The organism is Alicyclobacillus acidiphilus NBRC 100859 (genome assembly GCF_001544355.1).
GTDB lineage: Bacteria > Bacillota > Bacilli > Alicyclobacillales > Alicyclobacillaceae > Alicyclobacillus > Alicyclobacillus acidiphilus.
In genome coordinates this window covers 1-94313 of the sequence record NZ_BCQI01000010.1, presented here as the reverse complement: position 1 = coordinate 94313, position 94313 = coordinate 1, and the positions used below count along the sequence as shown (strand labels likewise).

The window sequence follows — 94313 nt, the reverse complement described above, 5'->3', positions numbered from 1 at the left end:
TCACAGACGCTTAAGTGACTGAATCATCGCCATTCTGGGGGAATGGAAGCAAATAAGCGGCCTGAGGCCGCCTATTTGCCAGCCAACCGGGCCATTTCACCGAAATAAGCGGCCCAGGGCCGCCTATTTGCCCCGGTCGGTGACCCTGTCACTCCACGGGTGACCCGGTCACTCCCCGGTCGGTGACCCTGTCACTCCGCGCGCGCCGCCGTAACGGTACTTTTGTCCCTTACGCCGCCCCCATGTTCGCCCGCGGCGGGGATGGAGTCCCGTTTCTCGCCCTCAGAGCCCTTGCTACACATGGTCTTATTCAATCTGCAACGCCTAGGAGGATGCTCATTGGTTCGCAGCCTAATGCAAAATCGCAATTATCTGACACTCATGATTGGACAGCTTGTATCGACATTCGGGAACAACCTGTACGCCATCGCGCTGCCTTGGTTCGTGTATGCGACGACGGGATCGAAGGCCGATCTCGCCATCGTCAGCATGGCCGGCGCTCTGCCGCAAGTGCTCGGCCTCTTCACAGGCGTTTTCGTCGATCGTTGGCCGAAGCTGCGCATCCTCATGTTGGCGGACGTCATCCGCATGATTCTGTGTGGATGCATGGCAGCCATCGCGGCATTTCGGCCGGCGCTCTGGCCCATCGTCATTTTAACATTGCTGCTGCAAGTCGTCGGTACGTTTTTTGGACCGGCCGCAGGCGCCATTGTTCCGAGTATCGTCAGCCAAGACGAAATCTCGCAAGCGGTCGGTTTCGAACAGTCGACCACAGCCACAGTCCAGCTTCTTGGCATGCTCTCCGGCGGTAGCCTGCTGTCCGTCCTTGGCGCGCCGCTGCTGTTCGCGTTCGACGGCATCTCGTTCGCCGTGTCCGCTATCAGCGTGTGGCTGATGCCGTTCCGCCGCACCTCGGAGGCGACCGCTTCGCCGAAGACGTCGCATCCATTCTGGTCGTCCTTTCGCGAAGGTCTCCAGATGTTCGCGCGATCAAAATTTCTCCTGCTGACGCTGATTGCGGCTTCGTTCGTCAATTTCGCGTTTGCGCCGTTCGATCTCGTCCTGACGGCGTGGGTCAAAGGCCCACTGCATGGTTCCGCGTTCGATCTCGGCCTCGTCAACGCTTCCTTTTTTCTCGGGGTCATCGTCGGCGGCGTGACGCTCAACGCGATCATGAAGCGCTGCACGATTCGCTGGATCTTCTTCGTGTCGCTCATCTCGACTGGATTGGCCACGGGTTTGATGGGGATTTGGGTGAGCGCCGTCGTGGACTGCCTAATCGCGCTGTGGATGGGATTTATGATTGGTACGCTGAACGGAGGATTCTCTGCCTTGGCAAGTCGATACATTCCTGCGGAGGCCCGAGGTCGGGCGTTCGGCACCATTGGCGCCTTGTTTTCGATGGCCACACCGCTTGGCATGGCCATCTTTGGACTTGTGATCACGCACAGCCCGCTGCGGGACGCGCTGTTTGCCATGGGATCCCTCGGGACGGCGGGCGGACTGCTGTATCTGCTGCCGATTCGCGAGGATCTGGCCAACGCGTTTTCGCCGCGCGGTGACGACACGCCCATGCTCAACGCCGGAGAGACGCCACAAGCTTCGCCATGACGGAAACTGCGGTGTCGATGTCGGAACGAGAAACGTCCTTGTGTGTCACGAATCGGATTTGCGTGGGTCCGAACGCGCTCGCCAATACGCCGTCCCGCCTCAGCGCGCCGACGAATTCGTCGGCGGTGCGCCCTGTATCCTCCACGTCGCAGATGACAATGTTCGTCTGCACGGTCTCCATATCGACGCGAACGCCAGACATGGCAACCAGTTGTTCAGCCAAGTGACGGGCATTGGCGTGATCGTCCGCGAGGCGTTCGACCATATTGGTCAACGCCCAAAGACCTGGCGCAGCAAGGACACCGGCCTGCCGCATGCCGCCGCCAAGCCGTTTCCGCCAAACCCTCGCTCTATCGATGACCTCCCGCGACCCGACCACCAACGAGCCGACTGGCGCCCCCAGGCCTTTCGACAGGCAAAATTGCACGGTGTCGACGTGCGACGCCCATTCCCGTTCGCCGATGCCTGTCGCAACGACGGCGTTGAACAAACGCGCGCCATCCATGTGCACGGCCGCCCCCGCGGCGTGGGCGATTTCGTGGATCTCTTGCAACGTCGCGATGGGCGTGATGGTTCCGCCAGCTCGATTGTGCGTATTTTCGATACAGACGAGTGCCGTTCGCGGCTGATGGATGTCCTTGTTGCGAATCGCCTGGCGGACGTCCGCCGGACGCAGCACGCCCCTGTCGCCCGGGATTTGCCGCGTTTGCGCACCGGCGATGGCGGAAATGCCAGCCGCTTCGTAGAAAAACACGTGAGATTCGGCTTCGGCGATCACTTCGTCTCCACGTCCGGCAAACGACGCAATCGCCACTTGGTTGCCCTGTGTGCCGCTGGTGACGAACAACGCCGCTTCTTTGCCGAACATGTGAGCGGCGAGTTCCTCCAATCGATTGACTGTCGGGTCTTCGCCGTAGACGTCGTCTCCAACTTCCGCCTTGGCCATCAGGCGGCGCATCTCTTCCGTCGGTTTGGTCACCGTATCGCTTCGCAAGTCAATCCGCTTCGCCATGATTCTCCTCCACTTTTCCTGACCGACTGTCAGCCAGCCGATGCTCTTCCATCATTTGCTGTGTTCCGGAATTTGATAGGCGGACGACGTCTTCCAATCTGAAGGAATCGCCGTCGACGTCCACCCCGATTTCGGCATGAACGGTTCGTGATGCTCGTTGAAATAGGCATCGATCATCTGGCGCGCGATCACGGCCGAGAACTGCGCACCGTAGCCGCCGCCGGGAGCCATCACCGCGACCGCGACAATCGGGTTGTTGAGCGGCGCGTAACAGATGAACACGGAGTTGTCGGTTGGCTTGCCGTGAATGTAAATCTGTGCCGTTCCTGTCTTGCCCGCAGCCTGATAGTGAGCCCCCGCGAAGGCCGAATACGCCGTACCGGAAGGATTGGATGTCACGCCGTACATACCCTGCTTAATCAAAGACCACTGTGCGGCCGTCGCGTGAACCGTACTCTGCACAACCGTCTTCGCTGTCTTGATGGGGCGGCCGCCCGTATTCGGAGTCGTATTTGCGCTGTAGACGCGTTCCAGCAAGTGCGGCTGCAGCCGTTTGCCCTGGTCGGCCAGGGTCATCACGTACTGTCCCAACTCCATCGGCGTAAACATCTGCGACTGACCGATGGCCGCGTCCGCCAGACTGGCTGGAGAGCCATAGTTGACATACCGCCCCGTCTTCTTGATCGATTCTTCACTCGCCTTCAGGTCGTACGGCACCTGCGCGTTCTGTTCCCGCGAGTCCTCAATGTAGAACGAACCAGAACTTTCATAAGGCAAGTCGATCCCGGTCTTCTGCCCGAGGCCGAAGTCGACCTCTCCCTGAAACAGTTGATTGATGCCCTTCGCAAAATCTGTATCCAAATAATTTTGGAACGTCTTGTCACTCGAAGGGAAATAGCCACCGCTCGATGTGCTGCTGCCGAACCACTTGCCGAGCCACAATCCCACCTGATAGAAGAACACGTCACTCGACACCACAATCGCTTCGATTGGGTTCACAGCGCCGAAGACAAAGCCTTCGTCCTCGTTTTTGCGGGAGGTTCCGATGTAGATGTAACCATCGTCCTCGATTAAGGTATTGGGTGTGACCACACCGGCCTTCAACGCGGTCAACATGTTCGCCGGCTTGACGGTCGATCCCGGATAGTTGAACGTGTTGATCACGTTGTTCAACTGCGCGCCCGACGTGCTCAGGTAGTTGGCATGCTGGCCGATGGTGCCGTTGGTGAACCAGTTTGGATCCAGGTACGGATAGCTCACCATCGCAATGACGCCGCCGGTCTTGACGTTCAGCATGACTGCCGCCGCGTTCTCGACGGACGTATTCTGCAGGCTCTCAATCTGCTTCTGCATGATCATCTGCGCCTCTGCCTGTTCATGGCCGTCAAGCGTCAATTGAATGTTGTCTCCGTCGACGGGCGGCACCGAACCCACGCTGCCCACGGCGTTGCCGGCAGAGTTGATGGTCACCAAATCGTATCCCGGTTTCCCTTGCAACTCCTGTTCATATTCAGCTTCAATGCCCGTTTGTCCAACTTGCTGGCTGTACAAATAGTTTTTGAACTGCGGCTGTTTCGCTTGTTCCGCCGTCAACGCCCCGACATAGCCAAGCACTTGGCCAGCGAGATCGCCGTTCGGATACTCGCGTATATAGTCCTGGACCACCTGCACACTCGGCAACTGCGATTGATGCTCGACGACAAACGCCACCTGCTTGTCTGTCACACCCGAGGCAAGTACCACCTGAATCTGCCCAGGGCTTCCTTGCATCGTCGCGTACAGCTTTTTCGGCGTCGTGTTCAACACGGGCGCGAGCGTGTTCGCAACCTGCAGGTACTGAGCCTTGGACAACGTCGTGTATCGGTTCATGACGATATTCATCGTCGGCTTGTCCCACGCCAGAACCTGCCCGTTGGCGTCATAGATCCAACCGCGCTGAGGAAGCACGGGAATCTTCGTAAATTGCGTCGTCAGCTCTTGCTGTCGATACGTTTTGCCTTTCACGATTTGGATGTACGAGGCTCGCAAGATCAAAGAGGTAAATGAGAGAAAGACCATACCATAGACGACATTCGTCCTGAATACCCGTTTGCGCAGCCGTTTTTCTTCATCCGAAAGCTGTTCCTTCTTCTTCATTGCATGACCTCGAATCATATGATTAATGTCATCTTAATACATTGACGAATACATTGACGACCCAATCAGCGTATCTATTTCGTCTATTTCTATACTGTCAAAAGTTTGTCAAAAGAAGATAGGCCTTTGCCATCGCGAAACGTGTGACTCTGTTCAGACTCTCTCAAGTCCGCCGATCATACGCTGGAAAAATCATCATGCCACTGTTCAACCTTGAAATGATGTTGTTCCCGTCGCGAATGTGCCATAGGACTAACTATTTCGGAGCGCAGATTTGTATAATAACGGTGAACCAATCGCGCGGTACCCGCGCGGCGATTTCATCTTTTCGAAAGAAGGCATTCAACATGTCCTGGGTGGAATGGGTGCAATGGCTACCTTGGCGGACGTGGGTGGAATCTGTGCACTGGCAGATTCTCATTCCATGGATCACATTCGCAATCTGGGCTGTGATCTTCATTCGCACGATACCCGATCTCGTGCGGACGCCTCAACTGTCACGAATTGAGCAACCGGCCACTCGCATCGCGCAAGCCGCGAACGCCCGTCGGGCGCAGGACAAGGTCTCCGTGATCGTGGCGGCGCGCGACGAGTCATCGCGGATCCGTCAGACGGTCGAATCGCTGCTCCGGCAAACGTACGGCAATCTCGAACTTATTTTAGTCAATGATCGCTCCACCGACGAGACGGGGCCCGAGATCGATCAACTGGCAGCGCAACACCGTGAAATCAAGGCCATTCACATCCGTGAACTGCCTCCCGGATGGCTTGGCAAAAACCACGCGCTGTACGTGGGCGCGACGGCGGCCTCAGGCCAATGGCTGCTGTTCGCGGATGCGGACGTCTGGTTTTATCCGGATGCCATTGAACGAGCGATGGATTACGTGCACCGCCACAATCTGCACCACCTGACGGTTGCCCCGGCGTTGATCGCCCAAGGCTATTGGCTCCGGCTGTTGACAGCGGCATACATCTTCAATTACGTGCTGTTCAAACGTCCGCAAAGCGCGTACCGGCCACGCGCCAAAGCGCATGCAGGCATCGGCGCGTTCAATCTCGTCGAACGATCCGCCTATCATGCCTGCGGCACGCACCAAGCCATCGCGCTGCGTCCTGACGACGACCTGCACTTGGGCAAGCAGATCAAGCGCAAAGGATTTCGACAACGGTTCGTGATCGCTCGGCAATTCATTGAAATTGAGTGGTATCCCAACCTGAGAGCGATGATCGTCGGCATGGAAAAGGCGCCGCTGCCCGCCTTTCGCTATTCGGCGGGACTCTTGTTTCTCAGCATGATCGTGATGATGGCACTCTACTCGACACCTTTCATCGGCGCCTTGGCCAGCAGTGGCTGGACGCGGCTTATCTACCTGAGTGCCCTGGTGATGATGGGTATTTTGTACGAACTGAACGCCGTGTTTCTCCGGTTTCCGAAACACCAGTTTCTGATTTTACCGCTTGGTATGGCCTTATACGCTTTTTCCTTCAGCCGTTCGGCAGTCATGGCCCTGAAGCGCGGCGGACTCGTATGGCGCGATACCTTCTATACACTGCGAGAACTCCGCCGCGGGATGTAAAACGTAAAACGCTGAAGCGAATTCTTCCCCACAAACACAGAAAGCGGACAGAGCCATTCGGGAAGCTTGAGCAAGTTCCCGAATGGCTCTGTCCACCTGTCTGTTACCGATTACGATTTGATATACCGCCGCGCGCCGATATACTTCGGTCCCCAATAGGAATTGAATACGCTGTCGATGGACACGCCCATATCCTGCGAGTCGACCATTAAACCGTTTCCGATGTAGATGCCCACGTGCGTCGCACCCGGAGCATACGTGCTGAAGAACACGAGATCTCCAGGCTGCAAATCGTTCTCGGATACGGGTACGCCAGCAGCAAACTGCTCTTCCGAAGTACGGCTGATGTACACGCCAAAATGAGCCATCACGTACTGCGTGAAGCCGGAACAGTCGAATCCGCTCGGCGACGTGCCGCCCCAAACGTACGGCGTCCCCATGAACGATTCGGCAAACGCGATGATTGCCGATGGATCCGCAGTTACCAAACCGGCCGCCTGCTGTTGGACATATTGCGTATTGCTCTCTTGCTCTTCCGCCTCTTTCGTAGCCTCTTCAATCGCTTGAATGTCGGACTGTGTCAGTTGAATTTGGCTTTCGAGCATCCCTTGTTGTGCCTGCCCGTTCTGAATGTCGTTTTCGACATTCTCCAAATCACTTTCACGATGTGACTTCAACGTCTCGTCGGTTTGCTCGAGCGCTTCCAACTGCGACTGAACTTGTGCCAGTTGCTGCTCCGACGCCTTCACTTGGTTCTGCTTTTGGATAATGGACTGCTGCAGGGCCTTGACGTTGTTGACAACCTGATTCTGGGTTTTCGATACAACGGACAAGTCGTACAGCCTCGACAGGAAATCGCTGAAACTCGTCGCGTTAAACAGCACCTCGAGGTACGAAACATTGCCATCCTCATATTCACCGCGAACAATTTCAGCGAGCTCGTTTTGCTCCTGAGTCAACTCCGCCTGATTTTTCACCAGGTCCTCATCCAATTGTTGTTGCTGCGCCTTCAGTGCCGTCATCTTGACAGAACTCGATTGAATCTGCGCATCAACCGCGTGAATGGAATTGTTATATGTAGCGATGGCGTTCTTCAACATCAGCGCTTTCGACGCGTCGGTCTGAACCTGCTTTTCGATAGACAATTTTTGACTTTGCAGTTGTGACAATTTCGCTTGTTCATCCGCCAAGGAATCAGCTGAAACGGATACCGGATAGAGTGCGATAGAGACAACGGCAACAGTAGAAAGCCCCATGGTCACTTTGGATTTAATCGACATAGCAGCTCCTCTTACAATTCGATAACGTTCTATCTCTGCGAACGGCTGGTTCACGAATCCCTACCGAAAAAACAACCTGCACCTCTAGACGATGGTTCGCTAAAATTGCTTGTGTTTCTAGCAAATTCGACAAGCTTAAATTCGACACATTGCGCCGATCTCCTCCCTGGCGGCACACTCGAATTTCGCGAATTTTGCGGGATTGCCAATGAAATCACATATTGGAACGATGATCTCCAGCACACGGTCGTTGGCGAATCGTACAAGTTCATGTCTGGCGGTGTACAATGTAAGCGGTTCGTTTGAGGTTTTTTTGAGACAATCTTAAAGAAGGCCATTGGTATCGTGAGCTAGTGCCTGGCTCTTGAAACGCCTCGTTAATCCTTGGGTTTTCAATCGACTTTCAACGATTGACAGGTAGAGTCAGAAAGGAATTACCATGCTCGAATGCTATTCTCAGGGAGAGTGAACGACGATGTTGGATGCGCCAAACTTAGGCCTCGAGCTGCCACAACGAGAAGCGAAACCAAGACAATCCGGGTGGACCATTATTATTGACAATGGTGTTCCACTCCGCGAGTTTGAAGATGTGATGGACAGCGTCGGCACCTACGTTGACGTTGTGAAATTTGGTTGGGGTACCTCGATTGTGACGCCAAAACTCGAAGAAAAGATCCAGTGCCTGAAGAATCACGGCATTGATTATTTTTTTGGCGGCACATTGTTTGAAAAGTACTACATTCAGGGAAAGACCGAACGCTACACGGAATTTTGCCTGCGACACGAATGTCGCTATGTCGAAATTTCCAACGGAACAGTGCCCATGTCGAACGAAGAAAAGTGTGAATGGATTCATCGATACGCACAACACTTTCAGGTGTTGAGCGAGGTCGGTTTCAAGGACGTCAACCAATCGCTGATGCTTCCGCCGAATCGTTGGATTGAGTACATTCGGGCCGATCTCGCTGCGGGAGCCATCCGAGTCATCACGGAAGCCCGCGAATCTGGAACGAGCGGCATTTGCCGAGAAGACGGAGAATTGCGTTTCGGGTTGATTGAGGAAATCCTCGGCGCTGGCATCGATGTGAACTCGCTCATCTTTGAAGCCCCAAACAAGACGCTGCAAGCCTATTTTATTGAAAAGGTCGGACCGAGCGTCAACTTGGCGAACGTTCCGTTTGCACATATCATTCCATTGGAGACACTTCGACTCGGACTTCGCTCCGATACACTGATGCTGTTTGAAGAAGGAGGCCTTCACCATGCGTGACCCGAATAACGTATTTCACTTGGCTATCCCAGCCAAAGACTTGGACGAGACGTTCGAATTCTACGTCACCAAGCTCGGATGCAAACTTGCCCGTCGTTACGCTGACCGAATCACACTCGATTTTTTTGGCGATCAAGTAGTGTGCCACCTGTCTCAAGACTATGATCAACAAGTGAAGATGTATCCCCGTCATTTTGGTGTGACATTTAAGGACAAGCAGGAGTTTGACAATCTGTACAAGCTCGCCAAACAACGCGAGATTCCATTTTTCCAAGACTTATCGAAGCGTTTCCAGGGCAAAATCGAGGAACACGAGATGTTTTTCTTGCAAGATCCTTCGAACAATCTGCTCGAATTTAAGTACTATCCAGATCCCCGCATGATGTACTGATTGACCAGTTCAATATATCGACTGTCGCTCCCCTGCCGTTCACGCGGCAAGAGGGAGCGGCAGTTTTGTTTCACCGCATCCACAAATAACTTCACAAATCAAGCGCTGCCGGGAGCGGACTGCTTGTCGCAGGCCCCGAACAGCGCTTGATTTGCTGAAACGTATACGAAATGGTATCGGCTGTTCCCGTCAATACGCCATCAATAGCCGAAGGGCGTCGTCGAATTGAACGGGTCAAAACCACCGCCGCTGCCACTGCCTGATCCGAACGGCGTCTGGAAGCCGCCGCCGTCGGAGTTGTTGCTCGCGCTATTATTGTCACCGCCGCCCGCAGCCGTTGTGTTGGGCGATTCCTGCGATCCCAATGGAACATTCAGCGTCAGCTTCGTTTGTCCGCGATACACGGTAACCTTGACTACCTGCCCCGGCTTCATGGCGAACAGGTCGGTCCGCAAATCTGCCATGGTTTGCACAGTCTTTCCGTTGATCGCGATGATCACGTCCCCGGCCTTCAGACCTGCCTTTTTCGCTGCTGAAGATGTTACGGACTGCACGTAAAAACCGTAATCAACCGGGATATTCGACGGAATATACTGCGACGGTACCGTGGACAAGTCGATGCCTTCAACCCCGAGCGCCGGATGAACAGCGTGACCCGTCTGCATGATCTGATCTGCCACATTCAGCACTTCGTTCGACGGAATGGCGAAGCCCATGCCTTCGAAATCCTGCTCGACGATTTTACTGCTGTTGATGCCAATGACTTGGCCGCTGGCATTCAACAATGGACCGCCGCTGTTTCCTGGATTGATGGCTGCATCCGTTTGAATGACCGATTGATAATCCAAGGTGCTGTCGCTATCGGGTTCTTCAACAGGCATCATGCGCTGATTGCCGCTGACGATACCGGCGGTAACCGTATCCGCGAAGTCCAAGCCCATCGGCGTCCCGATCGCGATGGCGGGTTCCCCAACCTGAATGTCATCGGAGTTCGCGAACTGTGCGGGTTGCACATGCGCGAATGTGGAAATCGGCACTTTCAGCACGGCCAAATCGGTGAACGGGTCAGTTCCGACGACCGTGGCAGGTACCTGCTTATTGGTACTGAGAACGATTTCCACTTTTGAGCCGCCTTGCACCACGTGATTGTTGGTCACGATATAAGCATTTTTTCCGTCGTTATGGAAATAGACTCCCGAGCCGATGTCCGACTCCTGCGTCTGTGACTGCTGCGTAAAGAAATCGTCGGTGGTCGTGTAATTGACCACGGCAACCACGTCGGGCTCCACTTTCTTAAACACCTGTGTAATATCGTCATTCACGTTGACGTTGACAGACATCGGCGCACTCGAATTGGTTGTCGATTGTGAAAGCGAAGTCGTCGGTGTTGCGGTTGGCGAGTTGACGTTCTTGATGATCGGTGTGACCGCTAGCGTTGCGCCGGCCCCAACCAACGCTGACACAACGACTGTCGCTACCCATTTCAGGGAATTGGCAGACTCGCGGAATACGCCGTTGTCTCTCCTTGAACGATAGTATCCCATCGGATATTCCACACCTTTCGTCGACAAGTGACTCAACCGATGTCTGTAGTATGCACCGTGAATATTGAAACAGGCTCGAAATCAGTTTCGTTCCGCAGTTTCCGCGATTTCCACAAGTTGCGCCGCGGTTCGCCCACTCCGCACCGCGCCTTCCAAACTCGCGGGCCAGCCGGTGTTGGTCCAGTCGCCCGCCGCGTAGAGGCCAGCGATGGGCGTCTTTGCGTCCAGACGCGAAGTCCACGTGTTCGGCGCCGCCAAAAAGGTGGCATGGGGCTGCCACACGACCGAGGCGTGGCGGAGTTTGGCAGAACGCGCTCGGGGACACGCCCCGGCGATGGCGCGGGTGACCCGCGTGACGATCTCGGCGTGATCGAGCGACCGAAACGCGCCCGCGGCGGACACGGACACTGATAGCCAGCGCCCATCCCGACGCGATTCTGGCAATAATCTGCCGCGATTGAACACAAACATGCCGCCCATCTCGGTTGAAGCGAACACCTCGTGATCCGTCACTGGTTCCTCGTATTCGAGGAAGACATTCAGGATCGGACTCCACCGCAGTCCTTGTACCGCGGAGAACGGTTCGCGCAGGCGCCAATCCTCTGGGAGCAGATTGATGAACGCGTCCTGCGGGACCGTCGAAATGACGCGCGAGGTGGGCACGTTCGATCCGTCGCGCAGGCGCAAGCCAACGATCCGTCCATCTCGAACGTCGAGCCTTGCGACCGACGACGAGTAGTGAACGCGAACGCCTCGTGCCTGGAGACGGGCGATGGCTTCGGCGGCGAGATCGCCGAGCGGCCGAGTGAAAAGACCGAGACGCGCCCGCTTCCAGCCCGCCACGACGCCGATGCGGAACGATTCAGCCGCCAAGCCTGCGCTGATCTCATCGACATGCCCGTTCAGGACAGCCGTCCCAACCAAGTCCCACAATAATCCGATGGTGTCTTCCGACTGCCCCATTTGGCGCAGCCAGTCACCGAAGCTCTGCGCATCGAGGGCCATCGCGTCCGGATGCAGAAAACCAGGCGCGGCCCGCATGGCCCGAATGCGTTCGCGAAACGGAAGGTGACCATAGCGAAGCAGTCCTGGCAACAGGTGTAGCGGCCCGCTCAGGCGGCGACTCGACACATGCTGCAACTTCCCGCCATGATAGATCGGAATGTCCAGCAGCGGCTGAAACCGGAATCCCCCGCGCACGTCGAGCCGATCCAGAAGACCCACGTATTCGTCGCAACAGCCCAACAGCACGTGTTGGCCATTGTCCAGATCGAGACCCGATTTGCGGTCGACAAAGGAAAACGCGCGCCCTCCTGGATAAGGCGTGCGTTCGATCACGGTGATGGCATCTCCTCGGACACCACGTTCCAGCAAGGCCTCGACGGCTGCAATGCCAGCCCAGCCTGCTCCGATTACGGCTATACCGTCGCTGACGCGTTCCATAGTGCACCCCAGACTAACCTTAATTTACGAGACGATGACAAGCTCACTTTCTGGTCAAACACGTCGAAACCACGCTGCTGAATTTTTTCGAGCAGTTCGTGGTACATCAAAAACAGGACGCGAAGACACCGTAACGAATCGCGATCGATCAACGGAAACAACCGCTTTGCGTTTTGATAATAGGATTCTGCACGGGCAACCTGATCCTTCATCAGTTGATAAAACGCGGGCGTGCGGCGGCGGCTGACGAGATCGTCAACCGAATAGCCGTGTCGTCCGAGCTCCTCCTCTGGCAGATAGATGCGGCCGCGGTTAAGATCTTCCTTTAAATCGCGAAGAATGTTGGTCAACTGCAGGGCCCTCCCCATGTCCCGAGCAAGGGTGAGCGCGAGGGGATCGCGGAAACCAAACACGTGCACGCTGAGCACGCCAATCGTTCCAGCCACGCAATCGCAATACTCTTCCAATTCTTCGCTGCAGTGAAACTGGACCTGCTGCATGTCCATTCGCATGCCCCGAACGAGGCCGTCGAACGGTTCTTTCGGCAAGGAGAATTTGCGAATCGAATCGCCTAAGGCGACCACGATCGGCTCCTCGCTCGTCAGGTAATCTGGACCAAACGCCTCCTGGTACATCCGCTCGGCTTTCGCCAGTTGCCGTTCTGCCTCTTCACCTTGATAGTCGTCCACGGCGTCGTCGCACATGCGGCTCCACGCATAAATGGCGTACATCGCAAACCGTTTCGGAGAAGGCAGCAACCGCATACCGTAAAAGAACGAGCTCCCGGCTTGACGTGTAGCCTTAGCGCAGTAGGCATACGCCTGTTCTACATTCATCCGACGTCATCTCCTTGGTTGGCCGCCCCGATGAGTGTCCGGAAGGCAATCCACAACTTTTGCCTGTTTGAAACCACGGGCCGTCGAATGAACGGATCGTAGTTTTGCGCCCGCAACGCGTCCAGTATCGCTTGGCCGCCCAATCGGTAAAGACGGAGCTGCATGCTTAGTCGTCGAGGTACCATATGTTCCAGTTTGGCACCTTTGGCAAACCATTGTGCAGTCCGATCCACTTCGAACTGGATACAAGCCCGCAATCCGTCTGTCATTCGGCCATTCCAGATGTCGTCCAGCGAAGATCCGAAACGCAGCAGATCGGCTTCGGGCACGTAAATGCGGCCAGCCTTCGCATCGCGGTGGATATCTTGCAGATGGTTCGCAATCTGTAAAGCTGTGCAGGTGTAGTCAGAGAGAGCATAGCGTTCTTCGTCGCGATACCCAAACAACCCCAACACCAATCTGCCGACGGGATCGGCGGAATAGCGGCAGTAGTCTCTCAGGTCTTCCCACGTCGCGTAGGTCTTTTGCGTTTGATCCCGTCGATTGACTTGGATGAGCCGCAAAAACGGCTCATCCGGAAGTTCAAATTGCGAAATGGTAAACTGAAGCGCGCGAAAGGCTGGCGTTTCCGGTTGGCCGTCGTAACAACGGCGGAGTTCCTGCTCAAACGCGTCCAATGCAGCAAGACGATCCCCATCCAGTTCATCTCCGAGATCGTCCACGCCGCGGCAAAAAGCATAAATAGAACAAAAGTGCGGTCGAATTGCGCGTGGAACGAATCCGGATACGACGGAAAAGTTCTCGTAATGCGACATCGTGAGTCTCTTGCACACCTCGAAATCTGGCTTCAGGCGTTCGGGAATCTCACGCATGCGACGACTACCCCTTCAGCGCGTTGAGGGCATCGCGATACCGCCCCAAAGCGAGTACTGGGAATATTTGACGATAGAGTGTATAGCCCAGATAGAAGTCTTTCGGAAAACCCGTTCCCGTGAAGACCTCTTCGTCCCAACTGCCGTCAGGGCGCTGCGTCTCCGTCAAATACGCCACACCTTTGGTAACAGCCTCTGATTCGACACGCCCGCCAGCAATCAACGCCATCAATGCCCACGCGGTCTGCGATGGTGTACTGATACCGACTCCGGCAAAGCGCTCGTCGTCGTACGAACGGCAATCCTCGCCCCAGCCGCCGTCCTCGTTCTGGTGTTCCACAAGCCAGTCGAGCGATTTTTGAACGAACGGCTCTTTCATATCGACGCCAACGGCCTTGAGAGCCGGCACAACAGCGCCGATACCATAGATATAATTGACGCCCCAGCGTCCGAACCAGGAACCGTCCGGTTTTTGCGCTTGCTTGAGGTAGGTGACGCCTCTTGCAACCACTTTCCACGCCTCGTCGTAGCCGAAGCTGCCGAAGCATTCGAGCACGTGCGCGGTGACGTCCTCCGAGGGCGGATCGATCACCTCGCCGAAGTCGCAGAACGGGATTCGGTTTGGCAAGGTCTTGTTGTTGTCAACATCATAGGCGCCCCAACCGCCGTTCGAACTTTGCATGGCCGTCAACCAGCGGAATCCCGAAGTCATCGCGTCGCGGCGGCGGGCTTCGTTCGGCAGCTTCAATCCATTGAGCGCCCACACCACAATCGCCGTGTCGTCGATGTCGGGATAGTGATCGTTATCAAACTGGAACGCCCAGCCGCCTGGTTTCGTCTTCTTCCGACGGACAGACCAGTCGCCTGGCGTCCGGATTTGCCTGTCCAGCAGCCACTCGCCGGCTTTAACCAACGCCGGATGGTCTGGTGCAAGGCCGCCTGCACGCAAGGCCAGAATACTAAGCCCCGTGTCCCAAACAGGCGAAATGGACGCTTGGAACATCCAGCCGCCATACGGCGTTTCCAGCCCGTACGTGTCGAGGCCTTCCCAGCCTTTGATGAACGCCGGATGGTTGGTCATGTTCAGCACTTTGAGCGCCAACAGCGCGTAGAACCACGGCGGCTGAATCCCGCCCCACGATCCGTCGCCGGCCTGGTGCTCCAAGATCCAGCGAAGCGCATTCTCTTCCGCAGCCTTGCGGAATGGATGGACGGACCAGGATTGATAATGTTTCAAAACCTTGTCCAACATCAAGAAGAATTTCGAATTGCCGCCTTTGGCCGAAGGCGGTGACGGTGGAACGTCCGTCTCAAACAGTTCCGGCACCTGAGCATACTCTGGCAGGCGGAAGACCGGACGATGACTCATGACGATGGTCAACGTGACGATGGTCGGCCGCGCCCACGACGCGAAATCGTAGATATTCAACGGTTGGTTCTTGCCCAAGAGCATGATTTCAGGCGGTACAATCGGAAGCTTGTTCCAATCGTATTGCCCGACGACGGCGAGCCAGAGCCTGGTGAAGACGCGGGTGGACTCCACACCGCCCTTGCTTTGGATGAATGCCCGCGCCCGCTTCATCCGTTCCTCGTCGGGAGAGACCCCCAGCAGCTTCAAAGCGGTGTAGGCCTCGACCGTCGCATTCAAATCCTGCGGACCGTTCGGGTAAATCGACCAGGTGCCGTCTTCCCGTTGTTCGTGAAGCAGGTATGTCTTGACCTTTTCCATCCGTGCCTGGTCCACCTTATCCAAGCAGTGACAGAGCAGGACGTATTCCGCTTCCATCGTGACATTCGTCAACAGCGGCGCCCACCAATAGCCTTCGTCGCGCTGTTGGCTCAATAGAAACTCGACGCCCGCGTCGAGTGTCGTCAAATAAGCCGGTACATCCAAAAGCTGCTTCGACACGCGATTCACACCCTTCCCTATCGTTTCATCGTGATCGGGCAGGCTCCACCGCATTTGCGCGGAACCATTCCACAGCGCGCCGCAACGCGTCCTCGACCGGCGATTGAGGCATTCCAAGTTCCCGAACGGCTTTGGCCGCATCAAAATACATCGGTGTCTTGGCCAGTTGTACGCCTGCGACGGGCGCCCGAGGCGGACGCCGCAAGATAGGCGAAAGCATCCAATCGTCGATCACGGCTACCGACATCGCGAACCAGAATGGCAATTTCACCGTCGGTGGTTTTCTCCCCGCCAGCCGTGCCACAGTCGCGACGAGATCGCCAAAATGCATATTTTGATTGCCGAGAATGTAGCGTTCTCCGCGAACACCGCGCTCGAACGCAAGCAGATGGCCGAGCGCGACATCCTCGACAGCGACGAGATTGAGCCCCGTCTCGACGTACGCCGGCATTTTTCCCAACATGGTATCGAGCACGATTCTCCCCGTCGGCGTGGGTTTGACGTCGAACGGTCCGACCGGCGTCGACGGATTGACGATCACGACATCCACGCCGTCCTTCGCGGCGTCCATCGCCAACCGTTCGGCCAGCACCTTGGTCCGTTTGTAGGTGCTGTGGACGCGATCCGGATCGTTGAAACCGTCCGTCTCGGCGGAAGGACGGCCATCGTCGCGCAGTTTCACAGCCGCGGTGGAACTGGTGTAGACGAGCCGCACGTTTCCCGCCCGGCGAACGGCGTCGATGATCCGGCGCGTGCCTTCGACATTGGCCGCGTACATCAACGCGTCGTCGCGGCGATCGAGCGAATAGTGCGCCGCGACGTGAAAGACGGCGTCACAGCCTCGGACAGCGTCGTCGAGGCCGGTTCCGTCGGCGAGATCGCCATACAGGATCTCGGCGCCCAAATCCGCCAAACGACCCGCCGACTGTTCGTTTCGCACCATCGCCCGAACGGCATGTCCTTTCTGCAACAAGACGGACACCACGTGATATCCGACGAACCCGGAGCCACCTGTCACCAACGCGCGCACGCGAGTTCCCTCCCAATGTGGCTGAGAATGCGGCGCGTCTTGACCGCATTCCACGGAAGTGTCAACGCTGGCAGCCACGTGCCCGGCCGTTTCCAGGAAGGCAATTCGTCTGTCTGCCTATCGAGAACGACGCGGACAGCGTAGAACGGGATGTCGCGGCGCTCGGCGCACTTCGCCCAACTGTACGTCTCCTGGTCCACCCACGACGCCTCGTATTCGGCGTGCAGTGAAGCTTTGACCTCTGGAGTGGCCGCGACGGTTGCGACCGAGAGCATGCGCCCGCCTTGGATCACCGCCGCCTTCGCACGGTCTGGTTTCCCTGTGGCTTCGCCCAGGCGCCTTTGCAGCGCCTGAACGAATTCGACCGGCCACTGCTGCAACACGATGGCATCGCGCGTTTGCCCGTCCACGACCTCGCGCGGCAGCACGACATCGGTTTGCCGCGCGCTCGGCGCAAGCCCGCCGCACAGCCCAATGCCAATCAGCCTGCGCGGCCGCACAACGTCGATCCATTCTTCTGCACGCCGCTCTGCGTTCGCCGGCCCGACGCCGGTTCGAGCAACTTGCCACCCTGGCAAGTTCGCGAGCGTGCCAACCGCACTTGCTTCAAATCGAAGTGCCGCAAAAACTAGGCAATCTGTCGCCATCCCTTATGAAGCAAAGAACCAACGAACAAGTTTCCACGTATCGGCCGGCGTCATCGCGCCCACCGCCGAAGCCTCGTAGCCGCTGTGCATCATGCAACTCGCGCAGCGCGGATTCTCACCGTAGCCAAACTCATCCCAGTTGGTCTTGGTCATCATGTCTTCGAACGTGTCATAGTGTTCATCCGTCAGCAAATAGCAAGGACCCTTCCAGCCTTTCGGGTTCCGGTTCGGCATCGCCCAGGGCGTGCACTTCAAGTCCCGCTTGCCGAGAAGGAAATCGAAATAGATAGGCGTGTCGTAGAAGCGAATCTTGTTGCCCGCGTATTTCAAGATATCGGCAACGAGTTCATTGACTTCCTTGCGATGCAAGAAGATGTTGCTGTTTGCCGAGTCGACTTCTTCATATGTGAAAGCGGGAGATACAATGCAGTTGTCGACGCCGAGATCCATCAGTTCGCGCAACAGTTCTCCCGTATCCTTGGCGGACGCGCCTTTGTACAGCGTCGTGTTGGTCGCGACGCGGAAGCCGCGCTCTTTGGCCGCTTTGATGCCTTTAATGACGATATCGAACACGCCTGCGCGTTCGACCATGCGATCGTGATGTTCACGTTTGCCGTCCAAATGAAATACAAATGTGAAGTTCGGATTGGGCTCCAACTTGTCCAATACCCGATGGAGCAAGATGCCGTTGGTGCACAGCATCACCAGCTTTTTCCGTTCCAGCATTCCCTTGACGATCTCGACGATTTGCGGATGCACCAAGGGTTCTCCGCCTGCAATCGACACGGCCGGAGCCCCGCATTCTTCAATCGCCGCGAAGCAGTCTTCCGCTGTCAGACGCATCTTGAGCACTTCTTCGCTTTGCCGAATCTTCCCGCATCCGGTGCACGTCAGATTGCACAATTCCGTTGGCTCGAGCATCAAAACCATTGGGTAGCGCTTGACGCCCTTGAGCTTTTGTGTGGAGATATACTTCGCCATTCCAAGTGCTGAAGCCAGTGATTGTCTTGCCATCGTGTTCCCCTCCTATACTTTCTCGATGATATCTGTGTTTCAAAACGAGAAGTAAGTATGAAAGATTGCCTGAAGGAACAATATCCCTTTTTCTATGACAAGTGCAACTTTTGTCGGTTACTTCGAACGATTGGCCAACGCGTCGAGAAACGACTGCTTTCCGCGAGCCTCAAGCCACGCGCGGAGCCGGCCCGTGACCACGGCAGGCCGCTTTCGAAGATCCGCCCAAGATTTGGAGCCCGTCAACACCAGCATCATATGCATATCCGCGTGCAAGGCTTCAATGTAACTTGACACCGCGTCTTCCCCGTTCGGCTCGTGCAACAAGCGAAGAATCGGTCCCGCGATCCCGACCGCCGACGCGCCCAACGCCATCGACTTGACGATGTCCTCCGCCGTCCGAATACCGCCAGAAGCAATCACGTCGACCCGATTGCCCACTTCCGACACGACCTCGGCCAGCGTGGCAGCCGTCGACATCCCCCAACTCTGCCAGTTCTCAGCCAACTGGATACCTTTTCGCCAGGCTTCGACGGCGATAAAATTCGTACCGCCCCGGCCGCCGACGTCGATGGCCCGCACACCGCAGTCCGCGAAGACGCGCGCCTGTTCCGCGGCGATCCCCTGGCCGACCTCTTTCGCGATCACAGGAACGCCCATGCTCGCCACGACTTCGCGCAGTCTGTCCAGCGCGCCGCGAAAGTCTCGATCTCCCTCTCGCATAAACATCTCTTGCGCCACGTTCCAATGGACCTGAAGCAGTTGCGCGCCGACCAAATCCAAAGCCGCTTTCGCAGTCGCCGCGTCCGTACCCATGCCGACGTTGGCGATCACGAGTCCGTCCGGGTTCTCCTCGCGTACAATCGCGTAGGTATACGCGACCTCCGGTGTACGTACGCCAGCCGTACCGCTGCCAAGCGCCATGGCCAATCCGTGTTTCTTGGCGATCCTCGCCAATTTCCGATTGATGTCATAGGCTATCTCGGCACCTCCGGTCATCGCGTTGATGATGATAGGAGAAGTCAAGCGGTAACCGCACAACGTTGTGGACATGGACACTTCGGCCACTGCCAATTCGGGCGCACAGCACGGGACGAGATCGACATCTTCCAACCAGTTCGTAGCGACGATGTTGTCGCCCAGTTCGCGAACAGCGGCAATATGTTCAGCTTTGCGCTGTTGGCGAAGGTCCCCTACTATGTTCTGCATCTCAAGTCCCTACTTTGTCCAAGATCTGTGTGCCATCCGCCTCAAGACCAAGCAGACGCAGCACGTCATCGACAATGCCTTCGGCGTCCAATCCCAAGGCATGGAGCACCTCGGAACGCGAGCCGTGTTCGACGAACTTGTCGGCGATTCCCTTCCGGCGCAGCGGCACAGAAATTCCCGCATCTGTCAGACATTCAAGAATGGCCGAGCCAACGCCACCAGCCAACGCAGTCTCCTCGACGGTAAGAATCGGAACGCCAGTTTGCGCGATCGACAAGATGGTCTCTTCGTCCAACGGTTTGACAAACCTCAGGTTGACCACCGTCGCATCGATCTGGTGTTTCTCCGCAAGGATCTCTGCCGCTTTCATCGATTCGGCGACCATCGTACCAAACGCGAGAATCGAAACGTGTTTCCCCGTGCGCAAAACTTCCGCCTTGCCCCACGGAAGCGTCTGCAACGGTTCGCTCAACGGCACACCCAGGCCGTCTGCCCGCGGATACCGCACCGCGACTGGACCGTCGTGAAGGCTGGCTGTGTACAGCATGTGGCGCAGTTCGTTTTCATCTTTTGGCATCATCAGTGTCATATTCGGAATGGATCTCAGATATGCCACATCAAACACGCCCTGGTGGGTTTCACCATCAGGCCCGACGATGCCCGCGCGATCCACCGCCAGCAAAACTGGCAGATTCTGAATGCAAATATCGTGAATGGTTTGGTCGTACGCTCGTTGCAAAAACGTCGAATACACCGCAAACACCGGTCTCTTTCCATCCGCCGCCAAACCTGCGCAGAAAGTCGCCGCATGCTGCTCCGCGATACCGACATCGAACGTGCGAGTCGGAAACTCCTTTTGAAAACCGATCAATCCACTGCCCGACAGCATCGCCGGCGTTACGACGACGATCCGCTCGTCGCGTCGAGCCAACTCTGCCAACGTTTCGGCAAACACATTGGTGTAGGAAGGCTTTGGCGTCCCTTTGACCGCCGAAGGCCACGCATGCCATTTGTCTGCGGAATTCTCCGCTTGAGGGTAACCTTTTCCTTTTTCAGTAAGCGTATGAATAAGAACTGGACCACGAATCTCTTTGACACGTTCAAATACAGTAATCAACTGCTGCAAATCGTGGCCATCGACCGGGCCGATATACTTGAATCCAAACCCCTCAAACGGCGTGATCGGCAGGATCATGTGCCGTGCGGCACCTTTAGCCCTGTCCAACATGCGTGTGACCTTCGCGCCGACACCATTCAGTTGCCGCAAAATGTAGTCGATATCCGACTTGGCGCGGGCATAATTCGGATCTGTGCGCAGCCGCGTCAAATACTTCGATACAGCGCCCACATTGGTCGAGATGGACATTTCGTTATCGTTCAGAACGACGAGCAAATTCGTGCCAAGATCCCCGGCGTGATTCATTGCTTCCATCGCCATGCCGCCTGTGAGCGCACCGTCTCCAATGACAGCGATGACATGGTGATTTTCATGCCTGAGATCGCGAGCGACCGCCATTCCGAGCGCCGCGGAGATGCTTGTACTCGAGTGGCCTGCGCCGAACGGATCGTGCTGGCTCTCGTTTCGTTTGAGAAAACCAGCCAGCCCCCCGGTCTTCCGTAGCGTCGAGAATTGATCTTGACGACCAGTCAAAATCTTGTGCACATAACCCTGGTGGCCAACGTCCCAAATAATCTTGTCCTGGGGGCTGTTGAAAACGCGGTGAAGCGCGATAGTCAGTTCAACAACGCCCATGTTGGCGCCAAAGTGTCCACCAGTGCGAGAAATCGATGTGACAAGAAACTCCCTGATCTCCTGAGCAAGTGTCAGGAGCTGGGATTCCGAGAGTCGTTTTAAGTCTTTTGGATCGTGAATCGAATCAAGTAACGTATTCAACACCTCGATTGCACCAGAATGTACATCCGACAAACTCGGCGCCGGCTTCCTGTGGCAGCGTAGGCCTTCCGGTGTCCCAACTCACCTCCTCGGCTCGGAGTCTGCAAAACCATAAAAAGAAAAGTGCATGATATATCTCAATTAGCGTACCAAAATTTGATGGTCCATCGCAAACGATCGGCCAGTTTAAATATGGTGAAAAAGATTGACGATCGCGTAGCCCCCGTACGCAATGATAAATGTCGAGCTGATCATCCCTACCAGAATGCTTGTAACCATCAGTATGGGATTCCATCGCATAAGATAACCTATCGCCATACAAACGTACGCCCCGAGAATCGGACAGAGCGGCACAAGCACCCAGACACCGTAGCGGCCGTACTTCTTGGACAGCTTCTCCGCCTTCTGCAACCGCTTCTGGGCCCACTTCCACCGTGTGACGATCTCGTTGAACGCAAACATCATGATGGGAAGGGAAATCAGGTTGGCAACAATCGAGATCGTAGCGCCCATGAACGGATGAAACCCAAGCGGGATGCTGGCTGCGGCAGCCGGCTGCGCTTCCAGAACAATCGACGTGCCTATCAACGACAGCGCGCGCACGGCATCCCCTTGCGTGATGCCCAGGACGAGCGCAATCGTAAAGAAAATCAGGGAAAGAACGATTCCGTACAACAATCCACGAAAAAACGTGGTTCGAGTGGCGGTGGATCGAATTTCTTTTCCCACAAATACCCTCCTAACAGGATCAAACCTGTCTACGTCACCGAATCTACGTCACGATGCCAGACAAACCGCCTTACGCATTCGTATGGGTCGCTGGCTTGCCCAATTCGACAGCCATCTCGCGCAGATAGGCGCGAATCCACTCCATGCGCCGGGACGCCAGAAATCGCGCGATGTCCGTGTGCAGCGTATCGGGAATTCGGAGCAGCTTGACATACACGTGATCGAGCCCGTATGCCTTGTCGTTTGGCTCCCGCGCCTCGCAAAACGGATCGGCTTCATGGTAGAACGGCCGCTCCATCGACGCGCAAGTGGAGAAAAGGCGGGCCATGCCAATCGCGCCAATGGCGTCCAGTCGATCCGCATCCTGCAACACCTTCCCTTCCATCGTGGAAGGCACGACGCCTTTCGAAAACGAGTGGTTGGCGATAGCATACGCCACCGCTTCGCGTTTTTCTTCCGGAAAATCCAACTGCTCCATCACGACGAGCGCGTGCTCTGCGCAAACATCGCCTGATTCTCGCGATTTGGGATGCCCTTTTGGGTAATTGAATAGTTCATGCAGATACACGGAAGCCATGACGATGTCGACGTCCGCCGCGACCTCCGTGAGGATGGTTCGGGCGTTCTCCGCCACCCGCAACACATGCAGAAAGTCGTGGGCGGGATCGGCAAGGCTGCGTTCTCTCGCGATCTCGATGTAAGGCTGAAAATCGATTCCGGTCATCGCTCCATCCTCCTTCCCCACCCGCCAGCGCCAGCGAACGTCGCATCGTTTACGTTTAGTAAGGCTTGTCGGAGTGCCCCATTTGTTCGGCCTGCTCCACAGCCTCATGCGCGCCTGCCGCGCCAATTGGGCCGCCAACGCGCGCGGAGCGATGCTTGGCCAAACCATCGCGAACGCGTGCCCCGTAATCTGGATCGCATTGTGTAAACAACTCGATCATCTTGGTCTGAATATGCTCTGCGCAAGGCGCCAGTGTATTGACAAGATTGGCAATCAGTTCATCGCGTTCCCATTGCTCAAACGCCCGATACCTCTCGCCAGCCTGCTTGAAATTGTCCGTGCGATCAATCGGCTGGCGAACCAGCTTGCCTTCCACGTGCGGCGTGTAATCCGGACCGGCGGCCTCCGCCTCCTGGAGTCCGTGCAGCGTCGACGGCTCATAGTTCACATGCGGGTTATGGCCCGGCGCCAAGTCGACGAAGTAGGTCATTTGGCCGTCTCGCTGGTTGGTGGCGACCCGTTTCTTCGGCGAGTTGATGGGGAGTTGGAGGTAATTCGGCCCGACCCGATACCGCTGCGTGTCCGAATAGGAAAACGTGCGCCCTTGCAACAGCTTGTCGTCCGAAAAGTCGAGTCCATCGACGAGTACGCCCGTGCCAAACGCGGCTTGTTCCACTTCGGCGAAGTAGTTCTCCGGATTTTTGTTAAGCACCATTCGTCCAACTGGCAAAAACGGAAACTGATCTTCAGGCCACAGTTTGGTGGGATCGAGCGGGTCAAAGTCGAGCTCCGGGTGTTCGTCGTCGCTCATGATCTGAACGCACAGCTCCCACTCTGGGTAGTTGCCTGCCTCAATAGCCTCGTACAGGTCCTGCGTCGCGTGGTTCCAATTCTTTGCTTGGATCGCTTCCGCCTCGGCTTGGGTCAGATTTTTGATCCCTTGCTTTGGCTCCCAATGGTATTTCACGAGAACGGCTTCCCCGTTCTGGTTCACCCACTTATATGTATTCACGCCCGATCCCTGCATTTGCCTATAATTCGCAGGAATCCCCCATGGAGAGAATAAAAATGTAATCATGTGCATCGCTTCCGGGGTCTGCGAGATGAAGTCGAAAATGCGCTCGCCGCTTTGGATATTTGTCACAGGATCGGTCTTGAACGCGTGAACAAGATCAGGAAATTTCATGGCGTCGCGAATGAAAAACACCTTCAGGTTGTTGCCAACCAGGTCCCAATTGCCGTCTTCCGTGTAAAACTTGACGGCAAAACCGCGCGGATCGCGAAGAGTCTCTGGTGAATGCGCCCCCATGTTCACCGTGGAGAACCGAGCAAACACAGGCGTCCGCTTTCCCGCCTCCTGAAACACCTTGGCCCGCGTGTACTTGAACACGGGCTCGTCGCCGACTTTGCCGTACGACTCAAAGTAGCCGTGCGCACCGGCCCCGCGGGCGTGCACGACGCGTTCCGGGATGCGTTCGCGATCGAAATGGCTGATCTTCTCGATAAAATGGTAGTTCTCCAGCGTGGCCGGACCACGATTGCCGACCGTGCGCACATTTTGATTGTAGACGACCGGGTGCCCTTGCCGCGTCGTCAAGGAATCTCCGTTCTCACCGTTGCCCAAGCGATGATCCGCCGCATCGCCAACTCCGGAAACATGGGTTCCGCGGACTGGCGTCATCTCTGTGTCGCTCATGCCATCCCCGTCCTTATCATATTGCGATGAACAGACTGACGCGGCATGCGTTGTCGCTCTACCGCGCGTTCGCGCACTACCAACATCGCACTGCGGCCATCAGCGCTTCCATCATTGGAAGTCTGTGCAAATGTATCGCAATCATACGGAGGTTCTGGTATCGACTCACATTTGATTGGACTGCTCCAACGTTCGCAGTGTTCGCAAAAAGCGGCGCTGTCGTTCCATGCAATAGCGAACGATGCGATCCGCATTCGGCGATACCTCTTGGAACTCGACACCGAATTGCCAATCGCCTTCGGTCGGCTCATACGTCACGCGAGAGACGGTGCCACTGTACTGGATGGGGCACTCGCCCTTCTCCAAATCCAACGTGAGCGATCCGTGAATCACGTCTCCCTCGCCGAGCAGCTGCTTGGATGCGCAGGCCAGGAACCCGCCGGCGCTTAAATCCAATAGATTGAGACGAAATGTATCTGCCCCCACTTGAACCGTCGTTCTCAGCGTGACCGGAACGCGAAAGTTTTGACGTCTCTGAACCCTCCGAATTTGATCCCGCGCCGGTTTCGCAAGTTCCACGAGTGGAACTCTTTCCTTTTTGTGCTCCAGAACGACCGTGTCGAAGCTGACGTAGCCGTCAAGCATGTAGCCTACGTTCACTCGCGAGCCGACAGGCAGCAGAATCGCGTAACCATTCGCGTCGAATGGAGCCGTCACCAGGATCGTCTCATCCGTCACATCGTCGACGCGAACCGCATGCTCAATTTCGCTGTCACGCACGTCGATGGCGGTTAAAATCACATCCTGAAACTTCTTCGGATACATCGTTGCCCTCCTTAGCTGGGCGGCGAAAATCTCCAAGTATTACCGTCAAAAGACGAATGGATACCAAGCGGCGTCAGCACATTCTGGATGTCGCTGACGCAGACGTAGATGTCGCTCTTCCCCGTTTGTGGATTGGTCCATAGGTGACTCGGCGCATTTCCCACCAAAGAACCATTCGCGAAAAAGTGAATCATGCCTGCGAGGGAAATGACATTTGATTGTGACACTGTACCGGCCACGGTTAATCGCAAGGACTGTCCGTCCCAATTCGCCTTGACGCCCATGCTGTTGAGCAGTGACACGACGTCGTCAACTGGGACATACACCGCTTTTCGAATGTGCTGGATGGGCAAATTTTGAACGGTCTTGCCCGTGACCACGGTCATTTTGTCGGGGTTCGGCTCAACGACGACCGTCGTCGACATCGACGCCCCATCGTTCAATTGACTTACGTACCTGTACGTACCTGGTTCCGTAAACGTCTCCTGGTAGGTTTGACCTGCTTGCAAAATCCCGGAACCGGCGCTGTCGCCTGGCTCGATCCCGCTCGAAGCGTGACTCCCTGAACTGGGTCCATAGGTGGACGCCACCGTGGACGGATTGTCCGCCTCCTGGTCGACTGGACTGCTCGACGCTTGGTTCGGGCTTTCACTCGAGCCGGACGCCACTGCCGATACCGGCGTCACAGTGTGAACGCCGTAATTGCCCACTTGCTTCCAGACGACCGTATCGCCGTCGTGGATGTGCAGCGTCTCGGGAATAAATTGATCCAGTGTGAAGGATGGTGACGAAAGCGGGCTCACAGCGACGAGTCTGCTGTTTTTGTCATCGATATCCAAATACCAAACCCCTTGCGGAATCTCGCTTGCCCTTATCGTCCCGGCAAAACTCGCGGTTCCTTTGGAACTGGCCGTTGCCAGCGGAAACTTGGCGTTGGTCAGTCGAGCCCCAGTTGTGCCCGTGCCTTCGACCAGCGTCATTTGGTACGGTTGATTCGGCTGCAGTCCCGCAACGGACGCCCGGACGCTGTAGCCTGACACTTGACCTGCGCGATTGACCATCGCGGTCCACGTTCCAGTGCCGTGCGGGCCGCTTTGGCCCGTTCCAGCAAACGAAAGGGCGCCCTCGGTTGCATTCGGCAAACCGATCTGTGCAAAATACGTAGCGGTCCCGTTTTTATTCACCTGTGATTGATAATGAATGGTCTGCAGGGCAGCATCGCCCGATTCGAAATCGCTGGTTTCCTCCGATTTGGATAGTGCGTTGTACTGAGCTTGACTGTCTGGATACGCCGTGCCAGTCGGATGGACGATGACGACGCCCATCATCCCGGGGTGCAGAAGATCGTAATACGGGTAGACTCCTGGCTTCGTAAAGGTGAGCAGATAGGGCTTTGAGGAGAGTGGGCCTGACGCCGTGTAAGAACTGCCGTCATACGTACCCACACCAACCGCTTGCATCGCTTGCGGACTCCCGTACGAAGGGAGTTTCCCGTCCTCGCCTGGAAAGTTCACAACCTGCTGCCTGCCCGTAAAAGCGATGGTATCTCCGGCGTCAATCGTGATGACGCTTGGAAAAAACGCGCTCGCCAATACCTTGTCGGCATTCAGAAGGCCGACGTCGACCGTCCAAGTCCGCGGCGACAATGGTGTGATGTTTGCGGTTACAAGCGGAATCGCACCGATGAAGATGCCGATGGTGACGACCGCAGCGATGGCGGGACGGGCCCAGTGTCGAAGGCGCAAAGACGCTTCACCCTTTCGAGACGATACAATTGGCATCACGAATATCTATGATCTAATGATGTGCCGAAGGGAGAGGTTTTGCCAAGCCCTTTTCGCGAGGAACTTGTACATTTCAACGCGGTTTCAACATAATAGCGGTAAGCTACACCCAAACTGGCTGCTCTCGGATACGAAGGGTAAAAGAGGGTATATAGACAAAGGGGGAAATCAGGCATTGGCGAAACGCTATCTGCACGAGATCGACCTGATGCGCGCGTTCGTCATATTGGGCGTGCTCGCGGTTCACACGACGTCGTTCTTCAATGCGCTCAATCAGGATATGACGACAGGTTATTTGACACTCGGCGCGTTGATCACCAGCATGCACTACACGCGAGAGACGTTCTTCTTCGTCACGGGCCTCGTACTGTTCATTACGTATTACCGTCGGCCGTTTCGAACACTGGTATTTTGGCGCAAACGATTCCTTCTCATCGTCATTCCGTACATATTTTGGACCATCGCGTACATATGTTTTCAAGGCGCATTAAACCAGGGCACGGAGTGGACGTTTGCGGTCTTTTGGCCGATTATTCAACACGCGCTGCTGACAGGAAGCGAATACTTCCTGTACTTCCTCGTCGTGTCCATCCAACTGTACTTCGTCTTCCCAGTCCTCCTGTACGGACTTCGCAAGTTCGAGAAGTACCATGTGTGGATTCTGATTGGCAGTTTCCTGTTCCAACTCGCCATGATGTGGTTCAACAAATTCGTTCTCGATTATTACAACCCGGTCGGCCTGCCGCGCGTCTTGGTCGATCTCGATAAATACCGTGATCGATTCGTCCTGACGTATCAGTTCTGGTTTGTGGCAGGAGGCATTCTCGCTTGCCACTATGATAAAGTTGCCGAATTTGTCCGTAAACACGGCAAAGCGATCCTGGTCACCCTGACGATCGGCGTGTTCATCGTCTGGGCCCATTACTTCTATGATCGCCTCGTCCTAGGAGAATACGAAGGCATGGCCGAGCTGGTTCTGCAGCCCATCATGATCCCGTACAGCCTCTTGGTAACAGTCGTGTACTGGTATGCCGGCCTATCGTGGTCAAGGCGAATGGCTTGGCCCAATTGGAAACCGTTTACCAGTTTTGTGAAATTGGCCGCAAGTACGTCGTTTGGCATCTTCCTGTTGCAGCCGTTTCCGCTCTACTGGATGGAGTATTCCGTGAACCATATCGATCGGCTCGGCATTCCCACCTGGCTGCATTATTGCCTGTGGCCGCTGAGCATTTTGTTCGTCTACTTTACGTCGATGTTTTTCTCCTATTGGATCGGCAAAATTCCTTATTTGTCGTACGTCGTCGGCCAGAAGACCCATTTCTTCCGCAAGCCTGACGCCGCTTCGCAACCAGGTTAAATCTCGATGACGGCTGGATCGTGGGCACATCGGTTCACTGTCCAGCCGTGATCGATCCCTCATCTTTCCTCGTCCTTGCATCCCCCTCGTCCCGAGTCACGATATCGTTTGCCCAACACGCTTGCGTCGGACAATTGTACTAATATATTATTACAATATGAAAATTAAGGGAGTGGGTGGATGGCCGAATGGCAGTTGGATACGAGCAGCGGCGTTCCCATTTACGTTCAGTTAAAACAGCAGATTATTCAGAAGATCCTGCTGGGGGAGTGGCAACCTGGGCACCAACTTCCCACTGTTCGGCAACTCGCCGTGGACGTTCGAGTCAACGTCAACACGGTGAGCCGGGTTTACGCGGAAGTCGAACGCGAAGGCTTTATCACAACGCAACAAGGAAAGGGCACGTTTGTGAAGAAACCGTTTTCAGCAGAACATAATTCTGCGGAACGGAAGCAAGCGATTCAACAATTCGCTGAGATCGTGACCAACATGGCCCTTGCGCAAGGCATTTCCATTCAAGAACTCATCGCCGGACTGCGGGAAATTGCCATGGCAAAGGACTCAAAGGCCACACCGGAGGCGGAAACCTAAGGGGGATGTCAGATGGGAAATCTGGCTTATCGGAAAGTGACTGGTCTTCAGCAGTTCATCTTCGTCGCCTGTTTGATTATTGGCGTTGGACTCGCCGCACTGCTCTTTCAACATTCGCGCGTTTCGGCGATCGTCGTCGGCATTGTCGTGATTTTGGCTGGCTGGTTTCTCTCGGCGGCAATACGCGTCGCGGATCAATGGGAGAAGGCTGTCGTCCTCCGTCTAGGCAAATTCCACCGCCTGGCTGGCCCTGGCCTGTTCACCATCATTCCCTTTGTCGATACGGTCCCGCGCTGGGTGGATCAACGCGTCATGACCACGAAATTCACTGCCGAATCCACGCTCTCGAAGGACACCGTTCCGGTTTCGGTCGATGCCGTCCTCTTCTGGATGGTCTGGGACGCGGAAAAAGCGGCCCTCGAAGTGGCCGACTACGAAAACAGCGTGTCGTGGGCCGCGCAAACCGCCTTGCGGGACATCATCGGCCGAACCATGCTGGAATCGATGCTGAGCGGGCGGGAACGGATCGACCAGGAATTGAAGCGCATCATGGACGAACGGACCGAACCTTGGGGCATTACCATTCAAAATGTGCAAATTCGAGATATCAACATCCCACTCGCGCTGCAGGACGCCATGTCGAGGGCGGCTCAAGCGGAGCGCGAACGAGAGGCGAGAAATATTTTGGGCGAATCCGAGAAACAGATTGCCGAATCCTTCTTGGCCGCGGCGGAGATGTACCGTTCCAATCCGGCGGCCATGCAATTGCGCGCACTCAACATCCTCTATGAGGGACTCAAGGAGAAAGCCTCGATGATCGTGGTGCCAAGTTCGCTCGCAGACTCGGCGAACATCGGCAACATCATGGGATTGGTCAACGCCGAAGCAGCGCTGAACGCGCAGAACGCCAAAGAGAAACGTTGACCTAGTCGGCCGCTAAGCGGCTGGTCCAGTCCGACAGCATCGGCCTCAGTTCTTGCTGTACATCGCGTTCAGCGCAACGTAGTCGGTCTTGCCGCTTCCGAGCAACGGGAATTCGTCGATTCGCCGAACTTCGCTGGGAACGTGAAGCTTCGAGTAACCGAGCGAGTCGACCAACTCCCGTATTTGCCCGAGATCGATATCCGAGAGCGTCGTCACAAGCACAATTCGCTCGCCGCGCGCCTTGTCCGGCAGATTGATGGCCGCGAACTCCGTGCTGCCATAGGCTTTGGCCGCAAGTTGCTCCACCAAATTCAGCGACACCATTTCCCCCGATATCTTTGCGAACCGTTTCAAACGGCCGATGATGGTGACGAATCCATCCTCGTCAACCCAGACGACGTCTCCTGTGTCGTACCAGCCTTCTTGCGCGACATAGCCTGTACCATATTGCAGGTACCCCTTCATCACGTTCGGGCCCTGCACTTGCAGCCTCCCCCCTTGCGTGATGCCCTCGACCGGGATCAGGCGATGGGACATGCCCGGCAAGAACCGGCCTACCGTTCCATCCTTGTGGTTGATGGGCGTATCGAGGCACATGATGGGCGAGGTCTCCGTCGCACCGTAGCCTTGCATGATCTGAATGCCGAACTTGCTCCTCCAGAACGAGTCGACCTCCGGCTTCAACCGTTCAGCGCCGACCACCGCGTAACGAAGTGACGCAAAATGCTCAGGCAACGCATTCTGACCATATTTCTCCAAGAACGAAGAGGTTCCAAACAAGATGGTCGACTGCTGCTCCCCGACCAGTTCCGGTATCCGCTTGTAGTGCAACGGCGACGGATATAAGTAGGTCTGAATCCCCGCGACCAGCGGCAGCAAGGCGCCAGCGGTCAACCCGAACGAGTGGAACATCGGCATGGCGTTCAGCATGCGATCCGACGTTCCAAAATCGATCACGGATCGCGTCTGCTGCACATTCGCAAAGATATTGTCGTGCGACAGGACGACGCCGCGCGGCTTGTATTCACTGCCTGAGGTGAACAGAATCACCTCGTTGTTGGTGGAACGCACGCGCGCGCGCCTGCGGAACGCGAGATAGCCACTCGCTTTTTGCGCCAACGAAATCGTCTTGCGGACATCCTCCAGGTAGATGACTCGATACCTTGCGGTGAGCGCTTGCTCGACGTGATCGAGCTGGCCCTTCTTGATAAACTCCTTGGAAGTGAGGATGGTCTTGATATCCGCCGTTTCGCAAGCGTCGAGAATCGTCTGTACGCCGGCTGAATAATTGAGCATGACAGGCGTGCAGCCGTTTCGGAACAACGCGAACAAGGTGACCGCGTTGCCGATGGAATTGGGCAGCATGACGCCAACTCTGCTGCGGATGCAAGCCAGCGACTTCAAACGTTGGCTGAGCACGTAGGTGTTCAGCAGCAATTGCTTGTAGGTGACTTCTCCCGATATGTCCTTGCAGATGACTCGATCCTCGCCGTAATACCTAGCGGCGTCCAACAGTTCGTTAAATAGATTGACTTCTCCATCGTCCGGACGGCCAAGGTAGCTCATCAAGAGGAATCTCTGCAATTCGTCCAAAGTCGTTCTCGCGTCGGTCAGCGGCAGCGGATCGGCGATTCGAATGGGCCGCTCATGCCCGTAGATGGGAATGATGGGAATGCCCGTCGCAAACGCATGCCTCGAGACCGCCTGAAACGTCGCTTGGTTGGTGTCCAAGGCGACAAGCACCGGCTTCCCCGCTCTCAATTGGCCAATAAGCTGGCGAAAGGTCCAGGGGTTCTCCGCTGTGATTCGCTCACACACGCGCTTCTCCAAGACCGATCCGTACCGCTGGTGAACCATGTTGTCGATGCAAATCAACATGTCCTCAGGCACGTGCGACAACACTTCGCGAAAATTCGTATGGATGGTGCAATTCAATAAATAAATCGCTTTGTGGGCGAAGTTGATCGACCGGGTTGACAACGCTTTCATACCTATCTCCTCACCGATTCCCGTCCTCATATCGTAGAGCCAGTGTACCACGAATGCGGTCCACTTTGATGCAACTTGGGGTATAATTCGTTTACATAGGCCAACGGGGCTCCGTTGACAGGATTTCGCGCTACATACCATACACCTCTGGAGGTATCTCATGAAATTTTCAGAAATGACGTATACACGTCCCGACATGACGGCCATCACGCAGCAATTCCAAGCTCTTTTGCGCGATTTTGAAGCGGCGTCCAACGCACAGCAACAGATTGACATCTTTGCAAAGATCAATGATTTGCGCTTTCAGTTTATGTCGATGGAAAGCCTCGCGTCCATCCGCCACTCGATTGACACCCGCGACGAGTTCTACAAGGCGGAGCAGGATTTTTTTGATGAAGTGTCGCCGGACATGCAGGCCCTCGAAACCAAACTGCGCGAAATGATTGTGAAATCTCCATTCCGCAGCGAACTCGAACAGACCTACGGCTCGCAGGTCTTTCGCTTGGCGGATGTCTATTCCCGCTCTTTCTCGGACGCGATCGTCGAAGAGATGAAGCAAAACAACCGGTTGGTCACCGAATACAACGCGCTTGTCGCATCCGCGAAAATTCCATTCAGGGGCGAAGTCCTCACACTGTCGCAATTGGGCAAATATGTGAACGATCCGGATCGAACCGTCCGCAAGGAAGCAAACGAGGCGCGGTACGCGTTTTTCGCGGAACACGAACAGGAATTCGACGATTTGTACGACCGCATGGTAAAACTCCGCACCAGCATGGCGAAGAAACTCGGATACGAAAATTATGTCCAGATGGGCTATGATCGCATGGGCCGCACCGACTACGGTCAAGCCGAAGCGGCTGTGTTCCGCAAGCAAGTCGAAGAGTACATCGTCCCGCTCTCCGAAGAGTTGAGAAGCAGACAACGGACGCGGATTGGGCTCGACAAGATGCATTATTACGATCTCGGATTCCACTTCACCTCCGGCAACCCGGCGCCAAAGGGCGATCCCGAATGGATCATGGCGAACGGCGTCAAGATGTACGAAGAATTGTCCCCTGAAACACACACGTTTTTCTCGTTCATGTCGGACAACGAATTGCTCGACCTGCTGAGCCGCGACGGAAAACGCGTCGGCGGATACTGCACCGTGATTCCGAATCACAAATCGCCGTTTATCTTCGCCAACTTCAACGGAACCGCACACGATGTCACCGTGTTGACGCACGAGGCCGGACACGCGTTCCAAGTCTACGAGTCGCGCAACCAACCCGTCCCAGAGTACTTGTTCCCAACCTCCGAGGCTGCTGAAATCCATTCTATGAGCATGGAGTTCTTCACATGGGACTGGATGCACCTGTTTTTCAAAGAGGATACGGAGAAATTCAAGTTCTACCACATGAGCACATCCGTCATGACCATTCCATATCTCGTGACCGTCGATGAATTCCAACACTTCGTCTACGAGCATCCAGAGGCGACCCCTGCGGAACGCAAAGCGGCTTGGCGGGACATTGAGCGCAAGTATCTGCCCAGCCGAAATTACGAAGAGAACGACTACCTGGAACGCGGTGGATTCTGGCATCAACAGCTGCATATCTTCAATTATCCGTTCTACTACATCGACTACGCCCTGGCTCAAATCTGCGCCTTGGAATTCTGGAAACGGATGAATGAGGATCGGCAAGCGGCGTGGAGCGACTACCTGCACCTTTGCCAACTGGGCGGCAGCCGATCCTTTGTCGAACTCGTCAAAGCCGCAAATCTGATCTCACCGTTCGAGGACGGTTGTGTCAAATCGATCATCGGCGATATCCGCGCTTGGCTGGACAGCGTCGACGATCAAGCCCTGTAAGAGTGCTTCCGAACCGGAAGGAGGTACGCTCTCTTGTACGACGGCCTCGATGAGCGTCTGCGCGAACGAGCTGCATGGCTTGACATTCATGCACCGCGTGGCCGTGATTCGAGGGATCGAGGATAAGCGGGTTGGGGAAATCCACCTTCATGTCGCGCGACTGGAGGAGGAAGGACGAAATCTGTCCTCCGAGATCGCAAAATGCAAGGACGGCGACGAAGAGTACCAACGCTTGTTGAAAGAGAAGGAGCGGCTCATCGCGTCTGAGGAGAATGCCAAAACCGCAAAGGTTCTGCTGGCGTTGGCCGAACGCGAAGCCGCGCTTCGCTCGGAAACGAAGGAGACCCAAGAAGCTTTGGTCGCTGCACGGGAAACGGCGAACGCATTCGCGGAATGTGCGACAAGTCTGCAAAAAGCACAAAATTGGGGCACGATCGTGGAGCAAGCATAACGCCAAAACGGCACGCATGTGTCCCGTGGCGTCTTTCAGCCGAACGCCCTGGCGCTGGTCCAGTCGATCACGTCGGACACAGTCCGCAATCCGATGGCTTGGCACATCTCCATCTCTTTGAGCCAAATCTGCGCTGTCATTCGCACGTCTGCGTCTGCACGGTGCCGGTCCGTAACGTCGACGCCTAACCACGCGCACACTTCGTCAAGCGTCGGAACGCGTGAAAGCCTCCCGAGCGCTTGGGCGACGGTGGCCGTGTCAATCACCAGCGGCCGCAGTTTCAGTTTCCAGATCTGGCGAGTGTAGCGCTGCAGAAACGAGACTTCGTGACGCGCGTGGTGAGCTACCCATACGCGGTTCACCGCCAAGGTGAGGGCTTCTCGAAGCACCTCGGCGAGTTCGGAACCCGTTCGCAGCTGTTCTGGCGTCAATCCGGTGAGATCCCAGACGACTTGTGGAACGTGATCGACGTGATCGTGGCGGACCACATCGTACATGAACTTGGTGAATTCGACCGATTTGCCAGTCGTGCAGCCCGCGGCAAGCGATAGAATCGTGTCCCTTTCCGCTGAGAAACCGGACGTTTCAATGTCGATCATGAAGTAGTCGACTTCCTCCAGCGGAGCGTCCCAAATACGCACGATCGGCGATGGATCGACAGCGGATGAATTCGGGCCATCCCCACGATTCGAAGTCCAAAACCACTTCACCATCTATCACCTCGCTATCACCTCGGCTTGGGAAACATCCGGTGAACCATACGCTCCAAGTGCTTGGCTGTCCGCAGGTGGCGGGTCAAATGTTCGCGATCCTCGCCGGACAATCTGTCCCATTTGACCACGTCATCCTGTTCGTCCGCAGCGCCGCGCAATATCCGGAGATGCTGGATCGCGCGCAGCTTCCAACCGAATATCAAGGCCGATCTCAACGATGCCGCAAAGTCCTCGGACAGCGCGTTGGCGGACGCGAGCCCCGCCAGCCTGTCTAAACTCGGCAGCACGTCCAACGCTTCGCGGAGGGCGAGCAAGCGGAGCGAGTGGATGATGGGACTCAGGAGGCCGTCCTTGAGTTCAAAGACAAGTTCTCCATCGCGTTCTTTCGTCTTCGGACGTCCGAGGACGTCGATGCCCACCGTCTTGTGTATGCCTAGATGGGCCATTTGCCAGCATAGGAAGGGCGAAGATCGAATCCCGCGCCGTACGTCGTCGACGATCTCGCTCCACGACTCGCACGGCTGCGCGAGCGGTTTGGAATCGATCATCATGAACAGATAGCGCGCGTTCTTCCAGTCGGGAAAGGAAAAGTACTCGCCCGTCCTGGTCCGCCAATCCACCGTTGTGCCCAGCCAACGCCAGTTGGTTCCCATGACGTTGCCATGACACGGCGGAAAACCCAGCGCGGCCATGCCGCGGACCATCTCTACCAACGAGTCTTCGATATCCGCGACCTGAACGGGCTCCGCAGCCCAGAGCGCATAGTCCATATCGCTTCGCGGCAGATCTTCCCCGCGCGCGGCCGAACCCAATCGAATGAACCTCAGGCGCGATTGCAGTTCCCCAGGCACGAACGACCGCCATCCCCATGTCAACAAATCTTCACGCGCGTTCTGCAGCCTGGACATCCAATGCAATACTTCGTCTTCGTCCATTTGTTCAACGTGCGCGATATCAAACATGTCGCGGGACCAACTCCAGTAACGCGCATAGACATCCTCCGGAGTGAGATCCGCGAATTCTTCCGAAATCCATTCGTTCATTTGCCGCTCCCTTCCCGAGAACCTCCCAGAACCCATGTTCAAACATCTGAGCTTGTCATATGATAGACAAAAGATATCGGCGCAGTCCTCGCTGAGGAGGTACGAAAATGCCCCGGCTGACCAAGGCGGACATTCTATTGAGTGCGGCAACCGAAAGGGTGCGTTACGTTCGACTGCAATTCACGGACTTGTTTGGGATTTTGAAAAACGTCGAAATCCCTGTCACGCAGTTGGAAACCGCGCTCGATGGGCAGATCATGATAGACGGTTCTTCCATTCATGGCTTCGCACGCATCGAAGAGTCGGACATGTATCTGATGCCTGACTACGACACATGGCTCGTTCTGCCTTGGACATTCAACGATTTCGCCATCGCCCGAATCATCTGCAGCGTCCATCTGCCCGACAACGTCCCATTCGCTGGAGATCCACGCCACATCCTGAAGCGTACCCAGGTCGAGTACAATCGCTTGGGCTTCGACACGCCAAGATTCTCGGTGGAACTCGAGTACTTTTTGGTCTGCCTCGATGAACATGGCGACCCTACGAGCAGACCGAGCGACGACATTGGCTATTTCGATCTCGCCCCCGAAGGCGCGGGCGAGTCGTGTCGGCAGGAAGTTGTAGTCACGCTTCGGCAAATGGGCATTGAAGTCCTCTCGTCTCACCACGAAACCGCACCCGGCCAACAAGAGATCGATCTGTCCTTCAGCGACGCCGTGACCGCCGCTGATCAAGTCATGACGGCAAAGATGGTTGTCAAATCGATTGCCCGCCGCCACGGCCTGCATGCCACATTCATGCCAAAGCCGTTTGAATACGCGGACGGATCTGGCTTGCACACGCAAATGACCATGCAGCAAGACGGGCAAGACGCCTTCCGCGACATCGCACAGCCGCATGGACTGAGCCAAACCGGCAAATCGTTCATCGCCGGCCTGTTGACACACGCCCCCGCCATCACGGCGATCACCAATCCACTGGTGAACAGTTACAAGCGACTGGTTCCAGGATTTGAAGCACCTGCGCACATCTTCTGGTCGACCAATCATCGCATGCCGTTCGTTCGCGTCACCGACTACGAACACCACAAAACGGTGGTGGAACTTCGATCACCCGACGCCTGCTGCAATCCCTATCTGTCGTTCAGCGTCATCTTGAAAGCGGGACTCGACGGCCTCCAAAAACAATTGACTCCGCCCGATCCGCTCTTCAAGTCGCCTGCCGGGATGTCGGAAGAAGAAAGGTTCGCGCACGAGATTTTTCGGCTGCCCGCCAACTTGGAAGAGGCGCTCGAAGCGCTCGAGGAGGACGAGACCATTCGAGAGTGCTTGGGTGAGCACGCGTTCACACACTATCTGCAGGCGAAATTGGCCGAGTGGCAAGCCTATCGGAAGGCGATCCACCCATGGGAACTCAACCGGTATCTGTCTCTGTACTAAGCAGACAAGGCTGCCTCCAGGCAGCTTTCGCCGCTTTCAGACAGCCTCGTATGCCTCGTCATCGCCGAGCGTGGCGAAGGGATGCCGGATTACCGTTTACAGTTCCCGAGTCGCACCTGGCGACGATTGTGCTCCGAAATACTTCGGAAGTTCACTGGGCGTCAACGTTTCTGGATATGCGGATTCATGGTGCAGCATCTGGTCGAGGCCCATAATCTCCTCTTCTTTCGTCACGCGAAGTCCCATCACTTTGTCGACTACCCAAAGCAGAATCAGCGTGCCAAGACCGGAGAAGATCCATGTGGAGACGATGCCAAGAATCTGCAGGACAACCTGGTGGGCGTTGCCGTGGACAAGTCCGTTCGCGCCTGCGGAGTTAATCGTCGTCGATGCAAACAACCCAGTTGCCAAGGCGCCCCACGTACCGCCGATACCGTGCCCGCCAAACGCGTCCAGCGCGTCGTCGTAACCGAGTTTCGCCTTCATGAACGTGGAGGCCAAGTAACAAATGGCGCCGCCAAGCAAACCCAGCACGATAGACCAGCCTGCGGAAACGAACCCTGCGGCCGGCGTGATCGCCACCAACCCAGCGACTGCGCCAGCGCAGGCACCGACGAGCGTCACGTGACCCGTGCGGATTTTCTCGACGATCATCCAGCCAATGGCCGCGGCCGCCGTCGCCGTGTTGGTCGCAAGGAAGGCTTCGGCCGACAGGAAGTTTGCGGACAGCGCGCTTCCTGCGTTGAATCCAAACCATCCAAACCACAAGAGCGCAGTGCCCAACAGAACAAACGGAACGTTGTGCGCCTTGATTTCGCCGGTTCCATGTTCGGCGCGCTTGCCAAGGTAGATGGCGGCAACCAAGCCAGCGACACCGGACGAAATATGGACGACCGTACCGCCTGCAAAATCCAACACGCCCATGGAATGCAACCAACCGCCCGCACCCCATACCCAGTGGGCCAGCGGATCGTAAATCAGTGTCGCCCAGAGAACGATGAACACGGTGAACGCCGCGAATCGGACACGTTCAGCGAGGCCGCCGACAATCAACGCCGGTGTAATGATGGCAAACATCATCTGAAAGATACCGAACACCATGTTGGGAATGGTTCCCGCGTAGTCCGTGTCGGGAGCGGCTCCTACGTCGCGCATCATGAACCAGCTCAGGTTGCCGACGATATGGTGGAAATCAGGCCCAAACGCCAACGAGTAACCAATGATCACCCACTGAATCGAGACGACCAAAATGACTGCAAACACTTGAAGCATCGTGGTGATGACATTTTTGGTCCGAACGAGTCCGCCGTAAAAGAACGCAAGTCCCGGCGTCATGAGCAATACGAGTGCGGAAGATGCGAGAATCCAAGCTGTGTCTCCAGAATCGATAGGGCTCGTCGTAGCTGCGAAGGTGGTGCTTGGGATGAGTGTGATGCCGAGAAAAATGGATAAGAACCAGTACCACTTCGACTTCATCAAGGTCGCCATCGCGTTGCCTCCACTCCCTAACTGAATTTTTTTATAACCGTACCTTCCACGATGCTATTCCGTCAACGCTTTGTGTTATGTTATCTAACATATATAGAAATAAAGCTTGATTTCAACTGGTTATTCTGATTTCCACTCAATACATGACATGAAAATCCATGATTAGCCATACACAGGCATGAAACACGTTTTCCAACGGATTAAGACTGGATTTCGGAAGGGGTGAACGTCGAGAACCGGCCTCATAATTCCGGCGTCACCAGGGAACACCATGTGCGTGAGTTTTTGCGGGTATTTGCGGGGAGGCTGAACCATGTCATACGCGAAACAGTCGGAATCGTACGGGGCGGAAGTATTGCACGTGGAGCCCCACGGCATTGAGCCAATTCCAGAATCGGATCGCCACGGCAGACCACACAGCATCTTCACCCTGTGGTTTAGCGCTAATCTTGAGTTCGCAACACTCACCACTGGCGTGCTCGGGGTAGGCGTGTTCGGGCTGTCGTTTTGGCAGGCCAGCATCTCGTTGATCATCGGCACCGTCGTCGGTGCGTTGGCGATCGGGTTTTTGACGACGTTCGGATACCGATGGGGGATTCCGCAGCTCATTCAATCGCGCGCATCGTTCGGTTACGCAGGGAACTTTCTTCCCGGCGTGCTGAACTTTCTCTCTGGAATTGGCTGGTATGCTGTCAATACCGTACTTGGCGTCTACGCGTTGGAATGGCTCCTGCCTATCGGATTCATACCCAACCTCATCGTGATGATTGCGGTTCAGGCCGTCATATCGATTTACGGTCACAATCTCATTCACTGGGTGGAGCGAGCTTCCGCGGTTGTCCTCATGGTCATTTTCATTGTGGTCAGTATCTACGCCTTTCCGCACATCCGGTTCAACATCCCCGAAAACCCAAGGGCACAGGCGTTCAGTGGAACATCGGGATCCATCATCGTCGCCATCTCCATCGCTTTATCCTACATGATGGGCTGGATGACATACTCCTCGGACTACAGCCGCTACTTTCCGCGAGACACCGCTGGGTATCGGGCGTTTCACGCGGCGTTCTGGGGCAACGTCATTCCCGCCGTCTGGCTGGAGTTGTTGGGAACCGGTCTCAGCACGTTTACGTCCATCGCTAAGCCAACCGACCTCGTGACAAGCATCTTGCCGCACCCGTTCGGCATTGTCACGATGTTGGCCATCATTCTTGGAACAATCACCGCCAATGTGATCAACATCTACTCTGGCTCGATCTCGCTGTTGACCATCGACATCGGCCTCGTCCGTGCGATCGCGCCGAAGCGATGGATCGCGGCGCTGCTGGTCGGCGTGATCGGCGGTCTCCTGTCGCTCATTGGCGGCCAATCCGGCTATTACAACAATTACAGCAACTTCCTGTTCGTGCTGGCCTACTGGATCAGCCCTTGGCTGGCGGTCGTGGTTTGCGACTTTCTCATCATTCGCCGCAAACGGCAAGATCTTGACGACTTTTACACGCATGCGCGTCCAGTGCGAGCTGGGTTGTGGGCATTCTTGATTGGCTTCGCGTGTTCCATCCCATTTTTCAATCAAACCATGTACGTGGGCTATTTCGCGAAACATTGGCCGCAGATCGGCGACCTGTCGTATTACGTGAGTTTCATTGTGGCATTCATTTTGTACGCCGCGTTCGCAAAGCGTGAACACGTCTACAGCGACGCTCACCGGGCGAGTTGATCCACGTCGAGATCGACAAACAGATAGTGGTCGTCATGGAGCGGACAGGAGAATGTGCGGATGGCCTTCAGCGAATCGATGTCTCTGTACAACTTGGACAAGATCCCTTGCTGACTGCGGTTCATGGCGGCAATACTCTCCAGGAAGTAAGGGCGCCAGGCCCAATTGCACCCTTTTCGGTACTTCGAAACTTCCCACATGCCGCTGTCCGTCCGCGCATAATTGTAGGACAGCTGCGTTCCGTCGGCGGCGCATATGTAGGCGCGACAACACACGCTGGACATTCGCGCCGTCAACCATCGCACGAAGCCATCGAGATCGTCCCGATCTGTCGAAGTGCGCAGCCGCAAGAGTCCCCGTACGCGGGCCACGACGTTGACAATGTCCAAGCCGACGTCGAACGCTGCGTTCAACGCCTGAGACTGCGCCGAATAATACCGTTTGGACAACGCGGACAGAGAGGTGACGAACTCGCCCGCGTCGAAGAAATCGGGCTTTGCCCTTGAGAAATAAAATCCTTGCAAATACCGCGCTCCATGGGCAAGCGCGAGCTCGACATCGTCCTCGGTTTCGATGCCCTCCAGCAGAAGCGAAGAGCCGATGTGCTCCGCGACGGATGAAAAGGCCTGAAGAAGACTTCGATAACTGGCAAAGTGACGGCTGTTGCGAACGAAGTGCAAGTCAATTTTCATGTACTCCGGTTCAAGAAACGCGACCCGGTCAAAATTGCTGAATCCGATCCCCATGTCGTCGATAGCGATCTGGCAACCCTTGCTTCGGTATACGGACAATACTTCGTGAAGCAGCGACAGTTCCCCGTCGAACTGATCCTCCGTGAGTTCAAGTACAATGCGGGAACCGTCCACGCCGAGTTCCTCGAGAAAGCGCAGTGTCGGAATCTCATCCGGCCGATTCCGGTAATCGTAGATCCAACTCGGTTTGACATTCAGAAACAGTTTACAATCGCCTTCAAACGAGGATAACTTCGCCAGAGCCTGCCTTCGCAACGCGCGATCGACCACTCGCTTGTCCCCGTCGTGAATATCAGGATTCGCAAAGTAGGGACCAAGGCTCTCCTCTCCAAGCGGCGTGACCTTTCTCCCTAACGCTTCATATCCAATCACTCGAAAGTGATCGAGTGACAGAATCGGTTGAAAATACGGCTGCAAAACACCTTGATTGACCAGTGAAACGCCTGTCATCGATGTAACTCCTTGAAGTCCCTATTCACGCCGCACGTGGGTGTTCACTTAAAATAACACCCACGTGCCGAACAGACAACCATTGTGTCAACAAATCTAACGTAACGGAAACCAAGCGGCGAAACACCCGCAGTTCGGAAAGGCCCCTGTCCGTCCCGAATCCACTTACCAAATCGGTACGAAACCATCGATCTCCTGAAGTACGGTATCGATTTCACTCAGGACATCCGGCGTCAATTCGAGATCGACAGCCTTGACGTTCTCTTCCACCTGCGACACACGACTGGCGCCGATGATAGCCGATGCGACATTCGACTGGCGCAACGTCCAGGCAATCGCCAGCTGCGACAAGTTGGCGTCGAGTTCTCGCGCGATATGTTCCAACTTCTTCACAGATGTCAGAACGTCGTCGCGAAGATAGCTGCGAATCCAATGGTTCGTGTTGTCGTTCGCCGCACGGCTGTCTTCTGGAATCGCGCTCCCTGGCTGATATTTGCCGGTGAGGATCCCCTGCGCAAGCGGTGAAAACACAACCTGGCCAACGCCAAACTGTTCGGACGTCGGAATCACGTCCTTCTCGATGTAGCGGACGAGCATGTTGTATATCGGTTGATTGGAGATGATCGGCCGCAAATTCCGTTTGTCTTCGATGGCCTTGGCCTGCGAAATTTGGGCAGCGGACCACTCGCTCACGCCAGCGTACAGAATCTTGCCCTGCCGGACGAGATCGTCGAGCGCAAACAAGGTCTCCTCCAACGACGTGGAAGCATCGAAACGATGGCACTGGTACAAGTCGATGTAGTCGACGCCGAGGCGCTTCAAACTCGCATCGCACTGTTCCATGATGTGTTTTCTCGATAGTCCCCGATCATTCGGCCCATCCCCCATCGGAAAATACACTTTCGTCGCGAGCACATAAGACGATCGTGGATATTTCCGCAGGGCTTCACCGACAAGCTTTTCCGCTTCGCCGCGGTTGTAGGCGTTCGCGGTATCAAAGAAATTGACACCCAAGCGATACGCTGTATCGATGCATTCGATTGCGGTGTCGCGTTCTGTGGCAGTTCCGTACGTCAACCAACTCCCAAGGCCAACCTCGCTGACCCGCAATCCACTGCGGCCGACATTGCGATACTTCATCTTTCGTTTCCTCCCATCAACCTGCTATGTAATCTGACGTTTCGCACCTATGATGTAGGTTGAAACAATTCGCGGACCTTTGAAGCATAACATCTAGGGTTGTTCGTTGACACGCATCGAAAAGCGACTATTCGTTTGACCCGTTTTCCAGTCGTGTGTTAGGTTAAACAAGAAAACGAGAGGAGCGCCCCATGATTAAGGCGATCATCTTCGACTTTGACGGTACCATCATCGATACGGAAACCGCGTGGTATATGGCGTTCAAAGAGGCTTACCGCGAACACGGCGTCGAGCTTCCGCTCGAACAGTATTCAGAGTGCATCGGCACCAGCCTGCACGCGTTCAATCCATACGAGTACCTGGTAACTGACTTGCATCTCCCCATCGATCTCGACGATTTTCGCGCTTCGGTCCACGCCCGGCATCGCCAGCTGATGGATCGGGAAGCTGTGCGTCCCGGCGTCATCAAGTGGCTGCAGTACGCGAAAGAACACCATCTGAGAATCGGACTGGCGACGAGTTCGAGACGCGCGTGGATCGATCCCTTCTTGGACGGCCTCGACATTCGCGATTACTTCGACTGCATCAAGACAGCCGACGACGTCGAGCACGTCAAACCGGATCCTGCCTTGTACGAGCAAGCTCTGCAATGTCTCGGCGTTCTTCCGAACGAGGCGATTGCGGTGGAAGATTCGCCGAACGGTTCCGAAGCTGCGCTGAGAGCAGGCGTCTATTGTCTCGTTGTGCCCAATCCAGTTACGAAACCACTTCACTTTGGACATGTCCATTGGAAAGTCGACTCGCTCGAAGACATCGATTTTGCCGAACTCCTTGCACAATACGCGTAAATCTGCGCCATGCACCGCAAACGACTGAGGCTCTCTGAAAAAGGCTGCCCCGCAGGGCAGCCTTTTTGGGCACATGATTGAACGCGCGTCGGGTTCTCTCCATCAACCGATCAGGTGACAGGTCGCTTTGTGATCGTCGTCAACGTGTTTCGCCACAGGCTTCTGTGTCCGACAGACGTCGGTTGCGAAAGGACACCTCGGGTGGAAGGTGCAGCCCGACGGCGGATTGAACGGCGATGGAATTTCTCCCTGGATATGTGTCATCTTCTGTCGCGAGGAAGGGTCCTCCGGTATCTTCAAAATCGACTGCAGCAGGACTTGTGTGTATGGGTGAGACGGATTCTTGAAAAGCTTCTCCGCAGGCGCTTGTTCAACCACTTCACCCAGGTACAAGACGGCGATCTCGTCGCTCAAATATTCGACAACCGCCAGGTTGTGCGCGATGAAGATATACGTGAGGTTCAAATCTCGCTGCAACTCTTGCAGAAGATGAATGACCTGCACCTGAATGGACACGTCCAGGGCCGAGACAGGTTCGTCACACACAATCAGCTTCGGATTCAACGACAACGCCCGGGCAATCCCAATACGCTGCAACTGTCCGCCTGACAGTTCGTGTGGAAACGCGTATTTGACGAAGGAAGGCAGACCTACCCGCTCCAACAACTCGTCCACGCGCTTACGACGAGACTGTTTCGTGCCAATCTTGTGGATTTCCATCGCGTCTTCAATCGCCCGGCCAATGGTCATGCGCGGGCTCATGCTCGCTTGCGGATCCTGGAAAATGATCTGCATCTCCTGGCGAAGCGGCCGCAACTGGCGATTCGGCAGATTCGTAATGTCCTTGCCGTTAAACGTGATGCGTCCCTCGTTCGCGTCGAGCAGCCGCAGAACCAGTCTCCCCAACGTGGATTTCCCCGATCCGCTCTCACCGACGAGGCCAAATGTCTTGCCGGCCTCAATTTCAAACGAAACATTGGAAACCGCGTGCAATTCTCTGCCTCGAACTCGGAACCGCTTCGATACATTTTCGACCTTTACGAGTGGATTAGTTGGCACGAGCAAGGACCTCCTCCGCGCGGTGACAAGCCACCAGGTGATTGGACTCGACAGATCTCAGCTTTGGCAGTTCCTCCCGGCAGCGGTCCGTCACGAACGGGCATCGGTCGGCGAACGAACAGCTCGTCGGAGGTTCCGTCAGCGTCGGCGCCATACCGGGGATGGGCTCCAGTTTACGACCACGCTGGCCAACTTCGATGATGGAGTTCTTCAGGCCAAGGGTGTACGGGTGAGCCGGATTCTGAATAAATGCGCTTGTATCGGCCATTTCCATGACCTGTCCCGCATATAGGACGACGATTTTATCGCAAAAGTTCGTCGCAACACCAAAATCGTGCGTGATGATTGCGACGCTCATGTTTTTCCGTTCTCGTTGGGACTGCAGCAATGCCAGTATTTGCATTTGGACTGTCACGTCAAGGGCGGTCGTCGGCTCGTCCGCAATCAACAATTGCGGTTCACACGCAAGTGCGATTGCAATCATGATTCTCTGCCGCATTCCGCCGGAAAACTCGTGAGGATAGTTCTTGAATCGCGCTTTCGGATCCGGAATCCCCATTTCGTGCAACAATTGTATGGTTCGGTCAAACGCCTCGCGATGACCTGCATAATGGTGCGTCAACATCGTTTCCATGATTTGATCGCCGATCGACATAACCGGATTCAAACTGGTCATCGGATCCTGAAAAATGACTCCGATTTCACGACCGCGAATGTCTTCCAGTTGTCTCGAAGACATCTTCAACAAATTTTTACCTTCAAATTGAACTACACCTGACTTGACCTTTCCGTTCTCGCGAATCAGTCCTAACGCGGACATCAACGTGACGGATTTCCCGGACCCGCTTTCCCCGACAATACCAAGGGCCTGGCCCGGATCAATTTGAAAACTCACGCCGTTGACCGCGTATACCTTATCTTCGCTCCGATCAAACTCGACACGAAGATCTTCAATAGACAAAATAGGTTCCGCCATGGTTTTACATGCCTCCCCTTGGATTGAATGCTTCCTGCAATCCGTCCGCAACGAACAAGAAAGCGAGCAGGGTTATTGCAAAGATGCTAGCAGGGAAGTACAACAGCCAAGGGAAGCCAAGGATATTCGAACTCGCGTTGGCCAACATGTTGCCGAAGGACGGCATCGGCGGATTCAAGCCCATTCCGACGATGGACAGTCCGGCCTGTGCGGTTAAATCGGCCGGAATGCCGAAAGCCAAGGACACGACCATGCTTCCGACGACGTTCGGGAACATATAGCGAGCCGCAATATGCGTTTGCGAAGCGCCCAATGCCCGAGCCGCTTCGACCATCTCGCCGTTTCGCATGCTAAGCACCAAGGACCGGATCAATCGCGCGTACCCCGCCCAACCAGGAACGCCAATCGCGAGAATCATCGGAAACAGACCCTTGCCAAGTAAGACCGATAGAATCAAGGCGAAGAAGAACGACGGCAAAGCGAACATGAAATCCACGCCGCGCATGATCAACATGTCGGCGATGCCTCCGGCCAAACCTGCCCAGAGCCCGAGGACAATTCCGATGATGAAGCTCACGCAGGTCGCCCCAAGCGCGATTTCCAACGCGTAACGAACGCTGTAAAGAATCTGCGTGAATTGGTCATATCCAACTTGGTCGGTGCCGAAGATGTGATGTGCCGACGGAGGAGCGTGCATTGCCAGAAAATCGGCGTCCGTGTAACTGTACGGCGCAATCCAAGGACCGATGATGCCAATGATAAAAAAGATAGCGACCCAAACCAATCCACCGACGGCAAAGTAGTTCTTTCGAAATCTTTTCCATGACTGATAGAATTGGGACCTGTTTTTCTTTACGGCGACCGGCCGTGTTTGTGATACCGCGATGGCCAAAGGGACTCCCCCTCCTTATCTCCTGAAACAACTGGACATGTTATTGTAACTTCACCCGCGGATCGATCCAGGCGTAGAACAAATCGACGATCAAGTTGGTAATCATCATAATGGCGCCGAGAATAAATACAGACGTGATTGCCATTGGAAAGTCAAAGTTCGGGAACGCGTTGCCGATAACCTTGCCAAGCCCAGGAATCGCAAAGATATTTTCGACCAGGACTGTGCCGACGACGGTGAACGCGAACTGCGGTCCAACGACGGTAATGAGGGCGGTCATCGAGTTTCGGACACCGTGTTTCAAAACGAGCGGCCAATACTTCACGCCTTTGCTCTTCGCAGTCCGGATAAAATCTTGGCGCATCGTTTCAATCAAGCTGCCGCGCATGTAACGGGCGACGACGCCAATCGGAGCGGCCGCAAGAGAAATCACAGGAAGCACCGCGTCAGAGAATGTGCCCCAACCAGTTACCGGAAGAATATTCTGCCAAAGGACACCGAAAATGAGGACGAAGATAACAGCAAGCACGAAGGACGGAATGGCTTGCCCGACCATCGAGAGCGTCGTGACCGTGTAATCAATCCACGTATTCCGTTTCAAGGCGGCGATCACGCCCATCGGAATGCCGATAACCACCGACAGCGCAGTAGATGAAAATGCCAATATGACGCTGATTGGCAACGCCGTCTTTAACTGAGACGTGATGGTCTGCGTCGGGTTTTGCATGGAGTTGCCGAAGTTAAACGTCAGCTCGTGCCAAACATACTGAAGGCATTGCCGCCACAGCGGAAGGTTCAGGCCATAGCGCTGCTGGAATTCCTCCATGACTTTCTGGTAGAGCACGGGGTTCTGCGCAGCAATCGGCGCTAAGGCCGAAGCGACCTGAGAGGTGCTCATAAAGCCGCCTGGAGACTCGTACATCATGATGTACGAAATCGCGATGACCGCCGCCAAAGTGAATACGATGGCAACGAAGCGCTTGGCGAAGAAACGCAACATAAACAAGGCTCCATCCTCCTTTGCCACGTGGGCACCCAAGAGCTGGGTGCCCACACACGTTTGAAATTCAGTCGTTGATGAGATGGACGACTTACTTCACAGACAGGTACTGGAATTGATAGAAGTTGCCCCATGCCCATGGGTTCGGCTGAACACCCGTCACGTTGGAGCGTTCCAGGTAATACGTTTCGTTGTAGAACAACGGAACCGCGTATCCTTGTTCATCCAACTGGGTCAACAACTCGCCAGCGTAAGGAGCGGCCTGCGCGTCGGTCTGCGAGTTCGCCATGTACGCTTGCCACATTCTCCAGTTCTCAACCTGTTTGCTTTCGTTCTTGTCCCACCAGACTTGAACATCCAGTGCGCCGGTATTGATGCCGCCGCGCGTAGAGGTTGCAGACTCAGGTGCGACGAATTCCCACGCCAGCACGTATGCCGCATGTTTCGCAGCAGCCGTCTTCGCCGTCTTCCACTGTTGAACAATGGAATTCCACTGTTGTTGATAGCTCTTGGCTCCTGGCGGATTGAGAATGTCATACCATTTTTTCGGAATCGTCTTTTCCCACTTGAGAATGTACGCGACGTCGCTCTGTTCCGCCTTTTGGAGTGCGGTCCAGTCGCTCCAGTTCACGCCTTCGCTCGACTTCGTGGGATCGCCGTACTTCTTGACCGATGCCGGATCATATGCATTGTTATACCAGGACAGGACCTGTTGAATTTGCTTTGGCGTAAATCCATAGTCGCCTGGGAAGTAGACACCTTGCGAACCACCCAAGTCGATCTCGGCGGGCTCGTTCCAGTTTGCGGAACTGACGCCGATATTGTAGCCCGGCTGGATGCCCGCCTTCGGTCCTTCATACGTCAGCCAGTTGTCGTCAGATTGATTCAACTGGATGATTTTGGACTGAATTCCCAAGTTCTCCTTCAACTCTTCAGACACAGCTTCCGCGGTCGGAATCGCCTGCGGCGTCACTGCGGGAACCACGGCATAGAGATAGAGCGGCGGCAAGCCCTTACCGTTTGGATAACCGGCCTGTGCCAGAAGTTTCTTCGCATCTGCAAGGTTTTCGGGAAGACCCTTTGTATCGTTCCAAGTCACCCAACCAGGATACGAGAACTTGGTCGTCACGCCGCCCATACCACTGAGAACGGATTGCACAATCGGCTTGCGCTCCAACGCCTCTGCGATGGCTTGTCGCACTTGCACCTTGTCATACGGCGACGAGACAGCCGAGTTGTCCCATTCGAGGTAGGTCATCGAGTTATCCGGTTGTTCATGAAGATTTTTGTCGAGATTATGTGTCTTGATATACTGCAAATCGGAAGATGAACCGACGAGAGCCGCGTCAATTTTTCCTGCCATATAGTCTTCGACAGCGACCGTCGTGCCCGGAACAATGTTGATGACTTGGGCGTTGCCTTCGTTTACTTCACCCGGAGCTCCGACGTACTTGGTGTTGCGGACCAACGTGAGCGTGCCGTTTGGTGTGAACGACTTCACAGTGAAAGGCGCGTCGCTGACCCATCCTTGCCCCATTGCCCAGTTCGGGTTCGCTTCAATCGCTTTCTGGTCGAGCGGCATTGCCGAGGAGACCGCTAATTCGCCGAGAATGGAGTGCGGTGTGGTGGTCGTAATCTGCAATTCGTACGGATTGACGACTTTGAGACCGACTTCGCTCGCCGGCACGCCGCCGGAGTGGTAGGCATAACCGTTCTTCACATAGTTCAACACGCCTGCCCAAAGCTGCGCTTGCGAGTTTTTCGGATCCAATTGGCGCATGAACGCGTAATAGAAGTCGTTGGCTGTGACCGGATCGCCGTTCGACCATTTTGCGTTGTGACGGAGGTAAATCGTCCAAGTCAGACCGTCCTTGGAAACCTTATAACCTGACGCAATCTTCGGAACCACTTGGTTCTTTTGGTTGTAACCATAGAGACCTTCCAAAATCGTGCCTTGGTCCACCAGGATTTGAGCCGCCCATGCGGATGGATCCAGCGACGAAATGCCCGGCGTGGATGGTGCCGTGATCGTGACTTCACCATTCCCTGCCGCTGCGGAAGCAACTGGGCTAAAACCTACCGCCAAACCGGCGACGGTCGTGCCGCTGGCAACCATGACTGCCAGAGGCGCCTTGAATGAAAACTTAGCCAACACGCTCACCCCTCGTAATTTTTCCTGTCTGCTAAGGGACAAAAAACGCATACACGACCCCCGTAGGAAACCGCTTTCATAAATTCATTCCCTTTTACGTTGTCGCTCGCGCGCGACCACGTCTGCACCACCCCCCTTACAGCTATCGCGTTCCCGCTTCCCATGGAGGTTTACTTGAGATGCAAGATCGTTCAGCTGTAGGCAGACTTCATGAGAGCGTTTCCAAACTTTAAATCAAAGATAAAATTGACATCAAGGTAAATCAATTGTCTAATTTCACATTCCTTGATGTTTTAAGTACACTTATTGTCATGGTTTGCTTGTGAAAACTTAGAAAGACCAGAAATAATATTAAAAGACTATAAAAATGTCATAATCAGGAACGTACACGGCCGACACAACCATTTTAGTTTGTTGGTCGGCCAATTATTAAATGAAATGTGAAGCGACAAATACGGCTGGCGAATTCCAATAGATTGCGATCTCATTCGTCGAATAGCTGTCTTGGTGGTCCAAGAAACATTTCGCAGGCGGTCGTCCGCCCAACTCCGCTTTCGCGATGGCATCCTGCAACCCCTTGTTGGGCCCACCCGACACCATCCCGGGCACAGGCTGTTCCACCCCATCTCCTATCGACGGACGATGGTGGGGATGCATCAGCGGTTTCGTTCCAAATCCCGTCACATAGCACTGATTCAACGGATTACAGCCTGCAAGATAGTGTAGAGATTGGGCTGCGACATCAACAAATGCCGGGTTGGAGTCAAGCCGATAGGCAATCAACAACTGCATCGCCTGATTGCAGAGCACCATGGTGCTGCCCCAAATGTAGTCTTCCACGGTCAGCGTAACCTGGTAGCCGTCCGTTCGGGACCGCTCGGCCAGGTCCTCCGCTTCCGACAACCAGCGCGCCCGCAGCCGAGCTTGCGTATTCCGATCCACCGCCTCGGCGGTCGTCATCAGATACGCGATGGTTCCATAGCCCGCGACATTGGCCCAGCCCAAGGAAGCTGGCGGCAATCCTTTCTCCGCTAAAAGGTTGAGAAACACCTCTTGGTATGGGTTGTCGCCAGTGGTTCGAAACATTTCGGCGCTCGCCCAGTACAACTCGTCCCAACACTGTCTGTCGCCGTACTCCCCGGTGAAGACGTCCGGCGGGTTGTGAAACTGCGTTTCCGGATGGCTGCAGAGCCACGTCCAGGCTCGGTTCGCGGCGGCAAGGCAAGTCGCGGCAAAGTCGTGATCGACAGGTTCATAGACGCGTGCCGCCATCGCCATCGATGCCACAAAGGTGCCTGTCGCGGTATAGGAAATGGGCGAAAAGACGAGAGGCGCATCGTCTTCCTCCGGCATGACCGCCAGACCCGGGAAACGATGTGTCGTCAACTTGTGAAAGACGCCGCCGTTGACAGGGTCCTGCATCCGCAGCATCCATTCGAGTTCATATCGCACTTCGTTGAGCACATCGGGAATGCCGTTTCCCGACTCAGGAATGTGAAGAGGCGTCTGAAAGGCGTTCGGGTAGAATTCGTAAGCGAGCAGCAGGTCCGCAATCGCTTTCGCTCCAGGGACGACGTATTTACCGTAGTCTCCTGCATCGTGCCACCCGCCGTGCGAAGGGAGTGATCGCGCTGGTTCGCCATGAACCAAGCCGTGATTCAGATGACAAGCTTTGTGCGCCCATGGCCCGGCGAACTCCGGCTCTAGATCCATGCCGCAGCGCTGGTAGTAGAAACACTTTTGAAGTGCCAGATGCAAATCGTGAAAGACAGATCTGGAAATGGAGAAAGACGCTGACTGGCCGAGACCCGGCACACGAACCACGTAGGTGCCGTCTTCGCGAAGCGCACTGAAGTCGCCTCGGAACACCAACTCGCCGGAAGGGGTGTCGTTCGTGGCGTGATCGAGTTCTCCTGTGAAGACGACTTGTCCCGTCAGCGTCGCCACCTCAAAGGAACCGCCTTGATTGGTCACAAAGCAATATTTACGATCACCAGGCCGATACCCTAGTTGATCGATATGAATCCATTCATGCATACGAGTTCCTCTTTCTGCAAGCCGTAGCCCGCCATTGGATTATCCCGCAGTTCACACGCACTAGTAACGATACCACGGTCTATTGTATACCAAAAGAGAAACCGGATACATGTCAAAATATTCGCTATCCAATCGCAACCATTCGATCCAACGCCTGCCTCGCTTTCATCGCAGTGTCTTCAGGGACTGTGATGACCGTCTTGAGGTTGACGAGCGCATCCAGCACTTTCGGAAGTGTGATCATCTTCATGAACGGACAGACGGCCTTGCGGTTGGCAGGTATAAAACGTTTCTCTGGGTTCTGGCGCTCCATTTGATGAATGATGCCAACCTCCGTCGCCACGACAAACTCTTTCGCGGGACTTTCCTTGGCATGCTTCAACATGCCGCTGGTCGACAGCACATGTGTGTTGTCCTTCGGCAGCAGCCCTTCGGCAAGCAAATACATGCTGGAGGTCGAACAACCGCACTCAGGATGGACCAACAGCTGCGCATTCGGATAGGTCTTCATCACATCGTCGACGTCCGTCGGCGCAATACCGGCGTGGACGTGGCACTCTCCCATCCAAATGTGCAGATTTTCTCGGCCTGTCATCCGCTTGACGTAGGAGCCTAGAAACATGTCCGGACAAAATAGAATCTCTTGATCTTCAGGGATGGATTGCACAATTTGAACAGCGTTCGCCGACGTGCAGCAGTAGTCGCTTTCCGCTTTGACCTCTGCCGACGTATTGACGTAGGAGACGACGATCGCGCCCGGATGCTCCGCTTTCCACGCGCGCAGTTGATCCACCGTGATGGAGTCCGCCAACGAACAGCCCGCTTCGCTGTCCGGCAACAGCACGGTCTTCCTGGGATTGAGAATGGCAGCCGTTTCCGCCATGAAGTGAACGCCGCACAGCACGATGACATCGGCGTCCGTATCGACGGCGGCCCGCGCCAAAGCCAACGAATCGCCGAGGATGTCGGCAATGTCCTGAACTTCCGGCCGTTCGTAGTTGTGGGCCAAAATCAACGCGTTTCGATCCCGCTTCCACCTCATAATCTCTTCGACGATCGCAGTATCCTGTGCCGCGATGGACATCTTCATCTCTCCCTCTGCATGTGGTTCAATCGCGCACCTCGGCGCGCAACCCGAAATCGATTCCGCTTCACGCGGACGTGTACGCAAGCTTTTGACTTGACACCCGTGTATCCCTGAGCCAAGCCGCTGACTCCTGTGGAAAATCGACACGGAAATGGGCTCCGCGACTCTCTTCGCGCTCCAGCGCACATTTCGCCATCCATCGAGCCACCAACACTTCGCCCGACTGCGGGTAGGTGTCGCGAAGTTGATCCAATGCGCCCAAGGCAGCCTGCAACCCGCTGCCCTCGCGTTCGATCCCGACATGCCGCCACAACAGATCCTGCACTCGAGCCAGCACGTCGCAATCGCGCTCGGGCGACAAAACGTCACAGATGTCGTCCGGCAGTTCCAGGCGGGACACACCGGGCGCTGCGGCGAGATCGGCGACCGCCTCGAACGCCATCACGATACACTCCAAGAGCGAGTTGCTCGCCAGCCGATTGGCGCCATGTACGCCCGTGTGGGCGACTTCCCCCACCGCGTACAACCCAGGAACGCTGGTGCGGCCGCGCAGGTCCGTGTGGACGCCGCCCATGAGGAAATGTGCGGCGGGTGTGACGGGAATTGGCGACGTGATCGGATCAAAACCAATGTCAGCGAGGCCTGACGCAATCGTCGGGAATTTCTCGCGAACGTTGGGGATGCCCGTCATGTCGAGAAAAACCGGGCCGTGCAGGCGCTGGTGGCGGAAGATGGCGCGGGCGACGATGTCGCGTGTCTGCAGATCGCCAGCGGGCTGCTGCATGATAGGTTTGTAATTTGAATCGACAAGCCGCGCCCCCGCCCCTCGGACCGCTTCCGAAATCAACAGCGGCTTTGACGCGGGAACGTTCAGAATGGTTGGGTGAAACTGCACAAATTCCAAGTTCCGCAACTCGGCGCCGGCGCAATACGCCAAAGCCAAACCGTCTCCGGTCGCGCCCTCTGGATTGGACGTATACGGGTAGAGTCCGCCGATACCCCCTGTCGCCAGAACGACGCCTTTGCGGGCCAGCCACAGAGATCGCGATGGCGAAGCGCGATTCGGCAGGCCTTCAACCATCTGCGCCCCGAGCGCCCCGACGACGCGGCCATGGACATCTTGCACCAAGGAGGTCACCGCGACATTCGGATACACGGCCAAATTGCCGACCTCCGACAGCCGGGCCGACAGCCGTTCCATCACCCTGCGCCCCGTCGCGTCGCCTCCTGCGTGGACGATCCGGCGATGGCTGTGCCCACCCTCCAGACCGGTGCTGAGGTTGCCTGCAGCGTCGCGATCGAACGCGACCCCAAGCTCCAGCAGCCACGAGATGGCCGCGGCCGATCGCGACGTCAGCAACCGCACAGCGGCGGGATGGCACAAACCAGCACCGGCCGCAAGTGTGTCTGCCTCGTGTGCGAGCGGAGGATCGAGCGGATCGACGCGAGCGGCAATGCCACCCTGCGCCCAGTAGGAATTGGTCGACGCCGCGCCGCCTTTGGCGAGCACCGCTACGTCCCCGTGGCGACAAAGGCCATATGCGACTGTCGATCCAGCCAAGCCTAGGCCGATAACCACGTAATCGACGTACTCCGTCTTCATGTGGCAAGCTCCTCTCGTATGGGAAGGTCGGCGGCTCAGCGCACCGGTTCCAAATCCAAACCGACATCGACACTTGTCGCCGAATGTGTCAAAGCGCCCATGGAAATGTAATTGACCCCAGTCTCCGCAACCTCGCGCAGACGACCGAGGGTCATGTTGCCTGAGGCTTCGAGCGGCACGCGTCCAGCGGCGATCCGGACGGCCTCCCGCAATGTCTCGGTGTCCATGTTGTCGAGCAGAATCATATCGGCTCCGCTTTCCAGCGCGATTTCCAGCTGCTCCAAAGTATCTACCTCAACCTCAATCTTCTGCGACAGCGCCGCGTGTTGGCGCGCGCGCCGAACAGCTTCCCGAATGTCGCCCGCCATCGCGATGTGGTTGTCCTTGATGAGCACCATGTCGTCCAGACCATAGCGATGGTTGCGCCCCCCGCCAACCTTCACCGCATATTTTTCGATACTGCGCCATCCCGGCGTCGTTTTGCGCGTATCCAACAGTGCCGCACCGGTGCCGTCGAGCAATCGAACGGCTTCTCTCGTCCTGGTCGCGATCCCGGTGAGTCTTGCGAGAAAATTGAGCGCCGTCCGTTCCGCGCTCAAAATCGATTGGGCCTTGCCTGTGACGACACAGACAGCGGCCCGTCCCTCCACCTCGTCGCCGTCGTTCGCAAGCATCGTCACGTCGAGACCTGGATCCACGTCCTCAAAGACGCGTTGCACGATGGGCAAGCCCGCGATCCGGCTCGATTCCTTGATCAATACGATCGCTTTGGCGATTGCCGAGCCGTCGATGATGGATTCGGTCGTACAATCTCCCCGGCCAAGATCTTCGGTCAGAGCGAGTTGAATCAGTGCCTTCGTATGTGTATCGATGAACAGGGTAACCACCTCGGTTCACGTGCCATGACAAACCAATCTTCTTATTCTTCATCTTCCAGATGTATATACAGTAGCATACACATTTTTGATTTGCACTGTCTAATCATGTGTCCGAAAAGGGTGTGTGTCGGAGAGCATTGCATTCGTTCCGCAGTAAGGCTACAATCAGAACATACGTTCGCATCTTGGGGATGAGGATTCCTGTGAAAGGACGATGGACATGCGCGTGCCGCCAAGGTTTGTGCCGTTGGAAGCAAAGCAGATGTTGAATCGGGTTGCGTCGAAGCACATGCCGTTCAATTGGTCACTGAATCCATATCGAGGGTGTACACACGGGTGCAGTTTCTGTTATGCGCGGTCTACGCATCAATTTATGGGGCTGGCGGCGGATGACTCGTTTCGGAGTCAAATTTTCGTCAAACAGGACGCTGCGGAAGTCCTGCGGAGGCAGCTCGACAGGCGATTGAAACACCATCGGGGAGATCTGCAGTCGCTCATCGACGAGATTGGGTGGATTGCCATTGGAACGGCCACAGACCCTTACCAATCGGTCGAAGCCAAGCTGCGTGTCACGCGTGGGTGTCTCGAAGTGTTGCGAGAATACCACATTCCGGTTTCCATCACGACGAGATCGCCCTTGATCTTGCGCGATCTCGATATTTTGCGAGACATGAATCTTCACTCCATCAACATTAGCATTCACACGCTGGACAAAGCTGTTTGGCGCGCCTTCGAGCCAGCTACACCTTCGCCGATGAGCCGACTTCGTCTGGTATCCGCCTTGCGCGACGACGGACTGTCGGCAACCGTCTTTGTGGCGCCGATTCTGCCGTTTATTACAGATGCGTCGGAGCATCTGGAAGAGGTCCTGCGACAGGCGCAAGAACACGGCGCGCAATCGGTGATGCTCTCCGTGCTGCGATTGGCTCCCGAGATTAAGCCGTGGTTCATGGCTGCAATTCGACGCGACTTCCCGGAACTGGTTGCGCGATACACCCAATTGTATCAGACCGCCTACGCCCCCAGGCAATACGTCGACATGGTGATGCGCCGCGCTCAACCACACCTGCATCGATACGGATTTGATCCGAAGCCGCATCGACCGAGCGACGGCGAATTGCGGTCCAAGAGCCGTATGGATTCCGGTCATTTGCCGAACGACGCGCAGGCGAAACAGTTGGAAAGAATCCGTCCGACCCAATTGACCTTGCCAATTTAGGCCGGGTCCGGCTGGATGCGGTTGAGTTCAGTTGAATTCGGTCACATCCCGACATACCGTGCGTACAACATGCGCGCCACTGCCGGCTCACTTGTACCGTGCACGAGTGCTCGTCCATCTTGAAAGAGGGTCAACGTCGCTCCGTCGAGCTCGCAGCGCAGGATGTGCCCATTGAAGTTGACCTTGCCGAATGCAGCAAGCCTTCGAGCGAACGCCTCCATGTCAATCGCGACTGGGTGGTCCGGACGGACCTGTACGGTTGCACGTCCGCACAACGATACCGCCATCGCGCCAGATTTCGCGTCGAGCGCGCGATACTGGTGGTGCTTGCAGCATGGGCAATCCTCTCGCGGCTGTCCCAGCTCGGTATGATAGTAGTCATTCGCCCAAACGTCCAAATGCGTGGCACGATTCGCAATTCTTGCTTCGTTTCCGGTCAGGTATTTGAGCACATCTGCGGTTTGCAAAGACGCTATCATAGACACCACGGGGCTAATCACGCCCACCGTGTCACAGGTGTCGTGCCCAGGCATCGACGCGTCGGAACCAAATAGACAAACGAAGCAGGGCGTCTGTTCAGGCCGAAAGAACGCCGTAACACCGTGCGACGACACGGCGCCTCCGTAGGACCAAGGGATGCCGTGTTTCACGGAGATGTCGTTCATCAAGTAACGAACCTGAAAATTGTCGGTGCCGTCGACAATGACGTCGACATCGGAGAGAAGCCATTCCGCGTTCGTCGCATGCAGGTCGTCCACAATCGGCTCAATCACGACCTCCGAATTTGCTTCACGCAGAATTTGCGCAGCCGCTTCCGCCTTCGGCCTGTGCTGCAAGGCGTCAGCTTCCAGGTACAGAGACTGGCGCTGCAAATTGGATTCTTCCACGACGTCTCGGTCTATCAATCGAACATACCCAACGCCGGCGCGCACCAAATGAGACGCCGAAACGGTACCAAGAGCGCCCATCCCGACAATGGCCACTCTGGATTGCGCCAACTTCGATTGGCCCTCACGCCCAATCGGCCGAAACAAGATTTGCCGAGAGTATCTATCTCTCTCCATAGGCACCCCTTCCACCAGCATCGCGATAAGCGCAAAAGGGCGCCATTCCGTTGCAGAATGGCCGCCCTTCCAAACTCCCAGCCCAGGATTTCATCCGCAGCAGCGTAATAGCGACGCTGTTACTTGGATAACGTCTCCGTCAAAACCGGAACGATCTGCTTTTTCCGCGAAACAACGCCCTTCAAAACAGCGCGATTGTCGCTCAAAGTCACACCGTAAGCCGTTTCCACAGCGTGAGCGGCTTTGCCGAGCGCAATGCCGACCGAGTCGTTGTTCAAGATGTCGGTGACCACGAAGAAGAACAAATCGAGGCCCTTCTCGGCGATCACTCGATTCAGCGCGGCTTCGACTTCAGCCTGACGAGACAACACGTCGTTGACGTCGACGGCGTTCACCTGCGCAATCTCAACCTTGTGGCTTCCCATTTGGAACTCTTTCGCGTCAAGCGAAATGAGCTCGGCCACGGTCTTCTGACTCAAGTCCGCGCCTGCCTTCAGCATTTGCAGCCCATATTCGTCGATGTTGACCCCCGCTTTGGCGGCCAGTTCGTGTGCGGCGTCAACATCCTGCTGCGTGCAGGTCGGCGATTTGAGCAGCAGCGTGTCCGATACGATAGCCGACAGCATGAGCCCGGCTATCTCCTTGCTGACCTCAACTTGATGTTCCTTGTACAACTTGTTGAGAATGGTCGCGGTGCAGCCAACCGGCTCCGCGCGATAGTAGAGCGGGTTCGCCGTCTCGAAGTTGGCGATCCGGTGGTGGTCAATCACTTCCGTCACTTCGACTTGATCGATATCCGAAGCGCTCTGTTGACGCTCGTTGTGATCGACCAAAATCACTTGGTCAGCTTCGTTCGCCACGGTTTCAACGAGGCGCGGAGCGGCTACGCCAAAGTGATCCAGCACAAATTGCGTCTCCGGATTGATGCTGCCGAGACGGACGGCTTCCACGGAACCGCCGAGCTGATTCTTCAAGTTCGCGTAGACAATCGCCGAAGTGATAGCGTCGGTATCCGGATTCTTGTGGCCAAACACGAGTGTTTTTCCCATTTGTGTTTACTCCTCTTTTATGTATTGCAAACTACACACAGTATAGCAGGTTCATTGCCAAACGACACAACTTATTCCGACAACTCCATAATACAATACTCGGATATCGAATGCGAACGGCTTTGCGTCGCGCTGTGTGGTACAATTTGCACAGACTATCGCCGCAAAGGAGCGGGCAATCATGGGCATGCCGATGCTGCCGCCTTCCCATACGGTCGCGACATTCTATCATCTGTTGTTGATTGAGTTTTTGATCATCCTCGTACTCTGCGCAGCCGCTGTTGCGCTCTGGATATTTTGGAAACGACACGGGCACGAGGTGATCGCTGAAATTGGACTGCAACTCACGCCGTCGTCGACAGCCTGGAAAATTGACGCGGATAACGGCCCGAATTCACGAAAAGCTGTCGTCGGACGGCGTGTGCTCACCATCGGGATCGGCGGTATGTGGATGCTGGACGGATTGCTGCAGGCCCAGCCCGCACTTGGAACGGGCATGCTGCAAAACGTGATTCAGCCTGTCCTGCAGGGGCAGCCGTCGATCTTATACAACAATTTTCTCGAAGTCAGCGTACTGTTGTTCAAGTCTCGACCGTTGGGGATGGATTCCATCACCGTCTGGATTCAACTGTTCATCGGTTTAGGCATCCTGTGTGGCCCGTCCAAACTCCTGGGCCGATTGGCATTGCGCGCGTCCATCGTTTGGGGATTGATCGTCTGGGTCTTCGGCGAAGGCTTCGGGCAAATTTTCACAGGTGAGACATGGCTGACCGGCGGTCCCGGCTCCGTGCTCTTCTACATATTCATTGCGGCGATCCTGTTGCGGCCCGCACGCTTCTGGGAAAGCGGCGCAGCATCCCTCTGCATTGCCTGGTTGTTCGCCGCACAGTGGCTCTGGGACGGCATTGCCCAAGCCCTTCCGAGTTTTGGCTACTGGAGTCCGTCCAGCTTGCGGGACGCTTTGCTGCCGATGGCTGAGATGCATCAACCCACGTGGATGTCAAAGCCGCTGTATTTCTTGGCAAACGCCGTGTCACACCACGAAATTTGGTGGAACGCGCTCTTTGTCCTCGTCCCAATCCTCCTGTTCGCAGGTTGGTTTTTGCTCAAGCAGACGAGAGCGCTTCACATGTCCACGGCGATTGTGCTCGCGATCGTTTGGTGGTTGTGCCAAGATTTTGGTGTAATCGGCGGAGCAGGCACAGACTTGAACTCGGGCGCTCCCCTTCTGTTGCTCGTCATCTCGTTGGCGTGGCTCCCGGCAACCGGACAAACGCCGTATGAACAGCTTCAAGGATGGCTGCGTCGGGGCAAGCGCGATCGCCGCGTCCCTGCAGCATCATAGACTGGTTCGACATTCGAAAGGAGCATCGCGATGGCCACGACCATATCACCTGTCGTCGAAACGCGGTATGGCAAAGTGCAAGGTGTGCAGCAAGGCTCGATTTTTGTGTGGCGCGGAATTCCGTACGCAAAGCCGCCCATCGGCCCATTGCGATTTCAGCCTCCAGAACCACCCGAGCCTTGGGATGACATCCGCGACACCACGCAGTTTCGCGGAGTTTGCCCGCAACCGCCCAACACCTTCTACGAAACAGAATCCCTGACGTTGAGCGAAGACTGCCTCTACTTGAACATCTGGTCGCCGAAGCCGGACGGCGGACGCCGCCCTGTCATGGTATGGATTCATGGCGGCGCCTACCACTCCGGAAGCGGCCAGCAACGAATCTACGACGGCACCTCGTTCGCCGCCAACGATGTCGTGCTTGTCACCATCAACTATCGTCTCGGTCCGTTCGGGTTTCTCTACTTGGCCGATCACGTCGGACCCAACTACCAGCAATCCGGAAACTGCGGCATCCTTGACCAAGTTGCGGCGCTCGCGTGGGTGCGCGACAACATCGAGGCGTTTGGCGGCGATCCCAATCGCGTCACCGTGTTCGGCGAGTCCGCGGGAGCGATGAGCATCGGGACGCTGATGACCATGCCGCAGGCCCGCGGCCTGTTTCAGCAAGCCATTTTGGAAAGCGGCCTGCCATTAGGCGGCCTGCAGGCTTGCGACGCGGCGACGGCTGCCGCCAGAACGCGGGAAATCTTGCACAATCTCGGACTCGAAGACGGAAACATACAAGCGTTGCTCGACGCGCCTGCCGAGGCGCTTGTCCAAGCCTCCCAATCGATCAGCCAGAGCCCGATGATGCGCTGGCGCCCGATGGTCGACGGCGTGTCCATCAAACAGACCTTGCTGGAGAGCTTGACGAGCGGATCGATCCATTCGGTACCTACCCTAATTGGCTGCAATCTGAACGAGTTGACCCTGTGGACCGCCAACGATGATCGATGGCGCAATATGCCGGACGATCACGCCCTCATCCAAGCGTTCGAACATCTGTGGGGCCCCATCGCACCAGAACTTCGGGCGTTCTACGTCGAAGGAGCGAGCGGCTTGGCGCTCGTGGATCGGCTCACACAACTGGGCTCATACGCCGTCTTCGCGCTGCCGATTCAAATCCTGGCCGCCTACCAAGCCGAGCGACATCCCATGTGGGTGTATCGCTTTGACTGGCAAAGCACGGCGGCCGGCGGGATTTATAAAGCCGCGCATGCGATGGAACTGCCGTTTGTCTTCAACACAATCAGCGACCCAGCCATTGAGCAATTGACCGGATCGTCGCCGGATCGGGCGCGCTTGGCGAACGAAATGCACCAGTCCTGGATTGCGTTCGCACATCGCGGAAATCCGAATCACGCAGCCATCCCCGAGTGGCCCCGCTACAATATGACGGAGCGCCCAACCATGGTATTCGATACGCAGACGCGTCTTGAGAACGATCCATATGGTAAAGAACGCGAAGTCTGGGAGCGAGTGCTCCAGCACAGGTAAAGTCCCGATCGGGCCGCCTGCAGTGTCGGACAGAGACTGAAGCATTCAGGAGGCCGCCTTGGCACGAGATCGAAGCCCAGCCTTCCTGGCCGCTCCTGGCCGCGCAAAATTACGAATTGCGCGCAACGAGCGCGTACGTCACGTAGAGTTGCGCCATGACCTGGCCAGCCTGGGTCCCGTTCGTGTACACAAGCTGCATCCCTGCGACGGCCGGACTTGACGGGTACGGCCCCGACAGCTGAGGCGCCACGCCATTTGGAGATACGGTGGAGAGGGCGATCACGGACCCGAGCTGCTCATCTGCTTGGCTCGCCAACGTGATCGCCTGGGTCCGCGCGTTGTCCAAGGCCGCCTGATAGAGCGCCGGCCACAGCGTCGCGGGATTAAGCGGTACCGCCTGTTCACTCATGTAATTATTCTGTACGAAGTTTGGATTATAACCTCCCAAGCTTTCTACCACGTTCGACACTTCGCCGTTCTTCGGGACGATCACGTTCAACTGCAGCACGATCTGCGCCCCATTTTCGGCAGAAAACGTCGGAGGCGAAAACAGGATATCGTCACCCGTAATACCGTCCTGCTTGAGCGCCGTTTTCACGTGCTGCTCCAGTGTGGTCACATCCTTCATCTCCGCTTTTACCGAAGTATCCGTGATCGTCATCGAATAGCTGATATCCGTCACCGGATTCGTGATGGCTTCTGACGCGACACCTTCGACCGTTACGGTATTCGGCTCCAATACCTCCATCCCGCTGCTGGTGCTCTCCGGCTCCCCCATCGCCCATGCCGTGCCCGCGAACATGCCCAAGGACAGCACCGCGGTTCCGGCAGCCACGATGGATCGAGATTTCCATCGGCCCTCTCCAGTCTTCAACATCCCAACCATGCGCTTTACCATTCCGCAAGACCCCTTTTCCAAAGATTATGAATTCACAATCATTTGACGAAGGCGAGTGCCTTTGCGTGACAAGCGGCGGGCGGGACGGGGGCGTTGAAGGTATGAAAAGAGACTTGCAGCGGCGCGATCGCGGCAGGCGGCCAGGGGGCGCGGGCAGAGCCGCGGAGGCTGGCAAGGGGGCGCGGGCAATTAGGTGGCCCAAGGCCGCTTATTTCGGCGAAGCGGCGGGATCGAAAGCAAATAAGCGGCCCAAAGCTGCTTATTTGCCCCAGGTGCCCCCGCAATGGCCTGGCTTCAACCCATTAAGCGGTGCTGGACCGCTTATTTGTCGCAACTGCGACGATTCGACACACTTAAGCCGCCCCGGGCCGCTTATTCGCCGCCGCTGCACCCGGAATCGTGCAGCGGCGCGATCACGATGGCCGCCGCCTCCTTCGCCCGGAATCGTGCAGCGGCGCGATCGCGGCAGGCGGCCAGGGGATCGCGGGCAGAGCCGCGGAGGCTGGCAGGGGGCGCGGAGGCTGGCAAGGGGGCGCGGGCAATTAGGCGGCCCAAGGCCGCTTATTTCGGCGAAGCGGCGGGATCGAAAGCAAATAAGCGGCCCAAAGCTGCTTATTTGCCCCAGGTGCCCCCGCAATGGTCTGGCTCCAGCCCATTAAGCGGTGCTGGACCGCTTATTTGTCGCAACTGCGACGATTCGACACACTTAAGCCGCCCCGAGCCGCTTATTCGCCGCCGCTGCACCCGAAACGGAGCGATTCCTCTGTAAACCACTGTAAACCTCTGTAAACCAGTGAAGGGACCCCATCTGGGATCCCTTCAAATGCATTTGGAGCGGGTGATGGGAATCGAACCCACGCTACCAGCTTGGAAGGCTGGAGTTCTACCATTGAACTACACCCGCACAAAATTGATGCTCATTCACTATACACGGCAGATAAACAAATGTCAACCAGCGGATCGAACTGGTTTTGCGCCTTGCAAGTTGGTACCATTGAGAGACCAAGCTGTCGGAGGTTGCCGATGAAATCCAACGAAGACATCCAAACTATGATTCTAAAGCGACAATTTGATGGCGTGAGATACGCTTGTATCGAGCGCATCTCCCATAATCGCCTGGATGGACAAGCATGGGCGTTCTTGGGTACCGCTTTAGTTGGTCTTCAACGTGCACAAACTGCCCGGCTTTGCTTCGAACGCGCCTGGTTGTTCGATCCGCTTTCAGCAGACCTCGAAAAAGCTTGTCATCAAGCGGCGGAACTGCCTCCAGGCAGAGACGATGAGCGGGTAAAGAAACTCTTGCAAGTTCCAAAGTCGACGGTCAGCGCAAACATCCTCACCAAAAACAGCGAATCGACAATTTACAATTGCCTCAGCGCGTTGCAAAACGCAGTGGATGAAATCGTCGTGGTTGACACCGGATCGACAGATAACACCATCGAGATCGTACAATCCTTCGGGATTCAAGTTCACCATTTCGACTGGGTTGAGGACTTTTCAAAAGCCAGGAACTTCGCTCTATCTCTCTCCTCGTGCGACTGGGTGCTCGCGGTCGATTCCGACGAGTTTCTTGTAACACCGGATGTGCCTGCCGTAAGAGAAGTTGCCGGCCTGTACGCCGACTGTCCGTGGAATCCCATCGTGTTGTGCATTCAACTCAACTACGTAAGCGGGCGTGTCACACCCAACGGTCCAGCCAGGATGTTTCGAAACGACGGCAGAACTGTCTGGACGCGCCGCATCCACGAAATTCCAACGTCTGTCGAAGACTCGGCTTCGCCCGATGTGCGCCGCCCCTTGGTTCGCATTCGGTTCAACCACTTCGGATACGATCCCGCCACTATAGACACGAAAGCGAAGTGTGAACGTAACCTGGAACTGTTATTTCGAGACCTGAACGATCATCCGAACGATGCAAGAACGCTGTTTTACATCGGGCGCGAACACGCCGGCCTAGGCCAAAGAGACGAGGCGCTGCATTATCTGACGCTGGCGAAGGCGAACATGAGCCCCGATGAGGAAGTCTATTTCCGAAGTGAAATGCAGGAAATCTTAGCATACCTTAAAGCAGCGGAGACCACGTCTTAGCTTTCATAGCGAAATGAATTCTGGCTCAGTGACTCTCCATGCCAAATTTGTCCCTAAGAAGTTCCTCAAACATTATGTTGTCGATCTCGATTTTTCGCACGTCTCCATCGACTCTCTCCGTAAACGAAGTATCCGTTAGAACGATGTTTCCTCGTTCTGTAAGTCTGGTCACCAACCGTCTCTTGTTAAAAGGTGAGGCCGGATGCTCCAATATCACTTTTTGTATTTCATCAAGCTCTGAAAAATCCTTCATGACTTTTTCGGAATCGAAAGCATAGCCAAGTTTCCAATCGTCATCCTTATGTTTTAACTTCATGGACAAAACATAATTGCCATACTCGCTGTTCGCCTTTTCTACCCTGAATTCCCCATTGTTCGATTTAACAATATCCCCACGCAACGGCACAGGTTTCAGCGGCAGGTTACCGCCAAATCCAGTATCAACCAGATATCGTTGACCATCGTGCGTTACGATGATCGTTACGTGCGTTTTCCCAGATTTACTCCACTGTTGAGCGGCGTGGTCATAGACAATGCCACGGACGAGGTTCGCATCCAATCCATTTTCAACTAAGACCAGATAAAAGAGAGTATTTAATTCATAACACAAGCCGCCCTCGTGTCGATGAAGGATCTTATCGACCAAATTGCCAGGTGTAATATTCGTTGTCGCGTTTTGTATGACACGCAAATTTTCAAATGGGATCGATCTAGCGGTCTTTTCAAGCATCATATCCAAGTTCTCAAAAGCCACGCGTTCAGTTGTTGGGACACCGATTCTGGTTCGAAACAGCGTGGTGACATCGTTCATGATTTGTCGTCTCCTGAGCACCCAAAGTAACCCTATTTTATAATAAGTGCGATGTACACAAATTCCAAATCGGGCAAGGTAACTGTACCCCATCCGGAAGACGATCTTGACCCGAAGACCCTACGAAGCATCGCAAAACAATCGGGACTCGCTTTCGAGTGGGTCCTCGAAAGGCATCACAGCCTCTGCGGTCTTAATTGTAACTTCCTTATCACATTCCCCGGTTGGAATTAAAAAATCCCCCGATCTCTCAAGGGATTTTCGAACCGAAGCTGTGTTGGTTGGTGGGCCCACTAGGACTCGAACCTAGGACCAACCGGTTATGAGCCGGCCGCTCTAACCAACTGAGCTATGGGCCCGCATGGTAAACGAAGCGACTTATAGTGTACCATACTGGTTCCCAGACGACAATGCCCCGTGATCGCTCGGCTAACATCTTACCGAAAGGGTATTGCCCTGTGGTGCCCGAACCCGCTCCATGGATTGAAGCAAAGGGAAGGTGGTCAAACGGTTACCCAAAAGCCCCACGGGCAGGACAACAGGGAAGCCGCTTCACTCCTCCCCTCTATTCTTCGGCCATTCACCCCTCCCACTCATCCTTCGAAAGGATTAGGGAGTGGGTTAAATATTTAAACGAGTTAGCCATTCATGTTCGGTAAGATTTTTACGTGAGTTGACACGTGTCCGCCAACATCCGGGCGGACAGCGAGACCTCGCCAACTGGCTGGCACCGTCCCGCTGTCCCGCCGCCCGGCCGAACCCGGATCGGCTATCGGGTGCGATTCGGTTGGTCGATTCGCAGTTGCCGGGGATACGTGAAGCGGGCGATCACGAAGTAGATAATCATGAACCCGAAATAGACCAGCATGACGGCGAGACACATCGGCCACAGCCGGCCGGGGACCATCAACACGTGACGGTAGTCGATCACGGCCGCGATCGTATGCAACACGGCGAGCAGAAAGGGCAAGAAGAACAGGACGCTGAACTCGACGGTCAGAACGCGGCCGAGTTCCCTGTGCGTGATGCCGGTCCGGCGCAGCGCGCGAAACTGGACTCTATCCTCCGCCTGATTGTTCAAGAGTCGGAAGTAGATCGTGTTGCCGCAGGCGAGCAGCATCATCAGGGAGATAAACATCCCTGCAAAGATCATCGTCGAGAACAGGCGCAGCGTGCTGACGTCCGTCGGTTCGACGACCGATACCTGGGAACTCGGCAGTTGCGTGCCGAAGGCGGACGACGCGCGAGCCCTGTCGCTGGCCATCCAGCCGTGCACCGCCCATACCGAATCCTTCGGCGCTTTGGCGGCGAGTTGGTGAAAATCAGGATCGGAGACAATCAACACGTAGTCGCTGACCGCAGTGGTGCCGAAATTGAACGTTCGTTCATTGATCTGCCCGTCGACCACGAGGGGCTCCTCGTCGGCAGTCCCGACGCGCAATGTTGTGGGCGTGGAGTGAAACTGGGTCGGCGTCATCAGGGGAAAGCTCGCCACATACAATGCATGCCCTGGCTTGAGATGAGGGACATTCGGATACGAGGCGCCTCTGTCCGCGCCATGGGATCGGATCGCGTCGACAAAATCCTCAAAGGTGGATGCCGAGACAACCGTCACCGAACGCGTGCCTTTCGCGGCACTGGGCTGTTGCAGACTGCCCTCCAGTGCGGTGCCTGTCAACTGCATGGTGACACCAGCGCCGGCGGCTTGGAGCTTTTGCGTGATTTGCCTTGGTGCCAGGGCAAGGGGATGAGCGCTGTTCGTCCAGGTCATGACCGCAAACGGTTCGCGTATGGCCTCGCCCTGCTTGAGAACGGACAGGAGCCCCAACTGCGATGCCGATGCCGTCATCACGACGGCGGACAGCGTGGAGATCACGGTGAGCGCCCTGGCGTGATCTTTCATGCGATGCGCGAGGCGGCTGACAATCAGAACGCTGACGCCGCTTTGCACGCGGCGGCGCAAGTACATGAGCAGCCACACCAGTCCCTGCGTGTAGACGAGATACGTTCCCGCAATCACCAACGCGATGATGACGAGCAGGCCAATCAGGCTGGCGAGCGTCTGTATGCTGCGCGCAATGGCCAAATAGTAGCCGAGGGCGAGCAGCAGGATGCCGAGCAGCGACAACAGGATGGAAGGACGCGGCGGCTTCTGGCGGGATCGCTTGCCGACAATCAATTCTTTGGGCCCGCGCCTTCGTATCCGCGACGCCATCAAGTACGCTTCGAACGCGAAGATCAGGATGAAGACCACGCAAGTAAGCAGCCACGATCTCGCTGGCGCAGCGAACGGGATTTCACTCGGAAGCGCCATCAAATCGCCGAGAATCAGCAGAAACAGCTTGGTGAACAGAAGGCCCAGCAGGAGCCCGCACCCGAGCGCAACGCCGTCCGCCAGAACGCTCTCCAGCATCACCATGCGCCCGAGCTGTTTGGGCGTGGTGCCAAGCACCTGTAGGACGCCAAACTCCTGCCCACGCAGTCGGAGCATCGCGGCATGGAAGTAAAAAATGAAGAACACGGAAAACAAGCCGACAATCCAGCCGCTGGCGAGCATAATGACACGCGCGGCACTTGGCATGAAGCCGTGAACGACGGCGGGATTGTACGCGACGTTCATGAACAGGAACAAGGTCATCACCGACACGCTGCACGAAGCGACATAGCCGAGGTAGAGGCGCTTTTGCCGAATGACGTTCTTACGGACGAGTTGGCCGAATGTCAACGCCGCTCACCTCCAGGATCGACAGCGTGTGCAAAATCTCCTGAAAGAACGCTTCCCGCGTGCCTTCGCGCTCCAGCCTGCTGTAGACTTTCCCGTCTTGGATGAAGACGATCCGATCGCTGTAGCTCGCCGCGATGGGATCATGCGTGACCATGAGGATGGTCGTACTGCCTTCCGCGTGCAGCGTCGCGAACGTTTCGAGCAAAGTGCGCGCCGAGGCGGAGTCGAGGTTGCCTGTCGGTTCGTCCGCCAGGACCAACGCGGGCTGATGCACAATGGCGCGGGCCACGGCAGTCCGCTGCTGTTGGCCGCCCGACACTTCATACGGATAGCGGCCTTGGCTCTCCTCCAGTCCGAAGCGCGCCATGACGCCCTCCACCAGTTTGCGCACCTCGCGCGCAGGGCGCCTGTCCAACGCCAGCGGCAAGGCTACGTTTTCGGCGAGTGTGAGTGTGTCGAGCAAGTTGAAATCCTGGAAGACGAAGCCTAGCTTGCGGCGCCGAAACAACGCCAGGGCGTCGCCAGAGAGCGCCTGCACAGGTTCGCCGTCAATGACCAACTGCCCGCCGGACGGTTTGTCCAATCCGGCCAAGATGTTGAGCAGCGTCGTCTTGCCGCTGCCGGACGGTCCCATGATGGCGACAAATTCGCCAAGTTCAATGGCGAGATCGATCCCGTTCAACGCGTGAACCAGCGCGCCTGGCTCACTGCCGTATATTTTGACTAATCCATTTGCCGTAAGTACCGCCATACCGTGTGCCACTCCTCTCTCCATTCGCGCGAAGACGCGAAACGAAGCTCGTCTTGCGCTCATTGTCGCGCGCCAATGGCCGGTGGCGCCCTGTCCGAACCTTACAATGAACGGAGGCATCCTTACATTTTTGTCACGTTCGACGAACGGCGATACGGCTCGAGAAACGAAGCGGAGGGAATGGTGACAGTCACGGTCGTTCCTTTGTGAAGCTCGGATTTGGCACTGACCTTCAAGCCCAAGCGCTGGGCCACTTCAGACACCAGATACAGGCCCATGCCGGTGGATCGCGAGTGGGATCTCCCGTTTTCTCCAGTGTAGAACGGTTCAAACATGCGAAGCAGATCGCGACGGCTCATGCCAATCCCTTCGTCCTGAAACTCGATGTGCGTCGCTTCGTTCACATGGCGAACAGAAATGACAAAGGCGGCCGATTCCCCGGTCGCCCTGCCAGCTTCGTCGACGCGATATCCGTATTGCAAGGCGTTTCGGACAATTTGATCGCAGACGAAGTGCAGCCATTTCGGATCGGACGTCACATGGATGTCGCTGTTTCCTGCCATCTCGATGCGCGGGTAGATTTTGCGGGCAATCCACGAGGTCTTGTGTTCGTTCACCAGTTTGCGCAGGAACGGCTCCAGAGGAAACCTGGACATGTGCGCATCGAACGAGAACGACTGCAGGCGCGCAGTGTAGAGCATGGTGTCGAGCGTCGTCTCGATTTTCGCCAACTCCGTGTTCATGCCTGTGAACACCGGATCGACCATCTGGCGCAAGTCGGTGGATTCTACGCGCTCCATTTCTGCCGCCAGCTCCTGCTCAAGCAAGCGAAGCACCGTCAAAGGCGTCTTCATCTGATGGGCAAAACGCGTGGTGAAATGCTCATAGAACAGCCGTTTCGCTTCGATCCGCTGCAAATCTTCCCGGAACTTGACTGTGTATAAGTCCAACAGTTCGATCATCCGGCTGTGTTCCGGCGAGATCGCGACTCGTTTCAACCTTTCGACCTCGTCGATGGCCTGCAGCGATTCCAATTGTGTGAGCACAGCGCACAGAAACCGGCGGCGCCGCACGTAATGCATGGTGAAACCGAAACTCGAGGCAAGAATGGAGAGAAAGAGTCCGTAGAGAATATCCCAAAGGTCGATAGGATGGGCGCGGCCACTGGCACCGATGGCGGCCAGCCAGACCACACCGATTCCGAACAGCGCGCCGATCACGGTCAGGCTGTACGGTATCCAGATGTCGCGAAGATAGAGTCGAAGTGTGGGCATACGCGTGCCATCTCCCTCGTCAGCGCCGCTGGTGAATGACGTGAGCGACTGGATGGATAACCGGCGGCCTATGCCTGATATGTCTAGCGCGAAGCCAATTGATAACCTGCACCGCGAACCGTATGGATCAAATCCTCGACGCCAAGTACCGCGAGCCGCCTGCGCACGCGCGCGACGTTGACGGTGAGCGTGTTGTCGTCGACAAAGTCCGTATCGTCCCAAATTGCGTTGAGCAAATCTTCCCGCGAAACCACGCCGCCTTTGGCTTCCATCAGCATGCGCAGAAGTTCCAACTCTGTTTTGGTCAGGCTTGTCCATTGCCCCTCAACACCAACCTGCATGCGGCGAAGGTTCAGTTGAACTTCGCCCCAGACCAAGACGTCCGAAGTGCGGTTTCGGGTCGCGACCGACTCGGGCTGCATCGCGTACTCTCCGTACGCTCTTCGTATCTGCGCGCGGAGTTTCGCGACCAGCACATCCATGTCGAACGGTTTGACGACATAGTCGTCGCCGCCGTTGTCGAGGGCAAAGACCTGATCCATCCCAGCGTTTCGTGCCGACACAAAGATGATGGGCGCCACGCTCGTCTCGCGGATACGGCGGCACCAATAGAATCCGTCGTATTTGGGCAAATTGATATCCAGCAGAATCGCGTGCGGTGACGTTTCACCCACAGCGGCCACCAGATCTTGGCGGCAATCCAGCAAAACCGGCTCAAACTCGTAACGCGCCAATTGGCGAGCCAAAGCGCTCGCCAATTGTTCGTCGTCTTCAATCACCGCCACCACAAACGGCGGTTGAATCGCGTCAGCCAAGGCTGCCAACGCCCTCAAACAGCACCACGCGCGCTGGAGCGGCATCGATGCCTGTCATCTTCAGCGGCAGTGCGACCATGAAGTACTCGCCTGGTGAAACATCCTTCAGGCGAAGTCCCTCGATGATGACAATGTCCTTCGTGAGCAACGCGACGTGCGTTTCGTGATCGGGCTGCGCCCGTTCGACGCCAAGCCCGTCGACGCCGACGCCCGCAATTCCGATGTCAGCCAAATAGTTTGCGCCATCGGCAGCCAAATAGACGAATTCGAAGTTGAATTCTTCCTCGAACGAATTGCGTGTCTTGAACAGCAGGAATTCGCCCGCTTTCGGTTGGTGCGGCTCGAGATCCGCCTTCGTGATGCCGCCGGTGACACCGGTCAGATCGATCACGCGGCAGGTCCGGACCAGTTTCTCCAATCCGACCGCCTCAATCGTCCGACCATTCGGCACCATGTGCAGCTCGGCGTCGATGTGGGTGCCTGTGTGCGCATCCATGTGGATCTTCGTCTCATGCGCGCTGCCTGTTTGAAAATCCGATGTCGTCTCAAACGAAGGACGCTTTTCGTCCTTGTTTTTGTACACTTGCATGTCTGGATGAATCAGCATGCTGATGTCGTACATCTTCGCCATTTATCGTTTCACCTCGATAGGCTGGCCCTTGGCATGCTCCAGATTCGATGTCGGTGATTCCGAACCGTACAACGGCCACCACAGCCCTGGCTGCTCTTTGACGAGATCGTGCGCCGCTTGCGGTCCCCACTGGCCTGCCGGATATGTGTGCAAGGGCACCGAGTTGTTCTGGAACGCGTTCGCGATGGGATCGACAAATTTCCATGCAAGAGACACTTCGTCCCAACGCGTGAAGTAGGTCGAATCGCCCAACATCGCGTCGTGCAGCAGGCGCTCGTACGCTTCCGGAGACTTGTCTGCCGATTGGCTGAATTCCATCGCGATCGGCACGACGACGTTGTCGGTGCCGGGCCGTTTGACATTCATCTGCATATACATGCCTTCAACCGGGTTGATGCGAATGACCAACAGGTTCGGGCCAAGATTTCCGTCCTGGTTGAAGTACAGGTGTTTCGGCATGTTTCTAAACTGGATCACGATCTCGGTCGATTTCACGGGCATCCGCTTACCGGTACGGATGTAGAACGGCACACCTGCCCAGCGGAAGTTGTCGATGAACAGCTTCGCCGCGATGAACGTCTCGGTCTTGGAATCAGGCGCAACACCTGGTTCTTCGAGGTAGCCCGGCACAGGCTTGCCATTCATCTCGCCAGCGCTGTATTGACCGCGTACGACGTAGTCGGCGACCTCGTTTTCCTTGTACATGCGCAACGAACGAAGCACCTTCACCTTTTCGTCGCGGATAGCTTCGGTATGTAGGCGGCTTGGCGGTTCCATCGCGGTCATCATGACCATCTGCAGCATGTGGTTCTGGACCATATCGCGAAGTGCGCCAGACGTCTCATAGTACGAAGCGCGGTCTTCGACCCCAACCGTTTCACTCGACGTGATTTGGACAGAAGCGATGGATCGATTGTCCCACAGCGGCTCGAACATCGAATTGGCAAAACGGATGACCTCAATGTTTTGCACCATTTCCTTGCCGAGATAGTGATCGATCCGGTAGATTTCCTCTTCGGCAAACGCCGACGCCAACTGCTCATTGAGCTCGGCAGCCGACTTGTAGTCGTGACCGAACGGCTTTTCGATAATGAGTCGACGCCACCCCTTGGTGTCCGCCAGACCCACTTTTTTCAAGAACAATGCCGTCTCGCCAAAGAAACGAGGCGCCATCGACAGATAGAACAGACGGTTCCCACCATGGTCCTTTTGCTTTTCGATATCTAGCACGAAGTCGTACAAACGGCGAAAATCTTCTTCTTTGTCCACATTGCCCGGAATGTAATGGACGCGCTGCGAAAACCGGCTCCACACATCCTCCTCCACGCCTTCCTTGATGAAGGACAGGAGCGCCTTGTGCACTTCGTCGCGGAACGTTTCCGTCGTATAGTCACGGCGCGCCGTTCCCACGATGCTTACGCCATCTGGAAGCAGGTTTTTCTTTTCCAACTGGTACAGTGCGGGAAACAACTTGCGGTGCGCAAGGTCACCAGTCGCACCGAACAGCACAAAGACATTTGGCGGCAATTGCCGAGCGTGTGTCTGATTCTCCACTCCAACCACTTCCCCAATCTCTCGTGTAGGTTGTTTGAACGCTCCCATGCGAACCATCCCATTCGCAATCGGTTCAAACACCACTTATATACTCCCGTCTCATTGTACAACAAGGAAGCCTCATCATACAGTTGGCGAGAGGTAATATATGGATAGACGCAGGGATTCCCTGGCGAAGTCTCCCTGCTGCCGATCACGCCTTTACGCGTCTGACTGCGCAGCCTCTCGAGCTTGTTCACGAGCCAGTTGCCAGCGCAGATACGCGTTGATAAATGGATCGAGCAAACCGTCCACGACCGCATGGACATTGCCGATCTCTTCATTGGTCCGATGATCTTTCACCATGGAATACGGGTGGAACACGTAGGAGCGAATTTGACTGCCCCACGCAATATCCTTCTGTTCCCCGCGCAATTCCGCCAGTTCCGCCTCGCGTTCCTCACGCCGCTTCGCGGCGAGACGGGCTTTCAGCAAGTCCATCGCGACCGCGCGGTTCTGAATCTGAGATCGCTCGCTTTGGCAGCTCACGACGATTCCTGTCGGCAAGTGCGTGATGCGAACGGCAGAGTCCGTCGTGTTGACGTGCTGTCCACCGGCGCCGGTGGATCGATACGTGTCGATCCGCAGGTCTTCCGGCCTGACTTCGATGGTGGTATCTTCTTCGGTAATCTCTGGGATCACATCCACGGACGCAAACGACGTGTGCCGCCGGCCGGAAGAATCGAACGGCGAAATGCGCACGAGGCGATGGACGCCCTTTTCCGCCTTCAAATACCCGTAGGCGTTGTGGCCTTTGATCATGAGCGTGACGCTCTTGATCCCCGCTTCGTCGCCGGGCTGGTAGTCCAACACTTCCACTTTGTACCCATGGTCTTCAGCCCAACGGGTATACATGCGCAGCAAAATGGACGCCCAGTCCTGCGATTCTGTTCCGCCTGCACCTGGGTGCAGTTCGAGAATCGCGTTGTTGGCGTCGTATTCGCCGGACAGCATCAGCTCCAGCTCGAATGAATCGATTTCTTCACGCAATTTCGCGGCCATCTCGTTCGCTTCCGCGAACAAGTCCTGATCGTTCTCCTCTTGCGCGAGCTGCAGGGCAACCTCCGTATCCGCATGCAGAGCCGTCATTTCCCGCATCTTGTCAACGACGGCCTTCAGGCCATTCAACTCGCCGATGATCTTTTGCGCTTTCGTTTGATCATCCCAAAAATCCGGCGCCGTCATCAACGATTCTAACGTCGCAATTCGGTTTTCCTTGTTTGGGACGTCAAAGAGACCTCCCGAAGTCCGCTAACCGTGTAGCCATAGTCTTCAATTCTTGGCGAAGTTCACCGAATGTCTCAGCCAAACCAAGTCACTCCCATTCTGTCTTCTCACGACAATTCCCACACCGCTGCTTATTGTATCAAATTGATTCGGAAATCGTGATTGCCAAGCTCACAACCTGCATGTACGCACGACGGGCGCGGTCAATTCCGCGCCCACCCCACCGATTCACACTCGAAAGTCGTGGCTCTCGAACGTCGTCGCTCAAGAACCGAGATGCCAAGCGAGTCCAAGACTCGCCTCATCAACCGCCCTGCAGCGGCACCGTGTCATGTACCGGAATCGGCTGCGGCACCGCTTGAAGCGTCGCTTTGTACACATATAGGACGACCTCTTCTTCAATCGAGTGGATCATGGCTTCGAACATCTCGAAACCTTCCTTCTGGTAAATTACCAGCGGATCGGTCTGGCCGTACGATCTCAGATGGACACCTTGACGGAACTGGTCCATCGCGTCGATATGGTCCATCCACTTCGAATCCACGGCGCGCAACAGCACGATGCGCTCCAGTTCACGCATAAACTCGCCAAGTTCCGCTTCGCGAGCTTCGTAGTTCTCCTTCGCCAACGCGGTCAACTTCTCGCGCAGTTCTTCACGTTCGAGCTTCCGCAGATCCGCTTCCTGCACCTGACCTGGATTCAGGAAATGGTGTTCCGCGTAGCCGATGAGCGTCGGAATATCCCAGTCCTCCGGAATCTGTTCCTCAGAACAGTAGACCTCAAGCATGTGATCGATGAGATCTTTGGTCATTCCTTCGACAATCTCCTTGAGATTGTCGCGCTCGAGAATTTCGCGGCGCTGGCGATAGATGACCTCACGCTGTTTGTTCAACACGTCGTCGTAGCGCAACACGTGTTTGCGAAGGTCGTAGTTGTTGCCCTCGACCTTCTTCTGCGCCCGCTCCATCGCTCCAGTCAGCATCGGGTGCTCAATCGGTTGATCCTCTTCGAGCCCGAGGCGATCCATCAACCGCTTGATATTGTCCGATCCGAACAATCGCAGCAGTTCGTCCTCGAGAGACAGGAAGAACTGTGACGAACCCGGATCGCCCTGGCGTCCGGCACGACCGCGCAACTGATTATCGATGCGGCGGCTTTCGTGCCGCTCCGTGCCGATAATGTGCAGGCCCCCAAGTTCTGGAACACCTTCACCGAGCAGGATGTCCGTACCGCGTCCGGCCATGTTCGTCGCGATGGTGACCATGCCCTTCTGTCCAGCCATTGCCACGATCTCGGCCTCGCGCGCATGGTGCTTGGCGTTGAGCACCTGATGCGGAATGCCACGCTGCCGGAGGAGATCCGAGACGATTTCAGATTTGTCGATGTCGGTCGTGCCGACCAACACAGGCTGGCCGAGCGCGTGACGCTGCGCGACATCGGAGACCACCGCGTTGAATTTGGCACGCTCGGTCTTGTAGATGACGTCGCCCAAATCTTTACGCGCCAGCGGTCGGTTCGTTGGGATACAGACGACATCCATGCCGTAGATCTCGATGAATTCTTTCTCTTCCGTCTTCGCCGTACCCGTCATGCCTGACAGCTTTTCATACATGCGGAAGTAATTCTGCAAGGTGATGGTCGCCAACGTCTTCGATTCGTTCTGCACCCGGACGCCCTCTTTGGCCTCAATCGCCTGGTGCAAGCCTTCGCTGTAGCGGCGACCTTCCATGAGACGGCCCGTAAATTCGTCGACGATGCAAATTTCGTCGTCGATCACGACATAGTCCTGATCTCGATGCATCAACCCGTGCGCCTTCAAGGCCTGCGTGATGTGGTGCATGATGGTGACATTGTCGGGATCGAACAAATTGTTGACGCGGAAGTAGGCTTCCGCCTTGGCGACACCTTGGTCGGTCAGGTTGGCGGTCCGCATCTTTTCGTCGATCTCGTAATCTTCTCCCTGACGCAATCGGCGCACGAACAAGTCCGTCCGAAAATACAAATCCGCCGATTTTTCGGCCGGACCGGAGATGATAAGCGGCGTACGCGCTTCGTCGATGAGAATCGAGTCGACTTCGTCGACAATGGCGAAATGCAACTTGCGCTGCACCATGTCGCTGGCTGACATCACCATATTGTCACGCAGATAGTCAAAACCGAACTCGTTGTTCGTACCGTACGTAATATCGGCCGCGTACGCTTCACGCTTCTGCGCTTGCGTCATATCGTGGCCGTTATAGCCGACAGTCAAACCCATAAAGCGATGCACTTGGCCTGTAAAGTCTGCGTCGCGCTTCGCCAGATAGTCGTTGACGGTCACAACGTGCACGCCTTCTCCTGTCAGGCCATTCAGATACGACGGCAAAGTCGCCACCAAGGTTTTACCCTCACCAGTCTTCATCTCGGCGACCCGTCCTTCGTGCAGGACGATACCACCCATCAACTGGACGTCGTAGTGGCGCTGGCCGAAGACGCGTTTGGCGGCTTCGCGCATGACAGCAAACGCTTCCGGCAACAGGTTGTCCAGCTTCTCGCCGTTGGCCAGCCGTTCCCGGAACGCCGGAGTCATCGATTTCAGTTCGTCATCCGACATAGATTCATATTGAGACTCGAGCGCGTTGATTCTGTCGACTTTGCGACGCAACCGCGCAATATCACGTTCGTTCGCGTTAAAGACTTGTTTGAGGAGTCCCACCGAACGGTTACACCCCCATAGAAATTCACTTGATGCTCTAATATAGGATTGTACCGTAGCTGTTACACATATAACAACCTGTAGAAATCAGGCAACTCGCCGCACAGCCGGAAAACGGCCTCGTTTGGGCAAAAACAACGCGGGCGAACTCGGCACAGTAGCTCCAAGTTCGCCCACGGACCCATTTTGGTCAGCCGTGATTTGCTATACCTACTTATTTACACTAGATTTGCGGCTCAATCAAGCCGTAGTCGCCATTCTTCCGTCGGTACACGACGTTGACTTCCTCGGTATCCGCGTTGGTAAAGACAAAAAAGTCGTGTCCGAGAAGATCCATTTGCATAATCGCTTCTTCCGGAGCCATGGGCTTCATCGGAAAGCGCTTAACCCGAACCAAGCGAGGTTCGTCCCCTTCGTACATATCGTTGAAAATCCGTTCGTGCCTGGCGGTCTGTCGGATTCTCGTTCGCAAACCGTCGTCGCGAAAACGACGATTGATTTTTTCTTTGTATCGATGCACCTGCTCCTCAATCTTGTCCGTCACCAAATCAATCGAAGCGTACATGTTGGACGACGTCTCTTCCGCCCGGAAAATCATCCCATGCACATGGACCGTCATCTCGATGCGGTGATTGGTACCCTCAACGGCCATTCGAACATGAATGTCCTTGTCCGCCTCACCTTCAAAGTAACGGGTGAGCCGGCCAATTTTCTTGTCCACATAATCCTGGAGCGCCGAAGTGACAGAAATGTTGTCGCCATGAACCTGAATTTTCATATGACAACTCCTCCTTCGTGGTGTATCTATTATACGCCTATACACCTGGAAGGGAAATTGAATTTTGAATTTACAGACAGGTTTTATCAAGGGCAAAAAATTAAGCGTGAACGTCCGTGGCCAACCCCCGCGCTTGATTGTGACTCTCCAACAGGCGAAGCGCTTCGGGCGGGAACTTCATGACAATTTTCCCCGTGGATTGATCGACGAGGTTTAGCCAAATCTCGTTTGGCGGTTCATCGGCGGCAATTTGAACAGCCATGCCGGGCTGTGACGCCTGCTGCGTCCACTGTTCGACGGCCTGCCGAATCGCGGACGTCTCCGAGTGACTCGCCGACACCTGTCTCGCATCGCCTGTCGATGTGGAAAACGCGGCATTTGCTAGACTCACTTCGGTGGCAGACGCAGCGCTTGAATTGGCTGCACTGGACGCCGTCTCTCCCGAATAGGACAGGAATGACGGACTATTTACGATAGAATTCATGAATAAAAACCTCCCACGCACGAACACGTGACGGCCGCATCATGAACGTATGGACAAAGTGGTGGTGGCGGTTGGCACGCATCGACTCCTGATTACGTTGTTTGACCCAATTGTTTGGCTGCCTCTTCCCAGGTATCCCGTAAACCTTTCACGATGGGGATTTGCTCGGCAATCAGTTGGGCGTTCTTTTCGACGTTCGCTTGTATCAATTGCCTCAGAAAGAAATCGTACAACTTCCGAAGCTGTTGAGAAATATCATACTGCATATCCAGCGTGTTGTTGAGTTCACAGACGATGTTTTGCGCTTTGACGAGTTGTCTGTGTGCGAGAACGAGATCTCCTTGATCGATGGCGTCCTTTGCAATATCGAGCGCGGACAACCAGCCATCGTACAGCATGACAACCAATCTCGGCCCACTCGTTTGTACGGATGACGACTTGTACGCTGTAGTCGCGCGTTGCAAACCACTCATGGAGGTTCACCTTCTCTTAAGATTCGATATCAATCATATGACCCGAAGGCTTCGCCACAGACATCCGCGCAAGTTTTTGGGCAACCATCACCTTTTGCACTTGCTCTCGAAGATCCCTTTGCCGCCCCCGGAGAGCATCCGCGATTCGTTCATTCTGCTCCACGATGCGCTCAAGCAACTCTCTTTCCGTCTCCGCCACATGAGATGGGGCGTCGAATGCCTCAAGAACCTGCCTAAATTTTTCAAACGCCTCATTTCTACGTTCCAAAAGTCCATGGACATCCAGATTCAATGGGCCAGGTCGTGTTAGATTGCCAAGAATCTCCTCGCCGACAGAAATGAGATCGCCAATCGTCGCTGCCAGGTCATCCACGTCAACCTAGACCTCCCATAGCTTGCTTAACTCGACGTCGAACCACCCATCATCGCAACGATGTACGACGACTGCGAATCCACGTTTTCAATCGCTGTTTCCATATTCGCGTACTCAGTTTGGTACTGCTGCTGCAACGCTTGAAGTTGTGTATTCATCGTCAACGCCTGAGAATCCAAGGTCGAAATCTGCGTACCGAGAAAACTGGTGTTCATCGAATCCAAGCTGAACAACTGAGACAGATCCGCAGTTGGGTCAATCAGCGTGTAGTCGAGCAAACTCGAACTCGACGAAGAAGACGAGGAAGATGACGACGCAGCCGCTAAATTGGCTGGACTCGTCGGATCGTACGTGTCCCCCGTTCCAGCCTGCTGCTGGATCTGCGTAATGCTGCTCGTTACTGCTGAATACAGTTGCTTCGCGATCCCCGTGCTCGAACTCGTACTTGTGCTCGAACTGGTGCCGGTCCCCGAGGCTGTGAAGAGATTCATGACGGCTGTCGGATCGGCTTCGACGGCAGCCTGCAACTGAGCCGTGTTGATTTGCAAGAGACCGTAGGTATTGTACCCGCTCGTCGTGACACCGGGCGCCGTCGCCCCGCTGCTCACGCCATTCATGATGTCGATCGGCGAAATGCCAATCGACGCAAGCGAGTTGAGCTGTGTGGGCTGCCCATTGATGTTCACGGTCGGCTGATTCGAAACGGTCGACACCGTGATGTTCTTCAGCGTGTTCATCACATTGCCCAGCAGAGGATCATTCTCCAGCATCCCCGCCTGCGCCTTCTCGTTCCACTCCGTCACTTGCGTGTCCGTCATCTGCGCTGCTTGCGCGGCGGTCAAAGGCTGATAGTCATAATTTCTCTGTGTATTGTACTGCCCCTGCATATACTGCAAGGTCTCATTGTACTGTTGAACGAAATTCGTGATCGCCGTCACAATCGCGTTTGTATTCGTCGCGACCGTCACACTCACAGGAGCGTTCGCTCCGGTAACGCCGGTCAAATTGAACGTAATGCCGTTGTATACGGCCTGATTGCTCTGACTCGAGGTTGCATAACCATTGACGGAATAGTACGCGTCGTTCGCCGTCTGCACGCTGGCAGGAAGTCCCGTCGACGCGATGGTCCCTAGCGCCGTGTTTGTCGCCGCAGCCATCCCGTTGCTTACATTGGCTGTCGGGTCCGTCACAACAATCCCTGAAAACAGTTCACTGTCCTGCACATTCGTAGCGCCAATACCAGACGGCGCATTGGCGGACACATAGGTCGTACCCAACGATTGCGGTCCGTCCGTTGTCGCGGTAATGGTCAAGACGTTCGAGCTTGCCTTTCCTGTTACACTACCCGAAAGAACGTTCGCGACCTCCGAGGCAATTCCACTCGTCGTCTGACCATTCACGTCGATTGCCGTGATTCCCGTTCCTGTAGGCGCTGGCCCATTGGCGCTGTCGTAGAACTCTATCGTCTGCCCGGCGACTGTCAACTCGTCACCGGCGGCAGGGACGCTCGTGAAAGTCACGGTCTGCGTCGATGGCGTTCCAGAGGCACTCGAAGTGTCCGCCGTACCCGGCGTTTCTGGGCCAACTGTGATGGACGGGCTGCTCGGTGTGTAGCTCGTCGTGAAATTCCCCTGGCTCCCGCTCGTCAGCGCGGTCAGAACCAGTTGGTTCGAATTCACAACGGTCGCTGAGAGCTCGGTGCTCAACGTCGAATCGTTGTTGACGTCCGCCGCGATGGCGGATGCAATCGCCGACGGCGTCGTATTTTGCGTGAGGTCAATGGTGTAATCGGCCGAACTCGATGAACTGGATCCATCGGCAAAGGCGAACGTGACGCCATCGATGTTCAACGTATCGCCTGCCGCAGGCATGTTGGAAAAATCCAGCGTCTGGCCTGCCGTCGTAGCACCGACCAGATCCAACTGATGATTTGTCGCGTCGTACGTAGCTGAAACGCCTGTTTGGGCAGATTGCGCGGTAATGATGCTCGCAATCTGCTCGTACGACTCGCTCGTATTAAAAGAGAATTTCGTCCCATTGATATCGACCGTGCCAGCTTGTGCAGGCATGTCCACTCCAGAAACGGTCGTATAGTTTGCATTGATGACCATCGGCTGACCCGAAGGATTCGTTTGCGTCAAACCGAAAACCGTCGAAAAGATCCCACTCGTGTCGTTCGAAACGCTGATCTTTGCCCCGGTGCCCGTCGAGGTCGTCTGCAAGACGACTTTACCCGCGTTCGTATCATAAAACCCCGTCACGCCCGCAGACGGATTGGAATTGATGGCCTGGAGAACCGTGTTAATGGTGTCAGTCTGAGGATTGAATGTGAACGTCTGTCCATTCAGTGTGAAGCTCGCGTTCGTTGAACTCGCCAGACTGGGATCGATCTGCGCCAACGTCTCGTTGCCATAGTTGCTATCCGTTGAAAGTGTGGACGACGACGAAACCGTCGCGCCTGACGCCAACTGATACGTGCTAACGCTGTAGGTACCGGCTGGAGACAGAGAATTCGACGTCGCAGACACCATCGAACTGTTACTGGAAGTGGTGGTCGTTTGGAGAAAGGTGGACTGCAATTGTAACGACGACAAATTACTCTGTAGATCCGCGAGCGTATTGTTTACACGTTGATAGCTTTCCTGCTTCCACTCAGTAATTTGTCGTTGTTGCAAAAGTTGAATCAGCGGTTCGTCGGCCGCTTCCATCAGACCTTGGATAATACTGTCCGTGTCGATGCCAGACGCGAGCCCGGAGATGCCGCCAGTTACACCGGTTGAACTAGAAGTCCCTGTGCTCGACGAACTCGTACCGCTCGTCAAATCCCCAATATAGGTCATCGGAAACGCCACCTTTCAAATCCGCTCTCAATCCGAATCGGCTTCAATCCGCTCGGGCCAAACTTCCCTTACCCACTTCCAACCGGCCATAGCCGGACGCCAGAGGCGCCCGACTCGTAGCCAAAAATCCGCCAATCAGCTCAACAGCTTGAGGACCAATTGAGGCTGTTGGTTCGCCTGAGCCAACATCGAAACCGCAGCCTGTTGAAGCACACTGTCCTGCGTGTACGCTGCCATTTCAGACGCCATATCGGTATCGGTGATACCAGAATCGGCGGTGGTGAGGTTTTGCGATGTGGACGACAGGTTGCTAATCGTGCTTGTCAAACGGTTCTGAACTGCGCCGAGATTCGCTTGTTCAGTCGTAACCGTTTGGATGGCAGTATCAATCGTGTTGATGGCGGAATCTGCATTAGAGGTCGAAGTGATGTCCAATGCCGCCTGGGTGTTGTCGTTGTCAATGCCGTTGTTCACGTTATTCGTGGCACTGTACCCTGTCGCACCAGCAGTTCCGGTGATACCAAGGGCCTGAGCACTCATGTTACCAATGTTCAGCGTCATGGTCTGACCTGAATTAGCACCGATTTGGAAGGTCAATCCTCCGCTTTGACCGCTGCTGCTCTGGTTTGCCAATCCTAGTAACTGCGAGGCACTGCTATCATCGAACGATACGGAACCTGACTGTCCCGAGGTGCCACTGGTTACTTCAAGTTCTCCATCCTTAACCGCAACACTAACATGAGCGACTTGCTCTGCGGACGGGACATTCTGATTGTAACTATCGATCGCATTGTTCAAATCTGTCTGCAGATGGGTAGCCACGGTACTCATATCTGTCGTACCCGATGTATATCCACCCGCACCTGTCGCCGTAAGCTTCACGTTAATCGCATGCCCGTCAATCGTTGCGGTAAGCTGACTGCTCGTTGTCAACGTGTTCAGCTCTGCTGCGCCAACCACATTCAGAACACCTTCGGAGCCTGTGCTAGAGTAATCAGTTGGTGTTGTCCCTCCAGTGGTACCCTTGATAGCGTTCCACATATCGTTGCCAGCTGTATCAGCCGTGAACGAAAGCGTTGAGGTGTCACCCGTCGTTCCAGAGGTAATCTCAATCTTACCGCCGTTGTTCGTCACCGAAACGTGCGAAATCGACGTGCCATTAGCCTGGTTGTACTGATCAATCCCACTATTGATATCCTTCTGAAGCTGATTGGCCACACCATCGACGTTCACAGTCGTGCCGTTATCAAACGCCTGATAATCAGATGCGTTGACGTTAAAACTAATGTTGGCACCATCTACGGAAATCGTATTCGTACCACTCGCCAGAGCCGAAAATGCCCCCGTAGCCAACGTTGCTCCGGGGATAGACGCAGAGGTTGGAGCTCCAAGTGCTGAACTGAACACCGTAGCGTTTGTTGTTCCGGAAGCGTCTTGGCCGCTTAAAGAACCATCAAGGAGGTTTTTCGTGTTGTACTGTGTCGTGTTGGCAATATTGTTGATTTGGTCCGCCAGCTGGTTAAATTCTGTCTGGAGGTCCTGGCGATCCGATTGAGTCGTTGTGCTGTTCGACGCTTGAACGGCCAATTGACGCATTTGCTGGAGAATGCTCGTGGTTTGATCCAGGGCGCCGGAAGCGGTCTGAATCATAGAGATACCGTCCTGCGCGTTTTGAGACGCCTGGTTCAAACCGCTGATTTGAGCCTGCATTTTCTGCGAGATAGCGTACCCTGACGCGTCATCAGCAGCACTATTGATCTTCTTGCCTGTGGACAATTGTTGCAACGCGCTGTTCAATGCATTCGAATTCGCATTCAATGCAGACAACGCGCTCATTGCCCCAAGGTTGTGTCCAATGATCAACCCTGACATTATGATCTCTCCTTTGCAAGTTTCATATCTCAGCTACCTTAAGTGGCTGTTCACCCAATATATCGGTAGATTTGAGGGAAACTTGCACGGTTCGACGGCGTATTGCGAGATTATTTGAGAAAGTTCACCAATGACATGGGCAGGGCCTGGGCGCCGACTTCGACACTCGCTTGTTCCACTGTCATCGCTGAGTTCAACTGTGTCAGCACCGTCGCCATATCGGCGTCTTGAACATTGGACAACTGCTGCGTCACGCTGGTCGACAAATTCGACATTCTCGTCTGCATCATCTGAGCCCTATCAATCAATGATCCAACGTTGGCCTGTTGCTGATTCATGTTGTCGAGAACGGAGTCAATGCTGGAAACCAAACTGCCTACTTGGGAGGTGTCTCCGTTGTTCAACGCCGTATAAAGTTGGCTCAGCAACGAAAACGCGTTCTGCGATGAATCGGACGACGCCCCCGAGGAGGAAGACGAGCCAGACGGTGCAGCCTTGAAGAAATCGTTGCCGGACGCGCTGACAGGGATCGTGACTCCATTCCCTAGATTCACATACACCTTGCCTGAATTCGTTGTCTTCGTGGATGGATCAAGCTCACCCGTAGCTTGATCTGGCGTCACGTTGGCCGCCTGAGGCGGGTATGGAGGGGTATCGGTGTCCTGGCCGTTGAAAATATATTGTCCGTTGTACTGCGAATTCCCGATGGTAACCAACTGGTTGTAGAGCTGCCCAACCTGTGCGGCGATGGCCTGCATGTCACTCGGAGTTTCCGTGGAGTTGGCGCCCTCAAGCGCGAGATCGCGAGCGTTGCTAAGCACGTTTTGCGCTTCGGTCATGGTACTGCTGACGAAATTGAGCTGAGCCTGGGCGTTTGTCGCGTTCTGTCCGTACTGGGTATCAAACGACGTCTCATTCGTCAACTGCATCACCTGTTGGACACCAATCGGATCGTCGGATGGGGTGTTGATTTTGTGGCCCGTCGCCGACTCATTTTCAAGCGTGCTCAACTGTTGATAGTTGTTCTGTATGTCAAACAAGATTTGACTGCTCAGCATCCCCGGCGTTACGCGCATCGAAATCCCCACTCTCCATGAAAGTCAGCATTTAGACGTTCTGCATCAGTTGGGTCAGCATGTCGTTGATGGTCGAAATGACTTCCGCAGAAGCGTTGTAGGCCTGCTGATAGCTGATCATGTTCGTCATTTCCTCGTCGGTCGACACGCCTGACACACTTTGTTGCTCATTGGTCAGTTGCTGGACCAAACTGGTCTGCGTTGACACAGCGTTGTTAGCCTGTTGTCCCTGAAGACCCAGTTGCCCTACCACCGAGGTGAGATAGTCGCTCAAGGTGCCGGTCAATTGGGTGGACGAAGTCGGCACGCCAGGCGCCGATGGACTCGGGAAAGACATGGTTGTGCTCGTCATATTCGCGATCAACGTCGCAAGCGAACCGTCGCCAGAAACCGCGACAGGCGGATCCGCGCTTGGATCAGCAACCGTCGTCCCTGCGGCGAGATCGGACGCTTCCAACTGAACAGTGATGTTGGACGCGGTGATAGGTTGGCCATTGGCGGTGACAGGCGTTGTGAACAAGGCCTTGCCTGGGCCGTTCTCGGAATAGCCGAGTTGCAAGAGCTGGTTGAGGCCGACACCTTCGATGGTAGTGCCTTCCGGCAGTTGCGATTGTCCATAACCGCCGATTGTGGTCTTTGTACCATCCGGCAGCACGATTTGGAGGTTATCCAACGCCGACGGGGTGCTTGAGGTGATATCCATCGCACCGTCCAAAGTCACCGACATGGCTCCCAGTGTCGTTGTGATGGTCGTCCCAGAAGGAATCGTGTAACTACCATCCGCGTTCGGTGTCAACGACTGCACGTAGTCACTCAGGGTCTCGCCAGATGAACCGACCAGCATCGTGTTGTATGGCGGACTATCTGCCGCATCGCCCGGAATCGTCCAATCGCTTGTAAGCGTTGAGGTCCCCGGCCCGGCCAAGCTCTGCGCCAGAACATCCAACTCATTCTGGTAGCTTTGGATATCCGCCAACGAATTTTGATAGCCTTGAATCTCGCCGCTCTGACCAGAAAGAACCGACGTCCCACTCAACGTGGACTGGGCCGTTGGGACAACCTCCAGTTGGCCTGTGCTCGAAATCGCGAGGTTCCCTTCGAGATTCCCAGGCGGCGTCGACTGGCTGAAATCCGTTTGAGTCCCGTCGATGACGGGATCGGACATCCCCGTCAAGGTCAACGAGAATTGATCGTACGAAACGTCGCCGACCGTTTTTGTCGTGGTTTGCGTTTGGAAGCTCACATATTGAGAAAGCTGGTTGAGCAATTCGTCGCGCTGGTCCAGCAGACTGTTTGGTTGACCGCCAGTCTGCTGGATGGCCGCAATTTGGTTGCTGACACTTGCGATTTGGCTAAGCAAGCTGTTGGCTTGAGTCACTGAATCGGACAGCGACGACGAAACATTGGAAGAGAGCGCACTCAATTGATTCGCCGTTTGATTGACGACTTGCGTCAACGTCTGCGCCGCGTCGACGACGGAGGTGCGAGAACTGAGATCGGACGCATCGCCGCTCAGCGTGTCCCAAGCTTGATAAAATTGCTCAAGCGCGTTGGAAATCCCCGTGTCGGACGGTTCGTCGATAATTCCGGACACTTCGTTTAATGTGCTCTGTTCGACCGTCGCCTGGCTCAATTGGGCGTTTTGGCTTTGATATTGCGCGTTTAGGAATTGATTTTGAATTCGTTGGATTTGTGTGACTTGCGATCCTTGACCAACCATCGCGGTGCCGCTGCTAGAGATCAACAGCGAAGGCATATCGCTCACGTCGACCGTTTCCCGCGAGTAACCAGGCGTGTTTGCATTGTCTATATTTTGGGACACGGTGTCGACGCCAGCTTGGGCTGTTTCCAATCCACGCAAGGCGGTTTGAAGTCCGAGGAACGTGCCTAACATGTGATTCCCTCTTTCTTATGTCCGAACGCTGATAAATCTGCTTCCTTGCGCCATCGAAGAACCATACGAGGTTTTCGACGAAACGTCGCGCAAAGCCGACATCACCAGATCCGAGTATGTCTTGGCCTGCGATGCCAAGGCATGAATGTCGTCTCGAAGCCGTACGATCTCAGCCATCGCGGCGCGCAGCGCTCGACTGACGCTGTCCAGTTCCTCGCGGATGGGCGAGAGCGACGGATGCCGAATCAATTCGCGAATCGTCAGATCGGCGGAGGACAGCCCCAGTTCGGCAACCAGGTTGTTCATCACGCCTTGGCGCCTCGTCTCGCTGTCGACGACCTTGGCGCACAATGCCGAGATTTCCTCGAGTATCGGCTGTGTCGCAAAGTCCTTGGCTTCGACGAGAAGTCCTCTGTGCCGCTTCAGCAACTCGACGATGGATTGCTCGTACCGCAATGTCTCTTGTAGTAGGTTAAGAAGGCGAATCGCTTCTTCGCTCACTCAAAACGCCTCCGTTGTCCATTCCGGGTATTACGCCTGCACATCGATTGCGGTGCTCTTGCGGAGCATGCTGTCCGCCAAACGATTCAAATCGATCGGCTGTCCGGACTGCATCTGCGCTTTCAACGCCTGCAACCGAGTGGACTGCGACGAATCCGCGCTCGACGTGCCGTTCGTCGAAGGCTGTTTGCCATCGGGTTTGTTTGCATTGACCTGCTGCCGATACACGTATGTTGAACGCGTGTTCACCGAGTCAGATACATTCATCCATCACACCACCTTGCGTGGAGTCTCTACATGGTATATCGGAATGTCGACAAAAAACTTGCATCGACAACTTGTGTCGACATTACGATGTCGAGACCATCTCCATATGCTGCTTCAAATGCCCCAGGGCGCGTTTGTGCAGACGAGACACTTGTGATTCGCTGAGATCGAGCACAAACCCAATCTCTTTGAGCGTCAGTTCTTCTTGATAGTACAAGTAGAGAATCTGTTGTTCCCGTTCGTCGAGTTTGCCCAAGGCCGCGACCAGATCCGCCTTCGACTCCCTCTGCAAAAAAGACAGCTCCGGTTGCTCGGCTTCCGCGCTCTCCACTGTGGCGGCCACCTCCGACACGGCTGCTTCGTCGATGGACGGCGCCTCGCGCAAATCGATTTCTCTCTGCCACTCTGCCAGGGTCTTCATGTCGATGCCGATCTCGTCCGCCAGTTCCTGTTCCGAAGGTTCCCGCATCCACCGCTGCATGAGGGCGTCTTCGGCAGCGCGAATTTTGCGGTACTTGTCCCTCACGGAGCGCGATTGGCTGCGATTCTTCGCGATCTCGTCGAGCATCGCACCCCTGACATACGGTTTCGCGTATGCCCCGAATGGCACACCGCGACCCTCATCGAACGTCTCCGCCGCTCTGTACAAGCCAAGCACACCTGTTTGGATCAAGTCGGACACATCCAGCATGGCCTGTCCGGCCCGCGGCGCCAGCGAAGAAGCTAAGCTGTACACGAGCGGCAAGTGCGTCTCGATCCGGTCTTGGCGACGCTGTTCTTCCCACGATTGGTATGCGCCATAGCGCTGAGTACTCAAGGATGCACCCACCCCGACAACCCATATTCCCGAACCCCTGATGAGGGTTTATCTAGCTCCGGCTGAGAAATCCGCCGCCGGGTCGATTTCTTGTCTCTCTCTGTCTGAGCGACTCGCTCGCTTCTTTGAAGCCGTTGGCAAGCTCACGACTGCAGGTCACACACAAACGCCCTGACATGGTGGGCGCGCCGCATCGCTCACACGGATAGCTCATGTTTGGATTATCTCTAAGAATTAACCGGCCATCTCGGATGAAATCGACAATGACGTGGTACTCGACCTGGGTCCCATCGGCCACATCGAAAATGGTCGAATCGGGATATTTCCGCAGAAATTGTCGAATCTCCGAAAGGAGTTGGTCCTCTTCGCGAAGGCACTCCGGACACACGTCTTTACCTGATTTGTGAAACAGCCGACCACACCGTTTACAATTGGCTATCGTCACTAGAAACACCTCCCCATTTCGGTAGCCGTCGCAGTTCACCAAGTTTATCCCGCATTCTCAAACTCTACTTCTGAATTCTATCGTACGCGAGCGACGACCAACGCACAAACATTTTGTGCGCCAGCCAGATAAAGTTTTTCCGAGCAAGCCGCAAGCGTCGCCCCTGTGGTTGCGATGTCGTCGATGAGTAAAATTCGACATCCGCGGATCGGAACTTGTCGATTCAACGTGTACACGCGTTCGAGTCCCCGCCTCCGTTCGACAGCGTTTTTCGCGCTCTGGGACTGCGTAAATCCACGTTCATCCGTCAAGCGAACGAGCGCCCTGCGGATCGGCTGCCGGGTTTGGGAAGAAAGGTGTGCGGCCAAGAGTTGAACGTGATCGTAGCCGCGCTTGCGTGTTCTCTCGAGCGTCGTGGGAACCGGGACAATACAATCCGTGTGCGGAAGCGAATCGCCATGGAGCCGACGGACGAGCAGATGGCCGAAAAACGGCGCGAGTTCCATCAGGCCGTCGTACTTGAAGGATCGGAACAGCGTGCGGATGAACGCGTCGTATTGGATGCAGCTCGCCACGGGCACAGTGCGGCCCCCTGGCAGCCGCAATTGGATGTGCTCCGACCTGCCAGCCGAAGCGCAAAGCTGGAGTTCCTGCAGGCAAAACGGGCAAAGCGCATCGGAGAGCTGCGGCAGAAACGCCGGGGAATCGCTGGACTTGACAGCCTGGACTGAACCGCTGCGGGAATGGATTGGCCGAGTGCAGATTCGACAGATGTCCTCGTCATTTGGAAATATCCAATTCAACGCCTCCTGCCAACCTCTGCGCACCGCGAATGGCAGCGTCACACCTCGCCGCATGACTCGCCTCCTCACGACAACTCCGTTTCCGGACTGTTCAGCCTGGACAGGGTGAACCAAAAGTCGCTGCCCTCGCCTTCCGTGCTGTCGACACCGACTTCACCGCCGAGAGACGTGACGATGTGTTTGACGATGGCGAGACCAAGCCCCGTACCACCTGACGCGCGGCTGCGATCTTTGTGGACGCGATAAAAACGTTCAAACACTCGATCCAGCGATTCGGACGGAATGCCGATACCGTCGTCCTGCACGTGAACCTTGACGCGATCGACCAACACATCCCACGTCACCCTGACTTCACTGCCGTCGTGCGAGTAGTGGATGGCGTTCGAGAGGAGATTGAGAAACACTTGGAGCAGCATGTCGGGCTCTGCCCAAACCGCGATCGAGCCGGCATCCTGCGGCGTAATCAAGCGAATGTTCCGCTCTTGCGCGACGCGTTTGAGGCGATCCACTGCGCGATCCGCGATCGTCGCCAAGTCTACCGCGACAGGATCGATGCGGCTGTCTGTTGCTTCCAGCTTCGACAACTCGAGCAAATCAGAGACGAGATTGCCCATGCGCAAGGCTTCATCGTAGATGGTGTTGAGGAATTTCGTCCGCGCGGGTTCGCCCATGTCGCTCTCGAGCAAGGTCTCCGCGAATCCGCGAATCGCGGCGATTGGCGTCTTCAACTCGTGTGAGACATTCGCCACAAACTCGCTTCGCATCCGCTCCAAACGCCGCCATTCCGAAATGTCGTTGACAAGCATGAGCACGTCGTGGGCGCTGTCCGATTTCGGGTTAATGCGAGGACCGGAAGAAATGGGGACGAGGCGAACGCTCACCGCGAGCCCCTCCCGAATGGTCAGTTGGTCCGACCAAGGGGTGCCGAAGAGAAGCGCGTGATCGATAGCGGCGCTCAGGTTGTAGTTGCGCAAGACAGTCCAATGGTCTCGATCCTGCCACTGTTCGACGGGCCGACGAAACAAACGTTCAGCGGCTCGGTTGACCATCTGAACATGCCCATCGCTGCGAAGGTAGATTACGCCAGTCGTCATGTTTTGCAAGATGTGGCGGAGGACGTCGCGCTCCTGTGACATTTCTTCGATGGTGATTTCAAGGTGATCAGCCATGCGGTTGAACGACTGAAAGAGCTTCGTATCGCCGCCGCGATTGCGGTACTCGTACATGCGGGTCTCGTAGCGCCCCTGTGCGATGGCATCCATCGAATCGTCCAGATAGCGGCGCGCCTGGTTGACGGATCGAATGTACAAAAACATGATGATCCCGACCATGACGATCCCGAGGAACAACCCAATCAGGAAATTGTTCATGTGGCAGGAGCACCCTCCGAAAATTTGTAGCCAATGCCGCGCACGGTCCGAATATAGGATGGATTCTTCGAATCCTGCTCAATTTTCTCACGCAGGTGCGACACGTGCACGTCGACGATACGGGTGTCGGTCGCGGAACTGTATCCCCAGACGCGATCCAGCAGCTGATCTCTCGACAGCACATGCTCGGGGTTTTCCATAAAGTACTGAAGCAAATCGAATTCTTTCGGCGTAAATTCCATCAACTGACCGCCGATGCGGACTTCGTGCCGCGAAACGTCGAGAACGATGTTTCCCGCCTTCAAGACCTTGCTCGCCGACGGAGCCAACTTCGTGTCAGATTCAGGACTTTCGCTGCGTCTGAGCACCGCGCGGGCCCGGGCAACCAGCTCTCTCGGACTGAACGGCTTCGTGACGTAGTCGTCGGCGCCCAATTCGAGGCCAAGCACCAGATCCACCTCTTCATCCCGGGCGGTCAGCAGGATAATCGGCGTATCCACGCCCTCCTGGCGAAGGCGACGGCAGACTTCCATTCCGTCCATACCAGGAAGCATCAAATCCAGCACAACCAAATCGAAGGAAGGCGTGCCTGAGCGAATGAATTCGTAGGCTGTTTTCCCGTCTCCAACCGTCTCCACCTCGAAGCCAGCTCGGCTGAAGTTGTACTCAACCAGCGTTCGAATTGATTCCTCGTCGTCAACTATCAGTACGGTCGCCACTGTTTTCCCTCCGAATGAACTCGCTAAAAACTCGTTCTACGCGTATTGTAGCGGTTCCAGGGCAAGCCATCTACTGCTGTTTTGGAAAGACCTATCGCTTCTTGTCAAATCACTGGCAATATGTGAAACTTAATAGAAATATTAGGTGAAGCAGGTGTGGTCGTGACAATAGGCGATAGAATTCGTGAAGTCCGCTTGAAACGCGGCATGACCCAGGCCGATCTCGGCGGCGATCTCGTCACGCCGAGCATGGTCAGCCAGATTGAGTCGAACCGAGTGAAGCCCTCACATACCCTGCTGATGGAATTCTCGAAACGACTCGGAACGCCCGTGGAATATTTTCTCCAAGAAATGGACCAACAAGCGCTCGTCTCCGCGCAATTGGCCCTCGCAAGCCATGCGCTGGCCATGGGGCGCCCCCAGGAAGCGAGCGACCTGCTTCGCGACATGGCCAGCCCTCTCGATCACGGCGCGAACCACGAACAATACTGCCTCATCCAAGCGCAAGTGTGTCGAGCGCTCAAACAGTATCCCGAAGCGACAAACTATCTCGAGCACCTTCGCGAATACGCGTACCGCTTCCAGGATACACAACTGCTGTTTGTCGTTTGCCGAGAATCTGGATACGTGGAGTTTGAACAGGGGAACGTGACAGGAGCCATCTACGAGTGGAAACGTGCCGTCGAGTACGGCCGAACCCTGAGAGACGAGCGCACCGTGCCAAAATTGGATTTGGCCAGATGGATGCTCGACGTCCTGCTGAAATTGGATCAGTTCGATGAGGCGGAAGAATGGATTCAGGACATGTCCACCCTTCGCGGCGCTGCCGAAGACCTGTTCGCCCAGGCCATGTCGCTCGTGACGGTCGATCCCAACTTGTCAAAGGAACTCTGCACACGCGCTGCCACATTGACGACGTTCGCCCAATTGTTCGAGCAGGTATTGACGGTCCGCGCGCGCTCCGAAGCGAACGCGATCGACTCGCTGCAGTCGGCGCAAGAAACCGCGTTTGCCATGACGGCGCTGTATCCCGAAACGTACCTCACGTCAGCGTGCAATCAAATCGAATCACTCTTGCAGGCGGACGAGATCGACCGGGCCAAATCGTGGATGAACCAAGTCACATCCGTTCTCGCGAATCTCACGCATCAACCAATGACAGCGGCGCGGCGCGACATCGGCCATCGCCTCGAACTTCTGACCGCACAGATGGAAGCGAAGGCCGGCAGCGTGATCGACGCCATCCGACGCTTGGAGCGATTCGAAGCGACGTTTCCCGAAGACGGCAATATCGAATACAAGCGGCAGGCCTGCGCCCTGCTTGTGCTGTTGTACGGAGAACAGGACGACATCGAACGGACAGTGGCGTACGCGCGCAAAATGGATGAACTCATCCCGGATCGGCGCATGCAGCTCCCCATCCTTCTCTAACTAATCCGCAGCATCGTCGCACGTCGCCCACGCCGTTCGCGCAGCATATGCCGCGCCACCCTGGCAGCTTCTTGACGAGTTTCCACAGGAACGAGGCGGACGGTCAAATGGTCGCTTTGAAAGCGCCGTACGATGGCCAACGTCAGGTCTTCGGAATGGATGTCGATCACGGCCACCTCGACCGTCTTCCCCAATTCCTCCGATATCCGCTCGAGGCCCCGCAGGACCCATTCGATCTCACGATCTCCGTTTGCCGTAACCAACACGTACACATCGGCCGGTTTACGCCGGCGCAATCGATGAGGCACCACACCCCATCTCCCGGCCACCATCAGGCCGATGTACACCAGCAAAGCTGCCACCAATGCGATCTTCGGCCACATCCCACACCACCCCCGATGCCACACTCTATGTAGCATCGGAGGTACAAGACACTGGTCCCATCCGATTTTGCGAGTGGCGAGTGGCGAGTGGCGAGTGGCGAGTGGCGGGTGGCGAGTGGCGAGTGGCGAGTGGCGGGTGGCGAGTGGCGGGTGGCGAGTGGCGGGTGGCGAGTGGCGGGTGGCGGG

Annotated in this window: 79 protein-coding genes and 2 tRNA genes; 18 read left to right on the top strand and 63 right to left on the bottom strand. The window is 55.7% G+C overall.

Annotated features, from left to right (window positions below):
• The first annotated feature begins 339 nt into the window (after positions 1-339).
• A complete protein-coding gene (locus AAC01S_RS05905; protein WP_067620303.1) occupies positions 340-1611 on the top strand; it encodes an MFS transporter in 1272 nt (423 codons plus the stop codon).
• Here AAC01S_RS05905 and ltaE read toward each other — a convergent pair.
• Both ltaE and AAC01S_RS05895 read right to left on the bottom strand, forming a co-directional pair.
• The gene (gene ltaE, locus AAC01S_RS05900; protein WP_067620300.1) at positions 1577-2623 is read right to left on the bottom strand and encodes a low-specificity L-threonine aldolase; all 1047 of its coding nucleotides are present in this window, start codon (positions 2621-2623) and stop codon (positions 1577-1579) included. The genes AAC01S_RS05905 and ltaE overlap by 35 nt on opposite strands.
• 51 nt (positions 2624-2674) lie before the next feature.
• Positions 2675-4759, bottom strand: coding sequence for a peptidoglycan D,D-transpeptidase FtsI family protein (locus AAC01S_RS05895; protein WP_067620297.1), 2085 nt, complete (start codon positions 4757-4759; stop codon positions 2675-2677).
• A gap of 347 nt (positions 4760-5106) precedes the next feature.
• Between AAC01S_RS05895 and AAC01S_RS05890 the strand changes: the two genes are divergently transcribed.
• The gene (locus tag AAC01S_RS05890; protein ID WP_083511559.1) at positions 5107-6336 is read left to right on the top strand and encodes a glycosyltransferase family 2 protein; all 1230 of its coding nucleotides are present in this window, start codon (positions 5107-5109) and stop codon (positions 6334-6336) included.
• Positions 6337-6446: 110 nt separating this feature from the next.
• Here the strand turns inward: AAC01S_RS05890 and AAC01S_RS05885 are convergent, their stop codons facing one another.
• Entirely contained in the window at positions 6447-7616 is a 1170-nt protein-coding gene (locus AAC01S_RS05885) for a C40 family peptidase (RefSeq protein ID WP_067620294.1), read from the bottom strand.
• Positions 7617-8091: 475 nt separating this feature from the next.
• Between AAC01S_RS05885 and AAC01S_RS05880 the strand changes: the two genes are divergently transcribed.
• Positions 8092-8886, top strand: coding sequence for a phosphosulfolactate synthase (locus tag AAC01S_RS05880; protein WP_067620291.1), 795 nt, complete (start codon positions 8092-8094; stop codon positions 8884-8886).
• Entirely contained in the window at positions 8879-9277 is a 399-nt protein-coding gene (locus tag AAC01S_RS05875; RefSeq protein WP_067620288.1) for a VOC family protein, read from the top strand. The genes AAC01S_RS05880 and AAC01S_RS05875 overlap by 8 nt, the downstream gene beginning before the upstream one ends.
• Before the next feature lie 200 nt (positions 9278-9477).
• On the opposite strand, the gene AAC01S_RS05870 is transcribed toward AAC01S_RS05875, so the two are convergent.
• The 15 genes from AAC01S_RS05870 to AAC01S_RS05800 all read right to left on the bottom strand — a co-directional run bounded on the left by AAC01S_RS05870 (position 9478) and on the right by AAC01S_RS05800 (position 27394).
• Positions 9478-10821 carry a S1C family serine protease gene (locus AAC01S_RS05870; RefSeq protein WP_067620285.1) on the bottom strand — a complete coding sequence of 448 codons (1344 nt, stop codon included), beginning with the start codon at positions 10819-10821 and terminating at the stop codon, positions 9478-9480.
• Between the two features lie 81 nt (positions 10822-10902).
• Positions 10903-12264 (bottom strand): hydroxysqualene dehydroxylase HpnE, encoded by a 1362-nt coding sequence (hpnE, locus tag AAC01S_RS05865; RefSeq protein ID WP_067620282.1) that lies wholly within the window; start codon positions 12262-12264, stop codon positions 10903-10905.
• Positions 12240-13100, bottom strand: coding sequence for a phytoene/squalene synthase family protein (locus AAC01S_RS05860; protein ID WP_067620279.1), 861 nt, complete (start codon positions 13098-13100; stop codon positions 12240-12242). Before AAC01S_RS05860 ends, hpnE begins: the two co-directional genes overlap by 25 nt.
• The gene (hpnC, locus tag AAC01S_RS05855) at positions 13097-13972 is read right to left on the bottom strand and encodes a squalene synthase HpnC (protein WP_067620276.1); all 876 of its coding nucleotides are present in this window, start codon (positions 13970-13972) and stop codon (positions 13097-13099) included. The genes AAC01S_RS05860 and hpnC overlap by 4 nt, the downstream gene beginning before the upstream one ends.
• Positions 13973-13979: 7 nt before the next feature.
• Positions 13980-15881 (bottom strand): squalene--hopene cyclase, encoded by a 1902-nt coding sequence (shc, locus tag AAC01S_RS05850; protein WP_067620273.1) that lies wholly within the window; start codon positions 15879-15881, stop codon positions 13980-13982.
• A 25-nt stretch (positions 15882-15906) separates the two neighbouring features.
• Positions 15907-16911, bottom strand: a complete 1005-nt coding sequence (hpnA, locus tag AAC01S_RS05845; RefSeq protein ID WP_067620270.1) for a hopanoid-associated sugar epimerase — start codon at positions 16909-16911, stop codon at positions 15907-15909.
• Entirely contained in the window at positions 16896-17489 is a 594-nt protein-coding gene (locus AAC01S_RS05840) for a phosphorylase family protein (RefSeq protein ID WP_169794015.1), read from the bottom strand. Before AAC01S_RS05840 ends, hpnA begins: the two co-directional genes overlap by 16 nt.
• 72 nt (positions 17490-17561) lie before the next feature.
• Complete coding sequence (gene hpnH, locus AAC01S_RS05835) at positions 17562-18572, bottom strand: adenosyl-hopene transferase HpnH (RefSeq protein ID WP_067620263.1); 1011 nt, start codon at positions 18570-18572, stop codon at positions 17562-17564.
• A gap of 117 nt (positions 18573-18689) precedes the next feature.
• Entirely contained in the window at positions 18690-19781 is a 1092-nt protein-coding gene (gene fni / locus AAC01S_RS05830; protein ID WP_067620260.1) for a type 2 isopentenyl-diphosphate Delta-isomerase, read from the bottom strand.
• 1 nt (position 19782) lies between these two features.
• Positions 19783-21678 (bottom strand): 1-deoxy-D-xylulose-5-phosphate synthase, encoded by a 1896-nt coding sequence (dxs, locus tag AAC01S_RS05825; protein ID WP_067620324.1) that lies wholly within the window; start codon positions 21676-21678, stop codon positions 19783-19785.
• A gap of 183 nt (positions 21679-21861) precedes the next feature.
• Positions 21862-22404: a small multi-drug export protein gene (locus AAC01S_RS05820; protein WP_245630095.1), complete on the bottom strand. Its 543-nt coding sequence runs from the start codon at positions 22402-22404 to the stop codon at positions 21862-21864.
• A 70-nt stretch (positions 22405-22474) separates the two neighbouring features.
• Positions 22475-23128, bottom strand: coding sequence for an HD domain-containing protein (locus AAC01S_RS05815; protein WP_067620257.1), 654 nt, complete (start codon positions 23126-23128; stop codon positions 22475-22477).
• A gap of 55 nt (positions 23129-23183) precedes the next feature.
• The gene (locus AAC01S_RS05810; protein ID WP_083511558.1) at positions 23184-24824 is read right to left on the bottom strand and encodes a catalase; all 1641 of its coding nucleotides are present in this window, start codon (positions 24822-24824) and stop codon (positions 23184-23186) included.
• 165 nt (positions 24825-24989) lie between these two features.
• Positions 24990-25649: a flagellar brake protein gene (locus AAC01S_RS05805; RefSeq protein ID WP_067620254.1), complete on the bottom strand. Its 660-nt coding sequence runs from the start codon at positions 25647-25649 to the stop codon at positions 24990-24992.
• An 11-nt stretch (positions 25650-25660) separates the two neighbouring features.
• Entirely contained in the window at positions 25661-27394 is a 1734-nt protein-coding gene (locus AAC01S_RS05800; RefSeq protein ID WP_067620251.1) for a cupredoxin domain-containing protein, read from the bottom strand.
• Between the two features lie 214 nt (positions 27395-27608).
• Between AAC01S_RS05800 and AAC01S_RS05795 the strand changes: the two genes are divergently transcribed.
• The 3 genes from AAC01S_RS05795 (at position 27609) to AAC01S_RS05785 (ending at position 30305) form a co-directional block, all read left to right on the top strand.
• Positions 27609-28790, top strand: coding sequence for an acyltransferase (locus AAC01S_RS05795; protein ID WP_067620248.1), 1182 nt, complete (start codon positions 27609-27611; stop codon positions 28788-28790).
• Positions 28791-28970: 180 nt separating this feature from the next.
• Positions 28971-29381 carry a GntR family transcriptional regulator gene (locus tag AAC01S_RS05790; RefSeq protein ID WP_067620246.1) on the top strand — a complete coding sequence of 137 codons (411 nt, stop codon included), beginning with the start codon at positions 28971-28973 and terminating at the stop codon, positions 29379-29381.
• 12 nt (positions 29382-29393) lie between these two features.
• Positions 29394-30305 (top strand): slipin family protein, encoded by a 912-nt coding sequence (locus tag AAC01S_RS05785; RefSeq protein ID WP_067620243.1) that lies wholly within the window; start codon positions 29394-29396, stop codon positions 30303-30305.
• A gap of 45 nt (positions 30306-30350) precedes the next feature.
• Here the strand turns inward: AAC01S_RS05785 and AAC01S_RS05780 are convergent, their stop codons facing one another.
• Positions 30351-32294 carry an AMP-binding protein gene (locus tag AAC01S_RS05780; RefSeq protein WP_067620240.1) on the bottom strand — a complete coding sequence of 648 codons (1944 nt, stop codon included), beginning with the start codon at positions 32292-32294 and terminating at the stop codon, positions 30351-30353.
• Between the two features lie 160 nt (positions 32295-32454).
• Between AAC01S_RS05780 and AAC01S_RS05775 the strand changes: the two genes are divergently transcribed.
• Together AAC01S_RS05775 and AAC01S_RS05770 are read left to right on the top strand one after the other, a co-directional pair.
• Positions 32455-34149, top strand: coding sequence for a M3 family oligoendopeptidase (locus AAC01S_RS05775; RefSeq protein WP_067620237.1), 1695 nt, complete (start codon positions 32455-32457; stop codon positions 34147-34149).
• Positions 34150-34228: 79 nt separating this feature from the next.
• Positions 34229-34600, top strand: a complete 372-nt coding sequence (locus AAC01S_RS05770; protein ID WP_157071064.1) for a hypothetical protein — start codon at positions 34229-34231, stop codon at positions 34598-34600.
• Positions 34601-34635: 35 nt separating this feature from the next.
• Here the strand turns inward: AAC01S_RS05770 and AAC01S_RS05765 are convergent, their stop codons facing one another.
• The gene (locus AAC01S_RS05765; protein WP_157071063.1) at positions 34636-35313 is read right to left on the bottom strand and encodes an exonuclease domain-containing protein; all 678 of its coding nucleotides are present in this window, start codon (positions 35311-35313) and stop codon (positions 34636-34638) included.
• A 14-nt stretch (positions 35314-35327) separates the two neighbouring features.
• The gene (locus tag AAC01S_RS05760) at positions 35328-36356 is read right to left on the bottom strand and encodes a putative nucleotidyltransferase substrate binding domain-containing protein (RefSeq protein WP_067620231.1); all 1029 of its coding nucleotides are present in this window, start codon (positions 36354-36356) and stop codon (positions 35328-35330) included.
• Positions 36357-36463: 107 nt separating this feature from the next.
• Here AAC01S_RS05760 and glnA point away from each other — a divergent pair, with 107 nt between their 5' ends.
• Complete coding sequence (gene glnA, locus AAC01S_RS05755) at positions 36464-37798, top strand: type I glutamate--ammonia ligase (RefSeq protein ID WP_067620228.1); 1335 nt, start codon at positions 36464-36466, stop codon at positions 37796-37798.
• A 96-nt stretch (positions 37799-37894) separates the two neighbouring features.
• Here the strand turns inward: glnA and AAC01S_RS05750 are convergent, their stop codons facing one another.
• On the bottom strand, positions 37895-39187 hold the full coding sequence (locus AAC01S_RS05750) for an ammonium transporter (protein ID WP_217997817.1): 1293 nt from the start codon (positions 39185-39187) through the stop codon (positions 37895-37897).
• A gap of 412 nt (positions 39188-39599) precedes the next feature.
• Here AAC01S_RS05750 and AAC01S_RS05745 point away from each other — a divergent pair, with 412 nt between their 5' ends.
• Complete coding sequence (locus tag AAC01S_RS05745; protein WP_067620222.1) at positions 39600-41003, top strand: purine-cytosine permease family protein; 1404 nt, start codon at positions 39600-39602, stop codon at positions 41001-41003.
• Here AAC01S_RS05745 and AAC01S_RS05740 read toward each other — a convergent pair.
• Both AAC01S_RS05740 and AAC01S_RS05735 read right to left on the bottom strand, forming a co-directional pair.
• A complete protein-coding gene (locus tag AAC01S_RS05740) occupies positions 40988-42205 on the bottom strand; it encodes an EAL domain-containing protein (RefSeq protein ID WP_067620219.1) in 1218 nt (405 codons plus the stop codon). The genes AAC01S_RS05745 and AAC01S_RS05740 overlap by 16 nt on opposite strands.
• 165 nt (positions 42206-42370) lie before the next feature.
• Positions 42371-43345, bottom strand: coding sequence for an aldo/keto reductase family protein (locus tag AAC01S_RS05735; RefSeq protein ID WP_067620216.1), 975 nt, complete (start codon positions 43343-43345; stop codon positions 42371-42373).
• 191 nt (positions 43346-43536) lie between these two features.
• On the opposite strand from AAC01S_RS05735, the gene AAC01S_RS05730 reads away from it, so the two are divergent.
• The gene (locus tag AAC01S_RS05730) at positions 43537-44193 is read left to right on the top strand and encodes an HAD family hydrolase (RefSeq protein ID WP_067620213.1); all 657 of its coding nucleotides are present in this window, start codon (positions 43537-43539) and stop codon (positions 44191-44193) included.
• A gap of 102 nt (positions 44194-44295) precedes the next feature.
• Here AAC01S_RS05730 and AAC01S_RS05725 read toward each other — a convergent pair whose 3' ends face one another.
• From AAC01S_RS05725 to nadC, 9 genes are all read right to left on the bottom strand, one after another.
• Positions 44296-45252 carry an ABC transporter ATP-binding protein gene (locus AAC01S_RS05725; RefSeq protein WP_067620210.1) on the bottom strand — a complete coding sequence of 319 codons (957 nt, stop codon included), beginning with the start codon at positions 45250-45252 and terminating at the stop codon, positions 44296-44298.
• A complete protein-coding gene (locus tag AAC01S_RS05720) occupies positions 45242-46228 on the bottom strand; it encodes an ABC transporter ATP-binding protein (protein WP_067620207.1) in 987 nt (328 codons plus the stop codon). The genes AAC01S_RS05725 and AAC01S_RS05720 overlap by 11 nt, the downstream gene beginning before the upstream one ends.
• A 4-nt stretch (positions 46229-46232) precedes the next feature.
• Positions 46233-47120 (bottom strand): ABC transporter permease, encoded by an 888-nt coding sequence (locus AAC01S_RS05715; RefSeq protein ID WP_067620204.1) that lies wholly within the window; start codon positions 47118-47120, stop codon positions 46233-46235.
• Positions 47121-47160: 40 nt separating this feature from the next.
• Positions 47161-48120: an ABC transporter permease gene (locus AAC01S_RS05710; protein ID WP_245630096.1), complete on the bottom strand. Its 960-nt coding sequence runs from the start codon at positions 48118-48120 to the stop codon at positions 47161-47163.
• A 91-nt stretch (positions 48121-48211) separates the two neighbouring features.
• Complete coding sequence (locus tag AAC01S_RS05705) at positions 48212-50275, bottom strand: peptide ABC transporter substrate-binding protein (protein WP_306307169.1); 2064 nt, start codon at positions 50273-50275, stop codon at positions 48212-48214.
• A gap of 426 nt (positions 50276-50701) precedes the next feature.
• Entirely contained in the window at positions 50702-52309 is a 1608-nt protein-coding gene (locus tag AAC01S_RS05700) for a glycoside hydrolase family 9 protein (RefSeq protein ID WP_067620195.1), read from the bottom strand.
• A 124-nt stretch (positions 52310-52433) separates the two neighbouring features.
• Positions 52434-53393 (bottom strand): quinolinate synthase NadA, encoded by a 960-nt coding sequence (gene nadA / locus AAC01S_RS05695; RefSeq protein ID WP_067620192.1) that lies wholly within the window; start codon positions 53391-53393, stop codon positions 52434-52436.
• Between the two features lie 67 nt (positions 53394-53460).
• Positions 53461-54999 carry an L-aspartate oxidase gene (nadB, locus tag AAC01S_RS05690; RefSeq protein ID WP_067620189.1) on the bottom strand — a complete coding sequence of 513 codons (1539 nt, stop codon included), beginning with the start codon at positions 54997-54999 and terminating at the stop codon, positions 53461-53463.
• A gap of 35 nt (positions 55000-55034) precedes the next feature.
• Positions 55035-55877: a carboxylating nicotinate-nucleotide diphosphorylase gene (gene nadC / locus AAC01S_RS05685; protein ID WP_067620312.1), complete on the bottom strand. Its 843-nt coding sequence runs from the start codon at positions 55875-55877 to the stop codon at positions 55035-55037.
• 220 nt (positions 55878-56097) lie between these two features.
• On the opposite strand from nadC, the gene AAC01S_RS05680 reads away from it, so the two are divergent.
• Complete coding sequence (locus AAC01S_RS05680) at positions 56098-57096, top strand: SPL family radical SAM protein (RefSeq protein ID WP_169794014.1); 999 nt, start codon at positions 56098-56100, stop codon at positions 57094-57096.
• A gap of 41 nt (positions 57097-57137) precedes the next feature.
• On the opposite strand, the gene AAC01S_RS05675 is transcribed toward AAC01S_RS05680, so the two are convergent.
• Entirely contained in the window at positions 57138-58160 is a 1023-nt protein-coding gene (locus AAC01S_RS05675) for a ThiF family adenylyltransferase (protein WP_067620186.1), read from the bottom strand.
• Between the two features lie 119 nt (positions 58161-58279).
• The gene (locus AAC01S_RS05670) at positions 58280-59209 is read right to left on the bottom strand and encodes a manganese-dependent inorganic pyrophosphatase (protein ID WP_067620183.1); all 930 of its coding nucleotides are present in this window, start codon (positions 59207-59209) and stop codon (positions 58280-58282) included.
• Positions 59210-59390: 181 nt separating this feature from the next.
• On the opposite strand from AAC01S_RS05670, the gene AAC01S_RS05665 reads away from it, so the two are divergent.
• Entirely contained in the window at positions 59391-60554 is a 1164-nt protein-coding gene (locus tag AAC01S_RS05665) for a hypothetical protein (RefSeq protein WP_067620180.1), read from the top strand.
• A gap of 30 nt (positions 60555-60584) precedes the next feature.
• Positions 60585-62093 (top strand): carboxylesterase/lipase family protein, encoded by a 1509-nt coding sequence (locus AAC01S_RS05660; protein ID WP_067620178.1) that lies wholly within the window; start codon positions 60585-60587, stop codon positions 62091-62093.
• A gap of 109 nt (positions 62094-62202) precedes the next feature.
• Here AAC01S_RS05660 and AAC01S_RS05655 read toward each other — a convergent pair whose 3' ends face one another.
• Both AAC01S_RS05655 and AAC01S_RS05650 read right to left on the bottom strand, forming a co-directional pair.
• On the bottom strand, positions 62203-62991 hold the full coding sequence (locus AAC01S_RS05655) for an SIMPL domain-containing protein (RefSeq protein WP_067620175.1): 789 nt from the start codon (positions 62989-62991) through the stop codon (positions 62203-62205).
• Between the two features lie 830 nt (positions 62992-63821).
• Positions 63822-63895: transfer RNA gene (locus tag AAC01S_RS05650), tRNA-Gly, on the bottom strand.
• A 119-nt stretch (positions 63896-64014) separates the two neighbouring features.
• Between AAC01S_RS05650 and AAC01S_RS05645 the strand changes: the two genes are divergently transcribed.
• Positions 64015-65079, top strand: coding sequence for a glycosyltransferase family 2 protein (locus AAC01S_RS05645; RefSeq protein WP_067620172.1), 1065 nt, complete (start codon positions 64015-64017; stop codon positions 65077-65079).
• Between the two features lie 25 nt (positions 65080-65104).
• Here AAC01S_RS05645 and AAC01S_RS05640 read toward each other — a convergent pair whose 3' ends face one another.
• A complete protein-coding gene (locus AAC01S_RS05640; RefSeq protein WP_067620170.1) occupies positions 65105-65890 on the bottom strand; it encodes an arylamine N-acetyltransferase family protein in 786 nt (261 codons plus the stop codon).
• Between the two features lie 51 nt (positions 65891-65941).
• Between AAC01S_RS05640 and AAC01S_RS20175 the strand changes: the two genes are divergently transcribed.
• Positions 65942-66124 carry a type II toxin-antitoxin system HicA family toxin gene (locus tag AAC01S_RS20175; RefSeq protein WP_083511554.1) on the top strand — a complete coding sequence of 61 codons (183 nt, stop codon included), beginning with the start codon at positions 65942-65944 and terminating at the stop codon, positions 66122-66124.
• Positions 66125-66172: 48 nt separating this feature from the next.
• Here the strand turns inward: AAC01S_RS20175 and AAC01S_RS05635 are convergent.
• The 24 genes from AAC01S_RS05635 to AAC01S_RS05520 form a co-directional block, all read right to left on the bottom strand.
• Positions 66173-66249: transfer RNA gene (locus AAC01S_RS05635), tRNA-Ile, on the bottom strand.
• Between the two features lie 410 nt (positions 66250-66659).
• Positions 66660-68615, bottom strand: coding sequence for an FtsX-like permease family protein (locus AAC01S_RS05630; RefSeq protein WP_067620168.1), 1956 nt, complete (start codon positions 68613-68615; stop codon positions 66660-66662).
• A complete protein-coding gene (locus tag AAC01S_RS05625; protein ID WP_067620166.1) occupies positions 68590-69366 on the bottom strand; it encodes an ABC transporter ATP-binding protein in 777 nt (258 codons plus the stop codon). Before AAC01S_RS05625 ends, AAC01S_RS05630 begins: the two co-directional genes overlap by 26 nt.
• Before the next feature lie 122 nt (positions 69367-69488).
• Positions 69489-70640 carry a sensor histidine kinase gene (locus tag AAC01S_RS05620; protein WP_067620163.1) on the bottom strand — a complete coding sequence of 384 codons (1152 nt, stop codon included), beginning with the start codon at positions 70638-70640 and terminating at the stop codon, positions 69489-69491.
• Between the two features lie 83 nt (positions 70641-70723).
• Entirely contained in the window at positions 70724-71473 is a 750-nt protein-coding gene (locus AAC01S_RS05615) for a response regulator transcription factor (protein ID WP_169794013.1), read from the bottom strand.
• Entirely contained in the window at positions 71448-72086 is a 639-nt protein-coding gene (locus AAC01S_RS05610; RefSeq protein ID WP_067620160.1) for a cyclase family protein, read from the bottom strand. The genes AAC01S_RS05615 and AAC01S_RS05610 overlap by 26 nt, the downstream gene beginning before the upstream one ends.
• Positions 72087-73688 (bottom strand): glucose-6-phosphate dehydrogenase, encoded by a 1602-nt coding sequence (zwf, locus tag AAC01S_RS05605; RefSeq protein ID WP_083511561.1) that lies wholly within the window; start codon positions 73686-73688, stop codon positions 72087-72089.
• Between the two features lie 153 nt (positions 73689-73841).
• Positions 73842-74988 (bottom strand): peptide chain release factor 2 gene (prfB, locus tag AAC01S_RS05600; protein ID WP_174520826.1). Its coding sequence is split into 2 segments (ribosomal slippage): positions 73842-74909 and positions 74911-74988, totalling 1146 coding nucleotides; the frame shifts between segments, so codons are not numbered across the junction.
• A gap of 222 nt (positions 74989-75210) precedes the next feature.
• Positions 75211-77601 carry a preprotein translocase subunit SecA gene (gene secA, locus AAC01S_RS05595; protein WP_067620153.1) on the bottom strand — a complete coding sequence of 797 codons (2391 nt, stop codon included), beginning with the start codon at positions 77599-77601 and terminating at the stop codon, positions 75211-75213.
• A gap of 223 nt (positions 77602-77824) precedes the next feature.
• Positions 77825-78379, bottom strand: coding sequence for a ribosome hibernation-promoting factor, HPF/YfiA family (hpf, locus tag AAC01S_RS05590; protein ID WP_067620150.1), 555 nt, complete (start codon positions 78377-78379; stop codon positions 77825-77827).
• Between the two features lie 100 nt (positions 78380-78479).
• Entirely contained in the window at positions 78480-78863 is a 384-nt protein-coding gene (locus AAC01S_RS05585; RefSeq protein WP_067620147.1) for a flagellar protein FlaG, read from the bottom strand.
• A gap of 92 nt (positions 78864-78955) precedes the next feature.
• The gene (gene fliS / locus AAC01S_RS05580) at positions 78956-79336 is read right to left on the bottom strand and encodes a flagellar export chaperone FliS (RefSeq protein ID WP_067620143.1); all 381 of its coding nucleotides are present in this window, start codon (positions 79334-79336) and stop codon (positions 78956-78958) included.
• 16 nt (positions 79337-79352) lie between these two features.
• Positions 79353-79709, bottom strand: coding sequence for a hypothetical protein (locus AAC01S_RS05575; RefSeq protein WP_067620140.1), 357 nt, complete (start codon positions 79707-79709; stop codon positions 79353-79355).
• Between the two features lie 26 nt (positions 79710-79735).
• Positions 79736-82549, bottom strand: coding sequence for a flagellar filament capping protein FliD (gene fliD / locus AAC01S_RS05570; RefSeq protein WP_067620128.1), 2814 nt, complete (start codon positions 82547-82549; stop codon positions 79736-79738).
• Positions 82550-82684: 135 nt separating this feature from the next.
• Positions 82685-84421: a flagellin N-terminal helical domain-containing protein gene (locus tag AAC01S_RS05565; protein WP_067620125.1), complete on the bottom strand. Its 1737-nt coding sequence runs from the start codon at positions 84419-84421 to the stop codon at positions 82685-82687.
• A gap of 110 nt (positions 84422-84531) precedes the next feature.
• Positions 84532-85497 carry a flagellar hook-associated protein FlgL gene (flgL, locus tag AAC01S_RS05560; RefSeq protein ID WP_067620123.1) on the bottom strand — a complete coding sequence of 322 codons (966 nt, stop codon included), beginning with the start codon at positions 85495-85497 and terminating at the stop codon, positions 84532-84534.
• A 31-nt stretch (positions 85498-85528) separates the two neighbouring features.
• Positions 85529-87391: a flagellar hook-associated protein FlgK gene (gene flgK / locus AAC01S_RS05555; RefSeq protein ID WP_067620119.1), complete on the bottom strand. Its 1863-nt coding sequence runs from the start codon at positions 87389-87391 to the stop codon at positions 85529-85531.
• Positions 87392-87406: 15 nt separating this feature from the next.
• Positions 87407-87892 (bottom strand): flagellar export chaperone FlgN, encoded by a 486-nt coding sequence (gene flgN / locus AAC01S_RS05550; RefSeq protein WP_067620116.1) that lies wholly within the window; start codon positions 87890-87892, stop codon positions 87407-87409.
• A 30-nt stretch (positions 87893-87922) separates the two neighbouring features.
• Positions 87923-88159 (bottom strand): hypothetical protein, encoded by a 237-nt coding sequence (locus AAC01S_RS05545; RefSeq protein ID WP_067620113.1) that lies wholly within the window; start codon positions 88157-88159, stop codon positions 87923-87925.
• A gap of 82 nt (positions 88160-88241) precedes the next feature.
• A complete protein-coding gene (locus AAC01S_RS05540; protein ID WP_067620110.1) occupies positions 88242-88976 on the bottom strand; it encodes a sigma-70 family RNA polymerase sigma factor in 735 nt (244 codons plus the stop codon).
• A gap of 52 nt (positions 88977-89028) precedes the next feature.
• Positions 89029-89421, bottom strand: a complete 393-nt coding sequence (locus AAC01S_RS05535; protein ID WP_067620107.1) for a TIGR03826 family flagellar region protein — start codon at positions 89419-89421, stop codon at positions 89029-89031.
• A gap of 77 nt (positions 89422-89498) precedes the next feature.
• Positions 89499-90278, bottom strand: coding sequence for a ComF family protein (locus AAC01S_RS05530; protein ID WP_067620104.1), 780 nt, complete (start codon positions 90276-90278; stop codon positions 89499-89501).
• An 11-nt stretch (positions 90279-90289) separates the two neighbouring features.
• Positions 90290-91594 carry a sensor histidine kinase gene (locus AAC01S_RS05525; RefSeq protein ID WP_067620102.1) on the bottom strand — a complete coding sequence of 435 codons (1305 nt, stop codon included), beginning with the start codon at positions 91592-91594 and terminating at the stop codon, positions 90290-90292.
• The gene (locus AAC01S_RS05520) at positions 91591-92313 is read right to left on the bottom strand and encodes a winged helix-turn-helix domain-containing protein (protein ID WP_067620098.1); all 723 of its coding nucleotides are present in this window, start codon (positions 92311-92313) and stop codon (positions 91591-91593) included. Before AAC01S_RS05520 ends, AAC01S_RS05525 begins: the two co-directional genes overlap by 4 nt.
• Before the next feature lie 156 nt (positions 92314-92469).
• On the opposite strand from AAC01S_RS05520, the gene AAC01S_RS05515 reads away from it, so the two are divergent.
• Positions 92470-93744 carry a helix-turn-helix domain-containing protein gene (locus AAC01S_RS05515; protein ID WP_067620095.1) on the top strand — a complete coding sequence of 425 codons (1275 nt, stop codon included), beginning with the start codon at positions 92470-92472 and terminating at the stop codon, positions 93742-93744.
• Here the strand turns inward: AAC01S_RS05515 and AAC01S_RS05510 are convergent.
• Positions 93741-94127: a glycosyltransferase family 2 protein gene (locus AAC01S_RS05510; protein WP_067620093.1), complete on the bottom strand. Its 387-nt coding sequence runs from the start codon at positions 94125-94127 to the stop codon at positions 93741-93743. The two genes, AAC01S_RS05515 and AAC01S_RS05510, sit on opposite strands and share 4 nt — an antisense overlap.
• Between the last annotated feature and the right edge of the window lie 186 nt (positions 94128-94313).

Coding starts and splice junctions, on each gene's coding strand:
- AAC01S_RS05860 (WP_067620279.1), bottom strand. CDS start 13,100: ATGAATGTAGAACAGGCGTATGCCTACTGCGCTAAGGCTACACGTCAA.
- nadA (WP_067620192.1), bottom strand. CDS start 53,393: ATGTCCATCGCGGCACAGGATACTGCGATCGTCGAAGAGATTATGAGG.
- AAC01S_RS05790 (WP_067620246.1), top strand. CDS start 28,971: ATGGCCGAATGGCAGTTGGATACGAGCAGCGGCGTTCCCATTTACGTT.
- AAC01S_RS05645 (WP_067620172.1), top strand. CDS start 64,015: ATGAAATCCAACGAAGACATCCAAACTATGATTCTAAAGCGACAATTT.
- AAC01S_RS05760 (WP_067620231.1), bottom strand. CDS start 36,356: ATGAACGAATGGATTTCGGAAGAATTCGCGGATCTCACTCCGGAGGAT.
- AAC01S_RS05530 (WP_067620104.1), bottom strand. CDS start 90,278: ATGCGGCGAGGTGTGACGCTGCCATTCGCGGTGCGCAGAGGTTGGCAG.
- AAC01S_RS05665 (WP_067620180.1), top strand. CDS start 59,391: ATGGGCATGCCGATGCTGCCGCCTTCCCATACGGTCGCGACATTCTAT.
- AAC01S_RS05870 (WP_067620285.1), bottom strand. CDS start 10,821: ATGGGATACTATCGTTCAAGGAGAGACAACGGCGTATTCCGCGAGTCT.
- AAC01S_RS05740 (WP_067620219.1), bottom strand. CDS start 42,205: ATGACAGGCGTTTCACTGGTCAATCAAGGTGTTTTGCAGCCGTATTTT.
- fliS (WP_067620143.1), bottom strand. CDS start 79,336: ATGAGTGGTTTGCAACGCGCGACTACAGCGTACAAGTCGTCATCCGTA.
- AAC01S_RS05700 (WP_067620195.1), bottom strand. CDS start 52,309: ATGCATGAATGGATTCATATCGATCAACTAGGGTATCGGCCTGGTGAT.
- AAC01S_RS05895 (WP_067620297.1), bottom strand. CDS start 4,759: ATGAAGAAGAAGGAACAGCTTTCGGATGAAGAAAAACGGCTGCGCAAA.
- AAC01S_RS05545 (WP_067620113.1), bottom strand. CDS start 88,159: ATGAATGTATCTGACTCGGTGAACACGCGTTCAACATACGTGTATCGG.
- AAC01S_RS05815 (WP_067620257.1), bottom strand. CDS start 23,128: ATGACCGGAATCGATTTTCAGCCTTACATCGAGATCGCGAGAGAACGC.
- AAC01S_RS05875 (WP_067620288.1), top strand. CDS start 8,879: ATGCGTGACCCGAATAACGTATTTCACTTGGCTATCCCAGCCAAAGAC.
- AAC01S_RS05805 (WP_067620254.1), bottom strand. CDS start 25,649: ATGTATCCGAAGAAGTTTCAGGATGTGATTTTAACCGCCATCGACGTG.
- AAC01S_RS05660 (WP_067620178.1), top strand. CDS start 60,585: ATGGCCACGACCATATCACCTGTCGTCGAAACGCGGTATGGCAAAGTG.
- AAC01S_RS05775 (WP_067620237.1), top strand. CDS start 32,455: ATGAAATTTTCAGAAATGACGTATACACGTCCCGACATGACGGCCATC.
- AAC01S_RS05565 (WP_067620125.1), bottom strand. CDS start 84,421: ATGTCAGGGTTGATCATTGGACACAACCTTGGGGCAATGAGCGCGTTG.
- AAC01S_RS05525 (WP_067620102.1), bottom strand. CDS start 91,594: ATGAACAATTTCCTGATTGGGTTGTTCCTCGGGATCGTCATGGTCGGG.
- AAC01S_RS05720 (WP_067620207.1), bottom strand. CDS start 46,228: ATGGCGGAACCTATTTTGTCTATTGAAGATCTTCGTGTCGAGTTTGAT.
- hpnC (WP_067620276.1), bottom strand. CDS start 13,972: ATGCGTGAGATTCCCGAACGCCTGAAGCCAGATTTCGAGGTGTGCAAG.
- fliD (WP_067620128.1), bottom strand. CDS start 82,549: ATGACCTATATTGGGGATTTGACGAGCGGTACGAGTTCGTCGAGCACA.
- AAC01S_RS05620 (WP_067620163.1), bottom strand. CDS start 70,640: ATGCCCACACTTCGACTCTATCTTCGCGACATCTGGATACCGTACAGC.
- AAC01S_RS05885 (WP_067620294.1), bottom strand. CDS start 7,616: ATGTCGATTAAATCCAAAGTGACCATGGGGCTTTCTACTGTTGCCGTT.
- AAC01S_RS05810 (WP_083511558.1), bottom strand. CDS start 24,824: ATGAGCGACACAGAGATGACGCCAGTCCGCGGAACCCATGTTTCCGGA.
- AAC01S_RS05785 (WP_067620243.1), top strand. CDS start 29,394: ATGGGAAATCTGGCTTATCGGAAAGTGACTGGTCTTCAGCAGTTCATC.
- ltaE (WP_067620300.1), bottom strand. CDS start 2,623: ATGGCGAAGCGGATTGACTTGCGAAGCGATACGGTGACCAAACCGACG.
- AAC01S_RS05890 (WP_083511559.1), top strand. CDS start 5,107: ATGTCCTGGGTGGAATGGGTGCAATGGCTACCTTGGCGGACGTGGGTG.
- AAC01S_RS05610 (WP_067620160.1), bottom strand. CDS start 72,086: ATGGCGAAGATGTACGACATCAGCATGCTGATTCATCCAGACATGCAA.
- AAC01S_RS05625 (WP_067620166.1), bottom strand. CDS start 69,366: ATGGCGGTACTTACGGCAAATGGATTAGTCAAAATATACGGCAGTGAG.
- AAC01S_RS05745 (WP_067620222.1), top strand. CDS start 39,600: ATGTCATACGCGAAACAGTCGGAATCGTACGGGGCGGAAGTATTGCAC.
- nadB (WP_067620189.1), bottom strand. CDS start 54,999: ATGAAGACGGAGTACGTCGATTACGTGGTTATCGGCCTAGGCTTGGCT.
- AAC01S_RS05670 (WP_067620183.1), bottom strand. CDS start 59,209: ATGGGAAAAACACTCGTGTTTGGCCACAAGAATCCGGATACCGACGCT.
- flgK (WP_067620119.1), bottom strand. CDS start 87,391: ATGTTAGGCACGTTCCTCGGACTTCAAACCGCCTTGCGTGGATTGGAA.
- AAC01S_RS05585 (WP_067620147.1), bottom strand. CDS start 78,863: ATGAATTCTATCGTAAATAGTCCGTCATTCCTGTCCTATTCGGGAGAG.
- hpf (WP_067620150.1), bottom strand. CDS start 78,379: ATGAAAATTCAGGTTCATGGCGACAACATTTCTGTCACTTCGGCGCTC.
- AAC01S_RS20175 (WP_083511554.1), top strand. CDS start 65,942: ATGTACACAAATTCCAAATCGGGCAAGGTAACTGTACCCCATCCGGAA.
- AAC01S_RS05880 (WP_067620291.1), top strand. CDS start 8,092: ATGTTGGATGCGCCAAACTTAGGCCTCGAGCTGCCACAACGAGAAGCG.
- AAC01S_RS05675 (WP_067620186.1), bottom strand. CDS start 58,160: ATGGAGAGAGATAGATACTCTCGGCAAATCTTGTTTCGGCCGATTGGG.
- AAC01S_RS05730 (WP_067620213.1), top strand. CDS start 43,537: ATGATTAAGGCGATCATCTTCGACTTTGACGGTACCATCATCGATACG.
- AAC01S_RS05640 (WP_067620170.1), bottom strand. CDS start 65,890: ATGAACGATGTCACCACGCTGTTTCGAACCAGAATCGGTGTCCCAACA.
- flgL (WP_067620123.1), bottom strand. CDS start 85,497: ATGCGCGTAACGCCGGGGATGCTGAGCAGTCAAATCTTGTTTGACATA.
- AAC01S_RS05780 (WP_067620240.1), bottom strand. CDS start 32,294: ATGAAAGCGTTGTCAACCCGGTCGATCAACTTCGCCCACAAAGCGATT.
- hpnH (WP_067620263.1), bottom strand. CDS start 18,572: ATGGCAAGACAATCACTGGCTTCAGCACTTGGAATGGCGAAGTATATC.
- fni (WP_067620260.1), bottom strand. CDS start 19,781: ATGCAGAACATAGTAGGGGACCTTCGCCAACAGCGCAAAGCTGAACAT.
- zwf (WP_083511561.1), bottom strand. CDS start 73,688: ATGGGAGCGTTCAAACAACCTACACGAGAGATTGGGGAAGTGGTTGGA.
- AAC01S_RS05655 (WP_067620175.1), bottom strand. CDS start 62,991: ATGGTAAAGCGCATGGTTGGGATGTTGAAGACTGGAGAGGGCCGATGG.
- AAC01S_RS05735 (WP_067620216.1), bottom strand. CDS start 43,345: ATGAAGTATCGCAATGTCGGCCGCAGTGGATTGCGGGTCAGCGAGGTT.
- glnA (WP_067620228.1), top strand. CDS start 36,464: ATGCCCCGGCTGACCAAGGCGGACATTCTATTGAGTGCGGCAACCGAA.
- AAC01S_RS05680 (WP_169794014.1), top strand. CDS start 56,098: ATGCGCGTGCCGCCAAGGTTTGTGCCGTTGGAAGCAAAGCAGATGTTG.
- AAC01S_RS05510 (WP_067620093.1), bottom strand. CDS start 94,127: ATGTGGCCGAAGATCGCATTGGTGGCAGCTTTGCTGGTGTACATCGGC.
- AAC01S_RS05765 (WP_157071063.1), bottom strand. CDS start 35,313: ATGGTGAAGTGGTTTTGGACTTCGAATCGTGGGGATGGCCCGAATTCA.
- AAC01S_RS05710 (WP_245630096.1), bottom strand. CDS start 48,120: ATGTTGCGTTTCTTCGCCAAGCGCTTCGTTGCCATCGTATTCACTTTG.
- hpnE (WP_067620282.1), bottom strand. CDS start 12,264: ATGGAACGCGTCAGCGACGGTATAGCCGTAATCGGAGCAGGCTGGGCT.